General features: G+C 39.1%; 114 protein-coding genes and 5 pseudogenes (1 of these 119 only partly in view). 23 read left to right on the forward strand and 96 right to left on the reverse strand.

The window, feature by feature from the left end; translation table 11 throughout:
- From CR194_RS09170 to CR194_RS09225, 12 genes are all read right to left on the reverse strand, one after another.
- Window positions 1-174: the 5' end (the start) of a carboxymuconolactone decarboxylase family protein gene (locus CR194_RS09170; protein ID WP_199228152.1), read on the reverse strand. Its footprint begins 201 nt before the window's first position; 174 of the gene's 375 nt are visible here — the first part of the coding sequence; the start codon lies at window positions 172-174; the stop codon falls past the left edge of the window.
- 484 nt (window positions 175-658) lie between these two features.
- Window positions 659-1,204 (reverse strand): DinB family protein, encoded by a 546-nt coding sequence (locus CR194_RS09175; RefSeq protein WP_110609379.1) that lies wholly within the window; start codon window positions 1,202-1,204, stop codon window positions 659-661.
- A 20-nt stretch (window positions 1,205-1,224) separates the two neighbouring features.
- Complete coding sequence (locus tag CR194_RS20695) at window positions 1,225-1,359, reverse strand: hypothetical protein (protein ID WP_269845707.1); 135 nt, start codon at window positions 1,357-1,359, stop codon at window positions 1,225-1,227.
- A gap of 123 nt (window positions 1,360-1,482) precedes the next feature.
- Window positions 1,483-1,953, reverse strand: coding sequence for a GNAT family N-acetyltransferase (locus tag CR194_RS09180; protein WP_110609380.1), 471 nt, complete (start codon window positions 1,951-1,953; stop codon window positions 1,483-1,485).
- 84 nt (window positions 1,954-2,037) lie between these two features.
- Complete coding sequence (locus CR194_RS09185; protein ID WP_110609381.1) at window positions 2,038-2,853, reverse strand: DUF4037 domain-containing protein; 816 nt, start codon at window positions 2,851-2,853, stop codon at window positions 2,038-2,040.
- A gap of 505 nt (window positions 2,854-3,358) precedes the next feature.
- Window positions 3,359-3,616, reverse strand: a complete 258-nt coding sequence (locus CR194_RS09190; RefSeq protein ID WP_110609382.1) for a DUF1883 domain-containing protein — start codon at window positions 3,614-3,616, stop codon at window positions 3,359-3,361.
- A 438-nt stretch (window positions 3,617-4,054) separates the two neighbouring features.
- Window positions 4,055-4,348: a hypothetical protein gene (locus CR194_RS09195; RefSeq protein WP_146035928.1), complete on the reverse strand. Its 294-nt coding sequence runs from the start codon at window positions 4,346-4,348 to the stop codon at window positions 4,055-4,057.
- 488 nt (window positions 4,349-4,836) lie between these two features.
- Window positions 4,837-5,619: a class I SAM-dependent methyltransferase gene (locus CR194_RS09205; protein WP_110609385.1), complete on the reverse strand. Its 783-nt coding sequence runs from the start codon at window positions 5,617-5,619 to the stop codon at window positions 4,837-4,839.
- A gap of 149 nt (window positions 5,620-5,768) precedes the next feature.
- Window positions 5,769-6,569 carry a nucleotidyltransferase domain-containing protein gene (locus CR194_RS09210; RefSeq protein ID WP_233254290.1) on the reverse strand — a complete coding sequence of 267 codons (801 nt, stop codon included), beginning with the start codon at window positions 6,567-6,569 and terminating at the stop codon, window positions 5,769-5,771.
- Between the two features lie 3 nt (window positions 6,570-6,572).
- Window positions 6,573-7,421, reverse strand: a complete 849-nt coding sequence (locus tag CR194_RS09215) for a nucleotidyltransferase domain-containing protein (RefSeq protein WP_233254291.1) — start codon at window positions 7,419-7,421, stop codon at window positions 6,573-6,575.
- 746 nt (window positions 7,422-8,167) lie between these two features.
- Window positions 8,168-8,971, reverse strand: coding sequence for a cytochrome c oxidase assembly protein (locus tag CR194_RS09220; RefSeq protein WP_110609386.1), 804 nt, complete (start codon window positions 8,969-8,971; stop codon window positions 8,168-8,170).
- A complete protein-coding gene (locus tag CR194_RS09225) occupies window positions 8,968-9,456 on the reverse strand; it encodes a DUF2243 domain-containing protein (RefSeq protein ID WP_110609387.1) in 489 nt (162 codons plus the stop codon). Before CR194_RS09225 ends, CR194_RS09220 begins: the two co-directional genes overlap by 4 nt.
- 365 nt (window positions 9,457-9,821) lie before the next feature.
- Here CR194_RS09225 and CR194_RS09230 point away from each other — a divergent pair, with 365 nt between their 5' ends.
- Window positions 9,822-11,354 (forward strand): FAD-dependent oxidoreductase, encoded by a 1,533-nt coding sequence (locus CR194_RS09230; protein WP_110609388.1) that lies wholly within the window; start codon window positions 9,822-9,824, stop codon window positions 11,352-11,354.
- Window positions 11,355-11,560: 206 nt separating this feature from the next.
- Here CR194_RS09230 and CR194_RS09235 read toward each other — a convergent pair whose 3' ends face one another.
- The 10 genes and pseudogenes from CR194_RS09235 to CR194_RS20255 form a co-directional block, all read right to left on the reverse strand.
- Window positions 11,561-12,487: an ArsA family ATPase gene (locus CR194_RS09235; RefSeq protein WP_110609389.1), complete on the reverse strand. Its 927-nt coding sequence runs from the start codon at window positions 12,485-12,487 to the stop codon at window positions 11,561-11,563.
- Between the two features lie 22 nt (window positions 12,488-12,509).
- Window positions 12,510-12,767 (reverse strand): cory-CC-star protein, encoded by a 258-nt coding sequence (locus CR194_RS09240; RefSeq protein WP_110609390.1) that lies wholly within the window; start codon window positions 12,765-12,767, stop codon window positions 12,510-12,512.
- 68 nt (window positions 12,768-12,835) lie between these two features.
- Window positions 12,836-14,569, reverse strand: a complete 1,734-nt coding sequence (locus CR194_RS09245) for a carbon starvation CstA family protein (protein WP_110609391.1) — start codon at window positions 14,567-14,569, stop codon at window positions 12,836-12,838.
- Between the two features lie 780 nt (window positions 14,570-15,349).
- Window positions 15,350-15,763: a hypothetical protein gene (locus CR194_RS09250; protein WP_110609392.1), complete on the reverse strand. Its 414-nt coding sequence runs from the start codon at window positions 15,761-15,763 to the stop codon at window positions 15,350-15,352.
- A gap of 58 nt (window positions 15,764-15,821) precedes the next feature.
- Window positions 15,822-16,381 (reverse strand): annotated as a pseudogene (locus tag CR194_RS09255) (AAA family ATPase).
- Between the two features lie 197 nt (window positions 16,382-16,578).
- Entirely contained in the window at window positions 16,579-16,941 is a 363-nt protein-coding gene (locus tag CR194_RS09260) for a cupin (RefSeq protein WP_110609393.1), read from the reverse strand.
- A gap of 25 nt (window positions 16,942-16,966) precedes the next feature.
- Window positions 16,967-17,584: an NUDIX hydrolase gene (locus tag CR194_RS09265; RefSeq protein WP_110609394.1), complete on the reverse strand. Its 618-nt coding sequence runs from the start codon at window positions 17,582-17,584 to the stop codon at window positions 16,967-16,969.
- A gap of 73 nt (window positions 17,585-17,657) precedes the next feature.
- The gene (locus CR194_RS09270; protein ID WP_110609395.1) at window positions 17,658-18,212 is read right to left on the reverse strand and encodes a GNAT family N-acetyltransferase; all 555 of its coding nucleotides are present in this window, start codon (window positions 18,210-18,212) and stop codon (window positions 17,658-17,660) included.
- 25 nt (window positions 18,213-18,237) lie between these two features.
- Complete coding sequence (locus CR194_RS09275) at window positions 18,238-18,636, reverse strand: nucleoside 2-deoxyribosyltransferase (RefSeq protein ID WP_110609396.1); 399 nt, start codon at window positions 18,634-18,636, stop codon at window positions 18,238-18,240.
- 15 nt (window positions 18,637-18,651) lie between these two features.
- Window positions 18,652-18,810, reverse strand: coding sequence for a hypothetical protein (locus CR194_RS20255; protein WP_158282219.1), 159 nt, complete (start codon window positions 18,808-18,810; stop codon window positions 18,652-18,654).
- A 521-nt stretch (window positions 18,811-19,331) separates the two neighbouring features.
- Here CR194_RS20255 and CR194_RS09280 point away from each other — a divergent pair.
- The 5 genes from CR194_RS09280 to celB all read left to right on the forward strand — a co-directional run bounded on the left by CR194_RS09280 (window position 19,332) and on the right by celB (window position 24,431).
- On the forward strand, window positions 19,332-21,257 hold the full coding sequence (locus CR194_RS09280; protein ID WP_158282220.1) for a BglG family transcription antiterminator: 1,926 nt from the start codon (window positions 19,332-19,334) through the stop codon (window positions 21,255-21,257).
- 455 nt (window positions 21,258-21,712) lie between these two features.
- The gene (locus CR194_RS09285; RefSeq protein WP_233254292.1) at window positions 21,713-22,096 is read left to right on the forward strand and encodes a PTS cellobiose transporter subunit IIB; all 384 of its coding nucleotides are present in this window, start codon (window positions 21,713-21,715) and stop codon (window positions 22,094-22,096) included.
- A gap of 125 nt (window positions 22,097-22,221) precedes the next feature.
- Entirely contained in the window at window positions 22,222-22,542 is a 321-nt protein-coding gene (locus tag CR194_RS09290) for a PTS cellobiose transporter subunit IIA (protein ID WP_110609398.1), read from the forward strand.
- Window positions 22,520-23,053 (forward strand): hypothetical protein, encoded by a 534-nt coding sequence (locus tag CR194_RS09295; RefSeq protein ID WP_233254293.1) that lies wholly within the window; start codon window positions 22,520-22,522, stop codon window positions 23,051-23,053. Before CR194_RS09290 ends, CR194_RS09295 begins: the two co-directional genes overlap by 23 nt.
- A gap of 19 nt (window positions 23,054-23,072) precedes the next feature.
- Entirely contained in the window at window positions 23,073-24,431 is a 1,359-nt protein-coding gene (gene celB, locus CR194_RS09300) for a PTS cellobiose transporter subunit IIC (protein WP_110609400.1), read from the forward strand.
- 609 nt (window positions 24,432-25,040) lie between these two features.
- On the opposite strand, the gene CR194_RS09310 is transcribed toward celB, so the two are convergent.
- From CR194_RS09310 to CR194_RS09335, 6 genes and pseudogenes are all read right to left on the reverse strand, one after another.
- Entirely contained in the window at window positions 25,041-25,907 is an 867-nt protein-coding gene (locus CR194_RS09310) for an alpha/beta hydrolase family protein (RefSeq protein ID WP_158282221.1), read from the reverse strand.
- Window positions 25,908-26,017: 110 nt separating this feature from the next.
- The gene (locus tag CR194_RS09315; RefSeq protein WP_110609403.1) at window positions 26,018-26,497 is read right to left on the reverse strand and encodes a hypothetical protein; all 480 of its coding nucleotides are present in this window, start codon (window positions 26,495-26,497) and stop codon (window positions 26,018-26,020) included.
- Between the two features lie 536 nt (window positions 26,498-27,033).
- Window positions 27,034-27,507, reverse strand: a pseudogene (locus CR194_RS20795) (SMI1/KNR4 family protein); the annotation flags it as partial.
- Between the two features lie 296 nt (window positions 27,508-27,803).
- A complete protein-coding gene (locus tag CR194_RS09325) occupies window positions 27,804-28,049 on the reverse strand; it encodes a hypothetical protein (protein WP_199228153.1) in 246 nt (81 codons plus the stop codon).
- A gap of 144 nt (window positions 28,050-28,193) precedes the next feature.
- Window positions 28,194-29,543: an LVIVD repeat-containing protein gene (locus tag CR194_RS09330; protein WP_110609959.1), complete on the reverse strand. Its 1,350-nt coding sequence runs from the start codon at window positions 29,541-29,543 to the stop codon at window positions 28,194-28,196.
- 245 nt (window positions 29,544-29,788) lie between these two features.
- On the reverse strand, window positions 29,789-31,165 hold the full coding sequence (locus CR194_RS09335; protein WP_110609405.1) for an LVIVD repeat-containing protein: 1,377 nt from the start codon (window positions 31,163-31,165) through the stop codon (window positions 29,789-29,791).
- 395 nt (window positions 31,166-31,560) lie between these two features.
- Here CR194_RS09335 and CR194_RS09340 point away from each other — a divergent pair, with 395 nt between their 5' ends.
- Window positions 31,561-32,112 (forward strand): hypothetical protein, encoded by a 552-nt coding sequence (locus tag CR194_RS09340; RefSeq protein WP_110609406.1) that lies wholly within the window; start codon window positions 31,561-31,563, stop codon window positions 32,110-32,112.
- A gap of 244 nt (window positions 32,113-32,356) precedes the next feature.
- Here CR194_RS09340 and CR194_RS09345 read toward each other — a convergent pair whose 3' ends face one another.
- From CR194_RS09345 to CR194_RS09355, 5 genes are all read right to left on the reverse strand, one after another.
- Window positions 32,357-32,797 carry a YndM family protein gene (locus tag CR194_RS09345; protein WP_110609407.1) on the reverse strand — a complete coding sequence of 147 codons (441 nt, stop codon included), beginning with the start codon at window positions 32,795-32,797 and terminating at the stop codon, window positions 32,357-32,359.
- A gap of 303 nt (window positions 32,798-33,100) precedes the next feature.
- On the reverse strand, window positions 33,101-33,247 hold the full coding sequence (locus CR194_RS20260; protein WP_157812050.1) for a hypothetical protein: 147 nt from the start codon (window positions 33,245-33,247) through the stop codon (window positions 33,101-33,103).
- Window positions 33,248-33,549: 302 nt separating this feature from the next.
- Complete coding sequence (locus CR194_RS20540) at window positions 33,550-33,750, reverse strand: hypothetical protein (protein ID WP_233254295.1); 201 nt, start codon at window positions 33,748-33,750, stop codon at window positions 33,550-33,552.
- A complete protein-coding gene (locus CR194_RS20545) occupies window positions 33,740-33,958 on the reverse strand; it encodes a hypothetical protein (RefSeq protein WP_233254296.1) in 219 nt (72 codons plus the stop codon). The genes CR194_RS20540 and CR194_RS20545 overlap by 11 nt, the downstream gene beginning before the upstream one ends.
- A gap of 118 nt (window positions 33,959-34,076) precedes the next feature.
- On the reverse strand, window positions 34,077-34,505 hold the full coding sequence (locus tag CR194_RS09355; protein ID WP_233254297.1) for a MerR type regulator: 429 nt from the start codon (window positions 34,503-34,505) through the stop codon (window positions 34,077-34,079).
- Window positions 34,506-34,768: 263 nt separating this feature from the next.
- On the opposite strand from CR194_RS09355, the gene CR194_RS09360 reads away from it, so the two are divergent.
- Window positions 34,769-35,341, forward strand: coding sequence for a LysM peptidoglycan-binding domain-containing protein (locus tag CR194_RS09360; RefSeq protein WP_110609408.1), 573 nt, complete (start codon window positions 34,769-34,771; stop codon window positions 35,339-35,341).
- Window positions 35,342-36,221: 880 nt separating this feature from the next.
- On the opposite strand, the gene CR194_RS20855 is transcribed toward CR194_RS09360, so the two are convergent.
- From CR194_RS20855 to CR194_RS09445, 16 genes are all read right to left on the reverse strand, one after another.
- Window positions 36,222-36,527, reverse strand: coding sequence for a TIGR04104 family putative zinc finger protein (locus tag CR194_RS20855; RefSeq protein WP_110609409.1), 306 nt, complete (start codon window positions 36,525-36,527; stop codon window positions 36,222-36,224).
- Between the two features lie 1,040 nt (window positions 36,528-37,567).
- Window positions 37,568-37,876, reverse strand: a complete 309-nt coding sequence (locus tag CR194_RS09375; RefSeq protein ID WP_110609410.1) for a hypothetical protein — start codon at window positions 37,874-37,876, stop codon at window positions 37,568-37,570.
- A 110-nt stretch (window positions 37,877-37,986) separates the two neighbouring features.
- Window positions 37,987-38,535, reverse strand: a complete 549-nt coding sequence (locus tag CR194_RS09380) for an AAA family ATPase (RefSeq protein WP_110609411.1) — start codon at window positions 38,533-38,535, stop codon at window positions 37,987-37,989.
- A 48-nt stretch (window positions 38,536-38,583) separates the two neighbouring features.
- Window positions 38,584-39,024, reverse strand: a complete 441-nt coding sequence (locus CR194_RS09385) for a GNAT family N-acetyltransferase (RefSeq protein WP_110609412.1) — start codon at window positions 39,022-39,024, stop codon at window positions 38,584-38,586.
- A gap of 263 nt (window positions 39,025-39,287) precedes the next feature.
- The gene (locus CR194_RS20700; protein WP_269845708.1) at window positions 39,288-39,596 is read right to left on the reverse strand and encodes a spore coat protein; all 309 of its coding nucleotides are present in this window, start codon (window positions 39,594-39,596) and stop codon (window positions 39,288-39,290) included.
- 297 nt (window positions 39,597-39,893) lie between these two features.
- Window positions 39,894-41,108 carry a S8 family peptidase gene (locus CR194_RS09395; RefSeq protein WP_158282222.1) on the reverse strand — a complete coding sequence of 405 codons (1,215 nt, stop codon included), beginning with the start codon at window positions 41,106-41,108 and terminating at the stop codon, window positions 39,894-39,896.
- A 444-nt stretch (window positions 41,109-41,552) separates the two neighbouring features.
- Complete coding sequence (locus CR194_RS09400; RefSeq protein ID WP_110609414.1) at window positions 41,553-42,326, reverse strand: GNAT family N-acetyltransferase; 774 nt, start codon at window positions 42,324-42,326, stop codon at window positions 41,553-41,555.
- A 385-nt stretch (window positions 42,327-42,711) separates the two neighbouring features.
- Entirely contained in the window at window positions 42,712-44,010 is a 1,299-nt protein-coding gene (locus CR194_RS09405) for a lysine N(6)-hydroxylase/L-ornithine N(5)-oxygenase family protein (protein WP_110609415.1), read from the reverse strand.
- 343 nt (window positions 44,011-44,353) lie between these two features.
- Window positions 44,354-44,821, reverse strand: coding sequence for a thioesterase family protein (locus CR194_RS09410; RefSeq protein ID WP_110609416.1), 468 nt, complete (start codon window positions 44,819-44,821; stop codon window positions 44,354-44,356).
- A 65-nt stretch (window positions 44,822-44,886) separates the two neighbouring features.
- Window positions 44,887-45,657 (reverse strand): DUF4181 domain-containing protein, encoded by a 771-nt coding sequence (locus CR194_RS09415; protein ID WP_110609417.1) that lies wholly within the window; start codon window positions 45,655-45,657, stop codon window positions 44,887-44,889.
- A gap of 107 nt (window positions 45,658-45,764) precedes the next feature.
- Window positions 45,765-46,154, reverse strand: coding sequence for a nuclear transport factor 2 family protein (locus CR194_RS09420; RefSeq protein ID WP_110609418.1), 390 nt, complete (start codon window positions 46,152-46,154; stop codon window positions 45,765-45,767).
- Window positions 46,138-46,677 (reverse strand): GNAT family N-acetyltransferase, encoded by a 540-nt coding sequence (locus CR194_RS09425; protein WP_110609419.1) that lies wholly within the window; start codon window positions 46,675-46,677, stop codon window positions 46,138-46,140. Before CR194_RS09425 ends, CR194_RS09420 begins: the two co-directional genes overlap by 17 nt.
- A 51-nt stretch (window positions 46,678-46,728) precedes the next feature.
- Window positions 46,729-46,932, reverse strand: a complete 204-nt coding sequence (locus CR194_RS09430; protein ID WP_110609420.1) for a DUF6366 family protein — start codon at window positions 46,930-46,932, stop codon at window positions 46,729-46,731.
- 110 nt (window positions 46,933-47,042) lie between these two features.
- Complete coding sequence (locus tag CR194_RS09435; RefSeq protein WP_110609421.1) at window positions 47,043-47,510, reverse strand: GNAT family N-acetyltransferase; 468 nt, start codon at window positions 47,508-47,510, stop codon at window positions 47,043-47,045.
- 109 nt (window positions 47,511-47,619) lie between these two features.
- Window positions 47,620-48,417 (reverse strand): phosphotransferase, encoded by a 798-nt coding sequence (locus CR194_RS09440; RefSeq protein ID WP_110609422.1) that lies wholly within the window; start codon window positions 48,415-48,417, stop codon window positions 47,620-47,622.
- A gap of 323 nt (window positions 48,418-48,740) precedes the next feature.
- Window positions 48,741-50,168 (reverse strand): aldehyde dehydrogenase family protein, encoded by a 1,428-nt coding sequence (locus CR194_RS09445; protein WP_110609423.1) that lies wholly within the window; start codon window positions 50,166-50,168, stop codon window positions 48,741-48,743.
- Window positions 50,169-50,634: 466 nt separating this feature from the next.
- On the opposite strand from CR194_RS09445, the gene CR194_RS09450 reads away from it, so the two are divergent.
- Entirely contained in the window at window positions 50,635-51,357 is a 723-nt protein-coding gene (locus CR194_RS09450) for a DUF1349 domain-containing protein (protein WP_233254298.1), read from the forward strand.
- Between the two features lie 261 nt (window positions 51,358-51,618).
- On the opposite strand, the gene CR194_RS09455 is transcribed toward CR194_RS09450, so the two are convergent.
- Genes CR194_RS09455 through CR194_RS09505 form a run of 11 tightly spaced genes read right to left on the reverse strand, consistent with a single transcriptional unit; the run spans window position 51,619 to window position 59,282 of the window.
- Entirely contained in the window at window positions 51,619-52,137 is a 519-nt protein-coding gene (locus CR194_RS09455; RefSeq protein WP_110609425.1) for a TlpA family protein disulfide reductase, read from the reverse strand.
- 32 nt (window positions 52,138-52,169) lie between these two features.
- A complete protein-coding gene (locus CR194_RS09460; RefSeq protein WP_110609426.1) occupies window positions 52,170-52,298 on the reverse strand; it encodes a CcmD family protein in 129 nt (42 codons plus the stop codon).
- Between the two features lie 15 nt (window positions 52,299-52,313).
- Window positions 52,314-53,045: a cytochrome c biogenesis protein gene (locus CR194_RS09465; protein WP_110609427.1), complete on the reverse strand. Its 732-nt coding sequence runs from the start codon at window positions 53,043-53,045 to the stop codon at window positions 52,314-52,316.
- 3 nt (window positions 53,046-53,048) lie between these two features.
- Window positions 53,049-53,738: a heme exporter protein CcmB gene (locus tag CR194_RS09470; RefSeq protein ID WP_110609428.1), complete on the reverse strand. Its 690-nt coding sequence runs from the start codon at window positions 53,736-53,738 to the stop codon at window positions 53,049-53,051.
- On the reverse strand, window positions 53,735-54,436 hold the full coding sequence (gene ccmA, locus CR194_RS09475) for a heme ABC exporter ATP-binding protein CcmA (RefSeq protein ID WP_110609429.1): 702 nt from the start codon (window positions 54,434-54,436) through the stop codon (window positions 53,735-53,737). The genes CR194_RS09470 and ccmA overlap by 4 nt, the downstream gene beginning before the upstream one ends.
- A 56-nt stretch (window positions 54,437-54,492) precedes the next feature.
- Complete coding sequence (locus CR194_RS09480) at window positions 54,493-54,888, reverse strand: hypothetical protein (RefSeq protein ID WP_110609430.1); 396 nt, start codon at window positions 54,886-54,888, stop codon at window positions 54,493-54,495.
- Window positions 54,889-54,891: 3 nt separating this feature from the next.
- On the reverse strand, window positions 54,892-55,269 hold the full coding sequence (locus tag CR194_RS09485; protein ID WP_110609431.1) for a hypothetical protein: 378 nt from the start codon (window positions 55,267-55,269) through the stop codon (window positions 54,892-54,894).
- Window positions 55,270-55,281: 12 nt separating this feature from the next.
- On the reverse strand, window positions 55,282-55,779 hold the full coding sequence (locus CR194_RS09490) for a cytochrome c-type biogenesis protein (protein ID WP_110609432.1): 498 nt from the start codon (window positions 55,777-55,779) through the stop codon (window positions 55,282-55,284).
- 2 nt (window positions 55,780-55,781) lie between these two features.
- Window positions 55,782-57,755, reverse strand: coding sequence for a heme lyase CcmF/NrfE family subunit (locus CR194_RS09495; protein WP_332888666.1), 1,974 nt, complete (start codon window positions 57,753-57,755; stop codon window positions 55,782-55,784).
- 45 nt (window positions 57,756-57,800) lie between these two features.
- Entirely contained in the window at window positions 57,801-58,256 is a 456-nt protein-coding gene (locus CR194_RS09500; protein ID WP_110609434.1) for a cytochrome c maturation protein CcmE, read from the reverse strand.
- A 15-nt stretch (window positions 58,257-58,271) separates the two neighbouring features.
- Window positions 58,272-59,282, reverse strand: a complete 1,011-nt coding sequence (locus CR194_RS09505) for an SHOCT domain-containing protein (protein ID WP_110609435.1) — start codon at window positions 59,280-59,282, stop codon at window positions 58,272-58,274.
- Window positions 59,283-59,496: 214 nt separating this feature from the next.
- Between CR194_RS09505 and CR194_RS09510 the strand changes: the two genes are divergently transcribed.
- Window positions 59,497-60,729 carry a YeeE/YedE family protein gene (locus CR194_RS09510; protein ID WP_110609436.1) on the forward strand — a complete coding sequence of 411 codons (1,233 nt, stop codon included), beginning with the start codon at window positions 59,497-59,499 and terminating at the stop codon, window positions 60,727-60,729.
- Window positions 60,730-60,802: 73 nt separating this feature from the next.
- Here CR194_RS09510 and CR194_RS09515 read toward each other — a convergent pair whose 3' ends face one another.
- The 12 genes and pseudogenes from CR194_RS09515 to CR194_RS09570 form a co-directional block, all read right to left on the reverse strand.
- Entirely contained in the window at window positions 60,803-62,257 is a 1,455-nt protein-coding gene (locus tag CR194_RS09515) for an ammonia-forming cytochrome c nitrite reductase subunit c552 (protein ID WP_233254299.1), read from the reverse strand.
- Window positions 62,258-62,280: 23 nt separating this feature from the next.
- Window positions 62,281-62,790 carry a cytochrome c3 family protein gene (locus CR194_RS09520; protein ID WP_233254300.1) on the reverse strand — a complete coding sequence of 170 codons (510 nt, stop codon included), beginning with the start codon at window positions 62,788-62,790 and terminating at the stop codon, window positions 62,281-62,283.
- Between the two features lie 449 nt (window positions 62,791-63,239).
- Window positions 63,240-64,856 carry a gamma-glutamyltransferase gene (gene ggt, locus CR194_RS09525; RefSeq protein WP_110609962.1) on the reverse strand — a complete coding sequence of 539 codons (1,617 nt, stop codon included), beginning with the start codon at window positions 64,854-64,856 and terminating at the stop codon, window positions 63,240-63,242.
- A gap of 254 nt (window positions 64,857-65,110) precedes the next feature.
- The gene (gene mqo / locus CR194_RS09530) at window positions 65,111-66,616 is read right to left on the reverse strand and encodes a malate dehydrogenase (quinone) (RefSeq protein WP_199228171.1); all 1,506 of its coding nucleotides are present in this window, start codon (window positions 66,614-66,616) and stop codon (window positions 65,111-65,113) included.
- 318 nt (window positions 66,617-66,934) lie between these two features.
- Entirely contained in the window at window positions 66,935-67,438 is a 504-nt protein-coding gene (locus CR194_RS09535) for a GNAT family N-acetyltransferase (protein WP_110609438.1), read from the reverse strand.
- Window positions 67,439-67,523: 85 nt separating this feature from the next.
- Window positions 67,524-68,264: a DUF2161 domain-containing phosphodiesterase gene (locus CR194_RS09540; protein WP_110609439.1), complete on the reverse strand. Its 741-nt coding sequence runs from the start codon at window positions 68,262-68,264 to the stop codon at window positions 67,524-67,526.
- 324 nt (window positions 68,265-68,588) lie between these two features.
- A pseudogene (locus CR194_RS09545) lies at window positions 68,589-69,221 on the reverse strand (ribonuclease H family protein); the annotation flags it as partial.
- Between the two features lie 54 nt (window positions 69,222-69,275).
- Window positions 69,276-69,890: a class I SAM-dependent methyltransferase gene (locus CR194_RS09550; RefSeq protein WP_110609440.1), complete on the reverse strand. Its 615-nt coding sequence runs from the start codon at window positions 69,888-69,890 to the stop codon at window positions 69,276-69,278.
- Window positions 69,891-69,922: 32 nt separating this feature from the next.
- On the reverse strand, window positions 69,923-70,015 hold the full coding sequence (locus tag CR194_RS09555) for a DUF1731 domain-containing protein (protein ID WP_233254302.1): 93 nt from the start codon (window positions 70,013-70,015) through the stop codon (window positions 69,923-69,925).
- A 57-nt stretch (window positions 70,016-70,072) separates the two neighbouring features.
- A complete protein-coding gene (locus CR194_RS09560; RefSeq protein ID WP_110609442.1) occupies window positions 70,073-70,594 on the reverse strand; it encodes an RDD family protein in 522 nt (173 codons plus the stop codon).
- 417 nt (window positions 70,595-71,011) lie between these two features.
- Window positions 71,012-71,827 (reverse strand): cupin domain-containing protein, encoded by an 816-nt coding sequence (locus CR194_RS09565; protein ID WP_110609443.1) that lies wholly within the window; start codon window positions 71,825-71,827, stop codon window positions 71,012-71,014.
- Window positions 71,828-72,069: 242 nt separating this feature from the next.
- Entirely contained in the window at window positions 72,070-73,467 is a 1,398-nt protein-coding gene (locus tag CR194_RS09570) for an MDR family MFS transporter (RefSeq protein ID WP_110609444.1), read from the reverse strand.
- 689 nt (window positions 73,468-74,156) lie between these two features.
- Here CR194_RS09570 and CR194_RS09575 point away from each other — a divergent pair.
- Window positions 74,157-76,085, forward strand: a complete 1,929-nt coding sequence (locus tag CR194_RS09575; RefSeq protein ID WP_110609445.1) for an endonuclease MutS2 — start codon at window positions 74,157-74,159, stop codon at window positions 76,083-76,085.
- Between the two features lie 320 nt (window positions 76,086-76,405).
- Window positions 76,406-78,067, forward strand: coding sequence for an SLC13 family permease (locus CR194_RS09580; protein ID WP_110609446.1), 1,662 nt, complete (start codon window positions 76,406-76,408; stop codon window positions 78,065-78,067).
- A gap of 690 nt (window positions 78,068-78,757) precedes the next feature.
- On the opposite strand, the gene CR194_RS09585 is transcribed toward CR194_RS09580, so the two are convergent.
- Window positions 78,758-79,033, reverse strand: coding sequence for a hypothetical protein (locus tag CR194_RS09585; RefSeq protein ID WP_199228155.1), 276 nt, complete (start codon window positions 79,031-79,033; stop codon window positions 78,758-78,760).
- A 42-nt stretch (window positions 79,034-79,075) separates the two neighbouring features.
- Window positions 79,076-79,345: a hypothetical protein gene (locus CR194_RS09590; RefSeq protein WP_110609447.1), complete on the reverse strand. Its 270-nt coding sequence runs from the start codon at window positions 79,343-79,345 to the stop codon at window positions 79,076-79,078.
- A 53-nt stretch (window positions 79,346-79,398) separates the two neighbouring features.
- Between CR194_RS09590 and CR194_RS20105 the strand changes: the two genes are divergently transcribed.
- Window positions 79,399-79,773 carry a hypothetical protein gene (locus CR194_RS20105; RefSeq protein WP_146035929.1) on the forward strand — a complete coding sequence of 125 codons (375 nt, stop codon included), beginning with the start codon at window positions 79,399-79,401 and terminating at the stop codon, window positions 79,771-79,773.
- Between the two features lie 157 nt (window positions 79,774-79,930).
- Here the strand turns inward: CR194_RS20105 and CR194_RS09595 are convergent, their stop codons facing one another.
- From CR194_RS09595 to CR194_RS09615, 5 genes are all read right to left on the reverse strand, one after another.
- On the reverse strand, window positions 79,931-80,446 hold the full coding sequence (locus tag CR194_RS09595; RefSeq protein WP_110609965.1) for a GNAT family N-acetyltransferase: 516 nt from the start codon (window positions 80,444-80,446) through the stop codon (window positions 79,931-79,933).
- Window positions 80,447-80,522: 76 nt separating this feature from the next.
- Window positions 80,523-81,437: a phosphotransferase gene (locus tag CR194_RS09600; RefSeq protein ID WP_110609448.1), complete on the reverse strand. Its 915-nt coding sequence runs from the start codon at window positions 81,435-81,437 to the stop codon at window positions 80,523-80,525.
- A 62-nt stretch (window positions 81,438-81,499) separates the two neighbouring features.
- Window positions 81,500-82,123 (reverse strand): NUDIX hydrolase, encoded by a 624-nt coding sequence (locus tag CR194_RS09605; RefSeq protein ID WP_110609966.1) that lies wholly within the window; start codon window positions 82,121-82,123, stop codon window positions 81,500-81,502.
- A gap of 100 nt (window positions 82,124-82,223) precedes the next feature.
- Window positions 82,224-83,138 carry a hypothetical protein gene (locus CR194_RS09610; protein WP_110609449.1) on the reverse strand — a complete coding sequence of 305 codons (915 nt, stop codon included), beginning with the start codon at window positions 83,136-83,138 and terminating at the stop codon, window positions 82,224-82,226.
- Window positions 83,139-83,389: 251 nt separating this feature from the next.
- Window positions 83,390-83,602, reverse strand: a complete 213-nt coding sequence (locus CR194_RS09615; RefSeq protein ID WP_110609450.1) for a methionine aminopeptidase — start codon at window positions 83,600-83,602, stop codon at window positions 83,390-83,392.
- 125 nt (window positions 83,603-83,727) lie between these two features.
- Between CR194_RS09615 and CR194_RS09620 the strand changes: the two genes are divergently transcribed.
- Complete coding sequence (locus CR194_RS09620) at window positions 83,728-84,138, forward strand: hypothetical protein (protein ID WP_110609451.1); 411 nt, start codon at window positions 83,728-83,730, stop codon at window positions 84,136-84,138.
- Between the two features lie 46 nt (window positions 84,139-84,184).
- On the opposite strand, the gene CR194_RS09625 is transcribed toward CR194_RS09620, so the two are convergent.
- Window positions 84,185-85,180: a zinc-binding dehydrogenase gene (locus CR194_RS09625; RefSeq protein WP_110609452.1), complete on the reverse strand. Its 996-nt coding sequence runs from the start codon at window positions 85,178-85,180 to the stop codon at window positions 84,185-84,187.
- A gap of 111 nt (window positions 85,181-85,291) precedes the next feature.
- Between CR194_RS09625 and CR194_RS09630 the strand changes: the two genes are divergently transcribed.
- Both CR194_RS09630 and CR194_RS09635 read left to right on the forward strand, forming a co-directional pair.
- Window positions 85,292-85,579 carry a hypothetical protein gene (locus CR194_RS09630; protein WP_110609453.1) on the forward strand — a complete coding sequence of 96 codons (288 nt, stop codon included), beginning with the start codon at window positions 85,292-85,294 and terminating at the stop codon, window positions 85,577-85,579.
- A gap of 93 nt (window positions 85,580-85,672) precedes the next feature.
- Entirely contained in the window at window positions 85,673-85,963 is a 291-nt protein-coding gene (locus CR194_RS09635) for an MTH1187 family thiamine-binding protein (protein WP_110609454.1), read from the forward strand.
- Between the two features lie 163 nt (window positions 85,964-86,126).
- Here the strand turns inward: CR194_RS09635 and CR194_RS09640 are convergent, their stop codons facing one another.
- From CR194_RS09640 to CR194_RS09655, 4 genes are all read right to left on the reverse strand, one after another.
- Window positions 86,127-87,257, reverse strand: a complete 1,131-nt coding sequence (locus CR194_RS09640) for a serine hydrolase domain-containing protein (protein ID WP_158282223.1) — start codon at window positions 87,255-87,257, stop codon at window positions 86,127-86,129.
- Between the two features lie 83 nt (window positions 87,258-87,340).
- A complete protein-coding gene (locus CR194_RS09645) occupies window positions 87,341-87,793 on the reverse strand; it encodes a GNAT family N-acetyltransferase (RefSeq protein WP_158282224.1) in 453 nt (150 codons plus the stop codon).
- A gap of 96 nt (window positions 87,794-87,889) precedes the next feature.
- Window positions 87,890-88,339, reverse strand: coding sequence for a GNAT family N-acetyltransferase (locus CR194_RS09650; RefSeq protein WP_110609967.1), 450 nt, complete (start codon window positions 88,337-88,339; stop codon window positions 87,890-87,892).
- A 244-nt stretch (window positions 88,340-88,583) separates the two neighbouring features.
- On the reverse strand, window positions 88,584-88,976 hold the full coding sequence (locus tag CR194_RS09655) for a hypothetical protein (protein ID WP_110609457.1): 393 nt from the start codon (window positions 88,974-88,976) through the stop codon (window positions 88,584-88,586).
- A 652-nt stretch (window positions 88,977-89,628) separates the two neighbouring features.
- Between CR194_RS09655 and CR194_RS09660 the strand changes: the two genes are divergently transcribed.
- Together CR194_RS09660 and CR194_RS09665 are read left to right on the forward strand one after the other, a co-directional pair.
- Complete coding sequence (locus tag CR194_RS09660) at window positions 89,629-89,964, forward strand: PadR family transcriptional regulator (protein ID WP_110609458.1); 336 nt, start codon at window positions 89,629-89,631, stop codon at window positions 89,962-89,964.
- 1 nt (window position 89,965) lies between these two features.
- On the forward strand, window positions 89,966-90,796 hold the full coding sequence (locus CR194_RS09665; protein WP_110609459.1) for a permease prefix domain 1-containing protein: 831 nt from the start codon (window positions 89,966-89,968) through the stop codon (window positions 90,794-90,796).
- Window positions 90,797-90,988: 192 nt separating this feature from the next.
- On the opposite strand, the gene CR194_RS09670 is transcribed toward CR194_RS09665, so the two are convergent.
- The 3 genes from CR194_RS09670 to CR194_RS09680 all read right to left on the reverse strand — a co-directional run bounded on the left by CR194_RS09670 (window position 90,989) and on the right by CR194_RS09680 (window position 93,971).
- Window positions 90,989-91,516, reverse strand: a complete 528-nt coding sequence (locus CR194_RS09670; protein ID WP_110609460.1) for a VanZ family protein — start codon at window positions 91,514-91,516, stop codon at window positions 90,989-90,991.
- A gap of 125 nt (window positions 91,517-91,641) precedes the next feature.
- Window positions 91,642-92,130, reverse strand: coding sequence for an AAA family ATPase (locus CR194_RS09675; RefSeq protein WP_233254344.1), 489 nt, complete (start codon window positions 92,128-92,130; stop codon window positions 91,642-91,644).
- A gap of 329 nt (window positions 92,131-92,459) precedes the next feature.
- On the reverse strand, window positions 92,460-93,971 hold the full coding sequence (locus tag CR194_RS09680; RefSeq protein WP_158282225.1) for a UDP-N-acetylmuramoyl-L-alanyl-D-glutamate--2,6-diaminopimelate ligase: 1,512 nt from the start codon (window positions 93,969-93,971) through the stop codon (window positions 92,460-92,462).
- Between the two features lie 648 nt (window positions 93,972-94,619).
- Between CR194_RS09680 and CR194_RS09685 the strand changes: the two genes are divergently transcribed.
- On the forward strand, window positions 94,620-95,369 hold the full coding sequence (locus CR194_RS09685) for a sulfite exporter TauE/SafE family protein (protein ID WP_110609463.1): 750 nt from the start codon (window positions 94,620-94,622) through the stop codon (window positions 95,367-95,369).
- A 787-nt stretch (window positions 95,370-96,156) separates the two neighbouring features.
- Here CR194_RS09685 and CR194_RS09690 read toward each other — a convergent pair.
- Together CR194_RS09690 and gltB are read right to left on the reverse strand one after the other, a co-directional pair.
- On the reverse strand, window positions 96,157-97,644 hold the full coding sequence (locus CR194_RS09690; RefSeq protein WP_110609464.1) for a glutamate synthase subunit beta: 1,488 nt from the start codon (window positions 97,642-97,644) through the stop codon (window positions 96,157-96,159).
- Between the two features lie 19 nt (window positions 97,645-97,663).
- Window positions 97,664-102,259 (reverse strand): glutamate synthase large subunit, encoded by a 4,596-nt coding sequence (gene gltB, locus CR194_RS09695; protein ID WP_110609465.1) that lies wholly within the window; start codon window positions 102,257-102,259, stop codon window positions 97,664-97,666.
- Window positions 102,260-102,736: 477 nt separating this feature from the next.
- Between gltB and CR194_RS09700 the strand changes: the two genes are divergently transcribed.
- Window positions 102,737-103,222 (forward strand): DUF456 domain-containing protein, encoded by a 486-nt coding sequence (locus tag CR194_RS09700; RefSeq protein ID WP_110609466.1) that lies wholly within the window; start codon window positions 102,737-102,739, stop codon window positions 103,220-103,222.
- 117 nt (window positions 103,223-103,339) lie between these two features.
- A complete protein-coding gene (locus CR194_RS09705; protein WP_110609467.1) occupies window positions 103,340-103,792 on the forward strand; it encodes a hypothetical protein in 453 nt (150 codons plus the stop codon).
- Between the two features lie 274 nt (window positions 103,793-104,066).
- Here the strand turns inward: CR194_RS09705 and CR194_RS09710 are convergent, their stop codons facing one another.
- From CR194_RS09710 to CR194_RS20805, 4 genes and pseudogenes are all read right to left on the reverse strand, one after another.
- Complete coding sequence (locus CR194_RS09710; protein WP_158282226.1) at window positions 104,067-106,256, reverse strand: poly(ethylene terephthalate) hydrolase family protein; 2,190 nt, start codon at window positions 106,254-106,256, stop codon at window positions 104,067-104,069.
- Between the two features lie 202 nt (window positions 106,257-106,458).
- On the reverse strand, window positions 106,459-107,748 hold the full coding sequence (locus CR194_RS09715; RefSeq protein WP_110609469.1) for a glycosyl hydrolase family 18 protein: 1,290 nt from the start codon (window positions 107,746-107,748) through the stop codon (window positions 106,459-106,461).
- A gap of 158 nt (window positions 107,749-107,906) precedes the next feature.
- Window positions 107,907-108,116, reverse strand: coding sequence for a hypothetical protein (locus CR194_RS20800; RefSeq protein ID WP_332888668.1), 210 nt, complete (start codon window positions 108,114-108,116; stop codon window positions 107,907-107,909).
- 3 nt (window positions 108,117-108,119) lie between these two features.
- Window positions 108,120-108,482, reverse strand: a pseudogene (locus CR194_RS20805) (peptide-methionine (S)-S-oxide reductase); the annotation flags it as partial.
- 223 nt (window positions 108,483-108,705) lie between these two features.
- Between CR194_RS20805 and CR194_RS09725 the strand changes: the two are divergent.
- The gene (locus CR194_RS09725; RefSeq protein ID WP_110609471.1) at window positions 108,706-109,809 is read left to right on the forward strand and encodes a polysaccharide deacetylase family protein; all 1,104 of its coding nucleotides are present in this window, start codon (window positions 108,706-108,708) and stop codon (window positions 109,807-109,809) included.
- A gap of 223 nt (window positions 109,810-110,032) precedes the next feature.
- Complete coding sequence (locus tag CR194_RS09730) at window positions 110,033-111,088, forward strand: DUF3900 domain-containing protein (RefSeq protein ID WP_110609472.1); 1,056 nt, start codon at window positions 110,033-110,035, stop codon at window positions 111,086-111,088.
- Between the two features lie 114 nt (window positions 111,089-111,202).
- Here CR194_RS09730 and CR194_RS09735 read toward each other — a convergent pair whose 3' ends face one another.
- The 3 genes and pseudogenes from CR194_RS09735 to CR194_RS09745 form a co-directional block, all read right to left on the reverse strand.
- On the reverse strand, window positions 111,203-111,979 hold the full coding sequence (locus CR194_RS09735; protein WP_110609473.1) for a YheC/YheD family protein: 777 nt from the start codon (window positions 111,977-111,979) through the stop codon (window positions 111,203-111,205).
- Between the two features lie 249 nt (window positions 111,980-112,228).
- A pseudogene (locus CR194_RS09740) lies at window positions 112,229-113,055 on the reverse strand (manganese catalase family protein).
- A 316-nt stretch (window positions 113,056-113,371) separates the two neighbouring features.
- Complete coding sequence (locus CR194_RS09745; RefSeq protein ID WP_233254303.1) at window positions 113,372-115,081, reverse strand: C40 family peptidase; 1,710 nt, start codon at window positions 115,079-115,081, stop codon at window positions 113,372-113,374.
- Between the last annotated feature and the right edge of the window lie 262 nt (window positions 115,082-115,343).

Below are 115,343 nucleotides of genomic sequence, written 5' to 3' on the forward strand. Positions count from 1 at the left end.
TCGATGTCTTCTTTCAAGACCGGGACGTGTCCATATCTCACCCCAACAGTATTCCGTCACTAACTCCTGCATATCCATGTTGAATTCATTTGCATTAGACAATGACTTCTCGACCCATTCTTCTCCTAGAACTTCTTTTCTTACTTTTAATCCTTTTTCGAATAATTCACTCACATTACCATCTCCTTTATATAATATATTGTCGACAATCTATAATTTGAGTATATATCTCCTCCTTCAAAAAGTAAACGCTTTTATTCTAAATTTTCTAAATTTTTCGCCTCTATCGCTCTTCTCTTATGGTACAAGTGCATTTTAGCTACATAGGAAATGTTTCCATCATGAGTAAACGATCTAATACGCCTCTAGTTTTAAAAAAACTAGAGGCCAACTTTACTTTATGTATAGGAGCAAATCAAATAAACAATACGAGATTGGTAAAAGAAATATTAACGTAATACCAAACCACTTTGACTTAAATATATTTTGCATCCTATATCATCAGTTCTATCCTTTTGTGTCTTTGCAATAATTAATGGTGAAAATATAATCAATAACAGCAATAATGTTCCAATGGGACTGAGCCAATCAAGCCATTTTTTAAGTACAAGTGTTCAAAATGGCATTAGTCTCCGATTTCACCGGTAACCTCCGTAGCTCAAATACTTAGAGTATTTTTAATTTGGTTAAAGTGGTGGTGATCATGCTCAGTTAATCCTTTAAAATACTCATACAAAGATAATGTAGTTTTTCCGATTGTGAAGTTTCTCTCCCAATTTTCATCCGAAAGTTCTTCAATTGCATTACATAGTTCAACTCTTGTAGTAATAAATTTATCTATTGTTATCTGCTGAACTTCTTCCCTTGCTTTTGATGCAGATCTATTATTTGTTTCTTTCGCATCTGGTCCTTTAGGTAGTTCTTCTGCAGATAATAGGTAAGGTATTCGTTGATGTATTACAAATTCATCCCAAGGTCTAAAGTGACCTATTATTTCAGCAACGGTCCATTTTCCTTTGCCTACTGGTGTTCTCCATTCATTCTCACTTAGGGTATTTAAAGATTTTACAAATGATATTGATTGTTTATAATGTGCTGTAATTTCTAGCTTATGTTTGTTCACTAAACCACCTACTTTGTATTTTTGTAAGACCTGAAATTTCAAGGATTGAACTTCTGACACCACTGGTAGTAAATATTCCATCTGTAAAAAATCCTATTGAATTACTTGTCCATTAGCTTTCCAGCGATTAATCCTAATAAGACATTTGTTATCACTAATGACAGATTTCCAGAAACTAGAATGGTAAGTACCCCTGCTATGATTCCATACGACAAAGCATTAGCATTATACTTCATTAAAGATTCTCCTTTCTAATTCATGAGCACCGAAATAAAAAAAGCGAATAAGAACTTAATTCCACCTTAGCTTCACAGTTACGAATTGACAAGGTCTCCGTTATCGAAATAATTAATCTTTTTTCAACACACTTTTTTATAAAAAATAAGGGTCGTGTGATCGTTTAACTTCTTGCTAACCCCTGTTTTGATATAGCCCATTTTTTCATAGAGATGACAATTCCGTTCTTCTTCTAATAATGTAGCCAATTCCCAAGATGTTGCTTGCGGGAACAATTCCTCAATTAAATGGATAGCCTTCTGAGCAATTCCTTCCCCCTGGTAAGCTGGTAAAATAAACATCGGACTGATCCAAAACTGACAGTCTATTTTCCACTTTACACAAATCGCTCCTACGAATTTGTTGTCAGCTACTATTTTATAAAAACCGCCGTTGGGGTGTTTAATTCTTTGGATTACTTTTTCAATATCTTCATTAGCTGGATTGGTTTCAAGATCTTTATACTTGTTTAACAATGGTAAAAAAGCCTTCACTTGAATATCTAATATAGCTTGTGCATCATTCACTGTTGCTTTTTCTAACCTAACCTCCATACCTTCACCTACTAATATTTATATTGGTGACGAAATTCTATGAATAAATATTTCTGCTCTTTGTAGTTATATTGATTATTTGATTCAATTTTTCGGTCTTAAAAACAATGATTTATCTATCACTGAAGATAAATCGATTTGAGGGTGTTCCATTTGTATAAGCTCGTAAACTTCTCGAATTATTCTTTCTAAATTTTTTATTGAATCGGAAGGGTCTTCTAAAAACGTGGAACCTAGGCGATGGACGGTATTTGTCGGTGTCATCTCCATTGATTCCAGAGTTTGTTTTTGCCATTTAAACGCAGGGTGATGAACGTAAAGACGGTTTAAACCAAACAGCATTCCCATGATATTTGTTTGCACATCCACCATAACCTTATAAAGCATCAACCAATCTTCCCGATCAAGCAACGCCAAACGATTATTCCATCTGTTCCCTAAAAGGATATTGTCTTTTATCATAGCTAGACTTAACTCAGTAGGATAGTGATGAGTTCTTTTTTTCATAGGATTAATAACCAAATCACCACTAAGTGACACTCCATAATGCACTGCCGCAACGAGACACTGTTTATCTAAATTTGTATCAAAAGATAAAAGAACGTCATCGATCACTTGGTTAATGGTGTCGGTTAGAAAATTACTTATTTCCAGCTTGATGCCTTGGGTTATATACGTTTCAGACCATTCCTCATCTTCATAGGTGTGAAAATCGATGATATCCCCTTCCACTTTTTCGATTGACGCTAACCTATCCTCGTCTGTTGGGGAGTCCTTCCAAAAAACAAACAGTTCAATATCTGAATATTGATCATTCCAGTTCCTCGCTACAGAACCACCTAATAAGACAGCTTCAACTTTTCGATTTTTTTCATAAACTTTTGCTATATCTGAGGCCATGTTATTTAACTCCACTAAACTACTCCCTCTATAAGTATTATTGTTAAACTAATACACTATCTATTTAAGGAAAAAATCATAGATTTCTAGGTTATCCACCATCATATTAACATAAATTTTCCATTATTTTCGGAATTTCAACGACTCGATTTGACTCTGCCCCCCTTTTATATAAATAAAATAGAGAACAAATTCGATTTATTCTACCTAGAGATATTGGCTATAAAATCAATGCTTTCAGGCGTGAGCTACGCCCCTTTCATGGTCAGAAAGAAAGTCATTCCTTTGCAAATAACCGGCTTGTTAAAAGTGCCCGGGCAAAGGAATATAACTACCAGTTTCATAAATAAAAACCTCTACCCCAAAACAAAAAGGAATAAAGGTCTTTGCCACGCTGCCAGCCTATTAACCAATATAAGAAGTGAAACCAACTACAGACCAAGCAAGTCTGTTGCATTTATGAGAGTGAATCACTAAAACAAGTACACCACCGTACTTACAAAACTTACAGAAAATAGATTTTATATTTCAGGTTTCCCTCATCCTTACCTAGATGGAAAACAATAAACCATGTACCAGTTGAAGGGACACTGATTTTATAAGGGGAAGATCTGGCTAAACCGCCATAACTTTTATAGTGTTCTCCCTTTTTAAATTTCTCGTAATTTTTAGGATCTAAAAGTAAGACATACGCCTGCCGATTCAGTTCCACAGAAACCATAGCACCATAATCAAGAAATTTCTGTATTACTTTGTACTTCATCGTTAGCCTCCTAATAGTTCATTTCAAATAAAAGTTATCAAGGATTAAAGGTTATAACTACCGTTTGAATTGAGGTCCCGGATCTTCTTTACCACTCTAATGTGGTTTCTTTGTATAGGTATTTTCATTACTCACTTCTTTCTATACATTGTTCTTTCCCTTTTCTCAGTCTCTTAATACAATTTTTTGCTAAGTACCACCTTTTCTCATTACGATTTTAAGAGGTGCTATTTCCACAAATATTTTTAAAACCATATTCAAATCACTTTGCTTGTAAAAAAAATTCTTATAACGCATTAATGTGAAAGTTATAAAGAGGTGAACTTGATAAATTCAAACAGAGAGGACGATCGTTATGTCTGCAGACAGCTTCATACTTATACCGGCTCGGATACACAAGTGCATGGCTCCTTCAATCCGCTGTCTTTGCCATTGTCATTATCGGCACCTATTTACAACAAAAACAAAAATTCCCACCTCCTCTTCCGCCGTGAAAAATTGAAGTGGTTCGTTCGTTAACAGGAGCATGTTCACCCCAATAACGCCATGCAGCTGGATCAAGGCCCATTTGATAGGCAAGCTTTGAGCCCCACAGGTAAATGCAGCTGTTACTTTCCAAGGGCTGTCTTGCATCATAAGCACTGCGGCGTTCAACAGGGCAAAGGCTGTGGCGGCAATCCATATTGGCCAGGTACGAAACAGAATTTCTGTCCAACTTGTACCTCGAGGCATAGCAGTATCAGTATATTGAATTTTGGGATTGTGATAGGGGCACACTTATGGGTTACGGAGTTGCCATTTCGTCAGGAGCCAATATAGGCGCTTATTTCAGCGAACTCGCTTCCATGAGTTTGTATTGCTGGTTTTGACATTAATGGCAGTAGGTGGGGGTTATACCGCCTATTTCATCAGCCGGAAGCTTCCGTTTCTAGCTTCTAAATAAGTAATTACCGTATATCATTTTGTTTTCACAGTACCAAACAGACAATCACGATAAGCAACTTAAAAACATCCTGTGAAGTACGTTTATCTCACAGGATGTTTTTAAGATTTTTTAATTATTAAAGCCGGTTCAAGACTTTCTAAGTTGTATTTGCGTTCTGACCAATTAAAAAGGCCGCATTTGCAGCTTCCAAGATCTTCAACTATTGCACGCTCCCGTTAGCAGTATGTCATCCCAGTAAATATTTAAAGAAATGTTCAAGTACTAATTATTTCTTTTAGATATTCTTCACTTTCCTACAAACGTAAATCATTTGAGAACTATCTTCTGTTAAAGGAGTTTCATTCCAATCCTTGTTCACATAAATGATTTGAAATCCATTCATCGTTAATAGCCGTTCTATTTCTTTAGGAAATGTATAACGTAGACTTATGTTCGTCCTTACTTCATCCACTACTTCTTCATCCCAATTTTTAAACTTTCTTGTAGTCGTAGTGTGCTGTACTTGTTTTAAGGGGTCATAGCTACTAATCGTATATACATCGACTTTATTTTCAGTTTCCGTATCAATATAACTCCGCCAAAATTCCTCGTCACTAGCTGGTTGAATTAATTCTTCTGAGCTTGGAAATCTAGTACCGAAAATAAACACCCCACCCTTTTCCAAATGCCTGTTCACAGACATTAACAAGCCGTCTTGTGCCTCATTCGTAATGAAATGTTGAAAGGAATTTCCAACAGAAAATATAAATTCACTTTTTACCTTCAACTCTAATTTAGTACAGTCCTGCTCAATCCATTCTATTTGTAAATTGAGATTAGAAGCCTTCTTTTTTGCTTCACGAAGCATCCCTTTGTGAAGATCTACCCCAATTAGATTGAATCCTTTTTGTGCTAGAGGTATTGTCGCTCTACCTGTCCCACAAGCCACATCAATTATGATTCCTTTTGATTTCTTAGCCCATTTCTCTAAAAAAATCACATCATCTCTATAAAACTCATTCTCCTTATCATATAAGATAGGATCTTCATATTCTTCAAAATTATCTGATTTTTCCACTCGTAAAAACTCTCCTTCAATCAAGATATTATTTCAAGGTGTTCTTTGCTGAAGAAAACTCCTTTTCACCTCAATTTTTTCCTATTTACGGGTCAAATATAGATCCTCCATTTGCAGCTTCTTTGACCTTAACCTAATGCTCCACTGGTTTAAGAAAATATTTCGGCTTCCTCAGTAAAGTTCGCACAAGCCCACTTCCCTTCTTTCTTAAAAAACTCGTTTACAGTTTCACGGTTCATCGGCGGGTCATCCACCCAATTCAGCAAGGTTTGTATAATAAATTCTTTATCCGGGAAATGATGGATAATGACTTCAGATTGCTCTTGGAGTCGTGTCGACCAAATTTGAGATCGCGCCATTACCATGGAATAGTATGTTCGAATGAGTTTACGAGCGAAGTTTTGTGAAATTGTTTTAAATTCTTTATTAGAAGCTTTTTCTAACCTATTTAATGTTCGAGTTAGGACTTCACAAATATCACCATTGAAGCGAATGGCGATCTCAGATGTAAGTTTGTACGGTCCAAACCGGGATCCTAAATCTTCTCCGTAAACACAAACACAGAGTTCCTTAAGAAAGGCACTTTCGTAATAATTAGAGGGGTCAACCGTATAGTCGTAATATGCAACCGCTATCCCAACATCACGAACCAGACAACGGTACTTTTTAGACAGTTCTCCAGCAAGTTTCTGTAATTCAGCCAAGTTAATGGAATTCAATTTGCCGTTAAACATAGTGATAAGATCTAAATCTGATTTCATTGCAACCGCTTCGCCTCTGGCTACGCTACCGTACACATAAACACTGTGCAATTGAGAATGAAACAAATTCCTAAGACTCTCGACAGAATCTTGAATGCAAGGCAGATAGACGTTATTAATTTTATCTTTACTAACATCGCTTACAATAAAACCGTTACGGTCTAGACCATATCCTGCTTTTAAGATCACCTTCTAATCTCCTCCCTCTTCTAATACCATCCCTAAAACTTCATCGACCCACTCAGGATCTTCTTTCAGTTCCACTTTCACACATAAGCTCTTATGAGTTTTTTTAAATTCAGGTATGATTTTTTCAATCACGCTCATGATTTCATTCGGTTCTCTACTACTATCCCAATCTGCTAATAGTGAAAGTTGCCACCGATCTAATTTACTTCTTTCTCCTTCATATTTCGCCCAATCTCCAAAGTCATTAGGTTGTATTCCTTTCTCCATATACCAAGCAGTTACCATAGACTTTCTTAAATCATCCAAGCAATTCAAGGCATAATACAGCTCTTTTCTATTTACTCTTCGATAAGCTTCATGAACATACGCAAAAAATTTCGTTCTCCATATTTCCACTTCTTGTACAGTTGGACGATAATGCAGGTTTTGCGACCTTAGTAATATTTTTTTTATAAATCCTGTTTTATCATGAACAATATGAATATTTTGCAACCATACAGATGGTTTAAGATCTTCTGTTTTATAATAAAATGCATCGATCTTTATGAAAGTATCATAGTGCGCAACACAATAAGTAGCCCAAGGAAAATCTTCGAAAAACAAGACTCGTCCCCAGTTTTTAGCTCTCTCTTTTTTGTTTAACCGATAATCTTCATACGCTTCATCTTTCACAACAATACGAAGGTCAATATCAGAAAATAAATCTGTATTTCCAGTTCCTATTGATCCTCCATAAAACACAGCTATTACATTTTCATCTGTTAATAAATCTTTCTCAATTTCATTCACCATCGTCTGACGGTAATATGGAATCTTCAAATCCCTTTCATGGTGATTATTTTCTAATCCCACACATGAAAAATCACTCCTCTTTAATTGTCTTATTCATAAATGTTCTTCGTCATGAAATGAATTTCTCCTTGAATTAATTGAAAAATTCTAACTCTTAGGTTCACTAGTACCATATTAACATAAATTTTCCATATTAATTTCTAATTTAAAGTGCTGAATTCTACAGTAATCTGGCTTGCTTAAGTCACTAAAACAGGCGCTTTCCTAGCTGAGGAAAGCGCTTGTCTGTTTTATAAAAATCGGTCTGATAAATATATAAGTTCGTATAGTTTTAGCGACAAACAGGGAGTAAATGAGCTCTGAACGTCGCCAAATGGCGAGTTTAGCGACGTTCAGAGATGTGGTTGTGCTATGAACGTCGCCAACTTGCGAGTTTTACGACGTTCAGGGATGCGGTTCCGCTATGAACGTCGCCAAATGGCGAGTTTAGCGACGTTCAGAGATGCGGTTCCGCTATGAACGTCGCCAACTTGCGAGTTTTACGACGTTCGGAGATGCGTTTGCGCTATGAACGGCGTCAACTTGCGAGTTTAGCGACGTTCAGAGATGTGGTTGCGCTATGAACGGTGTCAACTTGTGAGTTTAGCGACGTTCAGAGATGTGGTTTCGCTATGAACGTCGCCAAATGGCGAGTTTAGCGACGTTCAGAAGGAGCAACAGAGTTGAAGGTCGCTAACATAAAATATCAAAGAACCCACCTATAACCGACGAAAGAATTGAGCCAAATAAAAGATGAAACCTCCCCTCTATGCAGTGACAGGGTAGCGGCCCTTACGATGGTTTTTCGATTGATACCATTTATAGCATAGAATGATGATAATGATGAGATCTACTGCATCACCGCCATAATACATGAGCATGCCCCCGGATTCAGCTTCCACTCTAGGAACACCTTCGGGCGGATAAGCATAGATGTATTTGGATAAAATCTTATGACCAGCTAAGGCAAGGATCAACACCATAGACCGATAGATATAACTATATTGGTAAGGAATTGGATCAATATATAACAGCGTCGCCGCAAAAAAGTAGCCTGCTAGAAAGACATGTAAATGAACGAGCACATGAACCCACATCATCGTTTCCATCAGGATATAAAGTTGGGTCGTATAAAGGATCCAAAGCCCTCCTATATTTAAGACTGCAGGAACAGCAGGGTTCGATAAAAAATGAAACAATGGTTTTTTTAGAAAGGCAGTTACCTTTCGGGCATTGCCAGTAGAGAGAGCTCGTAAAAGCAATGTGAAGGGAGCTCCCAAAACCATCAATAACGGTCCTAGCATACCTAGAAGCAAGTGAGCAAACATATGTATCGTGAAATTCTCATGGGCAGCTGTAATCATTGGGTTTATTAACGTGATCAAACACAATAAGCTGCCCACAACCCATAAAGCGGTGCGGTACGAACCCCAAGGTCTACCTCTGCGTGTTGACACGATTATTGCCGATATATAAAGAACTATCCCGATAAAAAATGGTGCGCTTAAGAGGAACTGCATAAGAAAATCGATGGAATGTCCTGTGTGTGTCGAGCCATGATCATGATTCATGATCTTACGTCACCACCGATTCCCTTCATCTGTTTATGTGTTTGATAAACGAGTGTGCCTCCAATGATTGCGATGACAGCGGCAAGAATGTTCCACGTTAAGTCATAGGGAAGAAGGTTAACACCATAGCGAATTTGGTGAATCTGTAGAACTTTGTGTTGGATAATTCCATCGTATAAATTGAACAACCCTACGCCAAGAAGCATACTACCTATCCAACGCTTTCCCCACCATGCATGCCGACGCCTTAAATCAGCGAACATAAACAGCGCACCGACAGTGGCAAACCAACTAAAAGCATGAAAAAGTCCGTCAGATATGAGCCCGATCTCAGTCGTAGATCGATCATAGAAATGATGCCAATTGAGTAATTGGTGGAAGACGACCTCGTCAATAAAAGCGACCATTCCAAGTCCAAACAAAAATCCTGATAAAAAATTCCTCCGAGAAAAGAGGTGTTGTTGTCTAGTCGGGGCTTTCTTCATATCTATCACTCCTTTCCTTGAGCCACTATTTGAAAAAACTTTAAAGCTGCTTCTGTCTATGTTGGTTTGAATTGACTTACAAAATCTACAATTTTTACAGTTTCTACCCATTCACTTGCTTGTTTATACCCAACCACCACATAGGTTAAGCATTTATACAACAAAAACCTCCTGTAGTCCTAGAAGTCATGGAGGTTAGCTCCTTTTAAATCCTCTTTCACAGTTAAAGATTTTTCCAAGTCCCCTTTTGCAAGTTTTTAACAATAACGCCTTTGATTGTTTGAACATTGAAACACACAGGGTACATCACAATATGAGCTTTTCACTCGACCCTATTCACCCCAAAAAAGACAGGAGGTACAACAATGAGTAATCATCCTATATCTAATTACCCTGATTCCCTATGGCTTTCTCACGAAGAAAATCACACTTTTCCAAAGCTACAAGAAGACATTGAAGTAGATGTAGCAATTATTGGCGCTGGTGTGACTGGTATTACATCTGCTTATTTGTTATCGCAACAAGGATTAAGCGTAGCTCTAATTGAAGGGGATCAAATTCTGAATGGTACGACAGGCTACACGACCGCTAAAGTGACTTCTCAGCATGGTGCAATCTATCATAAATTGATTCAATCGGTAGGAGAGGAAAATGCGTGGTTATATTATGAGGCAAACGAGGATGCTTTAGCTTTCATTAAAGAGACTGCCGTCAAAGAGAAGATAGAAGCCGACTTACAGACGGAAAATGCCTTTATTTATACTGCAAACGGTCAGCAACTAAATATTCTGGAAAAAGAAGCAAAAGCGTACCAAAAATTACGGATCGATGGCATCATGGCTACTGGGGATGTGGGCTTACCCTTTGAAGTTGATCAAGCTTTACTCCTCCAAAACCAAGCGCAATTTCACCCCGTGAAATTCTTTAAAGGCCTTCTTCCATCGATTCTTAAAAATGGTGGAATGGTGTTTGAAGGAACACGAGTTCAAAGCGTAAAAGGAACAAAACAACCGACCGCTTTGACAACGGAGGGGTACACAATTAAGAGCAACCATTGTATTGTCAGCTCCCATTTCCCGTTTAATGATCTATCAGGCTTGTACTTCTCTCGCCTTCACGTCGAACGTTCATATTGTTTGGCTATTAAACCTCGGGCTGACGTTCCTAAGGGCATGTCCCTTAGCATTGATCCAGGCGGAACTTCCTTACGAGAAGCTAAAAGCCCTAATGGTGAGCCCCTTTTATTAATTGGAGGAGGAGGTCATACTGCGGGGAAAAATGAAGGCAGTAACTTTTCTTCTTATGAATCACTCAAGCAATTTGGTGAGAAGTGGTTCGGCATTGAAAGTATTCCATACCGCTGGTCTTCTCAAGATTTAAAAACACTTGATTTCGTCCCTTACATTGGTCAAAACGTTGCCGGCGAAGAACGTATCTTAGTAGCAACAGGGTATGGAAAATGGGGAATGACGAATGGCGTAGCAGCCGCTCTTTTACTAAAAGACAAAATCATCGGCAATGACAATCCATATCACGATTTATATGACCCGATGCGTTCCAAAATAAAGAAAACAGATCTCTTTCATTTTGCAAAAGAAAATGTCGATACAGCGAAAGAATTTATTAAAGGAAAGGTACACACTAGCCGCAAGAGCCTTCAAGATTTAAACAGAAATGAGGGAGCGGTTATTGAACATGAAGGCAAACAAGTTGGCGCCTATAAGGATGAGGACGGATCGTCCCACCTCGTTTCGTTAAATTGCACTCACATGGGCTGCGATGTTGAATGGAACGATGCAGAAATATCTTGGGATTGCCCTTGTCACGGTTCAAGATTTTCCCACACAGGGAAAGTAATTGAAGGTCCCGCAACGAAACCTTTGAAGAAATTTGAATAACATGGACAAAGGTGGAGATGGAGAAAATGGAATGTTATCAACTCGCCCCTTTATTTAAAGTAGTGATCTGAAGACTCAAAAAATCACTTATGATAATTATTCCGTAATTTCTAATGGCTTCTCGTCCATCCCTGCTATGATAATAGTCGTCATAGCAGGCTTTTTATCCATCATTGTATCCATTCTAAATGAGTTTGTTAGAACCCTCACCTATAATATTTACTAAATTGCATTAGCTCCTCTTTACTTGAAATATCATGGGAAAATAATGGAATATAAACAATTTCCTGCTTCTTAAACGTCTCCTTTATTTTCGATAAATACCCTTTTTCATTTTCCTTTAGTTCCTGCAAAAACTGTCCGTCCGCATTATCCGGCAGCACTTTGTTTACAATTAGTGTTTTTACGTGAAGGTGATAGTTGTCTAGAAGCTCAAGGGCTTTTTTCGTTTCTAAAATCGGCAACCTTTCAGGATTTAATACAAAAATAAAGCCTGTTTTATTGCCATCTAGCAGGATCTCTCTCGCCTTTGAAAATCGTTCCTGACGTTCCCGAAGGACATCGTAGATCGGATCTTCGATTGGTTCCCCATCATTTAGGAGTTGGCTATAATTTTCTTTCGTTTTTTTGCGTTTTTTTAATAGCCCTTCAATCCAGACGCCCATAAGTTCAGGTAGAGTAAGAAGTCGAATCGTGTGGCCTGTTGGTGCAGTGTCAAAAACGAGCTTATCAAAATGTTCACTTTCTTCTAAAATAATTGAAATCAGTTTATCGAATAAAGCCGCTTCATCCGCTCCTGGTGAAGCCTTTGCTGTATCGAGTTGTCGATGGACTTCTTCCATCATGCCAGAATGGACGGTGCCTTTCATATTTTCTTTCACACTATTTATGTACTTTTCCGTTTCAATATCTGGATCAATTTCTAGCGCAGAAAGATTATCACTCACTTTTGTCGTTTTTCCACCAATCGACTGATCAAAGATATCCCCTAAGTTGTGGGCAGGATCAGTAGAAATAAGAAGTGTTTTGTACCCTTTTTCAGCCGCGCGCCAGGCAATTCCTGCAGCTGAAGTGGATTTCCCGACACCCCCTTTGCCCCCAACAAAAATGATTTTTTTATCCAATACTTCCATCTAAATAACACCCTCTCTATCATTAGCAGCAGCGAATTCCTGTTAACGGCGATTTGTCCATACCCATTCGTAAGTGCCAGTCGTGAAATTCTTCAATCATATGTGGATAAAGCTCAAGTGTATAGTAGTATACAGGGTTAGGAATGCCCAGCATTTCTGAATAAAGCATCAACAAAAACAGGTCATCCTCGTCTCTTAGTTCTCTGGCAATCTCCTGTTTATGATTAAGGCTAATGACATCTTCATAGTATTTAATCAGCTTTTTCACACTATCTAACACTTCTTATTCCACCTTTCAGAAAGGAAAAGAAGAGACCAACGCTGGCCTCTCCCTTGGTTCCTTCTAGTTTAATCGTTGTCAATTCGATTATCAAACTTCCCTCGCATAGCAGAAAATGCTGTAATCGAAATCCATAAAGCAAAGACAAAGTTAATCGCACCAAATACAAATAGAAGCATATTTGAATTCGTTCCCCACCATGACCACGTAAAAGTGACCTGTTGGAAAAGGGCATACATCGTCATAAATAACAAGAAGATCATCGGTATGAACGTGTAAATATAGTTTCTACCTAATCGCTTGAGCCATAATGAGATCAGTAATAAACTTATCCCTGCTAATAGCTGATTCGACGTACCAAACAATGGCCACAGTAAGTAACCTCCTGAACCAAATCCTTGAGGCCCTTCAGGAATCAGAACAAGCGCTGCCGTAGAACCTACTGCAACCGTCGTTGCTACATGTGTTTTCGTGAGAGCTGGAATATTATACTCTGTACCTAGTTCAGAAATAATATAACGCATCAAACGAACGGCTGTATCAAGCGTCGTTGCAGCAAAACTAACAACAATAATCGATACGATAGTTGTAGCCACTCCTTGAGGAATTAATAAGCCTTGCGCAAGTGCTCCAGCACCTTCTACAAAGTTCCCTAGTCCAATAGCATTGGCATCAGCAAAACTTCCATATGCCCCTAAAAACTCATCGGCATTGGCGAAGAGTGTGACAACAGCGAGGATGGATACTAAGGCTAGGACCCCTTCCCCGACAGCACCAAAATAACCGACAAAACGAGCATCTGTTTCTTTATTTAATTGCTTCGACGTTGTTCCTGATGAGACAAGTCCGTGAAATCCTGAAATGGCCCCACAAGCAATCGTTATAAACAATAACGGTAGCCAGGACGTATCCGCTCCAGGATTCGTTGCTGGTGCCGTGATCTGTGGATTTGTTAAAAATAACCCTAAATAAAGAATGGCTAACCCGACAACTAGTTGATGCGAGTTAATAAAATCTCGCGGTTGAAGTAGTTTCCAAACAGGAAGGGTTGATGCGACATAGACATAGGCTAGTAAAATAGCAATCCATATGAAGAAAGCAGTCGCTACAGCACCAAGTCCAAAGAGACCTGCCGCTTCTTCCCCACCCATATATCGGACTAAGTCAATTTGCAAAAATTCATTTTGCGCCGAGAATATCGCCGTTGCATACATCACAGCTAACGCAATTAATGAAGGGACAAGCATCTTAATATTACGTTTATAAACGGCATATCCAATCCATATTGCTAACGGAATTTGAATAAATACCGGTAGGACACTAGCTGGATAGGTTATGAATAAGTTCGCAATTACCCATGCAAAAACGGCATTCACCATCAAAACTAAAATGAGAATAATAAATAAAAATAAGATCTTTCCCCGTTGACCAATTAGCTTGTTCGCTAAAGTTCCAATCGACTGACCTTTATTCCGGACAGAAATAACAAGAGTTCCAAAGTCGTGAACCCCGGCCGCAAAAACGGTACCCAGTACGACCCATAGAACAGCCGGAAGCCATCCCCAATAAACAGCAATGGCAGGACCTAATATCGGTGCAGCACCTGCAACAGAAGTAAAGTGGTGACCCCACAATACAAATTTGTTTGTTGGTACAAAGTCGACGCCATCTTTGTACTTGTGAGCAGGTGTCACGTAATTAGGATCAAGTCGAAAAATCTTTTCAGCAATAAACTTCGAATAAAAACGATACCCTAAAGCAAATATTACTAGACCTAATATGGCTACCAAAATAGCTGACATATCCTTCTACCTCCCACTATTCTCTTTTTTTGTTTGGCTCGTTTCCCTCCTCGAAAAATAATATTGTAAGCGCTTTAATCTTATTCCTGTTCCATTGTACCAAAGATTCTGAATTTGTAAATAATTTGGACGATTTCTGTAATCATTGTGTAAATAAATCACTTTGAGTAATCACTTTGAGAACCCTTTTCCAACAGTGATTCTGATTTCAGCATAGAACCAAGTCGATAAACCAGGTTATCGGTAGAAACTGAGAGAGCAAGAATGAAAAGTAGTCGATAAACCAGGTTATCGGTAGAAACTGAGAGAACAAGAGTGAAAAGAAGTCGATAAACTAGTTTATCGGTAGAAACCGAGAGAGCAAGAGTGAAAAGACGTCGATTAACCAGTTTATCGGTAGAAACTTAGAGAACAAGAGTGAAAAGAGGTCGATAAACTAGTTTATCGGTAGAAACGGACAGAACAAGAGTGAAAAGAAGTCAATAAACCAATTTATCGGTAGAAACGGACAGAACAAGAGTGAAAAGAAGTCGATAAACCAATTTATCGGTAGAAAACGAGAGAGCAAGAGTGAAAAGTAGTCGATAAACTAGTTTACGGACAACCTAAACAGGAGTGGTGAAGCAATAAGTAAATACAGTAAAAGAAAATGGCTCTCTACTATTGATGCATCCTCTGGATATGCTTTTAGCTATTCTGCCTTATAAGTTTAATGGAAAATCTCATATTTAAAAGGAGAGACCACAATGGCTTATGATTTCAGTAAATCACTCGAAGCAGCTATACTTGGCCCACAAACAGGTAAATAACAAAAATGGAAATAAATAAAGTGTCTCCAACTGCCAAGTTGAAGCCATATCTCGATTTTTTTACTCTTTCTATACTATAATTAAACAGGCAATCATATAAACCAAATACAAATAAAACAACAGAAACAATAACCACAAAAATGTTCGCCGTGATCAATACTGCAAGAATATAAAACAACCATCTACGAAAAAAATTAAACAGTAAGCTAAAAAACATCAATGCGATGGCATTTGGATTAATTTCTAAGTCACTTTCCGCCTCTACTTCACCGAGTCCTTTTTTAATATCTTTGTAGTCTTTTATGTAGCTAATATTAATCCACAATAGTAGAAAACAATAAATGACGATAAAAATTTCTTCATTATTTCTAACAAGCTCAGGCAAAAATGAACAACTCCCACAGCAGTTTAAGCGCGTGGCTCTCCGAGCGCTTACTCATTCTCTATAATTGAAATACTTCTTTAATTTTCTTCGCCACTTCTTCTGCACTCAAGTTTGAATTGTTTATTTTGATGTAGTTTGAATATGTTATTTCTCCTTCAAACGAATTTAATCTGTATTTTCCATGGAGTTTTTCAAGTCACCTTCAGACCATTCGATATTCCTTTTTGATGGCTTATGTTCAAGTCTGTTAGAACTTTTATTTCGCTCAAGTCTTTCTTCTAAATCTGCCTCGAGCTCCACATAGTAGACAGTCCCTCCTCTAGACTCGAACAACTGAGCCAATTGATTAACATAATCCCAGTCCTCCTTTAGATTAAATGCCCAAACGTAAGTGAAGATCATTCCATAAAGATTGCTCTTTGAAAATTCTTCAAATATCTCTTGACGAAACAAGTTAATTAATCTCTGTCCTGCTTCAGAGCCGTAATCAAAGAACTGAGTAACCAAATCTATCGTCATATGATTATGAAAAAGTTTCAATCCTGTTGCTTTAGCTAACTCTTGTCCAACTGTCATTTTACCAACCGCTTGGGGTCCAAATACAAGAACACATTTCATAAGCTCTCTCCTTTATTTCTGAATACCTTTTGGTTATTTTAACATAAATTGACATTCTTTCTTCACATAAATAAAAGGTTCGTCTGAAAATAATAGACGAACCTACCTTACTTAAGATTTTACCTTTCAATCTAGATAAAATGTTCAGACGGTTTAAACGATATTCTATGAGGACTACATTAATAGATTAATCTTCTTTATCCCTCATCTCTTATTGCCATAAAGTCACGGGGTGACAAACATTCTGATTCTATAACGATAGCCGTCATGCCAGTCTCAGTTCCAGTTTCGTGGTTCTCGCCTTGATCCCAGTAAACTGCTTGACCCTTTTTCACATTGATTAATGACGAGCCATTACTTCTAACCCAGCCTTCACCTTCAACGATAAGTAATAATTGAGAGACAGTGGCTTCGTGTAGACCTATTAAGCCTTTAGCCTCTAGATGCATACAACTTATTTGAGCAGGGTTTTCCGTTTTTATGATACGTGACATGACAAAGTCAGACTGAAAATGAGTAACTTTCTTTCCAACCCCTTGATCGAACCTGAAGATTTCCAAACTTACTCCCCCTTATGAATATTCTCTAATCAAACACACAAACTTTTTGTGGATTTCTCATGAATTCAAAAAGCATTTGTATTTGAGCCTCTGTATTCCTTTTGGTAGATAGTTTTGGCAATTTATTTTCAGAAAAAAACTTTACTCCTTTTGTTTCAATCCCGCTTTTTGCATGACCGCCAACGAGCTCGCATTGAATAAAGATTTTGTAATAATGGTATGGCTGAGGAATTTGAGAGTGCTTCTCCATATCTAATAAAGCAACCAATTTCTTAGCGTCTACGCGATAACCAGATTCCTCTTTAATCTCTTTAACGATATTTTCAGATGGAGACAAGCCGACATCGCAGAAACCACCAGGTAGCGACCATTTATCATCATGTTTTTCCTTCACCATTAAGATTTTGTCTTCCTTAAACACCGCTCCCCGAACATCCACTTTAGGCGTTTGGTAGCCTGTTTCGTTCATAAACAACTCAGGAATTTTTTTCATTGGTAGATTCGTATGTTCAGCTATAATTTCAGCACTAATCTTCCGTAATTCTTTGTATCTTTCAATATCATATTTGTCTTTAGAAAACGCCAGCCCGGATTGCGAGAGCGCTTGAATCCTTTTTGCCCAATCTAACCATTGATAACTCATATATGTCCACCTTTTCTAACTCATTTAGTTAGTACCACGACTCTATTTTTCGCAAGTCACGAGAAGCTTATCGCTACACCTTCACGAACTCTTCTTTCAATACCCCCATAAGGATAGAATCATGATATTCACCATTGTAAAAGAGTGCCCCTCTAATAGTCCCTTCTTGCTTAAATCCTAGTTTTTCATATGCCTTCATGCCCCTTTTGTTGTATGAAAAGACATCTAAACCGACTCTGTACAAATTCAGCATTTGAAAGCCGTATTCGAGAAGTGAGGACATTGCCTCAGTTCCCAACCCTTTGCCCCACATGTTTTGCTCGAAAATCCCAATGCGGACGATGGCATTTCGATTTTGGTGATCAATATCCATCATAGCGATGTCGCCAATGGGCTGATCATTTTCCTGTAAGCAGATGATTAAATCGATTCTACTGCTATCAGATGCAATCGTCTCAAAGTGCTTTTGAACAGCAGAGCGAGTGAACACAGCTTTGGTACCAGTTAGTCGCCTAAATTCACTATCCCAAAGTGATTGAAAGAAGAACGCATCCACATCTTTGTCCTCGATTGGTCTAAGATAGACTCGTTTATTTTCTAAAAATTTTATCGGTTTGTATTGTTCCATGGTGATACATACTCCTCTCAGATTGTTAATCTATTGAACGTGTTTCTCTTTGCAATTGATCGACTAATTCTTCTATCGTGCCTATAATTTGTTGGACTTCAGGTAAGTGATAGAAGGTACTGGTCGTTTCGAAGTGATTGATGTCGTCGTTCGGAGAGTATAGATAGACCTTGATTCCTTGGGCAATGGCCATCCCTAATTCTATATGAGTCCCTTTTCCACCGGGCAACAGTACGACAATAAAATCCGACTCTAATACTGCTGTTTTCTCTTTCACTCCTAGATCTATTAATTGTTCTTTTGTGGTCGCTCTGTCGTTTTTCGTCCAATCATATGTATGAATAAAGCCTTTTTCCTTTAATTTGTTACTCACGAATTTCACTTGTTGCTTGTTTTTAAAACTAGAAGCAATATAAAATTTCATAAACTCTCTCCCCCTTTATCGTTGATGAAAAAACTTCGCTCTGACCGGATCAAAGAGGAAGTGAACCATGATGGTCAATACAGCCCCCGCGACTAAGAACCATATATTATTCGTCCAGATTCCAACAGTAACTGAAATAATTGCGATGCTTAACTTGACGATGTTTTTAACCATAATGCTCGTCTCCTTCACATTTCTTTAAGTCTCAAGACTTTCATTTCATGACCCAAAAGTCATATTTATCAATAGTATGAATGAATACTCACTAATCAACAAGCTGATTTCTTAGATCTTTGAAGATAACCGGACGTTTACCATCCAAAAAAACTGTTCCTTCGTAGATTTCAGTTTAAACGATTTTTCTTTCCTGAAAAGTGAAAACACGGAATGATCTAGCCCCCTTATTTTTGATGGAATAGACAGGCACTGGAGAGATCTATATTCATAGCTTATGGATGAATCTTAGTTGGCTATGACGTCATAATAGGATTTGACGATTCTATTTTTTCATGGTTTACTTTATTTCTGATATAATCATTTTGTTCCACTGCTATCCTCTCCTAATAACCTCCTGTCGAACGTTTTTGGTCAAATGAGGAGTTTACAGTTATTTTGAGAAGTTGGTAAGTGGTCTTTTTTATTTTATAGAATGAAGCTCCAAATCTATAGCTTGCATGAATAGAGGGAGGATATCTATGGATATTCGGTTGCAAAAAATTATAAAAAAACTACTGGAAGTAAAGGAACCCATTACAAGTTCAGAACTTGCTGCCAGTTTACTGGTTAGTTCCAAGACGGTTAGAAATGATATTAAAGTATTAAACCAGCAATTAAAGGTAATAGATGCCAGAATAGAATCGTACCGTGGGAAGGGATATCAACTTTTCACTGAAAATAATAAAGGGATTCAAGAATTCCTTGAAAATCATAGTGATATAAAGCGCGAAGATATCCCCTCTAAACATGAGGAACGAGTACGTTTTTTAATGGAGAGGCTTTTATTCAATTCAGATTATATAAAAGTAGAGGATTTAGCAGATACACTCTATATAAGTCGGTCAACCCTTCAAAACGAGTTAAAAACCATTCGCGAAATCTTAAAAAAGTATCATTTGAACATAGAACAGAAACCTCATTATGGGATAAGGGTCATTGGAAATGAAGCACAAATACGATTCTGTATTTCCGAATATATTTTTAATCAAAAATCAACTTTTGCAGGTAATTCTGAAGATTGGCTTCAGATTTTGCCAAACGAAGAGTTGAAAACCATTCAAGATATCACATTAGCTAAACTACGGGAACATAAAACGATGATTTCAGATATAAGTTTACAAAATTTAATCACACATATTGCCATAGCTTGTAAACGGATTCGAGAAGATTATTCTATACAAATGGTTCAAGACGAGATGTTAGAATTGGAAAAACAGGAAAAATATAAAGTTGCAACTGAGATTGTCAGGGATATAGAGTCCAGTCTTAAAGTGAAATTTTCAAAATATGAAGTTGCTTATGTAACCATTCATTTGCAAGGAACAAAATTAGCTAATTCCAACCTCAAAAATGAAGAGGTTACATCGCTAATTAATGATGAAATTACAGATGTGGTTACGGAAATGATTAAGAGAATTGATGATAAGTTTAACCTTCACATACATCAAGACGAGGATTTGCCAGTAGAATTAAGTTTACACTTAAAGCCAGCTATAAACCGGTATAAATACAATATGAATATAAGAAATCCCATGTTAGAAGATATTAAGGCAAAGTATCCACTCTCATTTGAAGCTGCTCTAATTGGAAAAGAAGTATTATCAGAGAAATTAAATATAAAAATAGACGAAAATGAGGTTGGTTACTTAGCCCTTCACATAGAAGTAGCACAAGAGCGGCAAAAGAAAAATACGGAGTATGTTCCCCGTTGTTTAATTGTTTGTGCATCAGGATTGGGTAGTGCCCAACTTCTGAAGTATAAACTTCAGACGACATTTGGAGATCAGTTAATCATTATGGGGACGACAGAATACCATAATTTATCAAACCAATCCCTTCATAACATAGATTTTATTATTAGTACGATTCCAATCCGAGAGGAAATGCCGATACCTGTAAAGACAGTGAGTACAATTTTAAGCGATACCGATCTAATAAACTTAGAGAAAGTGATATCACAAGAAAATTTCACCGTTGAAACCTATTTAAGAGAAGAGTACACCTTTTTGAATAAGGATTTTCAACATCATGAAGAAGTTATCAAGTTCATTTGTAATAAGTTAACAGAGGCTGACGAAGTTGATGATACTTATCTGGATTCAGTTCTAAAACGGGAGAATTATTCACCAACAAGTTTTGGGAACTTGGTGGCCATCCCTCACCCCCTTGACCCGCAAACTGATGACACATTCTGGTCGATTATAACGTTAAAAAAACCGATACTATGGATAGATAAGCCTGTACAATTCGTTGTCCTATTGAATATTGCCAAAAACAATCAAGCAAACTTAAAACCAATGTATACTTCGCTGATGCAACTACTAGATGATCGGAACAAAGTGACTGGCTTTTTACAATGCAAAACGTTTGATCAATTAAAAAGTCTTATAAAGAACATGGAATAGTGATTTATTTCTATTCTCTGTTCTTTTATTTTTTAGAAATGCATGGCAAGAAGAGATTTAGACAAATTTGAATGGGTTGATCCTTTCATAATTCACAAGTCAACTAAGAAGCAGATGGATATACATGCCATCTGCTTTTTGTGTCATTTTGTGTCTATTTGTGTCTTTTTCCGTTGACAACGGAAAAAGGTTCTCTACAAACGAAACCGCTTTCGTTGTAAATTAAGAATATAGAAACAAGGAACACATTCGAGTTAGAGACGAATCTGGAACGTGGATCAAACATGAAGGAACCTTTTTTATAAAAAATGGAAGCGGTTCACCACCACTAAAATGGATTCAATTCAGAATCGCAATAACCAAATAGTTCCTTGTGGCAGACAGCCCTGCCTATCAAAATTGAACTTTGCGCTGAAGCAATATTGTAAATGGTTCTAAGCAAGAGATTGCAGTCAATGGCAAGACATTTTAGAAACAAGCAACAAAAAAATGAACTAAACAATGGAGGAATTAAAATGAAACAAGCTTTAATTATTTGTGCAGCTGGTATGTCATCTTCTTTAATGGCAAAGAAAACAACAGAGTATTTTAATAGCAAAGGAAACGATATTAAAGTAGACGCAGTTTCTACTAGTGAAGGAACTCAGAAGATTGAAGATGGTGAGTTTGATTTGTTTTTAATAAGTCCACAAACAAAAATGTATTATGACAAACTCAAAAAAACTGGTGATCGAGTTGGTAAGCCGGTTATCAACATCCCACCACAAGCATACGTTCCGATTCCGATGGGGATTGAAAAATTAGCAAACGTAATCTTAGAAGAACTTCCAAGTGAATAATTTTTTTGAATAAAGTTCTATAACGAGAAGCGTTTATACCTGGGGGGATTAAACCTTGCGTTTAATCCCTCTAACTACTTTTGTATAAGAATATACCAACATGTTAAGAGGAGATGTACATAACTATGGAGCAGGAAAAAATTCAAACGGTAGCATTTGAGATTATTTTACACAGCGGATCAGCAAGAACGATGATCCACGAGGCATTTAACATGATGAGAAATAATGAATTCAGAAATGCTGAAGAAAAGTTAGAAGAAGCGAATAAAGAAATCGTGTTAGCTCATAAATCGCAAACAGAATTATTAAAGCAGTATTCTTCTGGAGAAACCATCACAATGGAAATCATCATGGTTCATGCACAAGATCATCTTATGACTGTTATGACACTGAAAGATATTGCTTCAGAAATGATCCATCTATATGAAAAAGTCGAAAATAAGTGAGGGATTAGGTATGAAGAACGATGAAAGAACAGTTGAAAAAAATAAAAAAGAATTAAGTTTGAAATCGATGTACTTTAATCGATATTTACTAGTCAGATATGTTTCAGCCTTCTTCTTTTTTACGAATCTATACTGGTTCGTTTCATTATTAATGAGTCAATCAGCGCTATTTCTTGTTCCTTTGACTTTACTTGTTGTCTTGATAATTAGTATCGCAGAACAAGTAAAGATGTATAGCGATCATACAAATAACCCTAAATATACAAGGTACTGTTTTCAAACCTTGTTGGGGACAAATGTATTACTCATTTTACCAGTTTCTTTTTCATCGTCTTTCACACACTTATACCCCTTTCTTATAGATGAAACAAGGTCTAAACTATTAATCTTCTTTATATTGATAACTGGAATCTTATTAAGCAAGCACATTCTTAATCGATTAAATCAAATAAGACATAATGAAGACAAACATTATAAACGTATCAAACAATATGAAGAAGTTATTAATTAAACAGAAGTGAGGTATTAAAATGGCTTCCGAAAACAAACTATTTGGTCTTATGGAAAAATATCTAATGGGACCCTTAAGCAAAATAGCAGCTTTGCGTTTTGTACGTGCGATTATGGCCGCAGGGATGGCTTCCATTCCTTTCGTAATCGTAGGTTCCATGTTTCTAGTGTTGAACGTATTGCCGCAGACTTTCACATTTTTAGAAGGCTTTTTTAATAATACGTTTTTTAGAATCAGTGATTTGTATATGATAGCGAATACGGCAACCATGGGGATATTAGCGTTGTACTTTGGTCTCGTAGTAGGCTATGAATATACTAAAATAAATGCTGAAGAAGATGGAATAAATCTCAACCCGTTAAATGGTGCTTTATTATCTATGTTTGCTTTGTTTATGACAGTCCCTCAATTAGGGTTTAATAATGGACAAATCTCACTTGTGGAACAAATGGATGATGGTGGCACAATTATTAATGGCTGGGAAATGGTTGGTAGTGGTGTGAGCCGTTTAGGTTCTACAGGAATATTCTCCGGGATCATTATGGCTGTTTTAGCTGTACAGCTATACAGACTTTGTGTGAAAAAGAATTGGGTTATCAAAATGCCTGATGCAGTTCCCGAAGGTGTATCGAGATCATTTACAGCGTTAATTCCAGCATTTTTAGTTGCTGTTGTTGTTATAATCATTAACGGTGTTCTCGTTTCGTTAGGTACAGATGTATACGAAGTCATAGCTATTCCATTTGGATTTGTTACTAATATTACAGATTCGTGGTTAGGTGTACTAGTTATTTACTTTTTAATCCACGCACTTTGGATTGTGGGAATCCATGGATTCAATGTGATTTGGGTTGGATTTTTAACACCAGTGATTCTTTCAAATATGCAAGCAAACGCGGATGGCGCAAATATTCCACTTGCGGGCGAGTTCAACAATGCTTTCGTTATTATTGGTGGTTCTGGTGCGACGTTAGGTTTAGTCATATTTATTGCCTTTCTAGCTAAATCTCAACAATTAAAAGTGTTAGGGAAAGCATCGCTTGTTCCTGGTGTTTTCAATATTAACGAACCATTGATTTTTGGGTTACCTATTGTATACAACCCTTTCTTGGCTATTCCGTTCTTTTTAGCACCAATGGTTACAGCATCCTTAGCTTATTGGGCAATTAAACTTCAAATTGTACAACCTGTTATTGCACAAATGCCATGGCCTTCTCCGATAGGAATAGGTGCATTCATTAGTACAGGAGGTAGCATTTTAGCCGTAGGCATGGCAATCGCTTCTGCAATTATTGCCTTTGCCATTTGGTTCCCATTTATTAAAATGTACGATCAGAAGTTAGTTAAGCAAGAAAAAGGTGAAGGTGATATTATTTAACCGTGGCGACGGTTCTTGTGGTCAAAGTACTTAGCATCCACGCAGCATGGCCCAACGGATTAGGACGAATACGTTAGAAATCAAGAGGAAAATAGTATGCCTATATTAGAAGGGTGCCCCAAAAGATTCTACTTTTGGGACACCCTTCTCTCTTTATTTGTTTTAAGTTGAACTTAGTGACAGCCGCAAACCCCTTCCACCCACAATAGCATCAGCTTGTTTCACGAAAGGCACCTTTTTGATTGAGTACATTTTCGCAATCATAGGAACATACAGTCCAACGTTTATCGGCAATTCGTACAAATAGTAGGAGTTTTTTCTCCACGATATGTTTCATTCATTTTTTTCCCGCATGATGAGCATATCTTTGTGTTTTCCATCGTTCCTGAATACGAACCATAATTTTCATAATGAACATCTGATGCTTTTCGTAAAATATAAAAAAACACGAAAATGATTATTGCAATAATCATAATTTGAATTAGAATTTGTAAAACCTCCCGTGAGCACAAAATGTATTTTACACATCAACTTTTATGTTAGCTTACTTAGACCCTATCCCTCATGTATTTCAAGTAAATCAAGGCGTTAATCAAATAACCCCCCTGACTATTTCTGTTTGTAAGTTTCAAACCACTCTGCCACTTCACTGGTGTATTCAACGAAAAAGTCATGAAGACTGTGATCCCCTTCTTCATAGCTGACCAACTTAGTCTCCTGTCCTTCTTCTTTTAGTGCTTCATAAAGCTGCAAAGACTGCTGGAAAGGGACCGCTTCATCCTCCTCGCCATGAATCAACAATAGTGGCACATTGATGTCTACCACCCATTCCATAGCTGATCGCCTCTCATATTCTTCAGGCACTTCTGCTGGGTGTCCTACTAATTCCACAAGCATCTGTCTCATGGCCAGTCCCCGTGCTTCATATGCTCCCATCAAGTCGGAAACTCCGCCAAGCGTAGCCGCTGCCTGGACAGGCATACCCTCCTGGATAGCCCGGTAAGTCATGAGGCCTCCACGAGAGAAACCGAACATAAAGATTTCATCTTCAGCGGCAAACTCAATTCCCCTTGCCACATGCTCTAGCTGAAGCACATCATTCACATCATCTCCGCCAAACTCATCTACCCCTTCACTATTGCCACCTTCACGGTACTGACTGGAAATGACTGTATACCCCTGATCGGCCCAAAATGCCTCATAGTGAGCCAACCACTCTTCTTCTATCTCCCCATAGTCCCGGTTTCCACCACGATTAATAATCAGAGTAGGATACTTTTCTCCCTCATCACCAGGGCTTACCACGTAGCCTTCAATTAAGTAATCATCACTTTTATAGACGATTTCCCAGGCCAACACATCGTAATCCGTTGAAAAATCCGACAGTTCTTCTTTTTCTATCAGTACCTCTTCTACCTCATCAGAACATGCAGATACTAAAAATACTATTGCTAATAAACTCAATATTTTCATCATGCCCTTCACTCCTTCGGTATACATATACGCACACTTGTGTAAAGGGTTTCATTATAGTGAATAAGTAGCATATGCCTTCATTGTTTGCAGCGATTATCAATTTATGAAGTTCACACTCTCAATTTAAACTTTTGCTTTAAAATATAATCAATAGAAAAGAATATAAAAGCAAAGATTGAAAAAAGTAATGTAGCATAATTGAAAAAGATCTCGCTGAATGTTAGTTGTGTGAAGGGAATGGATTCAATAATAACTCCATACGGTAGGATAAATGCCATTCCAAATAAAATATGAAGCGCAAGAGAAATAACATTCGAGTATTTTTTCACCTTGAAACTTATCCTATCCGAAATGACAGATGAAATGATTCCGTAAATGAAAACAATAGGTACTACGTGAATCGAATATGCTAAAATTCCTATTACCCAACCTCCATCCTCAGATGGAACAGGCTCAACTATATTTAGAATTAGAACTGCAAGTATTGAAGTATATACAGCGACCATAATCTTTCTCATTCCGTCACCTCCAATAGCAAATACAATAAATATGACAACAATTAAAGATAAAATAAAAAATGCATAATACATGAATTCCTCCTCATTAGTTGAATATAATAGAACTTCCTATTTTTAAAACTCACGAATACAGAGAATGTAAAAAACACAAATATTACAATCCCAACACCAAACAAAAGATTAATAATCTCCACCATTAACCCAACTTCCTGTTAATTGTTTATCAAGTTTTATAATTTCTAAATCTACTATTGTTAGCAAAATAATTATTACCATATGGCTTTTTAATCTTACAACTCTGCAAAATACATGTGAGCGAAATACTCTATTTCATGATCATTCCGTAAAATTTTCACAATACTTTCTACACACTTTGTGGACAGTATTCCGTTTTCATAAAAATGATAAGCATAATTGGCTGCTGTTTCTCTTATTTCCAATTTAGAATGTTGAAGCAGTTTAATTAAACTCTGCTCAATAAACTGCTTTTGCTCAGTGGCATTTGATGAAAGGTAATCTAGTGCGTAGGCAATTTCTAATTCATTATTAGCTGAAAATGTATCGTTGATTTCAGGTATTGTCCATTGACGTTGTATGTCGTCTGTATACTCCTCTTCAAATTCAGTGGTTTGTTCATATAGCCCATTTAGAAAGGTGTCAAAGTTTGGGGCTAATTCAATCATCTGTTCTTCATCAACATCAATTAAAATAACAGGTGGCTCGGTTTTCCTACTCCTATAATCAAGTGCAATCCATGAATGTCCATCTCCTGATATTAGTACCACATTCTCAGGTAAATCCCATTCTTTAATTAAATACTCACTATCTAATATTCCTTTTTCCTTACCCAATCCTATTCCAAAAATATGGTCAACATTAATATGGTCATCAGCCCAAGATGTTGGTGTATCTAAACGGTGTGCATTAAATTTGATGTAACCACCATTTTGTTGTTTCAAGATATTTATATAAGATTTTGGTAACGAAACCTTCAGTTTTTCTTCTGCTATTTCTATTATCTTATCTGTTAACGGTTCTAATTTGCCATAGTCATTCTCTTCTTGCCAAATGTTTTCCACAATAAACTCACTCCCAATAAGATTAATAAATACTCTCTATCATATTGCGATCCCTTCTAACAAACCCCTATACTTGAAGAACAACCATCTTCTAATTTAACCTTAACATTTATTTCCTTTTTAATTGGATAAGAAAAGAGCATTCCTAGTTGAAGAAATGCTCTCAGTTAGTTCAATACCATTTTACTGTATTGTTGTTACGTTTTTAGATAAATTCCCTTCTTGAATCCAATTTTTTATCTATTTATTAAAGAAAACAGGGTTAACTAAACTAATTCCGTGACCTACTTTTGGAATCATTATCCCAGTGCAATTAGAGTTATATGAAATAAATCTACCTCAGATTTTTTCATTACTGCTTTTTCTTTAACTCCAACAGTAACCAATATTTTACCTTTAGCTTTATTAAAATTTTCGGGTATTTTAAATGACATATTTTCTTCTAATATTCTAATCAGTGTATCTGATTTCATATGATTACTTTCATAGTGATTATAAAATAAGTAAGCAGCATAACAAATCATTTTTCCAATAAGTTTTTTCAAAAAGGCTCCATTTTCCTCCTAATAAGCTAAACAACCTTCCAATTATAAAACCCATCATGCCACCTTGAATGCTTAGGAATTATCCATCGAACCCTCAGAAAAAGAGAACTCCCTGCTCACTCATCCCAGGGAGTTCTCTTCATGTTATTTATTTCTATTGTTCTTTTGTAAAACTTTCAATCCAGTTTCCATATCAGACGCCAGAATATAGTTTCTATGGGCGAAAACTCCCCAAATGTTCGATTTTTCCGGCACATAAGCGCCAATTTCCTCAGGAGTGGACGGGTCGGTTATATCGACTATCCTTACACCGTCGAAATAATGGGATAAAAAGAGAGTGTTACCTTGGACTTTAGGGTCGTGGACGGTAAATCCAGGGTACCCTGTGGTCTTATTTGCCGCGTTATCCGTCTGGAAGGTACTCAGCAACTTAGGATCTGATTTATCTTTAATATCATAAATTCTTACATAGCCAAATCCTTGTTCGTAGCCATGGCGGGTTGGGTTAAATACTTCTCTTGTTTCAATTAGCACGTTCCCTCCCTTGGCCAAAGCCGCAGAATGCGCAGCCCCTTGAACGTCTTGTTCAAAAGAGGTGCGCCCAACATATTCCGGATCTTCAGGGTTGCTGATATCCAGAATAACTGTCCCCATGTCCCATGCAGATAAGTAGGCGTATTTCCCTGTCGTATCAGCAATAACACTGTGGACACTGATTGAACGTGTCTGGCCATGTTCATCTGCAAACCGGTAGTTACTGTCCACGTTCGGAATCACAGTAGCCGGGTCAAACTGGAACAGCTCTTCAGGCTCAGCCGGATTACTGACATCCACAATGGTAAAGTCGTGGATGGCTCCCCCTGATCTGCGGTAAGAGCCGGAATTGGCAGCAAGCAGCAACGCGCGGTTCCCCTGGGTTGTTAAATAAAGTTCGTGAGTACCGCCGCCGTTAAGGTGTGCTTCAGGCGTTTCCCAGAAGCCTAATTCAACTGGATTTTCAGGATTTGTAACATCATAAATAACCGTACCGACTTTTTCAGCGTCCCCATTAAACCTTTGAACACTGACTACTGCTAAATCACCCTTGAAGTGAGGGGTGTTCACAGACTTTACAATGATTTTTTCCTGCCATGTTCCGGGAAGGTTGTCTGCAAACTTAGCGACTTCTACAGGGTTTGAAGGATCTTTCATATCAAAAACGCGAATGCCCTCATTTGACCCGGAGCCGAGGCGGTGGGTCCCCATATAGGCATATCCTTTATGTGCGTAAACATCAGCGCCTGTAACAGGCAGTCCGCTGTCTGAATCCTGCAGAGGAACAGCGGCTGATTCATTTAAGTATTTAAAATTTTTACTTCCTTCCATAATCGGAATTTCATTCATGCCTTCGTCGCCAAATCGGTAACTGCTTCCATCTTCATATTCATAGTCGCCTTTTCCCAGCCCGTCTATATCACACGCCATCACTGGAGTGGCAAATACTAAAGCTGCCATCGTCGTTACTGAGTAAATTTTTAATTTATTTTTCAACTGATTTCCTCCTGAAATATATTTTTTAAGCGGTGGCGCTTAACTGCTTGTCCACAGTTTGCAGACAGAAAATAATTAATTTGAATAATTAAATAATTTATTCCGTAACCTTTTTCTTAAAAAGCTGGCAGTGAGTGAATCCGCGCCTCCTTTCCTACATTAGCTTTAACGTCCGGAGGCCAGACACCTACTATTATTATTTTGAAAAACTACCTTTGTTTAATAGCAGCATTACTATTATTTTTTTGGATTACTTTTAAACCTGATTGCATATCTGAGGCTAAAATATAGTTCCGGTCCACAAATACACCCCAAATATCTGCATTTTTCGGTACATAGGATCCGATTTCTTCAGGATTAGACGGATCAGTGATATCTACCATTCTTACACCATCCGAATAATGAGATAAATATAATGTATTACCTAAAATTTTAGGGTCGTGAACAGTATAACGTCCTGCTGCTCTTTCCCCTGGTTTTATTTGTTCGACGGAATTAAAAGAGCGATAGTCACCAATTAACACTGGGTTGCTTTTGTCTTTAATATCATAAATACGGACGTAACCCCATCCCCTTTCAAACTCTGGATCGGCAGGGTCAGGATTAAATACCTCTCTGTTTTCAATCAGAATCGTCCCGCCTTTCGCTAAAGCTGCAGAATGTGCGGCGCCTTGGACGTTTCTTTCAAAGCTCGTTCTGCCGACAAATTCTGGTTCTTCAGGGGTGGAAATATCGAAAATTAAAGTTCCCATATCCCAGAAGGAAACATAGGCAAACTTTCCAGTCGTATCAGTAATCACGCTGTGAGCAAACGATCTTCTCGTCACATCATTTTTATCTTTAAAAGAGACGCCTGTATATGTTTCTTCTAACTCAGCAGGATCCCACTCAAAAATCACTTCAGGGCTGGCTGGATTGGTTACGTCAAGAATGGTAAAATCTTGATATTCTCCCCCAGTAAAATGGTTTGCGTTAGGGTTTGCCGTTAGTAACAACGTACGGTTACCTTGTGTTGTTAAGTAGAGTTCATGAGTTCCAGTTACTGATTCAGGAAGCTCCCAGTAACCAAGTTTTTTTGGATTAAGCGGGTCGCTCACGTCATATAACAAGGTTCCTCCTCCAACGGTATTTCTGCTCCATTGCTGGACTGAGACTGCAGCCAGATCACCTTTAAAATATGGCGTATTAACTGATTTAACAACTACTTTTTCCTGCCATGTACCTGGTAAATCATCTGCAAAAGCGGAAACTTCAATTGGATTTGATGGATCCTTTAAATCAAATACCCGCACACCGGAAGCGTTATGCGCTTTGGTAGCCACGTAAGCAAAGCCTTTGTGAGCATAAAGATCAGCCGTTCTATTATTCACTCCATCAAGCCCGTCCCACGGAACATCTGCTACTTCAACTAAATTCTTTAAATTTTTACTCCCTGTTATCGTCGTAACTGTATTAATTTCCCGGCCTTCTTCAATCTCTTCCTGCCATTTACCATCATCGCCTCCCAGCTCATCATGAGCAAAAATAAAGGATGGCCCTATCAGTATAAAGCTCAAAGTCCCCGCTAGTATTGATGCTTTTTTCATTCACTTACCTCCTGAATTATTTATTTAACAATCTGAGATATACTCTATTAACACTGTGAATACCTTCTTTATTTGGAAAAATAATCAAAAGTCCCGTGTCATTTTTTATACAACAGGGCTATAGAAGGGTGGATTTAGTGTAAATTAATAGAAAGACTCGGGATAAACTGTAGTTATCAGCGAATAAAAGTGTCTTACTTTCTTTCCTCCATGGTTGTTTTTTTAAAACTGTAGGGTATAAAAAATTACCTGCTGAAACAAGAAAAAAGTAGCAGAAGGCTGCTATCTTTTCTCGTACTTTTTCAGGAAAAATCAAAAAATTTTTTGTATTTTTTTTTGCTAAAGGAAGGATTATACTTGATTAAAATTGAATCGGTATTAATGAGGTGAACGCTATGGAATACGGACTATTTTCAAAAGATGCAGCGTTAAAAATAGATGTACAGCCTGGTACTATGCGTCAATGGTGCATAGCAATCGAAAAAGAAGGATATAAGTTTGAACGAAACGAGAAAGACCAACGAATATTTTATGAGCGTGACATTAAAATGTTATTTGAATTAAAGACAAAACTCAAAAAAACACGCAATCGTAATAACGCAATAAAATCTGTTGTTGAGCGTTATTTATTTGAAATGAACGCTAATAATACACCAAGCGTCCAGCAAGAAAAACGCGATAATATAGTGTTAGCTAAAGATGAATTACAAAGTATGCTTAACGATGCAGTGGAACATGGAATAAAAGAAGCTCTGGAACAGCAAAAACAATTTAACAAGGAAATATCTGAACGACTCGATCAACAAGCAAAAGCCATTAATAAACGAGATAAGGATTTATTGGAGGGAATCCGTCAATTACAGGAGTCTAAAAAACTAGAATTACAAGCAGCCGCAACGGAAGAAGAGAAAAGGAATGATAAACCTTGGTGGAAGTTCTGGAAGTAGGTTCCTCTGGTTCTGGTCTGTATCATTTCGTCCATCACAACGAACCCGCCTAACGCTGTTGCTCCTATGTAAGTCCTGTAAACAACTAATAATGAAAAAAGTACCTTGATAGACTCCCTTCAACCTTATAGAGAAGCTTTAACATAAAGAAGGCACAACGAGAAGATGAACTCTTCTTGTTGTGCCTTCTTTAGCTCAAGACTTTTGATCCTGACCGGATGTCTTTATTTCCTTATACGTTTTTTTACTCATCTTTACTTTGGGTCGGATGTGGACCTTGATCTTCAGCCATTTCAAAAGCAAAACTTTGATTAAAGCTGCGTTGTTTTTCCTGAACGGTTTGCTTTATATTCTTTACAATATAAGAATGAACAAACACTTCTGACCCTGCAAAAAGAGTGGCCGATATAATGCTTCCCCAACCAATCATTAAATAGCTGTGAAAGAAAATCGCGCCAAAAATCCAGACAATTAAATAGACTAAGAAAAAATCTACTACCACGGTGTTCATTTTTCCGATTCGCGGAAGAATGATCTGATCACCAATAAAATAAGAAATGATGGTGACTAGTAAGCTGAAGGAAACAACTTCTACAAGGGGGGCATCAAACAGCAAACCTAAGCTGATTCCAAAGATAAAAAGGCTGGCAACAAACTTAATAAACAAGACATTTACATGCTTCACTTATAAATACTCCTTTTCTTCTTAGTTTGGTCCTGCATGATGCCCCCTATACCTTCCTTACCTTGAAAAGTATTCAATGTTAGGAGCTTAGTAATAAACTTTACTTAACTCCGAGTATTTTACCCATGTGATTACAATTATCTTTAATTAAAGAACTGCCTTGGAGCTGATTTTCTCTACCTTGTTCAAATGAATTCTGGTCTAACTTAATATATTCTTTATGTTAGACGAGAAAGATAACAACACCTCTTTTAACAATAGATAGAAACTTTAGGTCAATATTATTGTCCAGCACGGTCTATGTTAAAGCTGAAATAAAACCATATACAATACAAGAAAGCCAACACTTGCTGCCCCAGAAATTATTGTCATGTTACGATGTTTCTTTTTTACTCCAATGGCGAGCGAAATAATTGAAGCAACTAAAAGCAGTGTTATGAATATTTTCATTCTTCTCCCCCTAAATTTTGAATTAACGCTAGTCTATCATAATAATATGCCGATTCGTCAAATTCACCTGCGAACTTATGGTAAATAACTTGCAGTCTGAATCCACGCTTCCCATCCTCCCTGAATTATATCCATCTTTACCTTCTAACTGCTCACGTTCCTCTTTAGTAATGGCTCATAGTCACATATTAATAAAAATGAGTATCTCATTACCTCAGAAAATGAATAAATCAAAAAAGCAGAAATCTGCTTTTTTGATCTTTTCTTCTTCGACTAACGCTCTCCTTTAGTTGAAGAAGAAATCAATATTTGAATGCAGGATTTTCTTTTATATTCAGAGGGATTTTATCTAATTCAGATGGCTGAAAGTTTGTTGTATTATAGACAAAGCGATTATCTATTCCTTTACTTTCAAATTCGTTTATTAATTCTAAACATCTAACTCCCATCTGATGTTCTTTAATCCTTAAAGCATCTCTTCTTAGTAATTCATCACCATCCACCCATAAAACAACATATAACTTCTACGTTCTTTACCTCTGTATAAATCTTATGAGAAAATTTTTCTACTTCTACTGGAAGTGCAACATAATCAATGATTACATTCTTATTCGCCTGAACAAAGTTAATACTTAAATCGGCTATGTTTTCCCAAGTTAATGGTAGTAATTCCTCGCTTTCCCACTGTTGAACGTATCCACCAATAACCATATGATTGATTAAATCACCTTCAATATATGCACTATGATCAAACTGTTCAGCAAGCCTCTTTGAAGTTGTGGATTTACCTACTCCTGCTGCTCCGTTATTTTAAGTATAATCCTTCACATCATAAATTCTCAGCATACAATTGATCAAAGCCTGTAACAATCCACCGATCCCCTTCTTGCTGTAAGAACACTTCTACTGTAATTCGATTATCCTCTCTCTGATTGTTGTTAAGATTGACTGTAGAACCAGTCATGACAACAAAGACACTTTCTTGTTGAAGAGAAGGATACATCTTCATTTCATTTATTCGATATTCCATTGAGTATTGAATTTCCCCTTCCCTTTCGGGGAAGTGTTGTTCCAACATCTCTTGAGACATGACTAACTCCGCTTCACTTCGTCTCATATCTTCATTATTCGCTCGAACGTCGTATAAAGCACAAACAAAGGACTCTATAGTCGATTGCATTTGAGTGGATTGAGCTTCTTCTGCTTCTACATCTAGTGCTTGATTAGTGTTTTCAAGTAAAAGTAAACCCCGTATCACAAAAAATAGTGATTCGGGGTTTACAGCTTGATAGTTCTATGTCGGCGAAAGGATTTAAGATATTTTTATGATTCATCCGATAATGATGGAAAAAGAATGTATCACCAAACGACAGAATTACTGTTAGAGAAGGGACCGGTTATCAAAAAGGATAGTGTTTTCACTGTTTTGATGATAATTAATTCATAATTCCAAAAAGCATACCCACTTTAAACCTTACTACATACCGTAAAATAAGGCTTTTACGATTGGGAGGCAGATTTATGTATAGACAACAAGCAAGAATACCAGGGAACTGTCCACCGGGGTTTTTGGGTCGGTACACCGTAATTCCAGGAGACACGTTCTATACCATTGCGCAGATATTCAGAGTAAGAATAGAAGCACTTGCAGTTAACAATCCCCATATTCCAAATCCTAATGTATTATTCCCCGGGGACATCCTCTGCGTTCCGGGTTTAATCCCTTACCCCTGCTGTACGTCTTTACGGCCCCGAGGGAGAGTACCATTCGGTACAGGTGGCGTAGCTTATGTGAATTTTGGTCCAAGAGGAGGTCAGGCTGTGAGCATTATGGTAACCTTACCGCAGCCTCAAGTTTTCGGTAATTTTGACAAGTTTACAGGTGAAATAATCATTCCCGGGACTGGTAGCTTTGGAAACCAGTTATTTGCTACTCCGGAAGACCCACCTACTTGGTCATCCCGAATAGAACTTCCTACCGCTGCATCCGTTACGCCAAACTCGCGTGTAGTAGTACGCCCTTATAATTCATTGGCTGGCACTTTAGGTGCTCCTGTCTTAGAAGGTATAATCCTTGCTGGAAATTGTCAATAACATTAATACAAGCAAAAAGAGCTGTCCTTCGTCATGGGTGACTAAAGAGGCAGCTCCTTGCATTTTTTTCAGAATGCACCAGGTCTCAGGAGCACTTCCCTATCGCTAATACGATTATTTTTATGAGATATAAATTCCTCAGAACTTTGCTCAAGTAAGAACGGCTGAGGGAACATAAAACCTCTATTCCCTTCTGTAGCACGTTTCACGGTTGGGCGACAGTGTTGCCTTTTTGCATTATCCTTCTTATCAGTATCCTGCTCGTTACTTCAATAAGAAAAAGAGCAGTCCCTGCTTCTTTAAGGATCGCTACCCGTTAGCTAAACAGGGTCTTTGTTATAACAATGAACAAGCATAGCGTGTAACTGACCTCTATGATGATAAACGTGAGCTAAAATTTCTAATAACCATTCATATCTTGAATATGAAACACAAGAAAGCTATATGAATTATTCAGAAGCAGAACTTCAACAAAAAATCACTTCTTTTTGGTAGTTCAAAGTTATTTAGTATTCCAGTTTTAATTTCGTTAATATCCACGTATTGCACAGATGAATAAAATTGATTCATTTCATCTTGTGTAGCACCATTTGCGATTAGTAAATCTCCTCTACATATAGTGGCTATGTGCTATAATAACTCACCAATCGAATGTTTATCAGAGGAAGGTCTTCTTAGTAAATCCCTCTCATCTAATTTGTCTATTATTTCGATAGTTTTTGTTAATGATATTTTTATTTGATTTAAAGCACTTTTACAATAATTATTCATTTTATTCCCCGCCTTATTTTCTAAATCCAGTTATTAAGTCTTACTAAATAAAAAAGCCGCATATGCAGCTTCTTGGATCTTCAACTATTGCTACCCGTTTGTGAAAAAATTACTTAGTATCCAGTGTTGGTTCCTCATTAGTTAATTCAGTATAAAAAGGATAAATCAATAGAGACAATGCCGCTAGAACAAAAATTAAAATTACAGAAATTACAGGTGAAATATTAAAAAATGCTGGAAAAATCATAAGTAGTAGGACAATAATCAACGACAGAAAAAATTTTTTTCTTGTCTTCGCATTAAGGTATTGCTTGGAATTACAAAATGGACACTTCATCCCTGTATCAAATACAAATTGACTTCTCAGAGTTTGTTTCCAACTCCAATGGCTTTTACAATTTTGACAAGTTGGCATTTATCCAGCACTCCCATCCAAAAGTTTTTAAGTATCCTGAGTTGTGTTTAATATTGAAGGATTCTCCCCAATACTTTAAGTACACCTTTTCACAAAGTCCACCGCTTTCTAATTTCATTTTAACATTTAACTTGTAAAATTAACCAATCAATATAACTTCGTATCTTATGATTTCAGGAGTTTTGTACAATTATTAAACTGTTCCTTGTCACTTTACAACTTCTGTTGTGGTTTGGGGCTGATTGATCTCCAAAATTCCTTCGCTTTAATTAAATGGTGTAAGAGTTCATAATTACATATTTCAGGAAATCCTTTATAATCGAAAAAATCTCTTTTTCTAATTGACGTGCCAAATTTATTTTATTTTCACTCCAGAAAACAAAGATCCTTTTAGAAATAATCAAGGGACAAATCAAAGGATTTTCTCTGGTGGCAGATAACGTTCTGGAAAATATCCTGGATATGATGGAGAACTCAGTTCAGTTTACATCCTAAAAGAACATCAGGAAAAAGAATAGGAAAGCTCCACCCGTACAACCAATTATTGCTGAGTTGGAAAAGATGGGGCTCGTCTCCATGCTTGTTCTAGTATTGAAAGACAATGATTCTCGACTCTTTTATGAGGAATTGGGCGTTAAAGTGATTGATAATGTTTAGCTGGAAATTTACGGAAATAATCAGAGTGAACTGGTTTATGGGTAGGATGATATAAAACAGTTAAAAGGAAATCAATAATGGGTGAACTAAAAATTCAGCACTTGTGATTCTGAGCTATAGGAATACTCATTTCGTGATACCCTCGACCAGTCTGTAAACGTAACTATTTCTAATCATGTTGATAGTCACTAAAATGCTTCTACGTTCTACTACAATTAAAATCTCTATAATATGATTACTAAAGAGGCACACCAAAAAGCGCTTGAGTGATCCAAGCGCTTTTTTTATGCCGTATTAAAGAGTTGTTTCTGCTAATGAAAAAAGAATAAATACAGCCTTTGTTTTCCTTCTTCATTCCCTTACCCACATCTAAAAGGAAGGGTTTAGATAAGGGAAATATAATACACAATCAGCCCTGTGAGTGCCAGTAAAACAGTACCCATAAAGAGTCTTTTTTTCTCAAAATGGACAAACCTCATTGAAAGGAGAGAGAGTAAACTAACGAAAAGTAGATAAGTTGGCTCTTCTGACCGGGTAAATTGGGTAGGGAGATAAAGAAGAATGATAATAGAGAATGGAATGAGCATCTTTAAAAAATTCTCCTGCTTTTTCTTCTCACCTTTCCGTCTGACAAAGAGATAGGTTATGAAGACAACGGCAACCATAATAATACTATAGCTTATTCCAGACATCGTTTAATCCCCCTGCTTTTAATTCAAATGCAAAAGCACTCTTTTCTTCCAGTAAAAAGGCTCTTTTATCATCGGTTACATTTGCCTGTTTGATTAGCTATTGTATTTCATCATATAGTGAGTAAAGAAGATTTCTTTTCAACCCTATCTTTTATTGTAGCAACACTCTGTTCAGTTGATTGGTTTGTTGTATCGATAATATTAGGTTCATAACTACCCAAATTATTAAATTGATCCCACATTTTTTCTACCAGTTCAGTGTTGGTATCTTCGTCCAATTTAGTACGATTGATTGCTCGCTTCATCGTTTCTTCTTTCGTCGCTCTTAAGATAATGTAATGTACTTCGTAGTGATCTTGTACCACTTTTAACCAAGGCTCTATGAACCAAGGACCAACAATTCCGTCTATAATCACATCGTATCCACCTCGTGCAAAACGTTTTGCAGCTTCTAAAAAGGCTTCAATAACGATCAAGTTTTGTTCTTGTGATTCTGGTAAAAATGGGGGTATTGCTCCCTTTTGAATAAAGTCATAAAAATCATCTGTATGCATATGAACCGACTTTGAAAAGCTAGACTCTTTAGCAACAATAGATGCCAATGTACTTTTACCAATCCCTGGTGAACCAGTAATGATCATAATTCTGCCTTGTTTCATCAATATTCTCCTCATTTATCGATTGTTGTACACAGTTTAAAATAACACTTATGATGCAAAATTAGGTGGCTCGATTAGTGCTTCTATCCGTTGCAAATTCATATGCTCAAATCCGTGACTTATTATGGATTCAACACCCTCAAAAGCTATACCTTTTCCCCACTGCTCTTTACTCAATTCAAAGCCAATTTCAGCACGAAAATGCTGAGATTCAATTTTATGAAAGCCGCAACTGCCAATAACAATTCCTTGCTCTTTTGAAGTAATTCCCCATCTAATACCCGTTTTGTTTTTATGTATTGATTGATACCAGGAAATCTCACTCAAAGCATCGTTTATTGATTTGAAAGGTTCTAATCCGTAATATTTCATTACTTCTTTATCAGACAGATAATTCAGAATGTCTTTCGCATCCTCTTTTGTTACTTTTCTTAATACTAATCTTTTAGTCTCAATTACGGGAAATGTATCAGTAACTTTTATGGTCATTGAAGCCGCTCCTCAATTTACTTATTTAATAAATTACTAATTCGTTTAAGGATGCAATTCCTTAGCTAATTGAAGAATTACCCCCCTTTATTTTAGCACAATTTTCCATCCTGCAGATGCAAAAAAAGAGCTGCAAAACTGCAACTCTTAGTTCAACTAACGCTCCCCTATGCAGCAGATATAATTTTTAACTTGCCTAATGATTAGGGAGTCTATTAGCATATTCGTATTATTCATCTCGACAATCGCAAGGAAATGCAAACCTACCTACAACAATTATAAGGATACGATGGGTATGGACACGGTGGGTACGGGCATGGCGGGTACGGTGGATAAGGTGGATAAGGATAATATGGTGGTCTAGGAGTTAACAAAGCCCCAGCTGCTAATCCAGTTAAAAATGGAAATCCAAAACCAAAAGGTCTGCCTATCCCAAAACCTGGTCCACCAAAACCTAAACCTGGTGAAAAACCAAAGCCTGATCCAGGACCACCCAGGCCTAGACCTGGTATAAACCTTTCGTCTGTAGACTGATAATGATGATAATTTTCATCATAATAATTTATATTCAATTCTCCATCCTCCTTTAATTGCCATTGCTCTATTTAAAAATGCAGCGGAAATATCTTCTTTCGCGACGACCGTTTATCCACTTAATTAATACCATTCTATTCACTGGTCATTTATCTATAAACTTGTACCTCACAAATTGTGTATTTACCTAGCAACCACGGGGACGGTTCTTCCGGTCGATAAGCATTTATCTCGATATGCACGGATTGAATACTAAATAATCCACGTTTTTGTGTGAGGATAATAAGGTACTTTTGGCCACAAGAACCGTCCCTCTTGCTCCCCTCTTGCTCACCTTAAATATTCAACCAAACAGGAGGAAGTTCCTCAAGTTCCTCCGTTGGGGGCTGTTGACTGCTCGGCGTATTTAAGGCAAGCTGAATGGCTGTCCCGGCATCAATCCTTCCATATCGAATCGACCCTCCGGAAACCGAACGGGTGGCAGCCCGCTGTATAGCTGCTCTGATATCTCTATGGGTTAACGCTGGGTTTGCTGCCTTAATCAATCCTGCCAGACCGCTGATAAAAGGAGCCGCTTGCGACGTTCCAGAGCTAACCCTATACCCAGACATCGGTTCTCCTGAGTCCTCAGGAAAGGTGGAGAGAATATCCTGTCCCGGCGCGGCCACCTCCACCCATGACCCATAGGTTGAGAAGGACGCCAAGTCGTTATCTTGATTTGTAGCGGCTACCGCCATGACATTTTGATATGCTGCCGGGTAATGCCTGGTATTTGATCCGCTATTTCCTGCTGCTCCAACAAGAAATATGTTTCGATTATAGGCATAATTAACTGCTCTTCTAAGCGTTTCATCACTCCTGCTAGTTCCTAAACTCATATTGATCACATCTGCCCCTTGGTTTGCGGCATGGATGATACCCTCAGCCACATCGCTTAGCATGCCGCCGCCTGAGTCTCCCAAGACTTTTATATTCAGAATATCAGCTGCATTATAACTCATTCCAGCGATCCCTTTTCCGTTGTTTGTTATGGCTGCAGCAATCCCCGCAACATGTGTTCCATGCCCATGAATGTCCTCCACGGTGGAAGAGTTTGAGAAATTTGCCTGATGAATCACTTTTCCCCTCAAGTCTTCATGGTTACGATTTACACCAGTATCAAGAATGGCAATTTTTGCTGAAACACGAGAAGTACCAACCAGCTCCCATGCTCTCTCTGCGCTAATATTCGCAAGACCCCATTGTCTTTCCAGCAAAGGGTCGTTTGTTGAAACAGCTGCCCCTTCTATTTTTACTCGCGACGAAAGATCTCCCCTATCCAAAATCGGTTCAACCTGTATTAAGTGATCCTCCTCCACAAACTGTACAGCCTTGGAGGAATCATATTTTTTAAAACAAGTTTTCAATTCATTATCTTGTACGAAAACTACATGTATGCCAATTTCCTTAATTTCTTTCACAAGTTCTGCTTTCATCTCTTTGTGCATACTCATACACCTAGACCTTTTTGTCCCAGGCTTAAAGCACACGATCAGCTTCTTCTTAGCCACGAACATCATCTCCTTTTTAATAACTCATACTAATCTATTCACACGAGAGGATATTCGAAGCGGTTGCTGTCCCAGGAAGCCTGAAATGCAGGATCCCTCCCTCAGAAAACGTCTAAAAAAAGACCCCAATCGGATTCGATTGAGAGTCTTTTGAAATTTGACAAATGAAACACACAAATTTTTTACACATAATAGGTACTGTAAATGATTGCAGGAGAAACAAGCCTAATTATTTTCCTCATTCTCAACGGTTTCAGGACCATCTTGATATATAAACACACGCGATATCATTTCATGTGTAAAATGGCATGTGTTTTAGCTTTTAATTGATTTGTTGGCAGCAAGCATCATGCTCCTTAAAAGTAAGAGACAAAACCTAATCTTTTTGAGCTGCACAGTGTCTTATAAACTTTATCACTAGACAAAATCCGGTTCGTTTGCGAATCAGCTAGATCTTTCAATGCAGTACGTATCATACGATTCTTTGAATTTGTAGCCAAATTTCTTAGCCATATGAACGGATGTTTCATTTGCCGCATCCCAACTTGGATACAATCCCTTATCTAGGCAATCTTCGATCAACGTCGCTGAAGTAATGGTTGCTAGTCCTTTCCCCCTATGATCGGGGTGTGTGGCCACTTCAATTTCAATGCCCTCATCATAAATACTATAGGACGTGGCCCCGCACACGACTTTTCCATCTTTCACAACGGCAAATCCTGTTCCTCTAGCAAGGAAATCTTCGACCGAGTCAAACTGAGAAATGAAGTCTTCAGACACTTTATGGAGTGACGGTTCGTTCGCAATCGCTTTATCGATTTTTTTCATCTCATAACCTTCGGGCAGGGGTGATATTATATTCTGGATGTGTGTGCGGTCTAGATGGTCAGGATTTTTTTCGAACCGATATCGCTGGAACTTTTCAGCAGAATCCTGATGAACCGTTTCTATCAGTTGTTTCCATTCATCCGTCTCCCCAATGACAAGAGCGAATTCAGGTAGATTTCGCACCATTTCTTCGGCTTCTTTTGTGTGAGGATCTCCTGCATAAATGACAAAAATCCCGACGATTATTTGGGCAACTGAAGGATTTTCCAGATCGTCTACCCACGCTGTTCCCAAATGTCCTTGCAGACACGAAAAAATAATCGTATCGTCCATCGATTCGAACATAGGGTTTAGCTTATTTTTCACTTGCCTATCCGCTTCATAAATCATTGGTTTCCTTCTTTCTATGTATGAATTTTTGATCATATGATTGAATTTTCGAAAAATGACACCGCTTTTATTTTAACATAAATATCCAATAGTAAAGGAAGAATATTTGATCATTAGTTTTCAAATATAATCTTGCTCTTTCCAATAATAACCTATACAGAACCTTTCAAACTGGATACATCTATTCTTAAAGGAAGTTGAAGCCACGATTACAACAACGAAGGGTCAGGAATGAATGCTCATTCCTGACCCTTGTTTGGTGAATCATGATCGTGTTCCTCATTTCAGCATAGAACCTGATTTTTGTGCATAGACTCTCTATTTATCAACATAGACCCCTAGTTTTTGTGCATAGAACCAAATCCCTGCGCCAAAAAACTTCTAATTAAAACTTCTCAGCGTCAAAATTCTGGAAGACATACTTATCATAGATCGGGAATTTTTCTTCTCCCAGTAAATGATTGATGATAATTTTATTTCGATGGACAGCTAGTCCTAGGTTCGTTGAGCCAACGCCGTGGGAGTGTGAGATCCCGCTTTGAACATAAATTTGATTAGGAATATTCATGCGCAACCGGTAATCGGGCTCCACTTCATATCTTCCTTTATCATCCCAGGCGATATAAGAGCTTAAGCTTTTAATAAACGGGGGAACATTTGGGTGATAGCCTGTTCCTACGATAACCACATCACTTTCATGGGTAAAATCGTGATTTTGTTCCCATTGGTGACAGGAGATTTCATATGTGTCTCCTTTTTCTTTAATATCGTGAACTTCTGTTAACACTTGCAAATCCACGTTCATATCTTCATTAGACACCGAGTTTTCGTATAGTAAATTGTAAATATCTGTGATCGTATGGGAGCTGATCCCTTTGTAGAGCAAGTCTTGAGACGCAAAAATTTCATCCTTTTTTTCTTGTGGGAAGCGGTAAAAATAATTGACGTAATCAGGTGAAAATTGTTCGACGGTTAACTTGGATTCTTCCATTGAAAAGAAACTCCGTGACCGTGTGATCCATGTCAGCTTATAAGGATGTTCCATACGTTCTTTTAACAATTCGCGAAAGGCTTCTGCGGAGCTTTGACCTGACCCAATAACAGTGACCGATTTTGCTTGTCTGCAGCGGTCTTGTCTGTCAAGAAATTCTGCCGTATGAAAGACATTTTCAGATGAAAATCCTTGAAAGGCTTTTGGCAATCTTGGACTACTTCCTGTACCAAGGACGAGATTTTTCGCTTGATATTGACCTATTTCTTCAGTCTCCATGTTTTGCACAGACACGACATAATGTCCTTCGTTCTCTAAGTACTCTAAATCAACCACTTTATGTCCAAAGCGGCAATTATCAAGCTCATTTTCAACCCACTGGCAATAATCATTGTATTCTCTTCGTGGAATATCCAAGCGCTGCAAAAAGTAAAAAGGGTAGAGTCGATTTTTTTGCGCTAAGTAATTCAAGAAGCTGTATTTGTTCGTCGGGTCAGCTAGGGTGACCAAGTCAGCCATAAATGGAACTTGCAGCCTTGTGCCAACGATCAACATTCCCGGATGCCAATCAAAGTGAGGTTTCTGATCAAAAAATACTGAATCGATTTCTGGAATATCCTCAAGAAGGGCGGCCAGACTTAAATTAAATGGGCCAATTCCTACTCCTACTAAATCATATACATGATTATCCAATGTAACGTTCCTCCTCAAAGCCTTCGTTATTTCTATTATTAGGTAAAAATTAAAATAGCATTCATAATCAATGGCTATGTCCTTCTAGCTAAAAAGGAATAGACTAATCTTATCAATATTCGACAAAGGGAGCAATACAATAAATGGAAAGAGGAAAGTCATGGATATAGCCGGTGGGAAAAAGCGCCCTGCAAAGGCAGGGCGCAGTTGAATGTATTTTTACTTTACTCTTCATTCCATTCCAAATAGTGCTTGAAAACATTTAATCTTTCTGTAAAAACACCGCCGTTATAATCTTTTCGTTCAGCTATATACGACCTCATTTCGGTGAAGTCTTTAACGGTTATTTTCTCTTGATTCCAATTCGTCTTCCCACTTGTTTTGGTATTTCTAAACGGGAATGCTGTTCTTTAAGCCTTGCGATATAGTCTGATACATGTATAGGGAATGGACCAGGTTTATTTAAAGAAGTATCTATTCCCATCAACATTTGTTCACTCGTGGCAACTAAGGTACCGTCATTGTTCTTCATTTCAAGTAGGATGTGTAGCCGTTTTTCATCCGAATCTAGCAATTGAAGAGTGATGTGTAATGTCTCGCCTTCTTTTACTTCCTGCAAATAACATAGATGTGTTTCCAGTGTGAACATCGTATACTGATGTTTTGCTCTTGTTTTCTCATCCAGTCCAATGACTTCAATCCAACTGTCGAGAGCTAAGCTGAAGACTTGTGCATAAGCAGCGTCATTCATATGTCCGTTGTAGTCCACCCATTGCTCCAGGCAACGATATTGAAACGTAGGAATTTCCATTGTTTGTCGTCACTCCTCACTTTTTACTTCGCAAAGCTGTGATTGGGCCAACTCAAGATGGATATTTACTTCTCTTCCGTTTCTCGAATCAACTCATTCCCTTCATCAATTGAACTAGCTGGTGCAACAAAAACTAGTGAGGATTCAAGATTCGTCCCATACACCCTCCCAGCCACATGAGTAAAATCACCCGAAGCCCAGATTTCACCTATTTGATTTCCGTCGTTTTCAAAAAAACTAGCAAAATGTTCCTCTAAATCCTCTGTAAACGGAGCATCAGGTCTATTTCCTTCATCAGAAATGATAACATCGGATAGGTAATATTCCCCTTCATCTATCGTGATCTCTCCAGTAATGGACTCTTCACCAAACATATTAGGTCTTACCTTACCAGTGATTTCTATGTCAATGAGTTCACCCGTCGAGTCATCTTCTGAATACACGAAGGCTTCATGACTCACATCAACTTGTTGAGGGGATAAATAGATAAAGAACACTATAAAAGCTAGAAACGAAAAACCGCTCGTTAACGTACTGATCATGTAGCGTTTCGATTCTTTTTCATATGCTCTTTCCATATATGCTCGAAATGCATATAAAGCACTAATGAACCCAATTGAATAGTACGCTTCGATTCTTATTTGAAAACCTAAACCGACGATAAATAAACCAATGATAAAAATCGCCAAAAAAGAAATTTCGATCCACTGATGAGCCTTATTCACTGGCTTATATAACTTAAATGGCCGTCTCTTCTCGATATGATACTTTCTGATAACGAATTTCTCCGCTACTACTGCACCTACAAGAATAAGTAGAAGGTAAAAGAATAACATTAAAACACTCCTTAACTGAAAGTGTATTTTGAACAACTGAACAGCATCTATTTAATCCACTCTCTTTTCAATTTTCCATAGATCACACGATCGTTGTTCCAATTTGGCTAACTCGTCGGTGTTCCCTGGTGAAAAGTCATTTGCCACCGCTCGCCGTTGTTTTGCCAAATAGAGCTTCGTAAAGATTGTTTCAAATCTCGTTCTCTTAAGGTCTTATAAGTTGCTAAAACAACGTCAGGTGATAGCATGTTGACTTTAAATTCCGTAACCGAAAACCGGTTATTGTGCTTTGGCGAGTTTTTATTTATGACCGAATCCAGTTGATCCTGTTTCGTATACTTTGTGCCGGAATTACCAAACTCACGAAAGTCCTCTGCTAGTAACGAGCTTAATTTCTGATAATCATACTCCATGACTTGTTTTTCAAGTAGTAAAATATGCTCTTCCAATTGCTTATCTTCCACGTCATTCACCGCCTCATTAAAATGGAACGTCATTTAACTTTATAGGGGTTTTCTTTCCTTCCTCCCAATCTTCTCTTATGACTGAATAAACGACTGCATCATCAACGGTTCCATCATCATTTTCCCATGACTTTCTTAGATACCCTTCTTTTTCGAAATGACATTTATGAAATACTTTTCTCATGGCATAATTATCGTAACGAGTGTACGATTCCAAACGAACCTTATCTTTCAAGCCTGAAAAAACGTAGTCCACAGCCCACTTCACACTTATCAAACCATACCCCTTGCTTCGAAAATAATTCGCTAATCGGACATCGTAAAGTAAGGGCATCGTATCCGATATATCACTAATAATGATGAGTCCAATCTTCTCCCCTCCCTCCTCAATCCAAAACGTCTCTTTATCGTCTTCAAACCAGCCTGATTCGTATCGCTTGGTAATTTCATCTTTTGATGGCACAGGATCAGCGTGAAATTCCCACTTGTTTAAAGTATAGAAATCTATTAATTCTTTACCTTCACCATTTAGTTTATGAAACTGAAACGTGGTCATCGATCAACTCTCCTTTTCGAAAACTCATGCATGAAAGAGTGCTTTGCATGTCTATCCATTGATCAAGAAAGATACGATCACATACCCCACTATGAGCACAATGATTAAAACACCCAACCCTTTCCAACCATGACTATTTGCTAAATCAACTAGACTACCAGACTGTGACCTCTGGGAAGCGTCCCTCATATTGCCACCAGGATTGTTATTCAATTCTTGTTGTCTCATTTTTTCTCTAGTATCAGGTTGTCTCATGCAGAGAACTCCTTTTCATTTTTCGTGAAAAAACCGCTTTAATATTTAATTATTCAGTAAATTTGATGCCCTTTTGTTCTAGACCATGGATTGAACTTCCTGCTCATCTGTCATGAAGAAATAAATTCCATCGCTTCTGAGCCATGGACATAGCCGTTTTTCTTATAATAGGAAACACTATCTTCGCTCGGCCATACGATGATAAATTCATACTTCTGTTCTTCGGCCCACTGATTTATTTCAGCAAGCAGCCTGCTTCCAACGCCTTTATTCCGATATTCTTTCACCGTAAAAACATTCGTCATATATGCAAATGGATAGGTGATTCTGCCCGGGCGAGGGACTTTCTGAATAAGCTCTATGTATATATGTGACACGATTTTACCATGCTCCTCAGCCACCCAAATAAACCACTGATCATTTTTCAAGGCATTTTCTAAAAAATCGCGACATTCCTTTTCAAATTCAACAAAAGAGGTCTCTTTTATTTGTCCTGTTTCATCATCTTCAAGAGTAAAATCCCATCTCATTTTAATTAATTGAGAAATGTCCTTTTCTTCAGCAAGTCTAATGTTCATAAGATCTCCTCCCACTTCATTTTAACATCATCTGCCATAATATGACATAGGGACCACGAATGATAAGGTCTGATAAACGAACCTCGAATTGCTTCACAATCCTACTTCCCTACGTATTTTCCCAATCACTCCCGTACTCACGAATAAAAGAAATATCCTCTTGATAATGCCTAACGTGACCCTCTTCAATCATCTTCTGAAAAGCTTGATTGCCTTCACTTGCGTTTCGTTTTATCGTTTTACATAATCCTTCTAATCTTAGGATGACTACATCTAATAGATTGGGTGGGATGTCCATTCCATAGCTATCAAAGAATAATTGAATTCGCTTCTTTACACGAGCTGCATCGGTAGCCGAATCGTAATAGATTTTCTCTTCAGATTCAGATAAATAAAATCTACTTAATGGCACACATGTATACAGCGTATAAGCGATATCCCAAATTCGGGGTCCAGGGCCAGCCACATCGAAATCGATGATACCCATTGGCTTTTTATGATTAAAAATAATGTTATAAATGGCGAAATCATTATGGCATAAAACTTCGAATGATTGAGGAGTACCGTCTAATGCCTTCCATTCACTGATGCCAGGAAAATCACTGACAGCATCATGGTATAAACGGAGCATCTTCGCGATCTCACTTAAAACTTGATCGGACCACATATAGTTTTTTAATGGATAATTCCCAGCTTCACCCTCAATATAAGAAAGGATCTCTCTCCCTTTATCATCGATTCCTAAAAACTTAGGAGCAAATTCGAAACCCTTTTTCTCCAAGTGGTTCAACAGCTGATGAACTTTAGAGCTATCAGACTTCAATTCTCTCCGAACCGTGTTACCAGATCGATAAACATCTGACACGTTGCCACCGCTTAATTTTTCTTCTTTGGAAAAATCGGACATGTTATTTCCCCCCTCAGATACTCTATTTTTTTTATGATCAGAAAAATAGAGAATACAGTTCACAATTTATCGTTATTATACCTTAGATTGGAACGACAAGAGGCGACTCCTGCGGGAAAAGCAATAGCCGGAGATCCATCGGGGTGCTCTCCCCCGATTAGCTCCGGCATTGCCCGCGGAAAGCGTCCTCTTGACGTGGAAATCAGCGACAACTCATTTCATTACCTAATAATGATGCCATAAATCCGATTGTCTCCTAACACCTTACAACTCGATTTTTCCAAAACAAAAAAAGTACCAGCACTAGGCTGGTACGAAATGTATTATGCTGACGGCATGCCGTGGACGGATTTGATTTCAAGATATTCTTCGATCCCGAAATCTCCCCATTCTCGGCCAATACCGGATTGTTTGTAGCCACCAAATGGGCCGTTGAAATCTGTTTTTGCGTCATTGATTTTAATACGTCCAGCTTTAATGTTAGAAGCGACATAACGTAATGTTTCCTCGTCTTTTCCAACGACATAGCCCGCTAGTCCGTAAACTGTATCGTTCGCCATTTCAAGGGCTTCGTCTAGGTCATCATAAGTGATAATCGTTGAGACCGGTCCGAAGATTTCTTCTTGTGCGATGACAGAGTCATTGGAGACGTCTGTGAATATGGTCGGCTTAGCGTAATAGCCTGTTTCCAACCCTTCTGGTTTACCCGTTCCGCCAGTGAGAAGAGTCGCCTCTTTTTCACCTTTTTCAATATACGATTGTACCGTGTCCCACTGGTCTTTTGATACAAGTGGTCCGGTCGCAATGCCTTCTTTACGAGGATCTCCGACTGGGAAAGTTGGCAACAAGTCGACCATCTTTTTCTCAAAATCCTCTTTCATAGACTTCGGAACAAAGACTCTCGTTCCTGCAGAACAAACTTGACCTGTGTTGGTCATAATGTTGGACAAGGCTGTTTTCGCAGCTACTTCCACATCAGCATCGTCAAGAACGATCACAGGAGATTTGCCTCCGAGCTCCAATGCCACTTTCTTAATCGTTTCTGCCGCGTTTTTCATGATATGTTCTCCGGTAGTTCCTGAACCAGTAAAGGAAACGAAATCAATATCCGGGTGGGAGCTAATGCCGTTTCCGATCACAGACCCGGAGCCATTCACAAGGTTAAATGCCCCTTTTGGCACGCCGGCTTCGTGAATGATCTCGGCCAGAATGATCGCTGCATAAGGTGTTTTTGACGCCGGCTTCAAGACGACCGGACTCCCTGCCGCTATAGCACTGGCGATTTTCGTTGATGTCTGATTGGTCGGGAAGTTCCATGGAGTAATCAGACCGCTCACGCCAACAGATTCTTTGAGTAACGTATGACCGCCTCTGTCTTCTGTAAACGAAAAGTCTTCAAGGGATTCAGCAGCTTGTTTGAAGTGACCAAGCCCCATATTATAATGGACTTCTTCTGAAACTGATAGAGGTGCTCCCAGTTCATCGGTCATCACGTCGATGAGCTCCTCTTTTCTCGCTTCATATCCTTCCACAATGTTCTTTAACCACTGAATTCGTTCCTCTTTCGTCGAGTGGGAAAAAGTTGGGAAGGCTGCTCTGGCAGCTTTCACTGCTTTATCTAAATCTTCTTCCGTACCTGAACTAATTTTACCCATGACCTCTTCTGTAGCAGGATTAATCACCTCAATCGTTTCCGATCCAGTCGATTCGATCCATTCACCATTAATATAATGTTTCAGTTCGTTTCTCATGGAAAACTCTCCTTTTTGTATATGTTGTCATTCTCTATTTTTTCCAATGTAAGCTTACAGCACTTCTATTCCCAAGAAGTTCCTATCTAAAACACTCGGCAAGGGGGGTTACTATTTTGAAGATAGACAGAGTTGGTAGCACCTTCCTACCATGATAGGTCCTGAACCGGCATTACCGCTACTTTCAAAATAAGCATAAATAAGGCGTCAACTGTTTCGGTTATCGGAGAGAAAATTGATAATAGCAATCTAATTAGTTAATTAAATATCAATGATTTTAGTTTCATACGTAAACTCTGCATGACATTTATTTTGTCATATCTCAAATAACACCGCTAATGTGAATGGAAAACAGCTATTTGTCATTATATGTTAAAATTATATTGTAGAAGATAAAGAGTTTGTGAAGAAGTGTACTTGAAGAAACGGGAAGGTTTGCTGTACAAAAGTATTTCTTTTCGTTAAATTGAAGACGGGTACAGTTAAGATGATATTCATTACCTTAACTGAACTTTTTGTTAAGTTTAGAAATTTATGCAGAGGTGATTTTTTGAAAACAAATATAATTTATAACGATTACTTTGAAAATAACAGACTTAGTGATGAATTAGTGTGGTTCTGTGAACCGAAAGAATGGTTTATAGACAAAAGTTCCTCTCAACTTGTAATACAAACAGATGAGAACACCGATTATTGGAAGAAAACACATTATGGTTTTGAAGCGGATAATGGACATTTTCTTTATAGAGAAACAAATAAAAATTTTAGATTAACTGCAAAAGTGAAGACAAAACCTAAATCAAGGTATGACCAAGCAGGGTTGATGTTAAGGTTCTCGGAAGATATATGGATAAAAACATCATTGGAATATATACCAAATGGATTAAGTAAATTGGGTGCAGTTGTTACAAATCGTGGTTATTCCGATTGGTCATCACAAAATGTAGACTATAATAATGAATATTTGTTTTTTAGGTTATCAAGAATTGGTCAAAATGTTTATGTGGACTTTTCATCAAACGGGGTTGATTGGAACCAAATACGTATTGCTCACTTGGATATCCCAGATCATTCTTTGGTTAAAGCGGGGTTATATGCTTGTAGCCCACAAGGGAAAGATCAGGAAGTAAGGTTTGATTTTATAGAAATTGAAGAACTTTCTAACGACCCTCAAGAAGCTTATTTATAAACTTTATAAAATTCCATAAACTGGTTGTCCGTTGGTGTAATTGTACTAAAGGAGAGCGTTAGTTGAAGAAGTAAAAAAAGATGAGTAAAACGCACAGATATTAATTTCTGTGCGTTTTAGTGTATTAATTATAAGGTTGATTGTCCTGAAATTTCACGTTGAATTACATTGTTATGATGCCTGTGAATTCTATTTTTCTCTCCCAAATCGAAACCCGTTAGTCTCCAAAAAGGTTGTTAACAACCTTTTTGGAGACCTTCTTCATTCTTTGATCAAGTCACTTACTTTCTTCGCCACGACATCTCTCGTTACAGATCCGACGATATGATCAACGACAATGCCGTTTTCATCGATAATCACGGTTTCTGGTTGGCCAATAACACCGTAGCGCTGGGAGACGTGGAGGTCAAAATCAAACACATATGTTTTATCAGTAAAGCCTGTTTTTTCGATGAATCTCTCGACTGCTCGTTTGGATTCTGATTTAACGATCGTAAATACTTGAACATCCCCGTCATATTCTTCCGTAAATTGCATCATTTCTGGTGCTTGTGCTTCACAAGGCTTACACCACGTGGAGAAGAAATTTAATACGACTGGTTTTCCTTCGAAGTCCGATAGCTGGTACATCTCTCCCGAATAGTCTTCCAGTTGAAAATCATATGAGGGATCACCTATGCCAACTGTATCTCCTTGGACTCGCAGACCAAGGACAAAGGTAATCAATATTCCAATCACAAACAACCCAGTAAACCCTTGGATCCATTTTGCCTTATTCATAGAACCTCCCCCCTCTCTCCGTTCCACCGGGATTAGTCTTCTTTCATTTCACGAATAAACTGCAATTCTTTCATCGCATCATGTTGTCTTTTTCCAATCGTCCACACGTACCCCGCAATGAACAACCAAATAATCGAATAAGCTGCAAATAAATACGTCATAACCTTCTCTCCTCCTTAGGAAATCATTTTTTCTTGTTCTTTTGCCTTCATCTTCTTCACTTGTAATTTCAGTTTTTCTACGTATAACCCTTTTTGTAAAAGGATGAAATAAATAAGCATGAGTGTAAAAACGGAGAAGATGAGTGTAAACAGCATGCTAGGTTCTAGACCGCCGCCTGCACTTTCTCCTTCAGACATAACCACAGGGTGTAAATTAGACTCCCACCAGCGAATTGACATATACACGATCGGTACATTCGCAAAACCAATGATTCCAAAAACAGCCGCTAATCTAGCCCGTTTCTGCCATTCCATGTCTAGATTGCGAATCATAATATAAGCGATATACATGAAAAGCAAAATCAGCGTCGTCGTTAACCTTGGCTCCCATGTCCACCATGTATTCCAAGCGGATCTGGCCCAAATAGGCCCTGTTGTTAGAACAATCGCCGTGAAAATGACACCTATTTCCCCACTTACTCCAGCAATTAAGTCATAGCTCCGTTTTTTTGTAAATAAATAAAGCAAACTAAAGACAAAAACGATAAAAAAAGCAAAAAATGCGTTCCACGCCGAAGCGACATGAAAGTAAAAGATTTTTTGGACAGGCCCCATCATCCTTTCAATAGGGGTCCAGATAAATACGAGATACATGGCTACTAGCGTCATTGGAACCGCAATTGCCAGCAATACTTTGTGAAGTTTTGATGGGACAATTCCTGTTAGTTCACTCTGTTCGTTTGTCATCTCTTACACCTCCAGCACATGTTCAAATAATAGAAATCCTACAACAAAGAAAATCACATCATACGCAGCCATTAACTGCATCCAACTTAAGGCTGCGGACACTCCTTCTTGATCGACTAACACAATTCTTGTCGCCTGCACAGCCGCAATTACAACGGGTGTCACGAGGGGGAAAAGTAAAATCGGCAAGAGCATTTCGCTACTTTTAGAATGTGTTGCTAACGCCGCTAACAGGGTTCCGACAGCGATAAAACCGAATGTTCCTAAGAAGACAATCATTACAAAATAAATAAGCCCAACACCACTAATAACTTGAAAGTCAAATAATAAAAACAAAAGTGGAACGGAGATGATTTGAACGAGCAGGACAAAGATCAAGTTAGCCAGACACTTCCCTAAATAAATAGCTGAAGGATCAACAGGTGCAACCATCAATCCATGTAAATGGTCGTTCTGTTTCTCTTGCGTAAACGATCGATTCAACCCAAGAATCCCTGAAAAAATCGTTATCACCCAAATCATCCCTGGAACTAGTGCTGAAACAGCTTGGTTGGACGGGTCAAACGCAAAGCTAAACGTGACAATCACTAACCCAGAAAATATCAGCATCGTGGTAATCGTTTGTTTCGTTTTCCATTCCGCATAGAGGTCTTTTCGAGCTATGGCCATCGCAGGAGCAAAAAGGTGCTTCATGATGACAACGCCTCTCCTTCATACAGCGAATGAATCCAACTGACCGGCCGCCCTCGGATGCATTCATCTTCGGCAATCTTCCCTTTTCGGAGGATCACCGCTCGATCACAAATCGCATTTATTTGTGGAAAGTCATGAGTTACCATGATGATTGTCACACCTTCTGCCTTTAAATCGAGGAGGAGTCGGTTAAATAATGAAACGGCTTGCTGATCCAATCCGGTGTGAGGTTCATCTAATAACAACACATCAGGTTCATGAAGGATCGCTCTCGCAATAGCAAGTCTCTGAATCATTCCTCTTGAAAAGGAACGTATAGGCTCATGTTTGAAAAACGACAAGCCCACGTCATCAATTAATTGATGAATCCGTTTATCTGGTGACTTAAGTTGATATAGTTTCGCAAAAAATTGAAGGTTTTCAACAGGAGAGAAGGCCTCATAGAGAAAGCTTTGATGGCCTAAATAGCCCAACCTTTGTTGCTGGGAATAATCGTCTTTTTTTCGTGGAACACCGTCTAGTAACACGTCACCATTAGACTGTTTTAGAAGGCCGGCAACGATTTTCAACCATGTACTTTTTCCTGCCCCATTTGTTCCTAATATGGCCACAGACTCTCCTTGATTGATGCGAAGATTTACCCCGCGAAGGATCATTTTTTCTCCTATCGTTTTTGTGATTCCTATTGTTTCAATCATCTTGATCCCCCGCTTTCGGTATGTCTAAATGTTTAACGCATTTCTTATTTTTAAACTTAGGTCAAAAACTGATTTAATTGCTTTTTCACTTTGTGCAAATACGCTTTATAGGCTTCTGTTTTCTTCTGATAATCCATTTCGTTCAGCTCGCCTTTGTCATAGGCTTCCTCTAGTTCTAGTAGTTTCTTGAGTGTCATGTTTTTCTTTGACATTAAATCTCGGAACGTTTTTTCTTCCTCGGTGGATGTCCACTTTGATTCTTCGTCTCGATGCTTTCGTTTCACATAGATAAAATAACTTACGCCAAAGATGATAATGATTGCTAGCAAAGCTGTCACCAAGTGCGGTTCGAACCTTGTTAAAGGAGAGCTATACCACATGTTCATGTGGCCTTGCGGATGGAGGGATGGGGTGTAACTGGAAACACCTGCCACAATGAACGAATCTAACATTGTCTACTCCCCCTTTCGCAGCTTCCTCAATTCAGCTAATTCTTTGTCAATTTCAGCCTCAATCGACGAATCTTTCGTCTCATCACCATTTTTTTGTTCGTCTGTTTTCCTTTCAAAAGAATAAGCATCCTCTTTTAATTTTTTCGCGGCAATCCGCTCGTATTGGTTTTTCAATGATTGATAATCTTTCTCTGGCAACTTGCCCATGTTATATTCCATTTCAAGCTCATTAATCGTTGCATAGGCTTGCTCAAGCGTCAGATCGTCTAGATCGTCTTTTAGCTCATCGGTTCGCCACCGTTGTTTCTTACCTGAGAGAAACGGCTGAATAACAAGGTAGAGACATAGACCGACAATCAGTGTGCTTACGATATATCCCACGGTCATCACACCTTAAAAATGTTTTTTTCGTTCTTCGTCAATGAGGGAATGGAGAATTTCCCTTTCTGTTTCATCCTCTAACTCATCGGTTGGGTCGGGTTTCATTAACTGTTTCGACTTTCGAACCCATTTACGAATCAAATAAATGATTCCACCGCCAGCACCTGCTAGTAAAACAAACGGTGTCACCCATGCCGTTAAGCTAAATCCGCTTTTTTCCGGTGCCGTCAATATCACTTCTCCGTACATTGAGACGTAGTGCTCTTTAATGTCATTTTTGTCATAGCCATCCTCATTCATCATTTCAAGAATTTCTGTCTTGAACTGCTCGTTTAAGCCGCAACCTTCCATATTGCATTCGAAATGATCTTGACCGCAGCCGCATAAACACATAAACTGGGACGTATTTTCACGAAATTCAGGTGAATTACGATCGTAATTTCCTTGTGCCATAGCAGGTACAGTGACAATCAACATGAGGACCATTATGATAAGCAACCGACCAATCATGGCTAATGCACCTTCCTTTCAGGTCCGGCATATCTAGGTGAGACTTGACCGTATCGTCCTCCCCATATAGCGAATATCGCTCCGATAATGAGAACATAGCTGCCTATCCAAATCCATTTGACCAATGGGTTAACCTTCACTTGAAAGGTTGCTCTCTGATCTTCTTCCCAAGCACTTAACACAACGTATAAATCTTCACGAAGGGTGCTTCGAACAGCCACTTCGGTTGATGGTTCTTCCCAGTTCAAGTAAAACATTCGCTCTGGTTGGATATATCCTAAGTTTTCACCGTCTTGTTCTAGTAGTAAGCTTGCATAAACCACATCGTTTACACCATCGCTTCGTTGATCCAGAGCTTCATACGTTAACGTATAGCGATCAATTTCCATCGACTCTCCGATGCGGAGTGTTTCCATCCGTTCTATATCAAAGTTAGATCCGACAATCCCGAAAGCAATCAGTGCGATCCCTAAGTGAACAATGTAACCACCATACCTTCTGCGGCTTCGAACCATCAGTCTGACAAGAGCTACAGGATAAGCTTCTTTCGTTACTTTTCTTCTCGCTTTCGTCCCACGAATAAATTCGACGAGGTGAGTTAATACCATGAACGAAATGATCGCAAAGGCAATGACGGGGTAAGCATCTCTTATCCCCATAGCTACAACGACACCTGCAATCACCAAACTAATGATGGCTGGAATGAGAAAGTTGTCACGGATATTTTTCAAGCTGGACCGTTGCCAAGCAATAAGCGGGCAAATCGCCATAATGAATAATAGTGCTAATAAAATTGGTGACATGACCGTATTAAAAAATGGTACACCTACTGTCACTTTGGTTCCGGTCACTGCTTCGCTCACTAGGGGGAAAACCGTTCCCCAAAACACAGCAAATGTGGCTCCTAATATAATCAAATTATTCACTAAAAATGAACTTTCTTTTGATACAAACGATTCAAATTGTCCCGTATCTTGTTTAATTAAATGATAACGACTCATCAACACATACATGGATAAAAGGACCATGAACGCCATAAATACAAGGAAATAGGCTCCTAAATTCGTTTCGCCAAAAGCATGCACTGAGGTGAGTACACCACTACGGACAAGAAACGTTCCAAACAGGGTTAACGAGTAAGAAAGGATGATCAAACTTAAGTTCCAAATTTTCAACATGTTTTTCCGTTCCTGAATCATTACCGAGTGGAGATAAGCAGTCACAGTTAGCCATGGCATGAATGAGGCATTTTCCACCGGATCCCATGCCCAGTAACCTCCCCACCCCAGTTCCATGTAAGCCCAATATCCACCGATCACATTCCCTAGTGTCAGAAATCCCCAAGCAATAATGGTCCATCTTCGCGTCATTTGAATCCAAAAGGCGTCCATGTTTTTCACAATTAATGAGGCGATCGCAAAAGCAAACGGGACTGCTAGACCTACATAACCTAAGTAAAGAGTCACTGGATGGAAGATCATCCCTGGATCTTGTAACATCGGATTTAATCCTCTTCCTTCTGGAGGAATACCGTCCATCAACGTAAATGGTTGGGTGACAAAACTTAAAATAAGATAAAAGAAAATCACGTTGAGCATGAGAATACTAACAATGTATGGCGTCATCGGGTTCCGTTTCATTTTTTTAGAAAAGGCAACCATGGCGCTATACATGGCGAGGAAAAAGGTCCATAACAAGAGCGAACCAGCGTTTCCTGCCCAAAGTGCGGCCAATTTATAGATAATCGGTAAATCTGTACTACTGTATTGATAAACGTACTGGAACTGAAGTTGGCTTGATCCTAGCAAATAAAACATGAGTGTCATAGAAATACTCGCTAAGATAAAAATCCCCATCGTTGCTCCCTTACCGCTGTCGATCAATCGCTGATCCTGTTTTTTGATCCCAAGAACAAACGCAATAAATGCATAAATAGAGAGAAGAAGAGCCAAATAAATGGAGACGTTTCCGATCATGTGCATGGTGCTCACCTACTTTGCTGAATAATAGTGTCGGTCATTCTAATCGTCTTCTTGGTGTAACTCCCGATCCATTTCTCGATGAAGTTCAGGATCATAATTTTCTGGATCTTCCCCTTCATAAACGGACGGACAGCGCGTCTGTACTTTATCTGCTTCAAACACTCCGTCTTCACCAAGGTAACCATGAACGATTACGATCACATCATCAGAAAAGTTATCAGGTCTCACTCCTTTATAAAAAATAGGAAGGATGTTTCCCTGATCATCTTTTAGATCAAAATTTAGTTTTATTTCATCTGCATTCCAATCGACGGACCCTTCAACGAGAAAACCTTCTGTTGTAATATATCGTTCCATATAATCTTGTGAGTTCTGATTGATTTGCTCGATCGATATTTCTGATCCACTTGAAGCAGGCGTCGCTGTAATAAGTAATACAATAATACTGAGAAAAATCATCGCTCCACCGAGAAGTACTTTCGTATTTTTTTTCATTTTATTCGTCCCCCCTTAAGATGAACGTTTCGATCGTTCTTTTTTATAGGTCTCTTCATCAATCTCGCCTCGGATTAACTTTTGCCGTAACTCTTTCGTATCAATTTCCGGGTCGACATGAACAGCTTTCGACCGGCTTTTCTCTTTTACATTTACTTGAGACCCTCGACTTCTAAGCCCGAAGAAAACAAACATTCCTGCGATGATAATTGATAAGCTAATCATTAGAGCACTTTCTGTATCAATTAGTGGTGTTCCGCCATTTCCTGCAGCCGCTTCAGGTGATGAATCATCACGGAATTGTGCGTGAATATCATCATCTGGTGGCGTTTGCGTCTCCATTGCTTCAAGTGTCGTGACGCTATCTTCTTTTTCATAAGAAATGTCTAGATTAAACGTTGTACCAACTTCCGCGTCTTCACTGTCATAAGCATGCGCTAGAACCCCAAACATCTCTGTTTCACGATCCGCTTCTTCACTCATTGTGAAATCTTCAGCACCGAACGGTTCAAATAGTAATAAACTCATCGTTTCAGCAGGTAACTCAAGTTCATAGTTATAAAAAAATTGGTACGGATCAGTCTCTTCGTACGGATCGTAATAATACTCAATGACAAACCGATACTCATCACCTTGTTCAAGTTCCTCTTCAGGTTCCCATACGAGATGGCCTGTTTCTTCATCTAATTCAGCATCTACTTCATGAACGATCCCTTCTTCATCAAATTTTCCAACTAGGGAGAGTGTAAAAGCGGGTTCTTGATGAGGCACTGAAACACGAAACTCTCCTTCAAAGCTCGTTTCGCCTTGATACGTAAAGATCCCGTGTTGCCCTACTAAAACTGCTGGTTTGCCTTCTTCCCATCCCTCAGGTTCTACATACTGAGGCATCACCTGTACAACTAATTCTTTAAAATTAAGCTCTGAATCTTCTAGTGGTTCAGCTAAATAGCCTTGAGGAAAAATAAATAAGCTAGAAATGATGATGATTACTAATAATCGTTTAAGTAAGTTTTTACATTTCATAGGGACCTTCCTTTCTGTTCCATTTCTTCTATACCTTGACTGTATACCGGTTCTCTTTTGTGCACTGTGATTTAAATCACATAATATCAAGGCAGAATTGTGAAGGTTTTTCACAGTTACTACAAACTCAAGAAACTTCATTGAGACCGTAGTTTTTTTAGCAGATAAGGAAAAGCTAAAAGTCAACGAACGTTTGACCTCAAGGAGTGTTCTCATGAAATCAACAGATCAATCTCAACAGCCGGCATACAAAACACCCACGTATAAAAATTCGCAGTATACCTTAACGTTCATAGGTATATTACTCGCGGTACTTATCGGCTTCCTGTCCTATCAATATTCAGGAATGCAATACGTTGTATTATTTATTACTGGAATATTGATTGGTTTTACGTTGTTTCATGCTAGATTTGGTTTTTCTTCTGTCTACCGTCAAATCGTTGAAGATGGAAATACCGAAATGCTTCGGGGACATATGCTCATGCTCGGAGCGGCAGCTACTTTTTTTGCACCTATTTTCTACTTTGAACTAGGTTTTTTTGGATCTTTCCCTGCACCGGCTATGTCGCCGATTAGTATTGGACTTATTGTTGGATCGTTTCTTTTTGGATTTGGTATGGAAATAGGTAGTGGATTAGCCCCAGCATCTTTATATAAAGTCGAAGGTGGAAGGACAGCCATGATCTTTACGCTGTTTGGATTTACTGGGGGGGCTACATTAGGAGCAGCACACTTTGGATTTTGGAACGAAACCCTTCCTTCAGCTTCTCCCTTCTCACTAGCTACTGGTAATCCTTTTGGTTACCCTGGAGCTTGGATGATGCAAATGACGATCTTCGCTTTGATCGCTATTGGTAGCTATTTGTACAAAAAAAAGAAAAGACCCCCAGCACTACCATCTATGCCTTCAGGTACAAATTGGCGGCAAATCCTGTTTGGTTTCTGGCCACTATGGGTCGGTGCCTTAATCCTTGCAGCTCTGAATGCCCTCACACTGCTTATTCGTGGAGAACCATGGGTACTTACCGCCGCATTTAGTCTTTGGGGCTCGAAAATCGCCATGTTCTTTGGCCTTGATGTTAGTACGTGGGGTTACTGGGGAGCACAAGAAGACCTGCATTCACTCCACTCATCGGTATTTGAAAGTTCTACTAGCGTTCTAAACTTCGGAGTCATCATCGGTACATTTATTACTCTTACTCTTGGTGGTTTGATCCGCTTTGCGAAAATTTCTTTCCGCATCGGTCTGATTGCACTTATAGGTGGCACATTGATGGGATACGGGGCTACGCTCTCATTTGGTGCAAACGTTGGTGCTTATTTTAGTGGCATTGCTTCATTCAGTCTCCATGCTTGGATATGGGGAATCTTTGCCATTACTGGTGTTTATGTTGCTTATCACCTTGAAAAAAGATTTAATTTTAGACGGGTTCAATCAAAACATTAATATCCATGTTCTTTATAATGAAATAGGATAAAATAAGAACAGCTTCGAGGGATAAAAAGCTGTTCTTTTGTTTTTACTGCTCTTCTAATTCTAGTACGTTAGGGAAATAATCATTTGTCGCATGAGTATGTTTCAAAAACGGATCCTCTTCTTTATAAACGGTTTGAATGATGTTTTCCATTTCTTCTTCCAACTCGTCAAAGTCGATTTCCAATTTTGTTAACTCTTCAATAGCAATTCGTATAGCTTGATTGGAAGCATCTGAAGATGTACGCATCGAATCCATCCCACCTTGTGGGTTATGGAAACCATCGGAGTTTTCAGCAGCAATAATATCCCAGAACAATTGTCCTTTACGGATATACCACTGTGCTTCTTCAATTCGGTCTTCAGGTGCGCCTGCAGTAATCATCCGGTTCACATAATAGTGAGCACGAACAGAATGTTCTTGTGTTTCGTGCATGGCATCTAGGTGACTTTCTTGAATGTTTTCTACTCGTTCAACTAACTCTGATTCTGATTTATCCGAGTGACACGTACGGCACGTTTGCTCCACGTTGTCCATCGGTGAGCCCCAGTGGTGAGAAGTGATTTTTTTCGCTCCATCCACTCTTTCGTAAGGCATATGGCAATCGGAACAAGATACGCCCGCTTCACCATGTGGACCATAACTCCATTGTTCAAACTCTGGATGTTGAGCTTTCAGCATAGGTGCTCCTGAAATGCTGTGAATCCAGTCATAGTCAAATCCTTCTTCCAACCCTTGATTTTCAAAGTACTCAAACATGTCTTCTGGTTTTAAGCCATTATCCCAAGGGAAAGTAACCTTTTTATTTTCTGGTTCGAAGTAATATTCTACGTGACATTGTGCACATACGTAAGAACGCATATCGTTTTTACTAGCTTCTGTCACATCAATGCCTCGACGCTCCATCGCATTCGTAAATGATGGGCGGGTAATACGTAATTCCATCGTCACAGGGTCATGACAATCAGAACAACCAATCGCCAAATGGCCGCTTGCACCTAATTCATCCACTTCATGCCCTTCGCCTAGAGCCATCGTCCTTGGAACAATCTCATCTTCAAAACTTGCTCCCCAATAATCATCACCCATTTCATCAATTAACACTGGTACCGCAGTACTTTTACACGTCATACAAGAACCGATCGAATCTTCATTTGTTCGAACGATATCAATGACATCTTCAATCGCATACGTGTGTCCTCGTGTTAAATTGTATTCTAAGCTAAAACCATAGTTCAGAAATAATATGGGCAAATTGGGCTCAATTTCTTCAACAAACTTCGATGTATTTTCGTCTTCCGGACTCATGTTTTTCAAATAACTTTCATATTGCAAAGGAAACTCTTCTTTAAAAGCAGTGTTTAATATTTCATCCGGAGATAAGCCTGTTGTTTTATCTTCTTCTTCCGCTGCCTCTGAGTTAGCACAAGCTGAGATTATTGCCAGACTCAATAACATAGAAATAAAGAATCCTACCTTTTTTTTACTTAAAAAGCTCATTATCTTCACCATCCTTTCCCTCATTAACTTCTTGCATCATATTCTCCGGGTTCGAACCATTCAGCCGGTTTATAACCAGCACTTCCATGAGGAACTTGTCTATGACAATCGATGCAACCCCCGTCTTTAATATCATGATAATCAACATTTGACATACTCGTCTCATGACAACTAATACAATTAGCTTCGATGACTTCTTGAGAAGCTTCGGTTGCATGAATCACATCGGGGACATCTTTCGAACCTAATGTATTCATGTAAATGTCGTGACTACCTGCTTTTGCTTTAAAAATAATTTTCGATGTCAAACTATCTTTTGGTGCATGACAATCATTACAGGCCAGTGTTGCATGACTGGATTCTGTATACGATTGATACGCGGCATCCATGATATGACATGTAGAACAAAACTCGGCTGAATCTGTTGCCTTCATTGCCCCTGCACTTCCTGCAAGCAGCGCAATGCCAATAAAGACGCCTGTGAATAACAACAATAATGTACTTTTATTAAGTTTCTCTCTCAGCTTTTTCAAACCCCCTCACCCCTTCCGTATCATAGAGTCTCCCTCACTCCCATTTTACAGAAGCTGGTTATCGTCCCATTGTGATATATATCACACTAAATATGGAGAAACTATGAACTTATTTCCTTACTAAAAAGGCACATTTGGAAAAAATGTACCTTTTTCGTTGCAAGACTAATTTATCCCTATTTCGCTAGTTTTATTGTCAATTAATCTACCAATGACGAAAATGTGAAGCTTCACTAAAAGGTTCAATTTATTTCACGTGTTTATAAGTAAAAATTATTTTTCGGTAAGGAATGAATGGGGGCATGACCCGATGGATCTGGACGCTAACCAAAGGATTTTCGTGAAAACAAGAGGTAATTTCGATAATAATGAGAATAAAAGTAAATAAAAAAAACTCCTAGTCTGATATATCAGACTAGAAGTCGAATCGTCTCATTCATGATCTAATGCTAATAACCGAGTGCAAGTCCATCTCCTCTTGGATCTGCACCTCCATGCTTAACATTTGATTTTTGATCAATTAAAATCATTCCCGCATGCCCCATCGTATCTTCCCAGTTTCCTAACTTCTCAATTTCTCCGTAAACCTTTCTTAAATCGTTCATCACTTCACCTGGTATTCGACCTTCAAGTTTTAAGGTGTTACTTCCAGCTCCCCATGTTCTTCCGTATAACCACCTTGGGGCTTCAATCGCTTCTTGCACGGAGAAACCATAATCAATAACTCTTGTAACGAGAGCTGCTTGTGTTTGAGGTTGTCCTTCTCCTCCCATAGTACCGTAAACGAGGTAGGGGTTCGTTCCATGAAATAACATAGCAGGATTTAACGTATGAAACGTTCGTTTTCTTGGAGCTAAGGCATTAACATGATTCTCGTCTAACGAGAAGAAGCTCCCTCGATTTTGTAATACAATTCCTGTTTTTGAAGGAATGATCCCTGAACCAAAATCATGGTAAATGCTTTGAATGACCGACACGGCATTTCCATCTTCATCCACAACGCTAAACGATACGGTATCACCTTTAGGGTCTAGTGGTTTACTCATTTCCATCGGTACTTTTGCTAAAATCTTTTCAGCAAGGTCCTTGCCATGCTCTTGAGAAAGAAGCTTATCTATAGGTATATCAATAAATTCAGGATCCGTTAGCCATTGATCCCTATCTTTAAATGCTGCTTTCGTAGCTTCAATAATATACTGGTAATACAACGAGGACCCTTCTTCTACTTCGCTTAAGGCAATATTGTTTAAGATATTAAGAATAGATAATGAAGCAAAACCTTGCGTATTGGGTGGTAAATTATAGGCCGTATATCCTCTATATGATGTAGTAATGGGTTCTACCCATGTTGATGTGTGACTCTCTAAATCGGCAGCTGTGATCATGCCACCATTTAGTTCCCCGTCGTTCACAATTTTTTCAGCAATTTCACCAAAATAAAACGCTCTTGATCCTTTTTCGGCGATCTCCTTCATTGATATAGCTAAATCCGGTTGCTTAAACAAGTCCCCTGGTTCATAAGGTAATCCTTCCTCGGATAGAAACGTTTTTGAAAACTCTTTGAATCTTCCAAGATCTCTAAATTCCTGGTCACTCTTATCCACATTCACTTTTGTCCAGTGATGTTGACTAGGTGACACGGGGAATCCACCTTCTGCATATGAGATAGCATCTGCTAATAACTCATGCCACTGAACGGACGACGACATGGAGGAAGATGCATAATGGTAGGCTTCTCCCCACCCATCAACCGCTCCTGGTACAGTATTCGCGGAGAGATACCCTCTGGCTGGAATGCTCTTATAGCCTTGTTTTTTATAAAAATCAATCGTTGCATGATTCACAGCTCGACCACTTGCATTTAAACCGTGAGTTTCTTTTGTTTCACCATTATGTATCAACCAAAAGTTATCTCCTCCTATACCGTTCATGTGAGGGTAAACAACAGCCAACGTTGAAGCAATCGCAATTGCCGCATCGATAGCATTTCCCCCTTTTTTTAATATAGACATACCTGATTGTGACGCTAAGTAATGAGGGGACGTTACCATAGCATTTGGTGCCATAATGGTTGGTCGTCCTGTTTCATGTTTACTTTCCACTTTGATAACAACTCCTTATTTATATTGTAAAATGGTAATTGAATATTAAGTTACACTATTTTCCGATAAGAGTAAATGTATTCCGATTTTTCAGAATTTTTTTGACTTTAAAAAGCTACCACACGAGGTGGTAGCTCATCTTAACTGAAACGCTTGTACATGATTGAAACCAAAGTTTAATACTAATTTCTCTTAAGCACTCAGCATTTGCATCAAAATTAACTTAAAACCTTCTCAGGTTCTCTTTCACGAAGTTCTAACGTTTGCTCTGTAGAAGCATGAATGTCTTTTAGAAGATCAGGATTTTCCATTAATGACAAACCGTAAGAAGGCACGATTTCTTTAATTTTTGGTTCCCATTCTTTTATCTGTTCTGGGAAACATCGATTTAGTACATCTAGCATGACGTGAACGGCCGTTGAAGCACCTGGTGAGGCGCCAAGTAACGCGGCGATTGAGCCGTCTTCTGCCGTGACGACTTCGGTTCCAAATTGAAGCGTCCCTTTGCCGCCTTCCTCTGTATCTTTAATTACTTGTACTCGTTGGCCTGCTACGACGAGATCCCAATCTTCGCTTTTAGCATTCGGGATAAACTCACGTAGTTCATTCATACGTTGTTCCTTAGATGACATGACTTGTTGAATCAAGTATTTAGTCAGTGGCATCTCCTTAGCTCCTGCTGCAAGCATCGTTAATACGTTATCTGGTTTCACAGACGTAATTAAATCAAACATCGAACCCGTTTTCAAAAACTTTGGTGAGAAGCCTGCAAAGGGTCCAAATAAGAGCGCCTTTTTATTGTTAATATACCTTGTGTCCAGATGTGGAACAGACATAGGTGGAGCTCCGACCTTCGCTTTGCCGTAAACTTTCGCATGATGCTTCTCGGTCACAAATGGATTGTTGCATACCATAAACATGCCGCTTACAGGGAATCCGCCAATTCGCTTACCTTCAGGGATGCCGGATTTTTGCAATAGATGGATACTTCCTCCTCCACCTCCAATAAAGACGAATTTTGCAGTACGACGTTCAACTTGACCGCTATCATTTTTCACTTTCAATTCCCAAGAGCCGTCGCTTATCTGTTTCAAATTCTCCACGCTATGGTTATATTGGATATCAACATTTTTATTGTGTAATTGGTCAAACAGCTTGGTTGTAAGTGCCCCAAAATTAAGGTCCGTGCCCGAGTCAATTTTCGTTGCCGCGATCGGCTCACTCGAAGTGCGCTCTTGCATAATCAATGGCATCCATTCTTCCAATGTTTTCGAGTCTTCTGAAAATTCCATCCCTTCAAAGAGAGGGTTAGATGTTAGCGCTTTAAATCTTCTCTTTAAAAAATCTACATTTTTGTCGCCTTGAACCATGCTAATATGTGGCAATGGCCTGATAAACTCTTGTGGTTTTCCAATCAAATTGTTGTTAACTAGATAAGACCAAAACTGCATAGAAACTTGAAACTGTTCATTTACATTAACGGCTTTAGTTATGTCCACAGACCCATCTGGTTTTTCTGACGTGTAGTTCAGTTCACAAAGTGCCGCATGCCCAGTTCCAGCGTTATTCCAGGCGTTAGAGCTTTCTTCTCCCGCTTTTGAAAGTTTCTCAAGCACGGTAATGTTCCAATCAGGAGCTAACTCTTTTAATAGAGTTCCTAAAGTCGCACTCATGATGCCTGCACCTATTAAGATCACGTCTGTTTTCATTTCTCCGTTGCTCATATCTATCAACCTTTTCATCTAGGATTGTAAGAAAAGATCGAAACGTCAACCTTTGCATAAGCTCGTCTCGCAACTTTTCTATTTGACTAAAAACCTTATTATCATGCACTAGAATATATAGTTTAAATTATCTCTATCATATGATAATTATGATAGATTTACAAGTTATATATAGTGATAATGAGGTTTAAATCACCTAGAAGTTTACAAATTCAGTCCTTTTTCTCGGTTTACTTTCAAAAACTAGAATCTACTTTTTTCAAATAAAAATAGGGATAAAAATAGGCTCTCCTATCTTTTCGAATGAAAGATTAATCATCATTCGTTCAAATGATTCCAGCCATAGACAAGTTCATTGAGTTTCTTTCCAGCAATTTCTACCTCAACCGTATCTATTACTTTACCACCTATAGCTTCATAGAATAACGTTGATTTGTTGTCTTCTAAAACAAGAACGATCATCGAGTTTATGCCTAATTTGGTTAGTTCATTTACTACTGGTTCTATTAGCAATCTTCCTATCCCTAGGCCTTGATACTCTTTTAAAATATAGATTGAACTGAGTTCTCCGTCGTACCCTTCATATTTTCCACTTCGCTCTCTTCCTCCTGACGAAAATCCGATTACTTCATTTTTGTCATTCACCGCCACGAAAACTTGGCTTTGAGGGATTTGACTCAACCATAATTGTTCTCGTCGTTCATATGATAATTGATCTAAATACTCATCTGGGATGATGTTTGCGTATGTCGTTCTCCAGCTATCAACATGTACTTTAGCTATCCCTTTTGCATCAGACAATTCAGCTTTTCTTATTTTCAAAAAATCACCTCAAATGCTTAATGGTTTTTTCTAAGCTTTTCTAATACTTCTCCCTTTACCTTTGTAAATCTTACCTTTAACGCAGCTACTGTTCGACTTCCTTTTTCTCAAGTATTTTTTCTTTATAGTACATCACTAATTCAGGGTAGTTTAGCATTTCCTTTTTCCCTTTATCATTTAGTACATAGACTCCCCTTCTCACCCGATCAAACCAGCCGTAATAATTTTTCGTTAAAATCGACGAAGTTTTCGTCCCCGTACCCATTTGTGTTAACAGCTTTGGTGATAGTTCTCCCACGTGCTCGAGGTAACAAGCGATTTGAATACAGTTTTCTCTGTAAGCTGTAATGATTTGCGTTCGACTACTTCCGCCGGTATTGAAATCGGCACTTCGTCCATCAATTTCTTTCAAAACCCCAAGCCGTTTCCGTTTGTTATGTGTGCTGCTTTTTTTATGTTTAAAAGGCGCAGGATCAAATATCACTTCTGCTTTTTTACGGGTAGGTGAAACGCTCACGACAATCAATCCTAATTCAAGTCTCCGCACTAACTGACATAAATCTTTCCACCGTTTGGATCGTAGATTGTACTTCGGTTTCGGAATAGCTATGTAGACAAGATCCGTTAATCGTTGTCTCTTTGTTGCCTGGACTAACAGATCTACCGTTAAATTCAGTTTTAATTCGATAATCAGAAGGTCATCGTCCTTCACAGCTGCCATGTCACAGTCCTTCACCTCTCCATAAACATCGTACCCTTCCCGGACAAGATGGGTCTGGATCGGTTTGTATAAATCTGATTCCTGCAGCTTCTTCATTTCTTTCATATGTAAACACCATCCACTTAAAAACTATTGATATGACTATATTATCATGGAAGTTCCCTATAAATAGCTTGATTTTTGCTTAAGTTAAGCACTGCCTAACGAATAATACATGGTCAGCATCGCAAACTAATACTGTATACTACGTCATTTAACGATAGGCAGGTTATGGTGATGTCACTGTCAAAAATTAAAAAAAGAATTCGCTCTAGCTTTTGGGGTATTCCTGTTCTTTTCGAGACAAACCACGGAATGGTGAGGCTTGTTTGTCTCCTTCCTGCTCATTTCGGGACTATATCTTTGAACCGATTGGAAACTTATCCACCTTCACTCCAACTCAAGCTTGCTGTATATCTCAACTTCCTTTAACGCTTGGGTCGCTAAATGATCTGCTTCTCGATTTTTCTTCCGTCCAATGAGGTCATATGTCGGTGTGATTCCTAACTGGTTCAGTTTCGCTTCTACGCGATTGGCCCATTCATTTAACACAGCTTCCATGCATGGCCATTCTCCGTTCAACTGGTTAATCACCACTTGAGAATCCCCACTGAATGTGACAGGGATATGATGAGCCCCTAATTCTTCTAGTTCCTTTAAGGCGAGATGAAGGGCGGCGTATTCTGCCTCATTGTTCGTCCCCAAATCTGTTAAACGTACATTCTTTCTGATTCGAAAGGAGTTGCCGTTTTGTTCATAATAGATGGCACAGCCTAATCCTGATACTTTCGATCCGATGTCAAAACCACCGTCGAAAAACACCGTGATATTATGAGGCTCAGTTTCAATTTCCTTCGTATACTTTTTCATTTCCTTTAACGTCCACGAGCTGTCACGACCGTCGACGAACATTACCTGTTTCATTCTTCCCGTCCGCTCTAAATCTTCTGCCAACAACAATGCTTTCTCTACTGGCATGTCCTCTGAAGTAAAGCTTGCTTTCGTTCCTTTTGGGGTACTATAAGCTAACGATCAAAGGGGGCACCACCTTTTCGTTTTATAAAAATAGGGTCGCTATTATTGTCTACTTCGATGAGGATCTTCATTCGAAGCTTCGATCACTATAAATAATCCTCGTTTGTATTCTTTCACATGGTCAACGGAAAATCCTGCTTTTTTTATGGTGGAAAGTGTATCCCGGTCCAAATGGCAGCCATCATATAATCGTTTCCAAAGCGGCGTCACAGCGGATTGGATTCGAGCTAGAAAAGGTTGTTGAACACGAACATGCTCGAAGAAAAGAATACGTCCATCTGACTTACACACTCTTCTGATTTCTGCTAGGGCTTTATCAGGGTCTGGGATGGTGCAAAGGACTAATGTGCCGATGACTGTGTCAAAACTATCGTCTGGAAATGGCAATCGTTCAGCATCCGCTTCTTGAACATCAATAACTAAGGATGCTTCTTGTGCACGCTTCAACGATTGTTCACGCATGGTGATGTCAGGTTCAATCGCCGTCACCTTGTCCGTCTTCGAAGTATAATAAGGGAAATTTAATCCGGTTCCTGAGCCAATTTCTAACACTTGTCCCTGTGCTTGACCTACGAGCGAGTTCCGAATCGACCGAAACATCCTTTTTTCCATCGGTGCCATTAACTTATCGTAAATTTTAGGTAACCATTTCCCCACGTTAACAACCTACTTTCTATAGCTTTAAACATTTATTTCTCGTTTTTTAAGATGTCTGTTAACGTCTCGTTTAGCGTCGGATAAGCAAACGTATACCCTTCACGCTCAAGTCTTTCTGGGATCATCCAGCGACTAAACTCTGATTCTGTTCTCAGCAGGCGTGTTCCAACGGAAAGCCTTTATTATTTTGAATGAACATTGATAACTTGTGTTCGCGTTATGAGATCGTACAAAGACTGTTTATTTTTCAAAAAAATAGCTGTCAAAATATAAACGAACATCAGCGCGTAGATGAGCCCACCAATTAGATAGTAATTGAACGGCATGTCCCCATCTCCTATATAAATTAACCGGTAAACAAGGAAATGAGACAGCTCCCAAGGTAGAAACTTCAAGGTGGTGCGTAAAGTTGCCTGTGGTAAAGATATAGCTGATCCTTTTAGGCTGACGACTCGGATTCCGGCTAACTTTTTTCCAACAGACTGCCCTCCTATACGCGAATCACTAATAATAAAATATAGGGATACTGGAGATGTGACCAGCAAAAAACCTGTCAACTGGGCGACCATTAGTGATCCAGTGAAAAAATTCTGTAAAGATGGAAAAATAAATACAGTTGCCATGAAGAGGATGATTAAATAGGCGAAAATTAGAACGTAATCATACATAAAAGCCTTTAACCGGACTAAAAATGTCGCATGCATAAACAGCACCCCTGTCTTAAAGGATTTGACTTTCACTTGTGGGATTTGCCGATAGATTGGCGTTTTTTTCCGATAGAGGTGTGATTTTTGCTGATAGGATGTGGTTTTTCGCCGATAGACCACCGGAATTCGCTGATAGGATGCGGTTTTTCGCCAATAGACATGCGATTTTCGCTGATAGAAGACCAGTTTCCGCCAATTGTACCCTATTTCATTATCATACTATATGAACTTCAAACTAAACCACGATGAAATCGTCAAAAATGCCGCACTTCTTCGCAAAAGTGCGGCGTTTTTTTACGGTTTCGTCCTGATCTTTTAAGCGGGCTCTGTCGGATTCCTCAATTACCCTTCAACTTCATTCCAATCATAAAAAAAGACCGCCAATTTTTTTCACCTTTAATCATAGGCCTTCTGCTACATATTTTTGCTTTGCTGAAGGAGTTTGGATTCCCCTGTGCGCTCCCATTCTTCAACTGTTTCATAGGCTCTTTCAGGCGAATACCCTTTCCCTACAAGGACTCCCATTAATATAAATTCTTGAAGAATGTGTGTAGCATTTACTCCTCTTTTAACATCTTCTAATCCTTCATTGACCAAAAACTCTGTGTGTTTCACCCATTCATCTGGAGTTCTGCCAAAAACATTTGAATTTCCATGATCATGATCATGTTCTTCTGCTGCCTCTGCATCCGCTTTTGTAGGGTGAACGGTTCCAAATGGATGATTAGGAGGAGCATAGATCGAGTAAAGTTTCAGCGGAACAGAACCAGTGTTGGTTAGATTATGCCAAGTGCCAGCAGGTATGATTATAGAATAATCATCATAGACATCTTTTTCAAAGGTCAATTGATCTTTACTCTCGCCCATTTGAACAATTCCCTGCCCTTGTTCAATACGCAGAAATTGATCAAGGTTAGGATGCATTTCCAGTCCGATATCTTCACCAGCATTGAGACTCATTAAAGTCAATTGTAAATGTGTTCCTGTCCATAAAGCTGTCCGGTACGTATTATTTTGCAATGTGGCTTCATTAATATCAATGACAAACGGGTTTGGTCCATAATCTGTTAAATGGATGTTTCCGCCACCGTTGGAAGAGCGAAATCCATCAAATCTTTGACCATGCTCTAACTCATTTGGAAACGCCCCATAGCCTCTTCCATAATCATAAGTGGGGTGATAAATATAATAAGGATATTGATACGGATACCCATAAGGAACATAGTACATTTTCTCAATCCTTTCACACTTGATAAAATTATCCTATGCACTTGTTTAGGGAACGTACCTAGTTTTATGATGACTGAGAGAGAAAGAGGATGGAAGCTACTGCTCTCGACGAAAAAAGGGAAATGATTAACCATTTTAGTGATCCTTACGGGTAGTTGTTTAAAAAATAAGATACCACACTGATACTTGAAATCAGTAAGGTATCTTTTATAAGTGAGCGCAGAGAGCTTTTTCTCTTTCTTTTAATCTTTAGTTGCCTTCTTTTGCGGGTTTTTGATAAACATCGATATGACAAAACCAATAAATGCTAGCCCCGTCGCGACCCAGAAAGAGATATTCACGCCTTGAATCATTGCTTCGTTGTCCGACACGCCATTGGCAGCAGATGCAGCACCGACCGACATCATCGTAACAAGAAAAGCTGTACCCAGCGATCCGCCAACTTGACGAAGGGTATTATTCATCGCCGTCCCGTGGGGAATGAGTCTTTCCGGAAGCTGATTCAAGCCAGCAGTTGTAATTGGCATCAAGACCATGGCCAGACTGAGCATACGAAAGGCATGAACGGTCGTCATATAGGTAAACGAGGTGTCTTCTGTCAGCCTTGTAAACAAAAAAGTCATGACTGTCAGTAACCCCATCCCGCTAATGGATAGCCACCTTGCTCCGACTTTATCAAAAATACGCCCGGTAATGGGATTCATCAAGCCCATCAGCAGAGCCCCTGGCAGTAACATTAATCCCGATTGAAATGCGGTTAACCCTAACATATCCTGCATATAAATCGGTAGGATCGTTGCTGCTCCAATCATCGACATAAACACGACAATTCCTATGATATTGGAGAGGGTAAACATGCTATATCTGAACACTCGAAATTCAAGGATCGGCTCCTTTAAGTTCAGCTGACGGAAAATAAACCACGTGAGAGAAACGAACCCGATCGACATCGTCACAATGACTTCTGTACTCCCCCATCCCGCAGCGCCTGCGGTACCGAATCCGTAAAGGAGGCCTCCAAAACCAAACGTAGACAAGACGATCGATAAGTAGTCGATTTTAGGAAACGTCTGTTTCGTCACGTTTTTCAGGACAAAATAAGCGGCAATTAAATCGATAATCGCAATAGGCAGGACGATGTAAAACAAGGCTCTCCATGGATATTGGTCCACGACCCAGCCTGAAAGGGTCGGACCGATTGCTGGAGCAAAAGCAATGACCATACCAACAAGCCCCATCGCCTGCCCTCGTTTTTCTATAGGAAAAATCATAAATAGGACCGTTTGCATGAGCGGGATCATGATTCCAGCTCCGCTCGCTTGCACAATTCTTCCTAAGATAAGGATTTCAAAATTCGGTGATAACGCTGCAATAAGTGTTCCAACAGCGAAAAGACTCATCGCTGTCATGAACAGCTTTCTTGTCGTAAATTTTCCAATTAAAAAGGCCGTGATCGGTATCATAATCCCGTTCACAAGCATGAAAATAGTGTTCAGCCACTGAGCTGTATTGGCATCGATTCCAAGATCTCTCATAATCGGCGGAATAGCTGTGACAAGTAGCGTCTGATTTAGTATCGCCACAAACGTGCCTGTAAGCAGTACAGCTACGAGTGGCACTTTATTTATCTTATCTGGCACGACCCTTCTCCCCTGTTCCCGTTCCTATTTGGAACTTCCACGCTAAATATCTTCTTTAATCATACGTAACTCTGTAGAGAAACGAAAGGATTTAGGGTTATAGTTACTTGCACATTTTAGGTGAGAGAAGTCGGGCTTACGGTTTAAAAAAAATATTTCTATCATTATAGAAACCTATTTGTGAAAAAGCTCATCTATACTGTGCTTATATATTTTCTTTAAAGACAGCAAGACAACCATGTACTTGCCGTCTTGAATCTCACCTTCATATCGTTGACAAAATTGGGGATGGAACATATAATACAGTCAATTACACAACCTTCACGTTGAGTACCTATAATGGGGTCCATAAGAGGAGTATGTTTTATGAGTGTGAGCGTTCTTAACTAATCCGTAACTGGATATGTACGAAAAGGAAAAAATCGACATGACGTCGGTTTATTTAGCGTACCTTTTCGTACTTGTTAAGAACCAAGCATTCAAATGGCACGCTTCTATCCTTTTTTAGGTGCGTCTGTTCAACGTGAAGGGCGGTTAAACGCCTCAAGCGATTGCTTGAGGCGTTTTTTGTGTACATTTTTTTAATAACTATTTATAGCGCCCTATTAAGGTTCAAATCTTAAGACGATAGAGTCGCCTAAGTTAAGTATAATATTGCCTATTTTTTAATAGAGAGGAAGATCATTATAATGAACCACTCATCATTGCAACAACTTGACTATGACAGAATATTAAATACAGTTGCCTCCTTTGCCCATACTGACCGAGCTAAGCGAACGATCTTGGCAAGTGCACCAAAGCTTGTGAAAAAACACATTGACCACATGCTCAACGAGGTACATCAGGCAGCGCGCATTTTAGAGATTAGTTCCAGTGTGCCCATTCACTCTCTGGATGAGGTTTCAACTTATCTTGAACAAGCACATAAAGGACTGTTTTTAAGACCAAGCCAACTTGAGCGTGTCGTTTCTTTTCTCGAACATTGCCGCAAGCTTAAGACATTTATGAAAGACAAGATTTCCGTAGCTCCGGATGTTGCCAACTATGTTCATTCGATAGCAGACATGACAGATGTTGAAAATGAGATTACTGGCAGCCTACGTCACGGCAAGATTGATGACTATGCCACACCTGAACTAGCGAATATAAGACGCCACCTTCGCTCAAAACAAGCGGAAGTGAAGGAAAAGGCTGAAGCGATGTGCCGATCCAAAAAGCTAGCCCCCTATCTTCAAGAGAATATGGTCGTTGAGAAAAATGGTCATTTTACGATACCAATCAAGAAACAGTATCGTTCAAAAGTTAATGGAAGCGTGGTCGATACCTCCGCTTCAGGCGCAACCGTTTTTATGGAACCAGCTGAAGTAGCTACTATATATGAGGAAGTGAATCATCTCATCATGGAAGAAGAACATGAAGTTGAAACCATCCTTTACCAGCTAACCGCTCTTGTTCTTGAAACAGAGGCAGATCTCCATATTGCAATGGAAACGATGCATCATTATGATGTGATTTTTGCTAAAGCGAAATATGGTCGTTCTATCGATGGCACTATTCCCGAGCTTAACGAATCATTCACGATTCACATTGATAAAGCGCGGCATCCCTTATTAGGAGAGCAAGCAGTCCCCCTTGCACTGCATCTAGGCATAGAAGAGCGAGCGCTTGTCATTACCGGACCAAATACGGGGGGAAAAACTGTCACGTTAAAAACAGTTGGTCTTCTAACATTAATGGCGCAAACCGGCCTGATGATTCCAGCTGGTGAAAAAACGTCTCTTCATGTATTTCAAAAGATTTATGTCGACATTGGCGATGGGCAGAGCATTGAACAAAATTTAAGTACATTTAGCTCTCGTCTTACAAACATCATTGATATATTAGAGCACGCAGATGATAAAACGCTAGTCCTTATTGATGAACTTGGCTCCGGAACGGATCCTAATGAAGGAATGGCCTTGGCTCAAGTTATCCTTGAACAATTGTTTGCTAAAGGTTCAACCATTTTAGCGACCACGCATTATCGTGAACTAAAGTCACTTGCCCAAACACATGATGGATTCCTTAACGGATCGATGGAATTTGATATTCAGACGCTTCAGCCCACATACCGACTTTTACTAGGTGAAACGGGGAACAGTCAAGCATTCGATATAGCTTATAAGCTTGGTCTGCATCCTGCGCTGATCAAACGAGCTCATCAACTAACCGATCAGCAGTCTAATGAGGATCGTTTCCCTGTTGACCAAACCGACCAAGTTCAGCAACGACGTTATGAAAAACAACTTGCGACGACAAAGTACGCGAGAAAGCAACGAAAGCCAAAGGAAGCGTCCATTCCATTGTTTAACCAAGGGGATAACGTCACCGTCTCTCCTAAAGGGGCCGTAGGTATCGTCTATAAAGGACCAGACGAGACAGGAAACTATCTTGTTCAAATCAAAGGAGAAAAGCATCGATTGAACCATAAGCGGTTAACACTGAAGATTCCTGCTAGGGAACTTTATCCTGAGGATTACGATTTTGACATCATCTTTAAGTCTGTTGAGTATCGAAAAACGAAGCATAATCTGGACCGTAAACACGTCGAAGGTTTGAGTCTCCATGAGGAGGATTAATTTTCTATTTATTGTGGTATAGGTCTTCGTAGCCACGACTCTTAAAGAAAGTCATTAGCTTCCTTTTAAAGGAATAAAAATGGATTATTTTTACCTTTTTACGTGTTTTTCCTAAAAAGCACGTAAAAAGGTCCCCCGTCTTTATCTCTTTTTTTGAAAATTTAGCAAAATGAAGCATTTACTAGTTTTCCTGAGTTATTCTTTGCAAACGCTTCATTTTCCAGAGGTATCATTTTGAGAGACCATTTCTACACCTTTTCCCTAGGTGGTACACTTTGTCTCAGTGAACAATTACATATTTGAAAAAGGAGCTGCTGTGAATGATGACGATTAAACGTCTTTGGAACAAAGCTTGGGATAGTCATTATCAAGCGAAGGATTTACTATTGTTTATGAGCGGCCGATCAGGTGGAGAACCGCCATCGGATCAAAAAGGACGCATGGAGAAGGCGTCCGGAAAGATGACGGGGACGTATCGCGAACCTTCTCCTGATGGAAGAGATTTTACGACAAAACAAATTGTCGGATTGTTTCTTGGTCCTCTATTATTTTTCTTTATTCTATTTTTCTTCCAACCAGAAGGACTTTCATTTGAAGCTCGTGGGGTCCTTGCTGGAACAGTTTGGATTGCAACATGGTGGATCACTGAAGCGATACCCATTCCAGTCACATCTCTATTACCCATTATTCTATTTCCGCTTGTAACAACAATGGAAGTCGGTGAAGTCACACCAAACTATGGTGACAATATTGTTTTCCTATTCCTAGGTGGATTCATCATCGCCTTAGCCTTGGAACGATGGAACCTACACAAACGAATTGCTTTAACAATTATTAACACAATCGGGACGAGTACGAAACGTCTTATGCTTGGTTTCATGCTTGCGACGGCCTTTCTTTCTATGTGGATTTCCAACACAGCTACAGCGATGATGATGGTTCCAATCGGAACAGCGATCATCTATCAGTTTTCCCATCTTATTGATGAAAAAACTGTACCAAATGCCAAGCAACAGGAGGAGATATTTGCAAAAGGCTTGATGATTGCTATCGCCTTTGCCGCTTCCATCGGTGGACTCGGAACCATTATTGGTACTCCTCCAAATACCATTTTGGCAGGGCAGCTTAGGGAAATCTTCGATGTAGACCTGTCTTTTGCAAATTGGATGATGTTTGGTGTTCCACTTGCAGCAGTTCTTTTAATCATTGCTTGGGTTTATCTCATCACCTTCGCCTTTCCAATGAAGATGACAGAAATTCCCGGCGGACGCGAGGTCGTAGATAACGAACGAAAAGCTTTAGGACCGATGAGCGCTGATGAAAAAATGGTCATGACGGTCTTTTCACTTACGGCTATTGCCTGGATTCTTCGCTCGTTTGTTTTGCAAGAATATGTACACGAAAGTATTGATGATACAATGATTGCGATTACCGGAGCGCTAGTTCTGTTTTTAATTCCTTCTTTTAAATATCAAGGAGTGAAACTAATGAACTGGCACACCGCAAAAGATGTACCTTGGGGAATTCTCATCTTATTCGGTGGAGGTCTTGCCATTGCAGGAAGCTTTGGTGAAACGGGACTTGATGAGTGGATCGGTGAACAACTAACGGTCCTTGTCGGTGTTCAATTTATTGTCATCGTTTTGGCAGTGACGGTTTTAGTGGTCTTTTTAACAGAAATCACATCAAATACTGCCTCAGCCACGATGCTGATGCCAATTATGGCTTCTCTTGCTTACGCTATCGATGTCCATCCGTTCGCCATGATGGTTCCGGCAGCTATTGCAGCCTCTTGTGCATTTATGCTACCAGTAGCCACACCGCCAAACGCCGTTGTGTTCGGCTCCGGCTACTTGAAAATGGGTGACATGATTAAAGCTGGTTTTTGGATGAACCTGATTGCTATTATTGGTATCGTTACATTTGTGATGCTACTACTACCGATCGTCTTCGGTATTGATTTAACTTCGTTTCCTGGGTAGATGAGGGGGACTGCAGCTGTGGATTAAGTAGTTCCGATACCGTGGCGAACAGCTAAAATAACATACTATGATTAAAAAGCTTGGATATTAAATCCAAGCTTTTTCTCGTCGCATTCGCAACATTAATCTCAGTTGATAATGAATTCGTTTTAAAACTATATTGTTCCTTTTAATTTCTGCCCAATCAGTATTAACCAGTTCACATTGCACAAAACAATAAAATCAATTTTTCAATACTCATATGTCTTTGTCATTTTTCCGTGTGTCAGGAATGACGCCACTCCTCACGGCTACACGATTTCACATATTTTCCCACTGGCAGCCAGCCTTAATCAGGATATATAATGAGTTACCTTAACAGGAGGAGGAACCGACGTGCATATGCTTATTAATTTACTCACCGGACTCTTTTCCATAACCGCTCTCTCTGTTTTTGGCTTTCAGTTTTTTGAATTCTTTCAGGCTGTTGCAGACCTAATTTCCCAATATAAACATCATTCATAGACTGCCTTCGAAACCTTGTCAGAAAAATGCTGATAAGGTTTTTTCAATACTCAACTTTCGTTCACTCAGTGTTACTGTGTCGATGATACCAGGTTGGGTTGCTTTCGTTTACTAAGATAATTATCTCTCATACTTTACAGAAAAAAATATACACACCACACAATCATAATCCTCCATTGTGTAGTATTATCCTCCTGCTTTAACTGCTTTCTTTGTTTTCCCACATCGCTTACACGTATAAATGCCAAATGATTTCATTTCTTGGTCATACGACTTTAATTCAAACTGGTGAAATCCGATTCTGCATAGAGGATGATGATGTTTTTTAAACAGGAGAGAGCCGGAAATATGTATGAGCACCCCTGAAATCATCAGAATATATGGTACATACGAGAGCACTGGAATATCAACTACTAGAAGTAACCCTCCAACTAACACGACCGTCCAAGCGATCCATTTCATTTTTTCAAAAATAACAAACACATCCTTCAACATCTTCTAAGTTTACAAGTGTTTCAAAGATTCTACGTATTCTCTTCCTTCGACTAATGAGAGGCCAAGAGTTTCTCTTGCTACTTTCACCGCCTGCACGTCTTTTCGATCTTCTAAAAGTTTGCGGATTTCATCATTCACCGGCAACTCCTGGACTTCCAGCTTTTTTTTCACTAGATCTAACGTGTAATTCAAACTCTTGATGCGGCCACCAAGTCTATCAATCTTGACCATAAGGTAAAGTACCAGAACTAGCAAAATGGTTAATACCAATAATTCCATATTTAGCCCTCCTAGAATTGGTTTCCTTGTTAGATATATTTACGGAGCAGAGGTTGATAAAGTTACAAGGTCAACAGTCATGCAGATTTTTGGCGACGTTCAATGCCTCCACTCCCTCTGAACGTCGTCAATCTCTCAAGTTAGCTACGTTCAGATTCTTCGCTCCTCCTCAACGTCGCCAATCTCTCAAGTTAGCGACGTTCAATTTCTCCGCTCCTCCTCAACGTCTTCAATCTCTCAAGTTAGCGACGTTCAATCTCTCCGCTCCTCCTCAACGTCTTCAATCTCTCAAGTTAGCGACGTTCAATCTCTCCGCTCCTCCTCAACGTCGCCAATCTCTCAAGTTAGCGACGTTCAATCTCTCCGCTCCTCCTCAACGTCGCCAAACTCTCAAGTTAGCGACGTTCAATCTCTCCGCTCCTCCTTAACGTCGCCAATCTCTAATGTTGGTGACGTTCAACGACTTCTAATCCACCTGTTCGACTCCAATCTCTCAGCTTAACTATATCTCATTAAGTAATCTATTTACTCAATCATTACAGTTACATTTAAATATCTTTTCACGCCATCGCACCAAAGTTACTCCTATGCCCATCCCTCCCATTCTTCCCGCAACAGGCCCATCCTAATGGAATCGTAATATTCTCCGTTATAATAACGGCATTTTCGCATCCGTGCTTCCATCGTCATTCCTAGTTTTTCACCGACTCTGACCATTTGCTTGTTCCCTGACCACGTCGTATAGCCGACACGAACGATGGCCAATTCGTTGAATAGATGATTGATCCATAATGTCAAAGCGGTTGTTCCAAATTCTCCACTCCAAAAATTAGAATCATAAATGCCAATTCCCATTTCCAGCCACTTGGAAGGTTTATGTTCCCAATAATATCCCACTGTCCCAATCACTTGACCCTCCACTTCAATGAGCCAATAGTCATCTCGATTGATCACTGCATCTTTGTTTCTTACGTATTCCTGGTATGTCATTGTGTGGTGTTCAAAATAAGGGGCGTCCCATTTCTTCCATTCAGGATCCTTCTCTTTTCTAGTTAACTCCCATAGCCGTAATAAATCTTCTTCTTGTACTTTTCTAATCATTAATCTTCCATTCTTATAAAACAATTCATCTTCCTCCGTTTAGTTGTCATCGTCCGAGTTGTTATGCTGCACCTCTTCAATCGAGTGGATAAGCTGAAGAATCGGCAATGAAGGTTAATAAGCTCTCAAATAATTTACGTTGAGCCGGATCAACCCAATCTTCCTTTCCTTCTGCCATTAGCCACATCACTTCATCTAGGAATACGTGCTCCAAAGACATCGACCAACTGGCTATCTCCATATCAGTAAATGTGATTGATTTTTTATATCCGGCGAGGAATTGTTGCCACTGGTCCGGGGTAAACATTTCGTCTGGGGCGGTCGATAGTTCATTATGAAACAGGAGCAATACGAGCGCTAAATCAAAGATACGTGGTACCCATGCGGCGTTATCCGGATCAATTAAATAAGGCTTCGGGGTAAAAATAAGGTTATTCGCCTTATAATCATGCGGCGTGGCTACATGTGGCAACTCGCTTTTTTCAAGAGTGGATTGCTGACGAACGATCCGTAGTAGCTTTTCTTTAAGTTGATTATGGTTAACGGCATACTCTGCAGCATTTTCTTCTATCTTGCGGACACTCTCGATAACTTCTTCCTTAGTAAAATCGTACACATCATATTTTTCTAACTGATAAGGGTTGCCTTTATAAGAAAGACGATGAATCTGACCTAACAGCCGACCTGCCTGAAAGATTTCGTGATCTTCTCCCTTATATGTGTTTCCTTCAACAAATGGATAGACGACATACGTATGTTCACCCATCGATTGTGGGTTAGGTTTACTCAATTCAACTGGGGTCACCACGTTTACTCCGTTGACTTTTAGCATCCTAGTATAATTCATTAGCCTACTCGCACGTTCAATCGGTCTTTGCGTTCTCTTCACAATCGTATCGTTCACGCGATAAACAGGTGAAAAAGGATAGATACTCTCAGGATCTTCTACTGCGTCAAAACCGAATCTATGTAGTACATCGATACCTTTCATTTTGTTCCTCCAATTCTTCTATTGAATAATATCTATTGAAAAGCTGATAATTTCGCCTCTTACTACGATATTTCATCCTTGATGCGTGTCACGACTTCTTGTAAGTATGCATCTTGATGAGGTACTAGATCCAATAAGGTTATTGTTTTGTTAACCTCGATCTGTTCCTCGCAACTATTTATTTCAAAGCCTTCAACACCTATTTTTTCTATGAGCTTAAAACATAAGTCGTAGAAGTCCTGAAATTTAGCTCTTACCATTCCTGACACTTCGTCTTGCTGAAGCTGAAAGTCTTGGATAGAATCATCCATTTTATATAAAAACACGTGAGCAAATTCGTTATCTATAAATGAATCCATTGTAATCACATCTTTAATGACCGCAAGCTTTGTTAAGTCGCTAAAATGAAGATCGATTCCTAACTCTTCTTTCACTTCTCTGATGCCATTTTCAACAGATTCATTCGCGAGAAGGTGGCCGGCTGCTGTGATATCTAACAAACTGGAAAAATCCTTTTTGCGATCACTTCTCAGCTGTAAATAAATAAACGATTCTCCAAGATCCTCAGTGATAAACCAACAATGGAACGTCTCATGCCATAGACCCTTTTGATGGATGTCTCCTCGTGTTTCCGTCCCTAGTGCCCGTTGATTTTCGTCAAAAACTGTGATTTTTTCGCTATCCATCCATGTCCACGTATCCCTTCTATGTCTCCCCATCATGCGTTCTCTAAAACAATTATTTCAAAAATTACAAATAAACACAATCTTTTCTCCTAGAGGAATGCTACGCATACAGCCAATGAACGTTCTGAATCGATGGAGATAAGTGATCGGCCTTTTCAGACACGGTCATTTCAGCAATTTGGCTAACATAATACTCATCAAACTTTTTAGTTATAACGCCATAGAAATAGGCGATCGGTTTTCGAATCGTCTTCTTTTTCATGGCACGAACGGTTTGCTTGAAAGATTCAGTCGCTACTTGCAACATGATTTGCGGATCTTTTTCGAAAGAATGCTGATACGCCGAAATACGAACCATCTTCCAGAGTTCTTCAATCGTCTCGGAGCAATCGAAAAATGATTTGGCGAGATGTTTAAAAGAAGAAGGAACGGCATCACTCGTATAGGTATGATCCGCGCTTTTTTTACGTTTAGTTATCTCTTTCTCTTGAGGATTAGTTTTAATATTCTCTTTAGCTTTATGGTGGTTCATTTGTTCGCGATTCGGTAGTTCAATTGATTGCGAAGAAGATACATTTGAACTTTTCACTTGCTTAGAAGTCGTTTGCGGAGATGCCTGTGCGGAAATTTTTTTTGAGACTTCACTTGGGTCCGTTGGGTAGGGCTGGAAAACATATAGATTACTAGATTGTCCTCCACTGTTTCTTTTCAATTCGATCACCTTGATCATGCCGATTCCTTTCGCTTTTGCTATCATTCGCTTAAACGTGGAGCGAGAAATCCCATGGCCCCCGAATTCCTCGTGGATCACTTTAAGGATCGTCCCTATTTTTACATTCGCCACCCCTACCACTTTTACACAATAGCGAGTTAGGCGAATAAGGGCCACCTTCTCGCCTTTTGTAAAACTTTCACCATATGTATGCATCCATTTTTTAACTGCTTGATTGAATTCACCTAAGCTAGGAAACGTTGAAAACTGTTTGAATTGCTGAATTTGTCCATTTGTCATCATTTTGAACTCCCCCTTCACATAAGAAGTACACTTGAGTGAACAAAAAGGGGGAGGAAGATTCAAAAAATTTTTGTTGGGAGGTTTTTTCTAGGTTTGTAGCTTGTTTGGTGGTCCTTGTAGTCCGTTTGACGCGACCTGTATTCCGTTCCAGCTGACTTGTAGCCCGCATACACTGACTGGAGCCCGCCACTGCTTGTTTTCCAGAAAAAAAGGACCTCCCGCCGTGATTGTCGGGTGATCCCTTCTCCAGTTTATTGATACGTATTGTTATTCCAGTCCACATACCGGCCGCTTCCATTGCAGCTTGGACATTCGAAGTGATCAGGTGAGATGTAATACTCGCTTGTTGGGATCGTGAATCCTCTTCCGTAACAGTCCGGGCAATCGCCTCTTTCTTTCATCTCATTCAACAATTTCTCTTGTCTTGCGGTGTTCCATTGAGCTATGGCTTGAAATAAACCCATGATGATTCACCTCATTTTCTATTTACTCCTATTGTTGGAATAATTGAGGGAATTATACATTTTCATTTTTCACAAAAATATGGGCAATTGCATATATTGAATCTTGAGAAGGAGGCATGATAAATATGCAACATTATCAACAAGGTATGCCCTCAGACGGGCAGGAAAATAATGCTCAACATCAACAAGAAATGCAATCGATGTGCAAACAGTACCACTTACATTTCATGCAAATGCAGATGATGGATGGGAACACTGCTGAAGGAATTATTGAAGATGTAGACGATGAAGGAGTCACCATGTTAATGCCTGACGAAGAAGAGCAGATGGATCATTCTTCAAGACAAATCGGTTTCGGTGGCTATGGTGGCGGTTACGGCGGCGGATATGGAGGCTATCCTCCATATGGCGGTGGATACGGCCCAGGTTACGGTGGTTATGGAGGGTATGGCGTACCTGGACGATTCCGCAGATTCAGAAGAAGAAGGTTCCCTTTCTTCGGCATTCGAAGCCTATTCTTCCCATTTTTCTTCTAAAAAAAGGGCTGACCCGTCTAATCATACAGACAGGTCAGCCATATTTTTATTCTCCTATTTTCAAAGCAATCTTGCCTAATTGTTTCGCTTCGCTAAGATGCATCATGGCTTCTTTTGTATTTTCCAGCGAATAGACAGTGTCCATCACAGGCTTGATGTTATGTTCACTGATAAACTGGAGCATCTCTTGATATTCGTCGCGACTTCCCATTGTGCTGCCGAGGAGATTGTACTGCCCGTAGAAAAAACTGCGAAGATCAAATGTCACTTCATCGCCTGCAGAGGCACCAAACGTGACCAACGTTCCGCCCTTGCGCACCGACTTGAGCGTTTTGTTGAACGTCGCCGCTCCTACTGTTTCAATCGCGATATCGACTTTTTCATCTTTCAACGCTTCTTCCCAATCTTCTTCACTGTCGATGGCCTTATCCGCTCCAAGTTCGAGAGCTTTTTGACGTTTTTCTTCGGAGCGTGACGTGACAATGACACGCACCCCAGCAGCTTTCGCAAACATCATTAAGAATGTGACCGCTCCGCTCCCTACACCTGGTAAAAATACGGTATCACCCTCTTTTACTTGAGCTCGCGTAAACAAAGCACGATAAGCCGTCAAAGCCGCTAAGGAAAAAACGCCCGCTTCTTCCCACGATAAATGGGCAGGCTTTTGCTCTAGATTATCTTCAGGGACAACCACTTTTTCAGCAAAGGTTCCGTGTCCTGGCAATCCCACAATGCCGAAAGTGTCTGGTGGAGCATCACTCTTGTCTAACCAACCAAGACTTGGATTGATGACCACTTCATCTCCAATGGAAACTCGACTGACACCTTCCCCGACACTCTCTACTATGCCCGCTCCGTCTGAACCGATAACGAGCGCTGGGTCTTCCTCTCCGTGCTTTTCTAGAACAAATAAATCTCTATGATTGAGCCCTGCTGTTTTAAGCTTCACCCTCACTTCCCCTTTTTCCGGGGACTGTTCGTCCATCTCTTTCATTCGTGCGCCATCCATGCCTTTTTTTCCTTCATGAACAAATGCTTTCATCTGTATCCCTCCTCTAAAAAATAGCTGCCACGTTTTCATGTGATATTTCTTGTCCAAATCCATTATACTGGAGAAAGACACTATTTTTCAAAGATACTGAGGTGAAGCCCGATGAAACTTGAAGCCGCTGATTTGCCAGAAAAAGAAAGAGATACGTTTCTTTTTATTCAACATTTACCTACGCAAGAGAAGAAAACCCTTTGGAAACTCATTCGAGGATCAAACAAAGATCATATATGTATGGTGAATCGTCTGACCCCATCGGTTCATGCTCTGATTACTCAAGGGTTAGTGACGATCAATAAAAGTTACAAACAAAAAAATCAAATCAGCTTGTTCATTCTCAGGAAAACACCTCATCTGATGAAAAAGTTACAAGACTTGGGCCGGGAAGAATAAGATTGCCCCTCGATGTTTAATACTACTTTTTAATGGTAATAGAACGAGTATAACCATAAATTAGAGTGAAACATTTAAAGGAGGATCTATTAAATGCCTTTACTAGAAATTAGCGTAGTCCCTGTAGGAACAGGTTCAGAAAGTTTTAGCAGCGATGTGGAAAAAGCCATTTCCCTTATTGAACAAAACGGGCTAAAGTATCAAGTGACACCCACATCAACCATTATTGAAGGTGAGATCGACAAATTAATGGATGTAGCCCAAGTGATCCACTTAAATGAGATCAAAAACAATGCCAAACGTGTCGTCACCACCATTAAAATTGATGACCGCGTGGACAAGCCGATTCATTTGGAAGATCAAGTCAATAAAGTAAAAGACTAAATATAGTAAGTATGCGATGAGCTGTTGGCAGACCTGCCATTAGCTCATCGTTTTTATATGTAGATCCTGAAATATGATGCTGAGGGCAACAAATCAAGGGCGGAGCGCAACATAAATATGAACGAACGCAAGGAGACAATTCTCCTTCATACGATTAGATAGACTACTTAGTTAACAACTTAAATTCCTCTAGGTCTACTTCTTTATTAAATAAGACACTCTCTAGTGCTAAAGCTAAATTATGTGGTACTTTCTTTAGCTTTTCATTCATAAAGTCCAAGTTATTTAACATGATTAAAGACTTATTATAATCTTTATAACTAATAAGAACTGAAGAGTAACCTGCCCAATACCCATCATGAAGAACCATTCCCTTATATTCAGGATGATTTTCTAATTTCCATCCGAAACCATAAGCTCCATAGTCACGGTGTAACCCTGGACAATAGTCTGTTGTTTCTCCATTTACTAACGCAGGCTTTAACATACTTTCAATAGCTTCATTTGATATAAGCTGATTGTTGTAAATAGATTGTTCCCAGATCAATAAATCATCTACTGTGGATTTTATACCCCCGTCACCTTTAACCCCATCGAAAAAATATACATATTTGTGTTCCTCTAATTCATTTGGAAGAAAATAAACATCTTTTTCCCAATCGTAGATAAATCCTGTTACGTACTTTTCTAGTTTACTATCAAGAAACTGGGAATGAGTCGATGTGTTTTTCATATTTAGAGGGGTAAAAATGTTTTTATATAAGTAATCCTCATAAGGTATATTAGAAACCAATTGAATGATCTCTGCTAATAATACATAGCCTGTATTACAATATTCCCACTTCTCATTAACTTCAAATAATAGCTTTGGCTTTTGCTCTACTAGAAAATGAATAATGTCTCTATTTGTAGCAATTTTATTATGGTCCCAATTCTCTTCTTCTTCAAACCACTCCATATAGTCTGGCAAACCAGAAGTATGGTTCAATAGATTCTTAATAGTAATACCTGCATACGGTAATGAGGGGAAAAATGTTGTGATTTCATCCTCTAGAGTCATTTTTTTATCTTCAATTAACATCATTACTGCCATTGCTGTGAAACTTTTGGAAACCGAAGCAATTTCAAAAATTGCATTATGAGAGTTCCTTTTTGTAGAAAGTTTACCAACTGCCCTTTTATAAAAGGCTTTTCCGTCTTCTGATAATAGAACTACGCCACTAAACAAGCGATTTCTTTCCAAGTAGTCAAATAATATATCAAGTTCTTCACATCTTTTATCTATTTTATTCAATGTTAACCTCCACATATGGTTTGTGAATTGTGTTTACATATTTGAATTGCTCATAGGTATTCTAAGTATAATATATTTGCTAGCTATACTTTGAGTAGTAAAATAACTTCACTTTCCTCTAACAACTCGCCAGTGTTTACGAATCCAAGGGATTCATAGAATTGAAGTGCCGAATCATTATCTGGCTCTGTTGAAAGGCCAATATAATGACAGTCATCATTCTTTTTGAACATATCTATGATATGTCGCATTGCCTCTTTCCCGTAACCCTTTCTTTGATAAGAGACATCAATCATAAACCTAGGAATCCAATACTTCCTCTCTTTGATCTCGTTTGGATCATTTTCCGTCATCACAAAACCTATAACTTCCTCATCCAGATGTATTGCATACGGTGTAAAATTGGGATCTACCTTAGACTCTGCAATGGAATAAACATTTGGAGCAACTCGATTAATTTGATCTTCCGCTAACTTCTTGTTTAGGCATTTATACAAGTTTTTCACCGTTAATTCCTGAATTGATATTTGGGCCATAAACATTCTCCTCTAGATCAAATTTACTCTTTTCTTTGTGTATTTATTTTCATATTAGCTTGTGTGACTAAAGCTCCCTTTACTTTAATAAAAAAATTATAATTTCTTTTCAAAAAGGGTTATGGATAATTGTTTATTCACCATGACTTCTTTAATATTTTGGAATCCATTCTTTTTATAAAATCTAACAGCTGGTGCATTTTTAGAACCTGTTGATACTTTTATCGTTTCAACCTTGAACTTACTTTCAATGAAATTTAATAGTAACTGTGCAATTCCTTTTCTAAAATGCTTTGGATGTACGATTAGCCTGTGAATATCAACTTCATCGTCAACTACTTTTATAGAAATTGCTCCGCATAATTGTTTATTTTCATAATAACCAATGAAGGTTTCATCGCAATTTTGCAAATTATAAACTGTATCCTTTAATGGTGGTATTTCATATGAATCAATTATTTCTGCCTCTACCTTATATGATGGTATTTGAACATTTAAAACATCCTTAGCGTGTTTTCTATTGCTAATATTAATTATTTTTATCACGAGAACCCTCACATCCAATTATTATCTTCTGCCACAAACCTTCCCAATACTTGAAGAACATTCATCTTTTAATTTATCTTAACATTTATTTCCTTTTAATTGGATAAGAAAAGAGCATTCCTTGTTAAAGAAATGCTTCCGTTAGTTGAACATGCACCCGACCGTCAATTGCTAAATGTTGAAGTTTAAATGAGAATAATTGTTAAGGAAAGTTTTGTATATAATTACTACCACTCTAATGAATCTATATATTGAAATAATTCGTTATTAGTAGCTTCGTAATATTCTTTTCATATCTATCTATGAAGAGGTCACTTCTAATTTCAAAATCCCACCTTTCACCTTGTCCTCTAACAGAAACAGAATAATCATATTCTACTCTAGAAGAACCATTTACCAAATCTATATTCTGTCCCTCTAAAAACTCATGAATATCGTCCTCAGAAGTTAAATCTATTGACGTACCTATACTTCCTTGTTTAGAAATGGATATTCTGTAAATAGCTTCACTATCAGAAATGTGATGTGAAACGAGTTCTTGATAAGTGGTTTCTTTATTTATATTTTGTATAAAGAAGAAACTCCCACCTATAACCACTATAAGAAGTACACATATGATAATTAATTTTCTATTCATCGAATTACCACCTCAAACATTACAAAATTAATCTATTTTATATTCCTTATCTGTTCAATTAAATCAGATTATAATACCTTCACTTTAACAAACTTCACGTTTATCCTTATTCATACTTGACCCATCAAAGTTTAATAAAAAGAAGAGTAGATTTTATAGGCAGAAAGTTTAACTCCTAGTGCTAAAATCCACAGTTAGCTTCATAACAGTATCTATTGCTTCTTCAACGAAAGCACCCGTTAGTTTAAGTGAATTCTTTCACAATTTAACTGTACCTCTGCATTTATTCATAATCTTTAATTTAATCTAGCGTTATAAGTATGTCCTTTGAATGATTTTCTCTATAGCTGATGAGAACAGTTATTGCACTATACTCCAATACTTGAAGAACAATTATCTTTTAAGATATCTTAACATTTATTTCCTTTTAATTGGATATAAAAAGACCATTTTTTGTTTGAACAAGTTTGTTGAACAAGCACTTGTAATAATAGACGTTTTATAGGAAACTTGTGATTTTTCCCGATACAGGCAATTCTAAAAATAAAACAGGACTATCTACGAAATTTTCATTCTTGGATAATATTTTTTAGTATATACCTTGCATTATTAGGTATTTCAATTTTATACTAATTGAAAGGGAGGGAAAAATTTGGATATTAACAAAGAAGTTCTGAAGGGACATATAGATTTAATTATTATTTCTCTGCTTCATAACAACGATTTATATGGCTATCAAATAGCCAAATTAATAAGAGAAACAGGCCATCATAACTTCGATATTAAAGAAGGGACACTGTATCTTTCATTAAAAAGACTAGAAAAAAATAAATTTATTGAATCCTACTGGGGAGCAGACAAAGGACCCGGTGGGAGAAGAAAATACTATAAAATCACAGATGATGGAAAAGAAAAATATAACCATATGCAAGTTGAATGGATCTATTTAAAAGAATTAATAGACTCTTTTTTGGAAGGGAGAAAATAGGATGAAAAGAATAGATGAATACGTCAATTTTATCTATAAACATGTTTCGGGCGATAAAGAAGAGATTGAAGAATTAAAAGAGGAAATGAGAAATCATTTAATTGAATGTGCGGAAGAATTAAAAAGTGAAGGGAAATCAGAAAAACAAGCCGTACAGATGGCTATAGAGAGGTTTGGAGGGGAAAAAGTAAAAGGGTCTGTCATAGGAGAGATTTTCAACACCCAAAAATTATTTTCAAAAATAGTTCTGATTGTCGGAGTAGCTATGCTACTATTATCAATCGTTTTGGGTGAAGTGATTGCATTGGCTGGCAATAAAGCAATTGAGGAAGATGGCGAAATTCACGCAGAGGTCTTGTCTATATTAGATGATCAAGAAACGATCACGGACGACCAAAAGGAAGTGCTAGATTCAATGCTAGCTGAGACTCAATACACCACGGCGTACAAGTACTATTATATCAGTGATTTAGAGGTTGAGTCATTCGATCATGATCTAGTTGAGGCACATGTAGAACATAATGCTCCAGTTTATCATTACGAAAATAAAGAATTATTAGAGAAGACCCTGTTCATGGAGATTGGAACGACAACCGAGTCTGCCGGAAATTCACATATTGAAAATGAAATTATTAAAAATTCCCCTTTATCAAATATGGTCGTATTAGTCGGTATGGTCATTTACTGGATTTTATTCAACATTTGGGGAATCATTACCCTTTACCAACGAAATCATTTAAAGGTTGGATGGGTCATATTAGTTGTAACTTTAAACGTGGTTGGGTACGTTCTCTACCTACAATGGGACAAAAATTCAAGAGAACCTTCATAGGTGATTTTATGATAGAAATACAATCACATCAACGGGTCTACGGTCTTTTAAGGGGTGTCCCAAATTCAGTAAGAAAAGTTGGGACACCTGCTTTTTTTTGTGGAGTTAAAAAGGCTTAAAATCTTGTATAACGAGGGTTGATAGGTTCGGTGGTCTATTAGGAACATCTGAAATCTTCAAGACAGAGGATAATTATACACGCGAGGCGGACTTCCCGAAAATAACCATCACTATATTAAAGATATAATAGCCTACTATAGCTCCAGACGTATTTAACATAATGTCATCTACATTAAAAACTCTATGTGATCCGATAGTTAACCCCGTAATTAATTGTATAATTTCTATCGAGCTGCTTGTAAAAAATGCTACAAAAATCGTACATTTTAGATTCCGCAAACGTTGATATAATAGCGGTAAATACAATCCTAAAGGCAAAAGTAATATTAAATTTTCTAAGTATGCTCTTGGCAGGTAACCACTATTAAAGGAATCAATAATAAAGTAAAACGGAACTAATTGAACTGAAACTGTATATGGTGTAAACATAATTGGAAACAGCGTCAATTTAATAACATGAATCATGTAATAAATAAAGCTATAAAATACAAACCTCTTGAATAACGAACGTTCTTTCTTTCTGTTACGAATTTGGTCGAAGATGACATATAGAATAAGAAATATAGTTGCATACGTGTGAAATAACTGTTGGTCTATCAAATGAAAATCTCCTTAGAATAATTAAGAGTATATATAATAGTTCTTTCGATACTGGTTTCCCCTTTAGCGATGCATCAACGGGTACAGCTTGTTCAACTATTGCTCCCCGTTAGTTAAGCATCGGACTATTCAAGTTCCTCTGATGAAGGTGGTTCAAAGATTTGAACCCACTCTTTTAGTTTAGCTTTCGGTATAAAAAAAGTCCCATCTGGTTTTTGAATATTTCTAGTCTCTAGACGTTTAAACAACACCTCTTCTGATATATCAACAAAATGAATTTTAAAATCAGCTCCTAGTTCCTTGGCTCGAAAACGAAACTCGTCTCGTTGACTCCGGCCCCAACATCCAAAATCTAGAATAACATCATTGCCAAGAACTAAAACCCTAGCTGCAACGTCCCACATTAGAGTTTCCACTGCATCATGTCTAGCATCGTGCATTGCTTCGTCTGATTCCGTCATGTTCTCCCCAAAATCGTTCCCAAATAAACGGAGGTGCCATTCATCAGGAGTAAGACGAAGAGCCGAATGTTTCTTTTCAAGTTTACGAGCAAGTGTAGTTTTACCACTACATGGAAGACCAACCATTAAATGAAGTGTCGCGATAATAATCATCTCCAATCTTATAAAAAAGACTTAAAATTTCTTTAGTTTATCATGTACTTAAACAAAACTCCCCAATAGTTTAAGTGCATTTCTTCACATAGTCTGTAATTCCCTCCCGTTAATTTTAACATAAATATCCAGAAGAAAAATTTAATAACATTTGATTTCATACGGTAAAAAACACATGTGATTTCAATTGTGAAATCGCATGTGTTTATTAATAATGGCTTGTATGCACCTCTGAAGTAAACCAGTTACGAAGATTCAGACTATGTTACTCTTTGCTATTTGTTCGCGATTTATTTAGTTCCAACTTTTTTTCTCAAGTAATGCTCTGCTCACTTATAAACAGATACCTCTCGAAGATATTCTTGAGGCTTGCTACTGTGCAAAAATTCTTTAACATGATCATAATCATGATAAGGGACTTTCTTTCCTTTAATAATTTGGAATTCTTCCATACATAGACCGGTTATTAATATCAGGTCTCCCTCTTTAGCGAGTCCCATTGCTTTCTTAATGGCTTCCCCACGATTTGGCACGGGATGAACATTTTTTGTTGTAGTCTCAAACCCAGCTATAACATCGTTAACGACAACCACTGGATCTTCATCGCCTGGATGGTCGGCTGTTACAATAATCTCATCTGCTCTCCCCTCCACCGCTTTCGCTATAGGTGCCCGAAGAGATTTTTCTCTAATGCCAATTCCAGTAATCATGATAATTAGTCGTTTGTAAGGAATGGGCTTGATTGTTTTAAGTAAGTTTTCTAGCGCCACTGGAGTGTGAGAAAAATCAAAAATCATTTTTCGATCAGGGAACTCAGGAATGAGTTGAAGTCTCCCTGGAGGGCCCTCAAGTTTATGAAACAGAGGAGAAATCTCTTGGATCGTGAAGCCTTTTGCAAGACATACACAAAGACTAGCCAGGAAATTATAAATGTTGTGTGTACCAAGTACGGGTATAAAAATATGATGCTTCTCATCTTTAATAAGCAAATCAAAGGAGCTACCGTTCTGCGTAGCTTTCAGATTTTCTGCTTGCACGGTAGCATTATGATGAATGCCGTATGTCCAAAGTTCCCCTTTAAACGTAGAAAGGATATCCTTACTCATACCTTCATCATCAATATTTACTACTGCCACATTTGCTTGTTCAAATAGTCTTAATTTCGCTTGCTTATACTGCTCAAATGTTCCGTGATAGTCAAGGTGCTCTGGATGAAGATTTGAATGTACAGCAATGTCAAAATGAAGCCCAAATAACCTTTCTTGATCAAGACCTATGGATGTTGCTTCCATAACTACACAAGAAATATCCCTATTTCTCATTCGCTTTAAATGGGCGTGCAGGTCGGACGATTCTGGTGTTGTAGGTGTGCTTCTATGGAGAGATAGGGAACTTTTATGATCCCATACACCAGCGGTACCTATGGACCCCGTTTTAATTCCTGCACCATTTAACAAGTTCCGAATATAAGCCGTAATCGTTGTTTTGCCAAATGTACCCGTGACCCCAATTAAAGACATCTGTTTATGAGCATGACTTTGTAGATAAGAGGAATAAAGAGCAAGCGCTTTCTTAGGTTCTCTGACAAGAATAAATTGAACGTCAGAATACCGCTTTGCATTCTCTATCATTACTTCCTGGTTGTCCCCGATAATCTGCACTGCTCCTTGAAACACTGCTTTCTCTATGAAGAGATGACCATCTGTATTGTCTCCTTTTATGCAAACAAAACAACCATTATTCGTTATTTTTCTAGAGTCATAATTTATGTGAGTAACCTCTTTTGGAGCTGGTCCAATGGTAGACAGCAATTGATCTTTTAAAACGTGAGGAAGGTTCATGTTGGGACTCCAATCATAAGTCATTTTTATACTATAGTACCCAATTAAGGAAATCAGTAACCTCCCATTATTAGGTAAAAAGAGCTATGATTTCAACATATAGATCCCAGCATAACCCTTTTTCGTTCTTCAATCGTTTCAACAGTTTGCTGAATTCAGTTATGCTACATCTTTTATCCACAGTTGTCATCGCGGCTCAGTTTATGTCGAAATAAGCTCATACTTATGATACCGCATTAAAGTGAGACAGCGCAACAAATCCGGTGCGAACCGTAACATAAAATCAAGAAAGCACAACAAATCTAGGGCGCAGCGCAACATAAAAAACAAGCGCGACAAATTAGGAGAGAGGTGGATTTTCAATTTATTTATGACAATTACAAAGCACGTAAAAAGCACAGCCCGTGCTCTAGGCTGTACTTTGATAGTCCGTTTTCAAACTTATCGTGCCATTTAGTTTACGCTTGACCCTTTAAAGACGTACTCGTCTCTTGATCAGCGATATTTAACCCATCTTCACCTTCGTGTGCTAAAATTCAAGGTGGAAAGATCTTCTTTAGTGAAGGGAAACTTTCATCAATAGATTGTCTTCACACCTTTTGTTGATGGGTAAATAAATTATAAAATGTCGGAGAGGGATCATACATTATGGGTGAATTAGAAGCGTTACAAATCGTACTTGTCATCATTACTGCGTTGTTGATCGGCATTTCAAAAACCGGGTTACCGACCCTTGGAATTTTAGTTGTTGCCATTATGGCTTCTATTTTTCCAGCTCGAGAATCGATCGGTCTTGTTCTACCAATGTTAATTATCGCAGATATTGTTGCAGTCATTTATTACCGCAGAAGCGTCAATTGGAAAACATTGTTCTCACTGGTTCCATGGGTCCTAGGTGGGTTAGTGCTAGGGTTTCTACTATTGTTTTTTATGACAGCAAGCAGACCTGTTGAAGTGATTTTGGGCTTGATCATTTTAACCATGATTTTTCTGCAAGTTTTCAAAGAAAAATCAGGTGCTTCATGGATAAAATCCCTCCCTCACTCAAAAAGCTTCCTCATTGTCATGGGGACGCTCGCGGGCTTCACAACAATGGTCGGGAATGCTGCCGGTCCAATCATGGCCATCTTTTTAATAGCGATCGCTTTACCTAAAAAAGATTTTATCGGTACAGGCGCATGGTTCTTCTTGGCTGTAAATGTAATAAAAGTCCCTCTATTCGGTGGTTTAGGTTTGATTACGTTAGACAGCCTAGTTTTCAATGCTTGGCTGATTCCGGTGATTTTAATAGGAACTTATCTTGGCATAAAATTCTTACCGCTCATCCCTCAGAAGCAATTTAACGTGATTATCCTCTTTTTCTCCTTTCTTGGCGGGTTGAAGTTACTGATGGGTTAGGAAAATCCAATTACTCAGCCTGAGACACTTGTCCCAGGCTATTTTTGGGGCAACAATAAGCATCATGACTTTTATTTTGAAGCCTCGCTAGCTCTTTTGCTACGTTCACTTGATGACGCAATCTCTGAACGTCGCTAATCTCCTAAGTTAGCTACGTTCGCTTGATGAGGCTCCCTCTGAACGTCGCCAATCTCCCAAGTTAGCTACGTTCACTTGATGACGCAATCTCTGAACGTCGCTAATCTCCCAAGTTAGCTACGTTCGCTTGATGACGCTCCCTCTGAACGTCGCTAATCTCCCAGGTTAACTTCGTTCGCTGATGACACTCCCTCTGAACGTCGCTAATCTCCTAAGTTAGCTACGTTCGCTTGATGACGCTCCCTCTGAACGTCGCTAATCTCCCAGGTTAACTTCGTTCGCTTGATAAGGCTCCCTCTGAACGTCGCCAATCTCCCAAGTTAGCTACGTTCACTTGATGACGCAATCTCTGAACGTCGCCAATCTCCCAAGTTTACTACGTTCGCTTGATGACGCTTCCTCTGAACGTCGCCAATCTCCCAAGTTAGCTACGTTCACTTGATGACGCTCCCTCTGAACGTCGCTAATCTCCCAAGTTAGCTACGTTCACTTGATGACGCTCCCTCTGAACGTCGCTAATCTCCCAGGTTAACTACGTTCGCTTGATGACGCTCCCTCTGAACGTCGCCAACATCTCGTCAACGCGCCCCCACCAACAACAAAAAAAGACAGCTGCTAAAACTAGCAACTGCCTCTCTTAAAAATTCTTTTATGGTAATTTTGTTGTGCCCATTAAGAAGCGATCGCATTCTCTTGCTGCACCGCGACCTTCATTGATGGCCCAGACAATCAAGCTTTGTCCACGTCTCATGTCTCCAGCGGCAAAGACGCCTTCTACATTCGTCGTGTACTTTTCAAAGTCGGCTTTAACCGTTGTTCTTTCTTCTGTTTCCACACCAAGATCTTCAATAAGACCTTGTTCTGGCCCTGCAAATCCGATGGCTAGTAAGACAAGATCCGCTGGCCATACTTTTTCTGAGCCTGGAATTTCTTTACGGATTCGTTGTCCGCCTTCACCAATCGTCGTTTCCACATCGATGGTGTGAACTTCTTTCACGTGTCCATTGTCGTCTCCAACGAACTTCGTTGTCATCACTGCATAAGCCCGTGGGTCTTCTCCGAATACGGCTTCTGCTTCTTTTTGACCATATTCAATGCGGTGAATGACTGGCCATTGTGGCCAAGGGTTATTATTATCATCACGCTCTGTGCCTTTTTTCGTGTAAATATCAAACTGCGTTAAACTTTTGCAACCATGACGTAACGACGTTGAAAGACAATCTGTACCTGTATCTCCACCACCAATAACAATCACGTCTTTATCTTGAGCGGAAAGGTAGTTTCCATCTTCGTGGTTGGAATCTAACAAACTTTTTGTATTTGAGTGTAAGAAGTCCATTGCGTAATGGATCCCTTTCAACTCACGTCCATCAGCTGGAATGTTACGGTGAACCGTCGCTCCTCCGCAGAGGATGGTAGCGTCAAAGTTTTCATCCAGTTCAGAAGCTGGCAGGTCTTTCCCTACTTCCGTATTCGTTACGAACTCGATTCCTTCTTGCTCCAAAATATCCACACGACGTTGCACCACTTCGTAAGGAAGTTTCATTTCTGGAATCCCGTAAGTTAACAGACCACCAATTCGGTCGTGGCGTTCATAGACAGTAACCGTGTGACCCGCTTTATTCAATTGCGCGGCAGCCGCAAGACCCGCGGGTCCAGAACCGACGACGGCGACTTTTTTGCCTGTTCGCGTTTTAGGAGGTTCAGGAACGACCCATCCTTCTTCAAATCCCTTTTCTATGATGGAACGCTCCACCGTACGAATGGCCACTGGTGGCTCATTGATACCAAGGACACATGCCCCTTCACATGGAGCTGGACAAGCCATCCCAGTGAATTCAGGGAAATTATTCATTTCGTGTTCTTTCCTCAATGCTTCTTTCCACTGACCTCTGTAGACCATATCATTCCATTCAGGAATAAGGTGGTAGACCGGACAACCGGTCGTAGCACCATTAATCTCCATTCCCGTGTGGCAAGTCGGTACGCCGCAGTCCATGCAGCGAGCCCCTTGCTGTTTCACTTCCTCTTCTGTTAAAGGCTTTGTGTAATCTTCCCAATCCTTCGTTCGTTCAGAAGGGTTTCGTTCGTGTTGAGACTGACGATCATACTCCATAAATCCAGTCGCTTTTCCCATGGTAGACACCCTCCTATCTTTATTGTTTCAACGCTTCTGCGCTTATTTTGCTTTCTTCAAAGGCGGTCATTTCCGCTTCGAATTGCTCTTTGCCTTCACCTAACAATTGTTGGATCCGGTTTTCAATTTTGCGATAGTCTTTCGGAATGACTTTCACAAATTTAGGCAATAGTTCTTTCCAATTTTTCAATATACGTGTCGCATTGTCGCTATACGTATGCTCAATATGCTTTTTAATCATTTCATAAACTTCGTCAATTTCATCCTGATCTTCCAGTGACTCTAGATGGACTAATTCCTGATTGCATTTCTTCTCAAACGGTTCGTCTGATTCGTGAAGAACATAGGCGACGCCACCTGACATTCCAGCAGCGAAGTTTCTGCCTGTTGAACCAAGGACAATAACCTTTCCACCGGTCATGTATTCACAACCGTGGTCTCCAACGCCTTCAACGATGACGTTCGCGCCACTGTTTCGAACACAGAATCGTTCACCGGCGATCCCATTAATATACGCTTCACCGCCTGAAGCACCGTAAAAACATACGTTACCGACGATAATGTTTTCTTCTGGTTTGTACGAGCGCTTCCTTGAAGGGCGTACCATGATTTTTCCTCCAGAGAGACCTTTACCAACATAGTCGTTACCGTCTCCAACGAGTTTTAATGACATCCCTTTAGGAATAAATGCGCCAAAGCTTTGACCTGCAGAGCCTTTGAATGTTAAGCGGATCGTATCTTCAGGTAGACCTTCTAATCCGTAGCGTCTCGTTACTTCACTACCAAGGATCGTTCCAACCACTCGGTTAATGTTACGGATCGACAACGTCCTCTTCACTGGAATTTGAGACTCAAGAGCATCTTCACAAAGTGGAATCAATTCTTCCATATCAAGGGACTCATCCAAGCCGTGATCTTGTTTCTTCGATGCATAACGTGTGATGCGTGCAGGTACGTCAGGCTTATGAAGAAGGGCGGATAGATCAACACCTTTAGCTTTCCAATGATCGACCGCTTCGTTTGTTTCCAATACATCCGTTCGACCGACCATTTCAGTCAATGTTCTAAATCCTAGTTCAGCCATTAACTCTCGAACTTCTTGAGCAATGAATAACATGAAATTCTCAACATGATCGGCTTTTCCTGGAAATTTCTTTCTTAATTCAGGGTTCTGCGTTGCCACACCTACTGGACAAGTGTCTAAATGACAGACTCGCATCATGACACAGCCTAATACGACTAATGGGGCAGTAGAGAAACCATACTCTTCTGCACCTAATAACGTGGCTACAATCACATCTCGACCTGTCATCATCTTCCCGTCTGTTTCAACGACGATGCGATCCCTTAGATGATTTAATAGTAACGTTTGATGCGTTTCAGCTAAACCGATTTCCCACGGTAAGCCCGTGTGCTTCAAACTTGTTCTTGGTGCTGCTCCTGTTCCGCCGTCATATCCACTAATTAAGACAAGATCAGCTCGACCTTTTGCCACACCTGCTGCAATCGTACCCACACCAACAGCAGAAACGAGTTTCACACTGATGCGGGCTTTCGGATTGGCATTTTTCAAGTTATGAATTAATTCCGCTAAATCCTCAATCGAATAAATATCGTGATGCGGCGGTGGTGAAATTAATTCCACGCCAGTTGTTGAACCACGAACTTCAGCGATCCACGGATACACTTTCTTCCCTGGAAGGTGTCCACCTTCCCCTGGCTTAGCGCCCTGAGCAATCTTAATTTGAATTTCGTCTGCATTGACTAAATAGTGACTGTTGACACCGAAACGTCCAGAAGCTACTTGTTTAATTGAGCTTCTTCGTAGGTCACCATTTTCATCAGGAGTGAAGCGATCGATGTCTTCTCCACCTTCACCGCTGTTACTGCTTGCGCCTATTCGATTCATCGCAATAGCCAAGGCTTCATGGGCTTCTTGACTGATCGCCCCGTATGACATAGCTCCCGTTTTAAATCGTTTACAGATCTCTTCGACAGACTCTACTTCATCAATGGAGATGGGCTCTCGCTCTTTAAATTTCAACAGACCTCGAAGAGATTGCAAGTTGTTTTTCTCATCGGTCAGTAACTTGGAATATTTTTTAAATTCCTTGTAATTGTTTGTACGACAAGCGTATTGCAAGAGATGAATCGTTTCAGGATTGTACTGATGATCTTCACCATTTTGTCTGAACTGGAACTCATCACCTGTCTCCAGTGCTTTTTGCGCTCCACGATCATCGCCAAAGGCCATCTCATGACGCATCAGTGTTTCCTTTTCGATCATATCTAATTTAATTCCGCCAAGTCTGGAAGATGTTCTTGTAAAGTATTTATCAATCACTTCCGGATGAACCCCTACAGCTTCAAAAATTTGCGCTCCGCGGTAACTTTGGATCGTTGAAATACCCATTTTAGATAAAACTTTGATCACGCCGTCTGTGGCAGATTTAATGTACTGATTGACAGCTTCATCCAATGATTCGGCCTTTAATTCACCGATGTCCATCAAGTGATCAATCGTATCAAATGCCAAGTAAGGGTTGATCGCCTCAGCCCCATAACCTAATAAAGTAGCAAAGTGATGAACTTCTCTAGATTCTCCTGACTCAAGCAAGATGCTCACTTTCGTCCTGACGCCTTGACGAATCAAGTGGTGATGGAGACCGGAAACAGCGAGAAGTGAAGGAATGGCTGCATGATTTTCGTCGATGCCTCGATCAGAAAGAATGAGAAGGGTTGAACCTTCCTTCATTTTTTCATCCGCTTCAGCAAAAATACGCTCTAGCGCTTTTTCCATTTCGCCTGGCTGATTCTTTACAGCAAAAAGACTCGATATAGTACTCGCCTTGAAACCGTCCATATCTTGATTGCGTAACGTTTCAAGTTGATCGTTTCGTAAAACAGGTCGATCAAGCCAAATATGTTTGCAGCTCTCTGCTGTAGGATTTACAAGGCTTCCTTCAGCACCGATGGTTGTTCCCACTTGCGTAATCAGTTCTTCGCGGATCGCATCAATTGGGGGGTTCGTCACTTGAGCAAACAATTGCTTGAAATAGTTATATAAAAGCTGTGGTTTTTTAGATAAGACAGCTAAAGGTGAATCGTAACCCATTGATCCTACAGGGTCCTTTCCTCCAGTTACGAGGGGAATAATGATCTTGTTCATTTCTTCCGAGGTGTAACCAAAGGCTAGCTGGTGATTCACAAGGTCTTGTTTCTCTTTGATTTGTTTAGTTTCCTTGGATTTAGGTAATTCATCTAAGTGAATCATATTTTCTTGTAACCATTCACCGTATGGATGTTCATTGGCGATTTGCAATTTAATCTCTTCGTCTGGAATGATTTTTCCTTTTTCCAAATCTACAAGAAGCATTTTTCCTGGCTTTAAACGATCTTTATATAAAATGTCATCTGAGAAGATATCCAAGGCGCCTACTTCTGAGCCTAGTACAATCATGCCATCTTTCGTCACATAGTAGCGCGCAGGTCTTAATCCATTTCTATCAAGACAGGCACCAATTTGTCGCCCATCAGTAAAGGCAACAGCCGCTGGACCATCCCACGGCTCCATGAGCGTACTATGATACTCGTAAAAATCTCGCTTATCTGGGTGAATCGTGTCGTCGTTTGCCCAAGGTTCAGGAATCATCATCATCGCTGTGTGAGCTAAGGATCGCCCTGATAAATGTAAGAATTCAAAGGCATTATCGAACATGGAAGAGTCACTTCCGTTTTTATCAATAACAGGAAGTATTTTCTCTAAATCTTCTTCACTGAAGTTCGCTGATGCACACAATTTCTCTCGAGCCTTCATCCAGTTGGCGTTTCCACGAATCGTGTTAAATTCCCCATTATGGATCGTGTACCTGTTCGGGTGCGATCGCTTCCAACTAGGAAAGGTATTCGTACTAAATCTAGAGTGAACAAAAGCGACGGCAGATTTGAAATCTGGGTGATTTAAATCTATATAAAAGGAGTCCAGTTGTTCAGGAATTAACATACCTTTGTATACGATCGTTCTCGTTGAAAGACTGCTTATATAAAAATCATTGTGTTCAGTTGTCTTCGCTATCTCAATTTCTGTTCGCTTACGGATGATATATAATCTTCGTTCAAAATCGTCTTGGTCTTTGATGTTTTCAGATGGCAAAATGACGACCTGTTTAATATAAGGCTTCGTCTTTTTCGCTTCTTGACCTACGAAAGAGGCATTAACTGGAACTTTACGCCAGCCTAAAACGGACTGTCCTTCTTCTTCAACGATTTTCTCGAAAATACTGCGGCAGACATTTTTACTTTTCTGGCTTTGTGGGAAGAAGATCATCCCAAGACCATATTGGCCTTCAGGTGGTAGTTCCAAATCTTCTTTGTGAAACTGTTTCTCAAAAAAACGATGGGGAATCTGAGTTAAGATTCCAGCACCATCTCCTGTACTTACATCGGCCGATTGGCCCCCGCGATGCTCTAAATTACACAAAATCGTAATCGCATTCTGAACGATATCATGAGATTTTGTACCGTCAATATGAGCGATCATTCCAATTCCGCATGCTTCGTGTTCATTCTCTGGGTGATATAACCCTTGCGGTAATGGATTTCTTGGATGTGTCATGACAACGTTCCTCCCTTAAATCATTTCATGATGCAGACAAAGACATTATAAATTGATGCGAAAAAGTACCAACTTCGCAATTGTCTGCATTTTTAAATATTTCGACTAGTGTATCATGAAAAAATGAATATTTCTATTTTTTTGTTGCGGGCTATTCGGATTTTCTCTAAATTTCGCTAAATTCGTGCAAATTTTTTAATAAATATTGGAAATTTGCTCATCACTTCATATTAACGGTCGTTTGCTTTTTAATTCTATGATTTTTGGGAAAGGGTAGAGTGGTGGAGGTATTGAGGACACAGTCTGACAAAGTTGACGCTCCAAAGATGACACGAAAAGAGAGTGCCCTCAAATGGATTGATGATCTGGTGCAAGAAAGGGAGTCAAGCTCCGGTAAAATCCGTAAAGTGAACCAAGCCACTCTTTTTACCAAAGGGAACAACTAATGAATTAAACTATATATCAGAGGTGAATCACATGGATGTAATCATTTGGCTAGTTATTATCTTTTTATTTGTCCTAAGTTTTATTGGACTTCTGTATCCTATCTTACCGTCCGTTTTGTTATTGTGGGGCGGCGTTGCTCTCTACTATTTCTTTATCGATACGGGAGAGCTGTCCTGGTGGACATGGACCTCCTTTCTCGCCCTAACTATTGTCATATTCATCGCTGACTACGTGGCCAGCATGTATTTTGTGAAAAAATACGGGGCATCCAAAAAAGGAATGACTGCAGCAACTGTCGGTTTAATTGTAGGAAGTTTTATTATTCCTCCCCTTGGGATCTTCGTAGTCCCCTTCGCGTTAGTTTTGCTCGTAGAAATGATGCAAAATCAATCGTTTGAACGATCTGTGAAAGTAGCTGTAGGAACGCTGCTCGGTTTTCTGACTAGCACTTTCGCCAAAGGGTTCATACAGTTTGTGCTCATAGCTATTTTCCTTATTGATATTTGGTTATTGTAGAAGCGATTCATATAATGATCAAAAGAAATCTTCATTTTTCATCGAAGTATTTCTCACGGATTTTCACATGTGTTATAATTAAGGATCGCAAAAAATAAAACCATATTTGGAGGCAACATGTTAACATTTGAAGAAAAACTGACGATAATTGAATCCTTCCCTGAATTAGAAAGAAAAGATGTCTCATTAGGTAGAGTAAACTTCCACTTCAACGACAGTTCCACGGATAAAAAGAACGTCGTCTACCATCTACACCCAAACGGCAACGGATTTGTTTATGCTGGAGAATTAACTGGCTACGAAACAAACGAAAAAGGCATGGTCAACATTCGCAATTTCACGGAGAAAGCACTTCGTAACGTGTTGCAAAACGCGATCCTGTCCTTGACACCAGGTGAAGATGAAGATCATGGTGAAGAACTGTGGATGAACGAAAACACGCAAACATTAACGTTAATCAAAGAAGATGAGATGTGGAATGTTTACGCTGACGACGACTTGGACGGAACGTTCACAACCTATAAAGAAGCAACTTCTTATCTTGATGAAGAGGGATTTTCGAAAATTTAGATCATATGAAGTTAGTGCAGTGCTGCCAGCGTTAGTTCGTTGGTAGTGCTTTTTTTATGTTGGTGGAGGTGGGTTTAAGGTGGGATTGGGCGGCGATTGTTAGGCTTATATCACTCCTTTTAGCTCTTGATTTCTTGCGTTTTCGTCCTGATCCGTCGGGTGGTGCTAGGTAGGTGCTGCGCTGGTAGCACCTGCGTAGCATGACGTCATGCCCACCATCCCAAAATCCAAAAAAACAGTCAGCAAGTTCTGCTGACTGTTCCTGTAGCTATCATTATTCCTCAAAGAAGCCGATGTCGTCGACCATGAATCTGCCTGGCCCACCGGAGAAGGAAACAGTAATTCTTTCCAACTCCTCTACTTGGAAATCAGGATTGATTTCTTCAAAATAGTGGAGAGGAATTTCATATGTTTGAAACACTGGTTCTGTAGCATTTTCATATTTTCCTTCTCTCATCAACTCATCGGCATATTTATTTCTAGTAAATTGAGTATAAATCGCTGACGTTACGTCTCTAAAGTTTTCCAGTGGTACCGTTGCACTTTCACCATCTGTAGTCTCGAATGTCACGTCTACATTTGGCACATCTGGAAACTCGTCTTCTTCGTTCTCCATATTGGCCATGGACAGGACGAAACTGTCGTAAGAGGCTGTTAAAAATTCCTGACTGTACTCCTCAGGGAGAAACAAGGAATAATTTCCACTCTCGGCCCACTCGAACACCATTCCTTGCTTTCGCTTCGTACTGCCCCCCCGGTTGACGGCAGATTCTATCTCCCATGTGTCAAAACCAAGGCCTTCCGCTCGGATTCCGTCGTCCAGCTCTGTTTTATCATTGGCTGAATTGTAATCGACGAGGGGATGAAACGCGTCACTTTCAAACCTTGTCACGTACTGAGTGTTTGGAAGCCACTCGCTTCCATGACGGATATCACGAAACAAGGGAACATATTCCTCGTTGCCGCCTAATGTACTTTCTAAAAAGGCTGATATATAGACTTTAGCTACTTCTTGCTGTTCTTCAGCGCTCATCATTTGACTGCGATTCAGGAACAATCCACCAGGGAGCCTCATGTCCATGTGGCCCCAGTCTGTATTAAATTGACTGTGATTGGCTTCGGCAACGTATACTCCTGCTTTGAAGTGATCTGTTTCATCTACCCACGTTCGTGAGTATTGACGGTCCCCATGATAGTTGTGAACATCTCCATCTCTTGCTCCATGAATCGTTAAATAAGAAACGTCTCGCAGTTCCGCCCTCATGTCATCTACTTGATTATCCGTCGGAGCCACACCTATGACGGCTTGAACGTCGATATTGTCCATTCTAGCTAAGCCTTCGTCCTCAGAGAACCAGCGTTCATAGTCACCGACCATCGCTGCAGCTTGTCCGCCACGAGAATGACCCATGACAGCGACTCGCTGCATGTCCACTTTTTCGAAAAAAGGTGTATCAGAGTTTTCGCTAAATTCATCAATTTGAACTAAATGGTGTAGTAAAATCCAAGCTCGAAGGAAATAGTCATTATTAGGCGTTTTCGTCCAGTTGGAGAAATTCAAGAAGTTCTGATCGACAGATACGGCAATGTAGCCTCGACTTGCTAACAATTCTCCTAAATATTCGTACCCCTCATCTGAAAAGTTTTCCATTCGGTGATTTCCGTGAACCATTAATAAAACGGGGAACCTCTCGTCTCCTTCAGGCATCCACACTCGCCCATTTAACGGAAAGGATGTTTCATCAAAATCCCAGAAGAACTTCCGGAATCGCTCCCATTCATTTGTATACTCTGACGCATCCACAGAGTTTGACACCACGTCCGGATGCTTGAATTCGCTTCGGTGATTGTCTGAACCATTTCCGTAAGAAAAAGTTTTCACCTCATAGTCCCCTTCTTCAGCAGGGTTTTCAACAGCTAAGGGTGAGACACCATCATCTTCGCTAAAAGACGGTTCTACCTCGTGTTGATCAATTGTGGGTGACCAAAACAAGATAAATAAAATGATTGCTGCAGGCACTAGTGATACTAGCCCTTTATTCATCAGTGACAAGCGGTTTGTACGGATGACCGTTAAAATGATCCCGACGCAAAACGCGACCAAGAAATAAGCGCCAATGACGATCCAAGAAAAAACGGTGCCGAGGTTTGCTTCCGATAATATGTAATGATTAATATAGACAAAGTAAGCGAGACTTCCAATAAACATTCTCGGCAACGGTACATAAATCATTGAAAGGACGAATCCGATGATTCCAGCAGACAAGATAAATAAGATCGTATTTAACGCGATGTAGACAAGTAAATCTACTTGAGCACCAAATCCGGTGGGTGTTGCTAGTCCTGCGATAATTACAGAGAGGACCGTGAATAACCAAAGAGAAAGAATAATCATCTTTAGTTTCGAATCGTATGCAGGCGTTTGAACCGCTCTGTTTTTCAACCAAAAAAACGTTTGTTTCATTATATGTATACTCTTTCCCGAACTGACCATCTAAACGTATCTCCTCACATTTCTATCCATGTTATTTATGCATGAAGGTTTTCTTTATTGTAACTTTTGGAAGAACTTATATTATACCAAACCTGTTCCCCTTATAGACAAAGAATATCCGTGCTTTTTCGATGAAAAGTGTGTGAAAAAACTCTCTTTAGGAAAAAGAGAGTTAAATTCGTTTATTAATATTGAAATTGTCTTGAAGTAACAGCCAATTTTGCGGAAAATCCCAGCCCAGCACCCAGTAGTAAACGCCTCGTAAATTCTTTTCTTTCACAAGATCGAATTTCGCTTGAATGCTCCTTGCATCTTCAAACCACACCTCGTGCTGCCGACCTTGCTCATCATAATAGGTGAAGAAAGGAGATTGAGCCGTTTCATCATATTCAATGGCTGCGTTGTAAGTGCGGGCTAGCCGGATCGCTTCTTGGTGGTCAATAGCACGAGCTCTCGATTCCCCTTCAACATAGGGAAGAGTCCAGTCATAACCGTAGAGTGGAATCCCTAGCATGATCTTATCAGCAGGCATAACAGACTCAGCGAACTCCACAACCCTTCTAACTTCATTAATAGGAGCTACCGCTCTTGGAGGGCCTCCCGTCCATCCCCATTCATACGTCATTAAAAACACGAAATCTGCCACTTCACCATGAAAGGCATAATCATGACCTTCGTATAAAACGCCAATCATTCCAGGCTCAACGATCGGAGCAAGCGCACTAGAAAGGAAAAATCCTTTTTCATCAAGTCGCTCTTTCGCTTTCGTCATTAATTGATTGTATCGCTCCCGATTTTCTGCCCCTAAATATTCTAGGTCGAAATCCAGCCCTAAGTACCCTTTCTCCTCCATGATCGCAATCGCTTCATCTAATAACGTGTTTTGTAATTCTTCACTACTAAGAACCGTCGTAACAAGCTCAGTACTAAATCCCCCCTCTTCAATGTTTGTAATGACCATTAAAGGAACGATTTCATTCTCATAGGCTGTATTGATAATCGCTTGGTCATTGAGCGGTTTTAGCGTGCCATCCTCTTGAAGCTCGTAGCTGAAGATTTGCAGAAAGGTTAAGTAGTTGCCCACTTGGTCGACTACTTGAGGAGAATCCTCCCCTGTAATTTGCAAATCCACATAAGCGCCTACATCAATAGAAGGTCTTTGCCGTGTGAGGTCTGGGATAAATAACCTTGATCCTACAGGAACATAAGGAGAATCGTTCAACCGGTTAATATTCATGATCTGTTCTAGGGGAACATGGTATCTCTGACTAAGCTGCCATATATTTTCACCAGCTTGTAAATAGTGAAACCGTCCAGGTATAGGAATAACAATGGCTTGCCCAACAACTAGTCCTTCGTTTTCCGTTATCTGATTAGCAGACATAATCTCTTCGTATGAGATCTGATAAGCTTGTGCGATCGTCCATAACGAGTCTCCTTGGGAAACAACATGGATTTCCACCCTATCTACCTCCAATTCTTAACCTTCACTTCCACTATATTCACCATTGATAAGAATATGAAAAAAGTTAAGAATGAAGCACTTTACTAAAAAAGACTATCAAGTTTTTTACCTTGTTAGTCTTTTTTCAGTGTATGAGTGATTTTTCAAACGCTGGATCACCATTTGATGGAATCAATCGTTGCAATTATTTTTTGTTTATCTTTTTCAGACTTTTTCCAGCCGAAGATCTCTTCTTTTAAGTCTTTGAGAGTACCGTGTCCCTTCACGAAACCATTCAACCTGGCAGCCAGTGTAGAATCAGTCAGGTCTTCTTCTGTTGGGTAAAGCTCTGACAATTTAGCGGTAGCTTGTTTCCATCGGTTCAAGTAAAACTTTTGGTGATAGTCCTCTGCAGCATAAAAGGGTGCATCAGACACAAATTCTGTTTCAATAACCTTATTTGTTCTCTCCTCCCATTCCTTTTTCACTGACATAGCTTCTTCCTCCTGCTCAGGGCTATGAGTCATGAGTAAGGACATATATTGTCTGTTCTTATAGCCATGCTGTTTCGCTGAATGATTCCCCCAAAAAACGTCAAGAAGTTCTCTATAAGAGATCGTTCCAGGGTCGTAATGAATTTGTAGTGATTCTGTATGATCTCCCATTTGACGATAAGTAGGTTGAGCCGACGTTCCACCTGTATAGCCTACGTTCGTTTTCACGACACCTTTAAGATGACCAAACTGGGCATCTGGACCCCAAAATCAGCCCATCCCAAATGTAGCTTTGTTCAATAGTTTTTGATTGACTTCATTTTCACTCATGCCGAGTCCCTCCCTAAATGCATCTTGTTATCCGCTTATTTTATCTAATCTAGGTCAAACTCACAACCGATCTGAAACTCATTAGTAAAATTGAAATTATTGGATAAATTAACACAGAGATGCATATATCATGATTTTAAAGGAGCTAATGATGAAACTAACTAGGAAGAGCAACATTTATCTGAGCTTATTCAATCGGAAACTAATCAGCTGTCTATTGATGCTAATCTGTTTGACCGTTTTCGCTTCCGCAGCTTCAGCAAAAGAGTCCAGTTTATTAGAATCTTCCATTTTTGTAGATAACCAGCCTATTCAAACACAATACGTTATGAAGGACGGACAAATGATGGTCCCTGCCCTGTTTTTTAAATACACAGGTTCGCGAGTTAATTGGAATCAGACGTATGATTCGATCGTGTTTGAATTAGGAAGTGTAAAGTTTTCTAATCCTACAGGAAGCAACTATGTAGATTATCAAGATGAAACGACGAACCAATGGAAGCGAGATCAATGGCCTGTTGCTTCCATTCACGTGGACAATCAAACGTTCGTCCCGTTAGTCGATGTGGCAAAAAAGCTGGGATTAAAGATACATTATGATGACCAATCCAAGACAACGTCCATTCAAAATCCTGTCCAACGAACCGCTAAAAGAATTGGTTCCGGTCCAACAAGCGGGAAACAAATCGCACTCACCTTTGATGATGGTCCTGACGCCACCTACACAACACAGATATTAGACATTCTAGAGGAAAAAGGGGTTCCTGGCACGTTTTTCGTAGTGGGCCAGCAAGTCGATAAGTTCCCTAAATTAGTAAGAAGAATCGTTCGCGACGGCCACGGTCTAGCAAACCATTCATTTACTCACCCTAACTTTACGAAAATTCAGTCCAGTGACGTCCAAAATGAAATATTGAATACCCAACGTTCCATCGCAAACGTTGTAAGGCGACAGCCTGATTTGTTTAGACCCCCTTATGGTTTAATGACGAGAGCAGATGAAGATTTCTTAGAAAAGCGAGGGTTTCGCGTCATATTGTGGTCGGTAGATACCCTTGATTGGACAGGTTTATCTGGGGACGAAATCTATTCAAGAGTCATTCAAGACATATCGCCTGGTGGTATCATCTTGCAACATAACATCGATGTGAATCCAGGCATGCTTGATGGGACCGTTGAAGCACTCCCAAGAATCATTGATCAGTTAAAAGCTGAAGGCTACACGTTCGTTACGGTTCAAACACTTTTAGACTAGTGGTAGATAAATTTTTTATGATACGAGTCAGCTTATGCTGGCTCTTTTTGTACCGTGATTTGATAGGGATAGTGGTGTTTTCGAGACTAACCTCCCCTTCGCTCCTTCCGTTTGTCCCCAATCTCAAACTCATATCCTCCTTTAATTTTAACCAACCTTTTTTCGAGAGTGTGGTATAATACGAGCGGTATATTTAATGAAGGAAAGCAATCAGGGGGATCATATGGACTTTCAAATACAGTCGCTGTCTTTTTTCGTTTTACAAGTAGAAGGTCAGGGAGAAAATGCAAACAAATCGTTTAAACATTATCAAACAATGAATGAGGAACAATATTTCTATAGCCCTTTAAGAACATTTTTAGATGGGGAATTAATGAAAATTACAAAAAGGAAAGTGGAAAGAAACGCAAAGAGTGATCAAGTCCCTACTAAGATAGGTCACTTCGTCGTGGAACCGGGCCATGAATTAGATACAAATCCAAACTATAATTTATTTCAACGACTCCGCTATGCGGAAAACTTGGATGAGTTCAAAGAAGAAAGCGAGAAGCTCGTTCGAAATTACATGAACACCAGTTCCATTCGAGGCGGTGCCATGCTCGTTGTTCGTGCTAAATTAAACAAATATTTGGATGACCCGTTTATCTTCATTTTGAAATGCGATTTCGAACAAAAAGTAGCTACTATCACAGATGAAACTTCGCTGATTCAACATGTTGAAAGGGCGATTACGACGAAAAACATGAAGTCGATTCAATACCCCTTCATGCCGGAAGAAGGCATGCTTGAAGAATGGGAGCTGAAAATCCATCAATCTTCTCACGCTAGGTACTTCGAGGATTTCTTAAAGTACGTAGAGTATCACAAAACGATGACGGACATCGTTAAAGATCAAGTGATTGAATCGGCGACGCAATTTATTTCAGAGACGTATGAAGAGGATAGTGAAGAGCGGATACAAGAAGAGGAGTCCATCGAAGCTTGGTCCAACACGCCAGAGCGTCAGATGCAGGAAAAGTGGACAGAGGAGCAAGTGGTAGAAGCATCAGCCCCAATCATTGAGCATCAACCTGAAATCGAGATGAAGCTGAAGCTCGATCATATAGATGTGAAAGCACTCTTGTCCGATTTCAGCGAAAACCTTCATATTGCCAAAGTGAACGGCAAGTATGTAATTTTAATTGAAGGCGAGTCGTTTTCGTTTGATAAGAGCGTCTCACCTGTGGAATTTTTACAGCCGGATACGTTGGAGAATGTGTTGAAGCGAATTGGAAAGTAGCATGCCAGCGAAAAAAATGAAACGATTGGCTCATCAACTTAAATTGAAAGTTGGAAGTTTGGGGTGTTTTTCTTCAAAATCAAAATCTTACAGCACCCCAAGCTCGCCCATCAATTAAATGATCTTATTATTTTCTCTACGAATATTCTTAATTCTTCTATACATTGTTTTATCGTCTAATTTATAGAAATTTTTTATACCGGGACATAAATTCCCCTCGATGATCCAAACGTGACCCTCTCTATCTACCCCAACATCCAAGCCCATGATTGTCTGTTTTTTCCAATAGGAAGCAAGTCTTTTTGTTGCAATCAATACGACACGTTCTATTTCCTTCATTATCTCTTTTCTATTTCTTGCTATATCATCATTTGCTTTTCCTAAAGCAGAAGTTACTGGAAGAACAATCCCCCCACTTAATCCATTGTTAGTTACCATAAAACCTTTTCCAGCTACTTTTGATACCATCCCTGTTACGTGCCACTCACTCGATCCCTTTCGCCTTTGCACAACCACTCGAATGTCAAAGGGTTTATTTTCATAGGTGGCAAGGTCAATGTACCTTTGAACAATATACGTTCGTTGAAGACTATGTTTTCGTTTTCTAATAAACTTCTCAATATAAGAAAGTGTTTCTTTCTCACTGGTGTAAATATTCTTTTTATTTTTTAAATGAATTTCATATTGGGATTCACCTAAACGAGAGACCTTTAAAATATTCCTTCCTCTTCTTCCTATTACTGGCTTAAAGACGACTTTATTGTATTTTCGTAAATAGTTCCACAGTATTTCTGGGGTGAATTTAGCCGTTTCCGGTAAATGAGGTTGTAAATTTCTATTTTTCATCATAAGCTTATGTTTTTTCCATTTACTTCCTCCAGTGTATCTCAAAATTCTTCCTCCTTCTTTATAAAAGTTCCTATTCCTCAGTTAACCTTGCCTTCCTTTATAATCCTTAAGGTAAAGTATCAAACTTACACACTTTCGTTATAACAATATATGTAAATATAGTAGATTTGGAATAATGAAGGTAACCACTTATATAAATTTAATGAAAAGATACATGAAGGGGAATTTTGAAAAATGAAAAACGCCCTTAAAAAGAAGGGCGCAGTAAGAAAATCAAACGTTATTAAGCATTTAATTATGGAGATCAACGAGACCTGGGGCATGCTCATTTGGCATCTCAGGCATTTCAGGAACCGGATAGCCTTGTGGAGGATCAATGACTGATAATCCTTCTCCATTTCTGCTTGGCGTTGTGCCCTGAAAGATATCACCGATTCGAGTATCATCTAAGCGGAAATTGAATTGAGCATTATGGAATCCCATCTCGACATATTTACGGCATTCTGGGTACTTATTCAAATCGTAATTTGGAATCGGGAAAAGTTTCCCCCAATCAACACCCAATGTTTCCAATGCTTTGGCAAAGGCATTTTGATGGGCATTATCCCTTACAATCAAGAAAGCAATTGTTTCCCTTAGCGTTTTATTGTTACTCATCTCATAAATTCTTGACTTCTGTAAAACACCAGTGGATTCCAGTACAACATTATTAAGTAGATTGGCTACAAGGTTTCCGTGGTCATATACCCAGGAACCGTTCCATGGATTGCGCCTGCATCAACCGGTAAGGAAGATTTAGCACCCATAATATAATGATGAGGGTTTGCGCCAGCTTGTATGACATCATCTAATGGTGCACCGTCAGAAGCCTGGTTTCCGGGCATATCTCCGCCGGATTCGTTTAAAAGTTGATTAATTGTCGTTTGAACAAGTTCCACGTGACTAAGTTCTTCAAGAAATACCCCTCTAATCAAGTCACGATATTGTTTCGCTTTCCCCCTGAAATTGGCACTTTGGAATGAGAATTGCATCAGAGTTCTCATTTCACCAAATTGACCCCCTAGGGCTTCTTGGAGAACTTTTGCAGCATGAGGATCTGGTTTATCAGGCACAATCATATTAATTAAGTCTTCTTTATAAAAATACTTATTCACATCCACCTTCCAAATAAATTCTATTTTATTTTGCCATAATGATATTAATCATATTCTATGAAGATATAGGAAAAAAATTTGAGTTAAAGAATCAATGAAGATAGTGTTTGTTTATCAAACGGAATTATTTCCATGTTTTCGTATACCTCAGCCGTCTCGAGTTTTTTTGACAAGCAAGCAAGGAATTACTTCTAAGGAGACTAACAAAAAAAAGATTCGGATTATCACAAACGATAATCCGAATCTTTTATACTATTTGGGCTAGTTATGACCCATTTTTTTATTGCACTCTAACGACTACGCCTCTGAAATTATCTGCCCAATAGCCGCTGTTCATACTGGCAACTGCTACACCGGTAGAGCTTTGAGAACCGATGAACTGACCGTTCCCCATGTAAATCCCCGCATGACCATTTGTCTTGTAAGTGTCAAAGAAGACAATGTCTCCTGGACGCATTTCACTTGTTGATACACGTTGCCCTGAGCTAACGAGACCATCTGTATTGTAAGGTAAGCTAATTCCAACTTGAGAGAAAGACCAAGCTACGAAACCGGAGCAGTCAAACCGACCATTAGCTACATCATAAGCTGAACGTCCTCCACCAAATACATAAGTAGAGTTCCCAATATACTTGCGACCAACTTGCGTTACTGCGGTCGACCCTCCACCACTTGATGCCGTAGCATTAGACGAGCTGTTGTTGCTGCTAGTGTTTGACACGTTACTACTTGACTCATTGGAGCTACTTGAATTGTTAGAACTGTTATTGCTAGATTGATTTGACGTGTTGCTTGAATTGTTAGAACTATTGTCGCTAGATTCGTTTGACGAGTTACTTGAATTGTTAGAGCTATTGTTACTAGTTGACGAACTATTATCTAATGAATGACTTGAATTTTCTGCTGTGCTGCTATTGTTAGAGCTGTTTGAAGAGCTGGTATTGATTGATGAGTTATTATTGGATGAGCTAGTAGCTGATGAATTACTGCTCAACTCACTATTGTTTGATGAGTTGCTTGAGTTTTCAGCCGAGTTGCCATTTGAGTTAGCTGAACGTGATGACTCGTTGTTGCTTTCCTCTTGATCTGCTTGCTCTTCTTGTTCTTGCTGCTCAGCAGCTAAGCGGTCTTCTTCAGCTTGACGCTCTGCCTCCGCTTGACGCTCTTCTTCTTGACGAGCTTCTTCAGCGATTCTTTCTTCTTCTGCGATACGTGCTTCTTCTTGGCGTTGCTTTTCAGCTTCAATTCTTTCTTGAATATCTGCTTCTGCTGACTCAAGGTTCTCATCTTCTTCTAAAAGTTGAGCCATCATTTCTTCTGTTTGTGATTCTTTTGATTCTAGGTCTTGTTTTAGAGAATCATTTTGCACTTGTTGATCCTCCATATGTTTATGCATACCTTCCATTTCCGTATGTAGGTCAGTAAGCTCGTCCAATTTTTCCAAAACAGAAGCTTGCTTCGCTTCCAATGTCAGTTGATTTTGTTCCAGGATTTCAATGAAGTCAGTGTCCGCTTGCGCAATTCTTGAAATCGTAAACACCCGACTAACAAAGTCACTGAAGTCTTCAGAGCCTAAAATAACTTCTAAATATCGTGCATTCCCACCATTCTTCTGATAAGCGTTAGCCCGATCTTTTAAGAGGTTAAATCTCTGTTCAATATCTTCCTCTAACTCTACGATTTCCTCTTCCATTTCTTCAATCTCTTCTTCTGTCCCAGCAATCTCTTCTTGTGTGTCGTTCATTTTAGCTTCGTTATCAGCGATTGCTTCATACACCCGGTCAATTTGCTCGTTGAGGTTATCAATCTCTGTTAATACTTCCATTAATTCTTGCTCTGCTTCTGATAGGTTAGATTGAATTTCTGACCTTTCAGACTGAATCTCACTCTTTTCTTCTTCCAATGCCTCTGTTGCTTCCGCATAACCAGAAGGTAAAACAAACAGACTACTCATTCCCACCGCTGCAATAAATCCCATGATTTTTTTCAATACTTCCCCCACCTTACACCTCTAAGTTATATTGTCCCGTAAAATCTATGTATCTATCTGTCAAATCTTTTTTTCTCTCGTAATCTTTTCCAAAGAATGGTGAAATATGACTCACTAGGTAGAATAGTACCATTCAAAAATCACAGGAATGTAATAGGAATGTTACAATCTGATTGCAAAGTGTAATTTTGGACATAATATGACTATTTTTTAAATTTTCTGCAAAAAATAAAACAGGCTATATAAATGCCTGTTTTCCCTT

The sequence above is a fragment of the Salipaludibacillus keqinensis genome (assembly GCF_003226325.1).
Classification (GTDB): domain Bacteria; phylum Bacillota; class Bacilli; order Bacillales; family Salisediminibacteriaceae; genus Salipaludibacillus; species Salipaludibacillus keqinensis.

Coding starts and splice junctions, on each gene's coding strand:
- CR194_RS09645 (WP_158282224.1), bottom strand. CDS start 87,793: ATGGCCCAAATATCAATTCAGGAATTAACGGTGAAAAACTTGTATAAA.
- CR194_RS20855 (WP_110609409.1), bottom strand. CDS start 36,527: ATGCCAACTTGTCAAAATTGTAAAAGCCATTGGAGTTGGAAACAAACT.
- CR194_RS09270 (WP_110609395.1), bottom strand. CDS start 18,212: ATGGAACAATACAAACCGATAAAATTTTTAGAAAATAAACGAGTCTAT.
- CR194_RS09680 (WP_158282225.1), bottom strand. CDS start 93,971: ATGAACCTTCCTCACGTTTTAAAAGATCAATTGCTGTCTACCATTGGA.
- CR194_RS09280 (WP_158282220.1), top strand. CDS start 19,332: ATGGATATTCGGTTGCAAAAAATTATAAAAAAACTACTGGAAGTAAAG.
- CR194_RS09705 (WP_110609467.1), top strand. CDS start 103,340: ATGTTAACATTTGAAGAAAAACTGACGATAATTGAATCCTTCCCTGAA.
- CR194_RS09380 (WP_110609411.1), bottom strand. CDS start 38,535: ATGAAACAAGGCAGAATTATGATCATTACTGGTTCACCAGGGATTGGT.
- ggt (WP_110609962.1), bottom strand. CDS start 64,856: ATGGCACCAAATGCTATGGTAACGTCCCCTCATTACTTAGCGTCACAA.
- CR194_RS09685 (WP_110609463.1), top strand. CDS start 94,620: ATGGGTGAATTAGAAGCGTTACAAATCGTACTTGTCATCATTACTGCG.
- CR194_RS09470 (WP_110609428.1), bottom strand. CDS start 53,738: ATGAAGCACCTTTTTGCTCCTGCGATGGCCATAGCTCGAAAAGACCTC.
- CR194_RS09710 (WP_158282226.1), bottom strand. CDS start 106,256: ATGAAACAAACGTTTTTTTGGTTGAAAAACAGAGCGGTTCAAACGCCT.
- CR194_RS09505 (WP_110609435.1), bottom strand. CDS start 59,282: ATGAAATGTAAAAACTTACTTAAACGATTATTAGTAATCATCATCATT.
- CR194_RS09560 (WP_110609442.1), bottom strand. CDS start 70,594: ATGCATGCGACATTTTTAGTCCGGTTAAAGGCTTTTATGTATGATTAC.
- CR194_RS09500 (WP_110609434.1), bottom strand. CDS start 58,256: ATGAAAAAAAATACGAAAGTACTTCTCGGTGGAGCGATGATTTTTCTC.
- CR194_RS09420 (WP_110609418.1), bottom strand. CDS start 46,154: ATGACGTTCCATTTTAATGAGGCGGTGAATGACGTGGAAGATAAGCAA.
- CR194_RS09605 (WP_110609966.1), bottom strand. CDS start 82,123: ATGGATAGCGAAAAAATCACAGTTTTTGACGAAAATCAACGGGCACTA.
- CR194_RS09725 (WP_110609471.1), top strand. CDS start 108,706: ATGAAACTAACTAGGAAGAGCAACATTTATCTGAGCTTATTCAATCGG.
- CR194_RS20255 (WP_158282219.1), bottom strand. CDS start 18,810: ATGGTTAAAAACATCGTCAAGTTAAGCATCGCAATTATTTCAGTTACT.
- CR194_RS09510 (WP_110609436.1), top strand. CDS start 59,497: ATGAAATCAACAGATCAATCTCAACAGCCGGCATACAAAACACCCACG.
- CR194_RS09675 (WP_233254344.1), bottom strand. CDS start 92,130: ATGATTATTATCGCGACACTTCATTTAATGGTTGGTCTTCCATGTAGT.
- CR194_RS09315 (WP_110609403.1), bottom strand. CDS start 26,497: ATGTATTATGCATTTTTTATTTTATCTTTAATTGTTGTCATATTTATT.
- CR194_RS09465 (WP_110609427.1), bottom strand. CDS start 53,045: ATGACAAACGAACAGAGTGAACTAACAGGAATTGTCCCATCAAAACTT.
- CR194_RS09180 (WP_110609380.1), bottom strand. CDS start 1,953: ATGGAGGTTAGGTTAGAAAAAGCAACAGTGAATGATGCACAAGCTATA.
- CR194_RS20260 (WP_157812050.1), bottom strand. CDS start 33,247: ATGAAAATATTCATAACACTGCTTTTAGTTGCTTCAATTATTTCGCTC.
- CR194_RS09265 (WP_110609394.1), bottom strand. CDS start 17,584: ATGAGTTATCAATGGTTAGATTGGGCAAAAAGGATTCAAGCGCTCTCG.
- CR194_RS09435 (WP_110609421.1), bottom strand. CDS start 47,510: ATGAACATTAGACTTGCTGAAGAAAAGGACATTTCTCAATTAATTAAA.
- CR194_RS09175 (WP_110609379.1), bottom strand. CDS start 1,204: ATGGAATATTTACTACCAGTGGTGTCAGAAGTTCAATCCTTGAAATTT.
- CR194_RS09430 (WP_110609420.1), bottom strand. CDS start 46,932: ATGAGACAACCTGATACTAGAGAAAAAATGAGACAACAAGAATTGAAT.
- CR194_RS20695 (WP_269845707.1), bottom strand. CDS start 1,359: ATGAAGTATAATGCTAATGCTTTGTCGTATGGAATCATAGCAGGGGTA.
- CR194_RS09625 (WP_110609452.1), bottom strand. CDS start 85,180: ATGAAAGCATTTGTTCATGAAGGAAAAAAAGGCATGGATGGCGCACGA.
- CR194_RS09225 (WP_110609387.1), bottom strand. CDS start 9,456: ATGAAGAAAGCCCCGACTAGACAACAACACCTCTTTTCTCGGAGGAAT.
- ccmA (WP_110609429.1), bottom strand. CDS start 54,436: ATGATTGAAACAATAGGAATCACAAAAACGATAGGAGAAAAAATGATC.
- CR194_RS09620 (WP_110609451.1), top strand. CDS start 83,728: ATGCAACATTATCAACAAGGTATGCCCTCAGACGGGCAGGAAAATAAT.
- CR194_RS09185 (WP_110609381.1), bottom strand. CDS start 2,853: ATGGCCTCAGATATAGCAAAAGTTTATGAAAAAAATCGAAAAGTTGAA.
- CR194_RS09690 (WP_110609464.1), bottom strand. CDS start 97,644: ATGGGAAAAGCGACTGGATTTATGGAGTATGATCGTCAGTCTCAACAC.
- CR194_RS09555 (WP_233254302.1), bottom strand. CDS start 70,015: ATGATCCCAGAAAGACTTGAGCGTGAAGGGTATACGTTTGCTTATCCG.
- CR194_RS09515 (WP_233254299.1), bottom strand. CDS start 62,257: ATGAGCTTTTTAAGTAAAAAAAAGGTAGGATTCTTTATTTCTATGTTA.
- CR194_RS09195 (WP_146035928.1), bottom strand. CDS start 4,348: ATGCCTCGAGGTACAAGTTGGACAGAAATTCTGTTTCGTACCTGGCCA.
- CR194_RS20545 (WP_233254296.1), bottom strand. CDS start 33,958: ATGGTTATTGGTGGATACGTTCAACAGTGGGAAAGCGAGGAATTACTA.
- CR194_RS09580 (WP_110609446.1), top strand. CDS start 76,406: ATGATGACGATTAAACGTCTTTGGAACAAAGCTTGGGATAGTCATTAT.
- CR194_RS09235 (WP_110609389.1), bottom strand. CDS start 12,487: ATGGAAGTATTGGATAAAAAAATCATTTTTGTTGGGGGCAAAGGGGGT.
- CR194_RS09440 (WP_110609422.1), bottom strand. CDS start 48,417: ATGTCCGATTTTTCCAAAGAAGAAAAATTAAGCGGTGGCAACGTGTCA.
- CR194_RS09340 (WP_110609406.1), top strand. CDS start 31,561: ATGGAATACGGACTATTTTCAAAAGATGCAGCGTTAAAAATAGATGTA.
- CR194_RS09425 (WP_110609419.1), bottom strand. CDS start 46,677: ATGACCACGTTTCAGTTTCATAAACTAAATGGTGAAGGTAAAGAATTA.
- CR194_RS09220 (WP_110609386.1), bottom strand. CDS start 8,971: ATGAATCATGATCATGGCTCGACACACACAGGACATTCCATCGATTTT.
- CR194_RS09375 (WP_110609410.1), bottom strand. CDS start 37,876: ATGTCTGGAATAAGCTATAGTATTATTATGGTTGCCGTTGTCTTCATA.
- CR194_RS09495 (WP_332888666.1), bottom strand. CDS start 57,755: ATGATCGGAAACGTCTCCATTTATTTGGCTCTTCTTCTCTCTATTTAT.
- CR194_RS09655 (WP_110609457.1), bottom strand. CDS start 88,976: ATGAATAGAAAATTAATTATCATATGTGTACTTCTTATAGTGGTTATA.
- CR194_RS09700 (WP_110609466.1), top strand. CDS start 102,737: ATGGATGTAATCATTTGGCTAGTTATTATCTTTTTATTTGTCCTAAGT.
- CR194_RS09460 (WP_110609426.1), bottom strand. CDS start 52,298: ATGACGTATTTATTTGCAGCTTATTCGATTATTTGGTTGTTCATTGCG.
- CR194_RS09575 (WP_110609445.1), top strand. CDS start 74,157: ATGAACCACTCATCATTGCAACAACTTGACTATGACAGAATATTAAAT.
- CR194_RS09665 (WP_110609459.1), top strand. CDS start 89,966: ATGAAAAGAATAGATGAATACGTCAATTTTATCTATAAACATGTTTCG.
- CR194_RS09730 (WP_110609472.1), top strand. CDS start 110,033: ATGGACTTTCAAATACAGTCGCTGTCTTTTTTCGTTTTACAAGTAGAA.
- CR194_RS09600 (WP_110609448.1), bottom strand. CDS start 81,437: ATGAAAGGTATCGATGTACTACATAGATTCGGTTTTGACGCAGTAGAA.
- CR194_RS09330 (WP_110609959.1), bottom strand. CDS start 29,543: ATGGCAGCTTTAGTATTTGCCACTCCAGTGATGGCGTGTGATATAGAC.
- CR194_RS09285 (WP_233254292.1), top strand. CDS start 21,713: ATGGCAAGACATTTTAGAAACAAGCAACAAAAAAATGAACTAAACAAT.
- CR194_RS09410 (WP_110609416.1), bottom strand. CDS start 44,821: ATGGAAATTCCTACGTTTCAATATCGTTGCCTGGAGCAATGGGTGGAC.
- CR194_RS09610 (WP_110609449.1), bottom strand. CDS start 83,138: ATGATGACAAATGGACAAATTCAGCAATTCAAACAGTTTTCAACGTTT.
- CR194_RS09540 (WP_110609439.1), bottom strand. CDS start 68,264: ATGAAAGAAATGAAGAAGCTGCAGGAATCAGATTTATACAAACCGATC.
- CR194_RS09295 (WP_233254293.1), top strand. CDS start 22,520: ATGAAAAAGTCGAAAATAAGTGAGGGATTAGGTATGAAGAACGATGAA.
- CR194_RS09415 (WP_110609417.1), bottom strand. CDS start 45,657: ATGTTATTCTTTTACCTTCTACTTATTCTTGTAGGTGCAGTAGTAGCG.
- CR194_RS09595 (WP_110609965.1), bottom strand. CDS start 80,446: ATGATTAGAAAAGTACAAGAAGAAGATTTATTACGGCTATGGGAGTTA.
- CR194_RS09290 (WP_110609398.1), top strand. CDS start 22,222: ATGGAGCAGGAAAAAATTCAAACGGTAGCATTTGAGATTATTTTACAC.
- CR194_RS09480 (WP_110609430.1), bottom strand. CDS start 54,888: ATGTTAGATTCGTTCATTGTGGCAGGTGTTTCCAGTTACACCCCATCC.
- celB (WP_110609400.1), top strand. CDS start 23,073: ATGGCTTCCGAAAACAAACTATTTGGTCTTATGGAAAAATATCTAATG.
- CR194_RS09360 (WP_110609408.1), top strand. CDS start 34,769: ATGTATAGACAACAAGCAAGAATACCAGGGAACTGTCCACCGGGGTTT.
- CR194_RS09630 (WP_110609453.1), top strand. CDS start 85,292: ATGAAACTTGAAGCCGCTGATTTGCCAGAAAAAGAAAGAGATACGTTT.
- CR194_RS09275 (WP_110609396.1), bottom strand. CDS start 18,636: ATGAAATTTTATATTGCTTCTAGTTTTAAAAACAAGCAACAAGTGAAA.
- CR194_RS09455 (WP_110609425.1), bottom strand. CDS start 52,137: ATGAATAAGGCAAAATGGATCCAAGGGTTTACTGGGTTGTTTGTGATT.
- CR194_RS09230 (WP_110609388.1), top strand. CDS start 9,822: ATGAGTAATCATCCTATATCTAATTACCCTGATTCCCTATGGCTTTCT.
- CR194_RS09310 (WP_158282221.1), bottom strand. CDS start 25,907: ATGATGAAAATATTGAGTTTATTAGCAATAGTATTTTTAGTATCTGCA.
- CR194_RS09400 (WP_110609414.1), bottom strand. CDS start 42,326: ATGATTTATGAAGCGGATAGGCAAGTGAAAAATAAGCTAAACCCTATG.
- gltB (WP_110609465.1), bottom strand. CDS start 102,259: ATGACACATCCAAGAAATCCATTACCGCAAGGGTTATATCACCCAGAG.
- CR194_RS09385 (WP_110609412.1), bottom strand. CDS start 39,024: ATGACCATAAAAGTTACTGATACATTTCCCGTAATTGAGACTAAAAGA.
- CR194_RS09190 (WP_110609382.1), bottom strand. CDS start 3,616: ATGAAGTACAAAGTAATACAGAAATTTCTTGATTATGGTGCTATGGTT.
- CR194_RS09335 (WP_110609405.1), bottom strand. CDS start 31,165: ATGAAAAAAGCATCAATACTAGCGGGGACTTTGAGCTTTATACTGATA.
- CR194_RS09635 (WP_110609454.1), top strand. CDS start 85,673: ATGCCTTTACTAGAAATTAGCGTAGTCCCTGTAGGAACAGGTTCAGAA.
- CR194_RS09490 (WP_110609432.1), bottom strand. CDS start 55,779: ATGATTGGTCGGTTGCTTATCATAATGGTCCTCATGTTGATTGTCACT.
- CR194_RS09585 (WP_199228155.1), bottom strand. CDS start 79,033: ATGAAATGGATCGCTTGGACGGTCGTGTTAGTTGGAGGGTTACTTCTA.
- CR194_RS09615 (WP_110609450.1), bottom strand. CDS start 83,602: ATGGGTTTATTTCAAGCCATAGCTCAATGGAACACCGCAAGACAAGAG.
- CR194_RS09445 (WP_110609423.1), bottom strand. CDS start 50,168: ATGAGAAACGAACTGAAACATTATATTAATGGTGAATGGATCGAATCG.
- CR194_RS09245 (WP_110609391.1), bottom strand. CDS start 14,569: ATGTCAGCTATTTTGGTAGCCATATTAGGTCTAGTAATATTTGCTTTA.
- CR194_RS09565 (WP_110609443.1), bottom strand. CDS start 71,827: ATGTACTATGTTCCTTATGGGTATCCGTATCAATATCCTTATTATATT.
- mqo (WP_199228171.1), bottom strand. CDS start 66,616: ATGAGCAACGGAGAAATGAAAACAGACGTGATCTTAATAGGTGCAGGC.
- CR194_RS09590 (WP_110609447.1), bottom strand. CDS start 79,345: ATGGAATTATTGGTATTAACCATTTTGCTAGTTCTGGTACTTTACCTT.